Origin of the sequence: Mesorhizobium sp. M1399 (assembly GCF_040317735.1) — a bacterium.
Lineage (GTDB): Bacteria > Pseudomonadota > Alphaproteobacteria > Rhizobiales > Rhizobiaceae > Mesorhizobium.
This window is the reverse complement of record NZ_JAMYKZ010000018.1, coordinates 1-113,816: the sequence shown is the minus strand read 5'-3', so window position 1 is coordinate 113,816 and position 113,816 is coordinate 1. Positions and strand designations below refer to the sequence as shown.

Annotated in this window: 105 protein-coding genes and 1 pseudogene (1 of these 106 running past the window's edge); 49 read left to right on the top strand and 57 right to left on the bottom strand. The window is 63.3% G+C overall.

Features of this window, described 5'->3' with window-relative positions; genetic code table 11:
• Positions 1–355, bottom strand: the start of a protein-coding gene (locus tag NKH05_RS26820) for a GntR family transcriptional regulator (protein ID WP_023718308.1). Its footprint begins 392 nt before the window's first position; the window shows 355 of its 747 coding nt (coding positions 1–355); the start codon lies at positions 353–355; the stop codon falls past the left edge of the window.
• Between the two features lie 99 nt (positions 356–454).
• Here NKH05_RS26820 and NKH05_RS26815 point away from each other — a divergent pair, with 99 nt between their 5' ends.
• The 3 genes from NKH05_RS26815 to NKH05_RS26805 all read left to right on the top strand — a co-directional run bounded on the left by NKH05_RS26815 (position 455) and on the right by NKH05_RS26805 (position 2,292).
• Complete coding sequence (locus NKH05_RS26815; protein WP_023718309.1) at positions 455–1,009, top strand: autotransporter; 555 nt, start codon at positions 455–457, stop codon at positions 1,007–1,009.
• A 160-nt stretch (positions 1,010–1,169) separates the two neighbouring features.
• On the top strand, positions 1,170–1,955 hold the full coding sequence (locus NKH05_RS26810; protein ID WP_084642556.1) for a DUF899 domain-containing protein: 786 nt from the start codon (positions 1,170–1,172) through the stop codon (positions 1,953–1,955).
• 70 nt (positions 1,956–2,025) lie between these two features.
• Positions 2,026–2,292, top strand: a complete 267-nt coding sequence (locus NKH05_RS26805) for a hypothetical protein (protein WP_023718311.1) — start codon at positions 2,026–2,028, stop codon at positions 2,290–2,292.
• Positions 2,293–2,338: 46 nt separating this feature from the next.
• Here the strand turns inward: NKH05_RS26805 and NKH05_RS26800 are convergent, their stop codons facing one another.
• From NKH05_RS26800 to bcoG, 7 genes are all read right to left on the bottom strand, one after another.
• Positions 2,339–3,277: an alpha/beta hydrolase gene (locus NKH05_RS26800; protein WP_023718312.1), complete on the bottom strand. Its 939-nt coding sequence runs from the start codon at positions 3,275–3,277 to the stop codon at positions 2,339–2,341.
• 219 nt (positions 3,278–3,496) lie between these two features.
• The gene (locus NKH05_RS26795) at positions 3,497–4,279 is read right to left on the bottom strand and encodes a carnitinyl-CoA dehydratase (RefSeq protein WP_023718313.1); all 783 of its coding nucleotides are present in this window, start codon (positions 4,277–4,279) and stop codon (positions 3,497–3,499) included.
• On the bottom strand, positions 4,272–6,350 hold the full coding sequence (locus tag NKH05_RS26790) for an acetate--CoA ligase family protein (RefSeq protein WP_353026434.1): 2,079 nt from the start codon (positions 6,348–6,350) through the stop codon (positions 4,272–4,274). Before NKH05_RS26790 ends, NKH05_RS26795 begins: the two co-directional genes overlap by 8 nt.
• 64 nt (positions 6,351–6,414) lie before the next feature.
• Positions 6,415–7,578 carry an acyl-CoA dehydrogenase family protein gene (locus tag NKH05_RS26785; RefSeq protein ID WP_023718315.1) on the bottom strand — a complete coding sequence of 388 codons (1,164 nt, stop codon included), beginning with the start codon at positions 7,576–7,578 and terminating at the stop codon, positions 6,415–6,417.
• Positions 7,579–7,582: 4 nt separating this feature from the next.
• The gene (locus NKH05_RS26780; protein WP_023718316.1) at positions 7,583–8,656 is read right to left on the bottom strand and encodes a 3-hydroxyacyl-CoA dehydrogenase NAD-binding domain-containing protein; all 1,074 of its coding nucleotides are present in this window, start codon (positions 8,654–8,656) and stop codon (positions 7,583–7,585) included.
• Positions 8,653–9,282 carry an HD domain-containing protein gene (locus NKH05_RS26775; protein WP_023718317.1) on the bottom strand — a complete coding sequence of 210 codons (630 nt, stop codon included), beginning with the start codon at positions 9,280–9,282 and terminating at the stop codon, positions 8,653–8,655. Before NKH05_RS26775 ends, NKH05_RS26780 begins: the two co-directional genes overlap by 4 nt.
• A 37-nt stretch (positions 9,283–9,319) precedes the next feature.
• A complete protein-coding gene (bcoG, locus tag NKH05_RS26770) occupies positions 9,320–10,231 on the bottom strand; it encodes a 3-dehydrocarnitine:acetyl-CoA trimethylamine transferase BcoG (protein WP_023718318.1) in 912 nt (303 codons plus the stop codon).
• A gap of 76 nt (positions 10,232–10,307) precedes the next feature.
• Between bcoG and NKH05_RS26765 the strand changes: the two genes are divergently transcribed.
• Entirely contained in the window at positions 10,308–11,288 is a 981-nt protein-coding gene (locus NKH05_RS26765; protein ID WP_023718319.1) for a GlxA family transcriptional regulator, read from the top strand.
• A 61-nt stretch (positions 11,289–11,349) separates the two neighbouring features.
• On the opposite strand, the gene NKH05_RS26760 is transcribed toward NKH05_RS26765, so the two are convergent.
• Complete coding sequence (locus tag NKH05_RS26760; RefSeq protein ID WP_023718320.1) at positions 11,350–11,559, bottom strand: hypothetical protein; 210 nt, start codon at positions 11,557–11,559, stop codon at positions 11,350–11,352.
• A 166-nt stretch (positions 11,560–11,725) separates the two neighbouring features.
• Positions 11,726–12,382 (bottom strand): O-methyltransferase, encoded by a 657-nt coding sequence (locus tag NKH05_RS26755; RefSeq protein WP_023718321.1) that lies wholly within the window; start codon positions 12,380–12,382, stop codon positions 11,726–11,728.
• A gap of 93 nt (positions 12,383–12,475) precedes the next feature.
• Between NKH05_RS26755 and NKH05_RS26750 the strand changes: the two genes are divergently transcribed.
• On the top strand, positions 12,476–13,108 hold the full coding sequence (locus tag NKH05_RS26750; protein ID WP_352484707.1) for a TetR/AcrR family transcriptional regulator: 633 nt from the start codon (positions 12,476–12,478) through the stop codon (positions 13,106–13,108).
• Positions 13,109–13,236: 128 nt separating this feature from the next.
• On the opposite strand, the gene xylA is transcribed toward NKH05_RS26750, so the two are convergent.
• Positions 13,237–14,562, bottom strand: a complete 1,326-nt coding sequence (gene xylA, locus NKH05_RS26745; protein ID WP_023718323.1) for a xylose isomerase — start codon at positions 14,560–14,562, stop codon at positions 13,237–13,239.
• 110 nt (positions 14,563–14,672) lie between these two features.
• On the opposite strand from xylA, the gene NKH05_RS26740 reads away from it, so the two are divergent.
• Positions 14,673–15,035 (top strand): nuclear transport factor 2 family protein, encoded by a 363-nt coding sequence (locus NKH05_RS26740; RefSeq protein ID WP_352484709.1) that lies wholly within the window; start codon positions 14,673–14,675, stop codon positions 15,033–15,035.
• Positions 15,036–15,244: 209 nt separating this feature from the next.
• On the opposite strand, the gene xylB is transcribed toward NKH05_RS26740, so the two are convergent.
• The 3 genes from xylB to NKH05_RS26725 all read right to left on the bottom strand — a co-directional run bounded on the left by xylB (position 15,245) and on the right by NKH05_RS26725 (position 18,849).
• A complete protein-coding gene (gene xylB, locus NKH05_RS26735) occupies positions 15,245–16,699 on the bottom strand; it encodes a xylulokinase (RefSeq protein WP_353026430.1) in 1,455 nt (484 codons plus the stop codon).
• 191 nt (positions 16,700–16,890) lie between these two features.
• The gene (locus NKH05_RS26730) at positions 16,891–18,216 is read right to left on the bottom strand and encodes a tetratricopeptide repeat protein (RefSeq protein ID WP_353026428.1); all 1,326 of its coding nucleotides are present in this window, start codon (positions 18,214–18,216) and stop codon (positions 16,891–16,893) included.
• Between the two features lie 9 nt (positions 18,217–18,225).
• A complete protein-coding gene (locus NKH05_RS26725; protein ID WP_023718327.1) occupies positions 18,226–18,849 on the bottom strand; it encodes a LysE family translocator in 624 nt (207 codons plus the stop codon).
• Positions 18,850–19,037: 188 nt separating this feature from the next.
• Between NKH05_RS26725 and NKH05_RS26720 the strand changes: the two genes are divergently transcribed.
• The 9 genes from NKH05_RS26720 to NKH05_RS26680 all read left to right on the top strand — a co-directional run bounded on the left by NKH05_RS26720 (position 19,038) and on the right by NKH05_RS26680 (position 26,431).
• Positions 19,038–19,802 carry a L,D-transpeptidase gene (locus NKH05_RS26720; protein WP_353026426.1) on the top strand — a complete coding sequence of 255 codons (765 nt, stop codon included), beginning with the start codon at positions 19,038–19,040 and terminating at the stop codon, positions 19,800–19,802.
• 96 nt (positions 19,803–19,898) lie between these two features.
• Positions 19,899–21,065: a diphosphate--fructose-6-phosphate 1-phosphotransferase gene (locus NKH05_RS26715; RefSeq protein WP_352451606.1), complete on the top strand. Its 1,167-nt coding sequence runs from the start codon at positions 19,899–19,901 to the stop codon at positions 21,063–21,065.
• A gap of 16 nt (positions 21,066–21,081) precedes the next feature.
• Entirely contained in the window at positions 21,082–21,807 is a 726-nt protein-coding gene (locus tag NKH05_RS26710) for an MBL fold metallo-hydrolase (protein ID WP_352495226.1), read from the top strand.
• A gap of 367 nt (positions 21,808–22,174) precedes the next feature.
• Complete coding sequence (locus tag NKH05_RS26705; RefSeq protein ID WP_353026424.1) at positions 22,175–23,713, top strand: DegQ family serine endoprotease; 1,539 nt, start codon at positions 22,175–22,177, stop codon at positions 23,711–23,713.
• A 132-nt stretch (positions 23,714–23,845) separates the two neighbouring features.
• The gene (locus NKH05_RS26700) at positions 23,846–24,457 is read left to right on the top strand and encodes a molybdopterin-dependent oxidoreductase (RefSeq protein ID WP_352817125.1); all 612 of its coding nucleotides are present in this window, start codon (positions 23,846–23,848) and stop codon (positions 24,455–24,457) included.
• On the top strand, positions 24,454–25,200 hold the full coding sequence (locus tag NKH05_RS26695) for an FAD-binding oxidoreductase (RefSeq protein WP_353026422.1): 747 nt from the start codon (positions 24,454–24,456) through the stop codon (positions 25,198–25,200). Before NKH05_RS26700 ends, NKH05_RS26695 begins: the two co-directional genes overlap by 4 nt.
• Positions 25,201–25,642: 442 nt before the next feature.
• Positions 25,643–25,846 (top strand): DUF680 domain-containing protein, encoded by a 204-nt coding sequence (locus NKH05_RS26690; protein ID WP_023718335.1) that lies wholly within the window; start codon positions 25,643–25,645, stop codon positions 25,844–25,846.
• Between the two features lie 71 nt (positions 25,847–25,917).
• Entirely contained in the window at positions 25,918–26,124 is a 207-nt protein-coding gene (locus NKH05_RS26685; protein ID WP_353026420.1) for a DUF680 domain-containing protein, read from the top strand.
• A gap of 67 nt (positions 26,125–26,191) precedes the next feature.
• On the top strand, positions 26,192–26,431 hold the full coding sequence (locus tag NKH05_RS26680; RefSeq protein ID WP_023718337.1) for a DUF680 domain-containing protein: 240 nt from the start codon (positions 26,192–26,194) through the stop codon (positions 26,429–26,431).
• A gap of 182 nt (positions 26,432–26,613) precedes the next feature.
• Here the strand turns inward: NKH05_RS26680 and NKH05_RS26675 are convergent, their stop codons facing one another.
• From NKH05_RS26675 to NKH05_RS26655, 5 genes are all read right to left on the bottom strand, one after another.
• Entirely contained in the window at positions 26,614–27,726 is a 1,113-nt protein-coding gene (locus NKH05_RS26675; RefSeq protein WP_023718338.1) for an ABC transporter ATP-binding protein, read from the bottom strand.
• A gap of 25 nt (positions 27,727–27,751) precedes the next feature.
• Positions 27,752–29,416: a beta-galactosidase BglA gene (gene bglA, locus NKH05_RS26670; RefSeq protein ID WP_352855789.1), complete on the bottom strand. Its 1,665-nt coding sequence runs from the start codon at positions 29,414–29,416 to the stop codon at positions 27,752–27,754.
• Positions 29,417–29,420: 4 nt separating this feature from the next.
• On the bottom strand, positions 29,421–30,575 hold the full coding sequence (locus NKH05_RS26665) for a carbohydrate ABC transporter permease (RefSeq protein WP_023718340.1): 1,155 nt from the start codon (positions 30,573–30,575) through the stop codon (positions 29,421–29,423).
• A 1-nt stretch (position 30,576) separates the two neighbouring features.
• Positions 30,577–31,590 carry a carbohydrate ABC transporter permease gene (locus NKH05_RS26660; protein ID WP_352640567.1) on the bottom strand — a complete coding sequence of 338 codons (1,014 nt, stop codon included), beginning with the start codon at positions 31,588–31,590 and terminating at the stop codon, positions 30,577–30,579.
• A 227-nt stretch (positions 31,591–31,817) separates the two neighbouring features.
• Positions 31,818–33,173 (bottom strand): ABC transporter substrate-binding protein, encoded by a 1,356-nt coding sequence (locus tag NKH05_RS26655; protein WP_352495220.1) that lies wholly within the window; start codon positions 33,171–33,173, stop codon positions 31,818–31,820.
• A gap of 363 nt (positions 33,174–33,536) precedes the next feature.
• On the opposite strand from NKH05_RS26655, the gene NKH05_RS26650 reads away from it, so the two are divergent.
• On the top strand, positions 33,537–34,559 hold the full coding sequence (locus NKH05_RS26650) for a substrate-binding domain-containing protein (RefSeq protein ID WP_023718343.1): 1,023 nt from the start codon (positions 33,537–33,539) through the stop codon (positions 34,557–34,559).
• Between the two features lie 72 nt (positions 34,560–34,631).
• On the opposite strand, the gene NKH05_RS26645 is transcribed toward NKH05_RS26650, so the two are convergent.
• Positions 34,632–35,540: a LysR family transcriptional regulator gene (locus NKH05_RS26645; RefSeq protein ID WP_023718344.1), complete on the bottom strand. Its 909-nt coding sequence runs from the start codon at positions 35,538–35,540 to the stop codon at positions 34,632–34,634.
• A gap of 81 nt (positions 35,541–35,621) precedes the next feature.
• Here NKH05_RS26645 and NKH05_RS26640 point away from each other — a divergent pair.
• Positions 35,622–36,111 (top strand): annotated as a pseudogene (locus tag NKH05_RS26640) (DUF8737 domain-containing protein).
• A 302-nt stretch (positions 36,112–36,413) separates the two neighbouring features.
• Here the strand turns inward: NKH05_RS26640 and NKH05_RS26635 are convergent.
• The 4 genes from NKH05_RS26635 to NKH05_RS26620 form a co-directional block, all read right to left on the bottom strand.
• Positions 36,414–36,848 carry a YybH family protein gene (locus NKH05_RS26635; protein WP_023718345.1) on the bottom strand — a complete coding sequence of 145 codons (435 nt, stop codon included), beginning with the start codon at positions 36,846–36,848 and terminating at the stop codon, positions 36,414–36,416.
• Positions 36,849–37,032: 184 nt separating this feature from the next.
• Positions 37,033–38,490 (bottom strand): S8 family serine peptidase, encoded by a 1,458-nt coding sequence (locus NKH05_RS26630; protein ID WP_023718346.1) that lies wholly within the window; start codon positions 38,488–38,490, stop codon positions 37,033–37,035.
• Positions 38,480–39,148 carry an anti-sigma factor gene (locus NKH05_RS26625; RefSeq protein WP_352484363.1) on the bottom strand — a complete coding sequence of 223 codons (669 nt, stop codon included), beginning with the start codon at positions 39,146–39,148 and terminating at the stop codon, positions 38,480–38,482. The genes NKH05_RS26630 and NKH05_RS26625 overlap by 11 nt, the downstream gene beginning before the upstream one ends.
• Complete coding sequence (locus NKH05_RS26620; RefSeq protein WP_352484364.1) at positions 39,145–39,708, bottom strand: sigma-70 family RNA polymerase sigma factor; 564 nt, start codon at positions 39,706–39,708, stop codon at positions 39,145–39,147. The genes NKH05_RS26625 and NKH05_RS26620 overlap by 4 nt, the downstream gene beginning before the upstream one ends.
• A 192-nt stretch (positions 39,709–39,900) precedes the next feature.
• On the opposite strand from NKH05_RS26620, the gene NKH05_RS26615 reads away from it, so the two are divergent.
• Entirely contained in the window at positions 39,901–40,317 is a 417-nt protein-coding gene (locus NKH05_RS26615) for an NUDIX hydrolase (protein ID WP_031193706.1), read from the top strand.
• A 602-nt stretch (positions 40,318–40,919) separates the two neighbouring features.
• On the top strand, positions 40,920–41,924 hold the full coding sequence (locus NKH05_RS26610; RefSeq protein ID WP_352547952.1) for a zinc-dependent alcohol dehydrogenase family protein: 1,005 nt from the start codon (positions 40,920–40,922) through the stop codon (positions 41,922–41,924).
• Positions 41,925–42,005: 81 nt separating this feature from the next.
• On the opposite strand, the gene NKH05_RS26605 is transcribed toward NKH05_RS26610, so the two are convergent.
• The 10 genes from NKH05_RS26605 to puuE all read right to left on the bottom strand — a co-directional run bounded on the left by NKH05_RS26605 (position 42,006) and on the right by puuE (position 53,602).
• Positions 42,006–42,845, bottom strand: a complete 840-nt coding sequence (locus NKH05_RS26605) for an alkaline phosphatase family protein (protein WP_023718089.1) — start codon at positions 42,843–42,845, stop codon at positions 42,006–42,008.
• A gap of 8 nt (positions 42,846–42,853) precedes the next feature.
• Positions 42,854–44,539, bottom strand: coding sequence for an ABC transporter ATP-binding protein (locus NKH05_RS26600; protein ID WP_023718088.1), 1,686 nt, complete (start codon positions 44,537–44,539; stop codon positions 42,854–42,856).
• Entirely contained in the window at positions 44,539–45,366 is an 828-nt protein-coding gene (locus NKH05_RS26595; RefSeq protein WP_023718087.1) for an ABC transporter permease, read from the bottom strand. The genes NKH05_RS26600 and NKH05_RS26595 overlap by 1 nt, the downstream gene beginning before the upstream one ends.
• Before the next feature lie 11 nt (positions 45,367–45,377).
• On the bottom strand, positions 45,378–46,337 hold the full coding sequence (locus NKH05_RS26590) for an ABC transporter permease (RefSeq protein ID WP_023718086.1): 960 nt from the start codon (positions 46,335–46,337) through the stop codon (positions 45,378–45,380).
• 16 nt (positions 46,338–46,353) lie between these two features.
• Complete coding sequence (locus NKH05_RS26585) at positions 46,354–47,940, bottom strand: ABC transporter substrate-binding protein (protein WP_352484366.1); 1,587 nt, start codon at positions 47,938–47,940, stop codon at positions 46,354–46,356.
• Positions 47,941–48,095: 155 nt separating this feature from the next.
• Entirely contained in the window at positions 48,096–50,078 is a 1,983-nt protein-coding gene (locus NKH05_RS26580; protein WP_352484367.1) for a CocE/NonD family hydrolase, read from the bottom strand.
• An 85-nt stretch (positions 50,079–50,163) separates the two neighbouring features.
• Positions 50,164–50,757, bottom strand: a complete 594-nt coding sequence (locus NKH05_RS26575; protein ID WP_353026415.1) for a nucleoside deaminase — start codon at positions 50,755–50,757, stop codon at positions 50,164–50,166.
• On the bottom strand, positions 50,757–51,260 hold the full coding sequence (locus NKH05_RS26570) for an ureidoglycolate lyase (RefSeq protein ID WP_023718082.1): 504 nt from the start codon (positions 51,258–51,260) through the stop codon (positions 50,757–50,759). The genes NKH05_RS26575 and NKH05_RS26570 overlap by 1 nt, the downstream gene beginning before the upstream one ends.
• Positions 51,257–52,105: a bifunctional allantoicase/(S)-ureidoglycine aminohydrolase gene (locus tag NKH05_RS26565; protein WP_023718081.1), complete on the bottom strand. Its 849-nt coding sequence runs from the start codon at positions 52,103–52,105 to the stop codon at positions 51,257–51,259. The genes NKH05_RS26570 and NKH05_RS26565 overlap by 4 nt, the downstream gene beginning before the upstream one ends.
• 63 nt (positions 52,106–52,168) lie before the next feature.
• Positions 52,169–53,602, bottom strand: coding sequence for an allantoinase PuuE (gene puuE, locus NKH05_RS26560; RefSeq protein ID WP_353026412.1), 1,434 nt, complete (start codon positions 53,600–53,602; stop codon positions 52,169–52,171).
• A 173-nt stretch (positions 53,603–53,775) separates the two neighbouring features.
• On the opposite strand from puuE, the gene uraH reads away from it, so the two are divergent.
• The 4 genes from uraH to xdhC all read left to right on the top strand — a co-directional run bounded on the left by uraH (position 53,776) and on the right by xdhC (position 59,009).
• Positions 53,776–54,150, top strand: a complete 375-nt coding sequence (uraH, locus tag NKH05_RS26555) for a hydroxyisourate hydrolase (RefSeq protein WP_353026410.1) — start codon at positions 53,776–53,778, stop codon at positions 54,148–54,150.
• 1 nt (position 54,151) lies between these two features.
• The gene (gene xdhA / locus NKH05_RS26550; protein ID WP_023718079.1) at positions 54,152–55,633 is read left to right on the top strand and encodes a xanthine dehydrogenase small subunit; all 1,482 of its coding nucleotides are present in this window, start codon (positions 54,152–54,154) and stop codon (positions 55,631–55,633) included.
• On the top strand, positions 55,633–57,984 hold the full coding sequence (gene xdhB, locus NKH05_RS26545) for a xanthine dehydrogenase molybdopterin binding subunit (protein ID WP_023718078.1): 2,352 nt from the start codon (positions 55,633–55,635) through the stop codon (positions 57,982–57,984). Before xdhA ends, xdhB begins: the two co-directional genes overlap by 1 nt.
• Before the next feature lie 62 nt (positions 57,985–58,046).
• Positions 58,047–59,009 carry a xanthine dehydrogenase accessory protein XdhC gene (gene xdhC, locus NKH05_RS26540; RefSeq protein ID WP_023718077.1) on the top strand — a complete coding sequence of 321 codons (963 nt, stop codon included), beginning with the start codon at positions 58,047–58,049 and terminating at the stop codon, positions 59,007–59,009.
• Between the two features lie 9 nt (positions 59,010–59,018).
• Here the strand turns inward: xdhC and dps are convergent, their stop codons facing one another.
• The 4 genes from dps to NKH05_RS26520 all read right to left on the bottom strand — a co-directional run bounded on the left by dps (position 59,019) and on the right by NKH05_RS26520 (position 62,906).
• On the bottom strand, positions 59,019–59,507 hold the full coding sequence (gene dps / locus NKH05_RS26535) for a DNA starvation/stationary phase protection protein Dps (protein WP_023718076.1): 489 nt from the start codon (positions 59,505–59,507) through the stop codon (positions 59,019–59,021).
• A gap of 144 nt (positions 59,508–59,651) precedes the next feature.
• The gene (locus tag NKH05_RS26530; RefSeq protein WP_352895479.1) at positions 59,652–60,905 is read right to left on the bottom strand and encodes an LLM class flavin-dependent oxidoreductase; all 1,254 of its coding nucleotides are present in this window, start codon (positions 60,903–60,905) and stop codon (positions 59,652–59,654) included.
• A complete protein-coding gene (locus NKH05_RS26525) occupies positions 60,902–61,909 on the bottom strand; it encodes an LLM class flavin-dependent oxidoreductase (protein WP_031193704.1) in 1,008 nt (335 codons plus the stop codon). Before NKH05_RS26525 ends, NKH05_RS26530 begins: the two co-directional genes overlap by 4 nt.
• A 76-nt stretch (positions 61,910–61,985) precedes the next feature.
• On the bottom strand, positions 61,986–62,906 hold the full coding sequence (locus NKH05_RS26520; protein ID WP_023718073.1) for a LysR family transcriptional regulator: 921 nt from the start codon (positions 62,904–62,906) through the stop codon (positions 61,986–61,988).
• A gap of 139 nt (positions 62,907–63,045) precedes the next feature.
• Between NKH05_RS26520 and NKH05_RS26515 the strand changes: the two genes are divergently transcribed.
• The 4 genes from NKH05_RS26515 (at position 63,046) to NKH05_RS26500 (ending at position 67,620) form a co-directional block, all read left to right on the top strand.
• Positions 63,046–64,263, top strand: a complete 1,218-nt coding sequence (locus NKH05_RS26515; RefSeq protein WP_352999172.1) for a urate hydroxylase PuuD — start codon at positions 63,046–63,048, stop codon at positions 64,261–64,263.
• On the top strand, positions 64,260–65,573 hold the full coding sequence (guaD, locus tag NKH05_RS26510; RefSeq protein WP_352910640.1) for a guanine deaminase: 1,314 nt from the start codon (positions 64,260–64,262) through the stop codon (positions 65,571–65,573). The genes NKH05_RS26515 and guaD overlap by 4 nt, the downstream gene beginning before the upstream one ends.
• Positions 65,574–65,648: 75 nt before the next feature.
• Positions 65,649–66,155: a heme-degrading domain-containing protein gene (locus NKH05_RS26505; RefSeq protein WP_352963166.1), complete on the top strand. Its 507-nt coding sequence runs from the start codon at positions 65,649–65,651 to the stop codon at positions 66,153–66,155.
• A 199-nt stretch (positions 66,156–66,354) separates the two neighbouring features.
• A complete protein-coding gene (locus tag NKH05_RS26500; RefSeq protein WP_352789371.1) occupies positions 66,355–67,620 on the top strand; it encodes a glycerate kinase type-2 family protein in 1,266 nt (421 codons plus the stop codon).
• Position 67,621: 1 nt separating this feature from the next.
• Here NKH05_RS26500 and NKH05_RS26495 read toward each other — a convergent pair whose 3' ends face one another.
• The 3 genes from NKH05_RS26495 to NKH05_RS26485 all read right to left on the bottom strand — a co-directional run bounded on the left by NKH05_RS26495 (position 67,622) and on the right by NKH05_RS26485 (position 71,249).
• The gene (locus NKH05_RS26495) at positions 67,622–68,344 is read right to left on the bottom strand and encodes a UdgX family uracil-DNA binding protein (RefSeq protein ID WP_280940411.1); all 723 of its coding nucleotides are present in this window, start codon (positions 68,342–68,344) and stop codon (positions 67,622–67,624) included.
• Between the two features lie 86 nt (positions 68,345–68,430).
• Positions 68,431–69,852, bottom strand: coding sequence for a glutamine synthetase family protein (locus tag NKH05_RS26490; protein WP_352547943.1), 1,422 nt, complete (start codon positions 69,850–69,852; stop codon positions 68,431–68,433).
• A 14-nt stretch (positions 69,853–69,866) separates the two neighbouring features.
• A complete protein-coding gene (locus NKH05_RS26485) occupies positions 69,867–71,249 on the bottom strand; it encodes an aspartate aminotransferase family protein (RefSeq protein WP_023718066.1) in 1,383 nt (460 codons plus the stop codon).
• A gap of 89 nt (positions 71,250–71,338) precedes the next feature.
• Between NKH05_RS26485 and NKH05_RS26480 the strand changes: the two genes are divergently transcribed.
• Complete coding sequence (locus tag NKH05_RS26480; protein ID WP_348633211.1) at positions 71,339–71,860, top strand: hypothetical protein; 522 nt, start codon at positions 71,339–71,341, stop codon at positions 71,858–71,860.
• A gap of 4 nt (positions 71,861–71,864) precedes the next feature.
• Here NKH05_RS26480 and NKH05_RS26475 read toward each other — a convergent pair whose 3' ends face one another.
• Positions 71,865–72,839 carry a WD40 repeat domain-containing protein gene (locus tag NKH05_RS26475; RefSeq protein ID WP_023718064.1) on the bottom strand — a complete coding sequence of 325 codons (975 nt, stop codon included), beginning with the start codon at positions 72,837–72,839 and terminating at the stop codon, positions 71,865–71,867.
• Positions 72,840–72,992: 153 nt separating this feature from the next.
• Entirely contained in the window at positions 72,993–74,054 is a 1,062-nt protein-coding gene (locus NKH05_RS26470; RefSeq protein WP_023718063.1) for a CobW family GTP-binding protein, read from the bottom strand.
• A gap of 186 nt (positions 74,055–74,240) precedes the next feature.
• On the opposite strand from NKH05_RS26470, the gene NKH05_RS26465 reads away from it, so the two are divergent.
• Positions 74,241–74,963, top strand: coding sequence for an intradiol ring-cleavage dioxygenase (locus tag NKH05_RS26465; protein WP_352918831.1), 723 nt, complete (start codon positions 74,241–74,243; stop codon positions 74,961–74,963).
• 204 nt (positions 74,964–75,167) lie between these two features.
• The gene (locus NKH05_RS26460; protein WP_023718061.1) at positions 75,168–75,650 is read left to right on the top strand and encodes a MarR family winged helix-turn-helix transcriptional regulator; all 483 of its coding nucleotides are present in this window, start codon (positions 75,168–75,170) and stop codon (positions 75,648–75,650) included.
• Position 75,651: 1 nt separating this feature from the next.
• On the opposite strand, the gene NKH05_RS26455 is transcribed toward NKH05_RS26460, so the two are convergent.
• Positions 75,652–76,524 (bottom strand): AraC family transcriptional regulator, encoded by an 873-nt coding sequence (locus NKH05_RS26455; protein ID WP_352918833.1) that lies wholly within the window; start codon positions 76,522–76,524, stop codon positions 75,652–75,654.
• Between the two features lie 51 nt (positions 76,525–76,575).
• On the opposite strand from NKH05_RS26455, the gene NKH05_RS26450 reads away from it, so the two are divergent.
• The 5 genes from NKH05_RS26450 to NKH05_RS26430 all read left to right on the top strand — a co-directional run bounded on the left by NKH05_RS26450 (position 76,576) and on the right by NKH05_RS26430 (position 80,671).
• Positions 76,576–76,983, top strand: coding sequence for a DUF2000 family protein (locus NKH05_RS26450; protein WP_352918835.1), 408 nt, complete (start codon positions 76,576–76,578; stop codon positions 76,981–76,983).
• A gap of 185 nt (positions 76,984–77,168) precedes the next feature.
• A complete protein-coding gene (locus NKH05_RS26445) occupies positions 77,169–78,053 on the top strand; it encodes a DMT family transporter (RefSeq protein ID WP_352918837.1) in 885 nt (294 codons plus the stop codon).
• A gap of 68 nt (positions 78,054–78,121) precedes the next feature.
• Positions 78,122–79,144: a LacI family DNA-binding transcriptional regulator gene (locus NKH05_RS26440; RefSeq protein WP_023676245.1), complete on the top strand. Its 1,023-nt coding sequence runs from the start codon at positions 78,122–78,124 to the stop codon at positions 79,142–79,144.
• Entirely contained in the window at positions 79,141–80,121 is a 981-nt protein-coding gene (locus NKH05_RS26435; protein WP_353026405.1) for a 2-hydroxyacid dehydrogenase, read from the top strand. Before NKH05_RS26440 ends, NKH05_RS26435 begins: the two co-directional genes overlap by 4 nt.
• A 154-nt stretch (positions 80,122–80,275) precedes the next feature.
• Positions 80,276–80,671 (top strand): hypothetical protein, encoded by a 396-nt coding sequence (locus NKH05_RS26430; protein ID WP_353026403.1) that lies wholly within the window; start codon positions 80,276–80,278, stop codon positions 80,669–80,671.
• A 6-nt stretch (positions 80,672–80,677) separates the two neighbouring features.
• Here NKH05_RS26430 and NKH05_RS26425 read toward each other — a convergent pair whose 3' ends face one another.
• Positions 80,678–81,451, bottom strand: coding sequence for a gamma-glutamyl-gamma-aminobutyrate hydrolase family protein (locus tag NKH05_RS26425; RefSeq protein ID WP_352484379.1), 774 nt, complete (start codon positions 81,449–81,451; stop codon positions 80,678–80,680).
• A 285-nt stretch (positions 81,452–81,736) separates the two neighbouring features.
• Here NKH05_RS26425 and NKH05_RS26420 point away from each other — a divergent pair, with 285 nt between their 5' ends.
• Positions 81,737–82,846, top strand: a complete 1,110-nt coding sequence (locus NKH05_RS26420) for a TRAP transporter substrate-binding protein (protein ID WP_023718055.1) — start codon at positions 81,737–81,739, stop codon at positions 82,844–82,846.
• Between the two features lie 150 nt (positions 82,847–82,996).
• On the opposite strand, the gene NKH05_RS26415 is transcribed toward NKH05_RS26420, so the two are convergent.
• The 5 genes from NKH05_RS26415 to NKH05_RS26395 all read right to left on the bottom strand — a co-directional run bounded on the left by NKH05_RS26415 (position 82,997) and on the right by NKH05_RS26395 (position 88,155).
• A complete protein-coding gene (locus NKH05_RS26415; protein ID WP_352484380.1) occupies positions 82,997–83,371 on the bottom strand; it encodes a VOC family protein in 375 nt (124 codons plus the stop codon).
• 275 nt (positions 83,372–83,646) lie between these two features.
• Positions 83,647–84,672 carry a zinc-dependent alcohol dehydrogenase family protein gene (locus NKH05_RS26410; RefSeq protein ID WP_023718053.1) on the bottom strand — a complete coding sequence of 342 codons (1,026 nt, stop codon included), beginning with the start codon at positions 84,670–84,672 and terminating at the stop codon, positions 83,647–83,649.
• Positions 84,673–84,688: 16 nt separating this feature from the next.
• Positions 84,689–86,461, bottom strand: a complete 1,773-nt coding sequence (locus NKH05_RS26405; RefSeq protein ID WP_031193698.1) for a TRAP transporter large permease — start codon at positions 86,459–86,461, stop codon at positions 84,689–84,691.
• Positions 86,461–87,045, bottom strand: coding sequence for a TRAP transporter small permease subunit (locus NKH05_RS26400; protein ID WP_023718051.1), 585 nt, complete (start codon positions 87,043–87,045; stop codon positions 86,461–86,463). The genes NKH05_RS26405 and NKH05_RS26400 overlap by 1 nt, the downstream gene beginning before the upstream one ends.
• 204 nt (positions 87,046–87,249) lie before the next feature.
• Positions 87,250–88,155: a branched-chain amino acid ABC transporter permease gene (locus tag NKH05_RS26395; RefSeq protein ID WP_023718050.1), complete on the bottom strand. Its 906-nt coding sequence runs from the start codon at positions 88,153–88,155 to the stop codon at positions 87,250–87,252.
• Between the two features lie 160 nt (positions 88,156–88,315).
• Here NKH05_RS26395 and NKH05_RS26390 point away from each other — a divergent pair, with 160 nt between their 5' ends.
• From NKH05_RS26390 to NKH05_RS26340, 11 genes are all read left to right on the top strand, one after another.
• A complete protein-coding gene (locus NKH05_RS26390) occupies positions 88,316–88,939 on the top strand; it encodes a CGNR zinc finger domain-containing protein (protein ID WP_023718049.1) in 624 nt (207 codons plus the stop codon).
• Positions 88,932–89,477, top strand: a complete 546-nt coding sequence (locus tag NKH05_RS26385; protein ID WP_023718048.1) for a hypothetical protein — start codon at positions 88,932–88,934, stop codon at positions 89,475–89,477. Before NKH05_RS26390 ends, NKH05_RS26385 begins: the two co-directional genes overlap by 8 nt.
• 224 nt (positions 89,478–89,701) lie before the next feature.
• A complete protein-coding gene (locus tag NKH05_RS26380; protein ID WP_352716438.1) occupies positions 89,702–93,181 on the top strand; it encodes an indolepyruvate ferredoxin oxidoreductase family protein in 3,480 nt (1,159 codons plus the stop codon).
• Between the two features lie 152 nt (positions 93,182–93,333).
• The gene (locus NKH05_RS26375; protein WP_023718046.1) at positions 93,334–95,646 is read left to right on the top strand and encodes a putative bifunctional diguanylate cyclase/phosphodiesterase; all 2,313 of its coding nucleotides are present in this window, start codon (positions 93,334–93,336) and stop codon (positions 95,644–95,646) included.
• A 244-nt stretch (positions 95,647–95,890) separates the two neighbouring features.
• Complete coding sequence (locus NKH05_RS26370; RefSeq protein WP_245278538.1) at positions 95,891–96,574, top strand: N-acyl amino acid synthase FeeM domain-containing protein; 684 nt, start codon at positions 95,891–95,893, stop codon at positions 96,572–96,574.
• 125 nt (positions 96,575–96,699) lie between these two features.
• Positions 96,700–96,849 (top strand): DUF3096 domain-containing protein, encoded by a 150-nt coding sequence (locus NKH05_RS26365; protein WP_023718043.1) that lies wholly within the window; start codon positions 96,700–96,702, stop codon positions 96,847–96,849.
• 236 nt (positions 96,850–97,085) lie between these two features.
• Positions 97,086–97,310 carry an aa3-type cytochrome c oxidase subunit IV gene (locus NKH05_RS26360; RefSeq protein WP_023718042.1) on the top strand — a complete coding sequence of 75 codons (225 nt, stop codon included), beginning with the start codon at positions 97,086–97,088 and terminating at the stop codon, positions 97,308–97,310.
• Positions 97,311–97,391: 81 nt separating this feature from the next.
• Positions 97,392–98,666: a Re/Si-specific NAD(P)(+) transhydrogenase subunit alpha gene (locus NKH05_RS26355; RefSeq protein WP_352484384.1), complete on the top strand. Its 1,275-nt coding sequence runs from the start codon at positions 97,392–97,394 to the stop codon at positions 98,664–98,666.
• Positions 98,666–99,088, top strand: a complete 423-nt coding sequence (locus NKH05_RS26350; RefSeq protein ID WP_036244434.1) for an NAD(P) transhydrogenase subunit alpha part 2 — start codon at positions 98,666–98,668, stop codon at positions 99,086–99,088. The genes NKH05_RS26355 and NKH05_RS26350 overlap by 1 nt, the downstream gene beginning before the upstream one ends.
• A 6-nt stretch (positions 99,089–99,094) precedes the next feature.
• The gene (locus NKH05_RS26345; RefSeq protein WP_353026400.1) at positions 99,095–100,492 is read left to right on the top strand and encodes an NAD(P)(+) transhydrogenase (Re/Si-specific) subunit beta; all 1,398 of its coding nucleotides are present in this window, start codon (positions 99,095–99,097) and stop codon (positions 100,490–100,492) included.
• Positions 100,493–100,632: 140 nt separating this feature from the next.
• A complete protein-coding gene (locus NKH05_RS26340; RefSeq protein WP_353026398.1) occupies positions 100,633–102,099 on the top strand; it encodes a hypothetical protein in 1,467 nt (488 codons plus the stop codon).
• 103 nt (positions 102,100–102,202) lie between these two features.
• Here NKH05_RS26340 and NKH05_RS26335 read toward each other — a convergent pair whose 3' ends face one another.
• The 4 genes from NKH05_RS26335 to NKH05_RS26320 form a co-directional block, all read right to left on the bottom strand.
• Positions 102,203–103,120: a hypothetical protein gene (locus NKH05_RS26335; protein WP_023718037.1), complete on the bottom strand. Its 918-nt coding sequence runs from the start codon at positions 103,118–103,120 to the stop codon at positions 102,203–102,205.
• A gap of 248 nt (positions 103,121–103,368) precedes the next feature.
• Entirely contained in the window at positions 103,369–105,840 is a 2,472-nt protein-coding gene (gene gyrB / locus NKH05_RS26330) for a DNA topoisomerase (ATP-hydrolyzing) subunit B (RefSeq protein ID WP_352495206.1), read from the bottom strand.
• A gap of 146 nt (positions 105,841–105,986) precedes the next feature.
• Positions 105,987–108,653 carry a caspase family protein gene (locus NKH05_RS26325; RefSeq protein WP_353026395.1) on the bottom strand — a complete coding sequence of 889 codons (2,667 nt, stop codon included), beginning with the start codon at positions 108,651–108,653 and terminating at the stop codon, positions 105,987–105,989.
• A gap of 58 nt (positions 108,654–108,711) precedes the next feature.
• Positions 108,712–109,281, bottom strand: a complete 570-nt coding sequence (locus tag NKH05_RS26320) for an NADPH-dependent FMN reductase (protein WP_023718034.1) — start codon at positions 109,279–109,281, stop codon at positions 108,712–108,714.
• Positions 109,282–109,465: 184 nt separating this feature from the next.
• Between NKH05_RS26320 and NKH05_RS26315 the strand changes: the two genes are divergently transcribed.
• A complete protein-coding gene (locus NKH05_RS26315) occupies positions 109,466–110,839 on the top strand; it encodes a cytochrome P450 (RefSeq protein WP_023718033.1) in 1,374 nt (457 codons plus the stop codon).
• 27 nt (positions 110,840–110,866) lie between these two features.
• On the opposite strand, the gene NKH05_RS26310 is transcribed toward NKH05_RS26315, so the two are convergent.
• Positions 110,867–111,841, bottom strand: coding sequence for a complex I NDUFA9 subunit family protein (locus NKH05_RS26310; protein ID WP_023718032.1), 975 nt, complete (start codon positions 111,839–111,841; stop codon positions 110,867–110,869).
• A 243-nt stretch (positions 111,842–112,084) separates the two neighbouring features.
• On the opposite strand from NKH05_RS26310, the gene NKH05_RS26305 reads away from it, so the two are divergent.
• Entirely contained in the window at positions 112,085–112,354 is a 270-nt protein-coding gene (locus NKH05_RS26305) for a hypothetical protein (protein WP_352484389.1), read from the top strand.
• A gap of 57 nt (positions 112,355–112,411) precedes the next feature.
• Here the strand turns inward: NKH05_RS26305 and NKH05_RS26300 are convergent, their stop codons facing one another.
• Together NKH05_RS26300 and NKH05_RS26295 are read right to left on the bottom strand one after the other, a co-directional pair.
• A complete protein-coding gene (locus NKH05_RS26300; protein ID WP_023718030.1) occupies positions 112,412–113,413 on the bottom strand; it encodes an Ldh family oxidoreductase in 1,002 nt (333 codons plus the stop codon).
• A gap of 33 nt (positions 113,414–113,446) precedes the next feature.
• A partial coding sequence (locus tag NKH05_RS26295) for an ABC transporter permease subunit (protein ID WP_352495200.1) occupies positions 113,447–113,816 on the bottom strand: 370 nt, incomplete at its 5' end.

Here is a 113,816-nt window from a genome sequence, read left to right as displayed (position 1 = left end):
TCGATGCCGCCACCCTGAACACTTCCGGCTCGATCAAGCTGCGGACATCGAAGATCTCGTTGACGTCCCGCAGACTGAGCGTCGCAACGACGTAGCCGCGGCGCGGCTCGCTCCTGACCAGCCCTTCCTGCATCAGGCGGGCCAACGCCGCGCGGATGGTAGCCTTTTTGATCTGGTATCGATCGCCGATCTGTTTCTCGGTGAGCGCTTCACCGGGGCGCAGCACGCAGGCAATGATGTCGTTCCTCAGCTGCTCATATGCCTGTTCCCTGCGAAGGACGTCGGCGGCTGACAGTGCTGTCGCCTCGACGGTGGCCGGCCCTGCCGGTTCGGCGGTCAACTTCGTCGTTTTCATATTCTGTCCGTCTGGCTGTCCCGTTGACGCTGGCCTCAGCATTCGCTAGCGTGAGCACCTCAGATTGATAATCTGAGCATCTCAGGAAGGATAACTGATATGCCTTTAGCCGCCAACTCACCTCTCTACGCCGTTGCCGATGATATCGTCAATGCCGCGAGAGGCCCAGATCCCCTCGAAGCGGTAAGGACGGTCCTGGGCGACTACACGAACCGTTTTCACGCATCGGGAACACTCGCTCACGAAGAAGACGACGACGAGGTGCTTCTGCATGCGAGCCCTAACCTGACGATCTATCACATCACGCTGTCGCCCGGCCTGCAGTACCCGCCTCATAACCACCTGATGGATGCCTTGATCGGCATCTACAAGGGCAGCGAGACGAACTTCATCTATCCTGTTGCCGGCAGCGAACTCGATGTCCCGGAAAGGCAGGACATCGCAGCGCCTGCCGTGGTGCACATGGCCTCAAATACCGTGCATGCGGTTGCGAATACCGGCAGCGCGCGATCGGGTGCGCTGCATGTCTACCTCGGCGATCTCACACGAACCCACCGGCAGCTGTGGAGCCCGGAAAGCAACCAGGCCGAGCCGTTTGACAATGACCGCTACCTGGCCGGCGCACGGCCCATTCAGCAGTCCGGGCGCGAATGAGCGCAGAGGCGTCGCTGGCGGCGAAATTGGCCGTGATCAGCGAACCCGTCGGAATCGCGTCACACTTGTCACTCTCGCCAATCCGCTATCAGCCCCTATCCTATCTCACGACCCAACACGTCGCGCCGGTGCGGCGACAAACCAGCAAGGGAGATGCACAATGACGGCACATCAGAATGGCACAGGCGAGCAGGGCTCGCGGCTCGCGATGAAGACACCACCGGTCGTTTCGCCTGACGCATGGGAGGCCGCGCGCCAGCAGCTGCTCGTGAAGGAGAAGACCGTGACCCGGGCTCGCGACGCACTGGCCGCCGAGCGCCGGCGGATGCCATGGGTGGCGGTGGAGAAGTCCTATACGTTCGAAGGGCCTGACGGAAAGGTGAGCCTGCTCGACCTGTTCGAGGGCCGCCGCCAGCTGGTCGTCTACCGCGCCTTCTTCGAGCCCGGCGTATTCGGCTGGCCCGACCACGCCTGCCGCGGCTGCTCGCTGGGGGCGGACCAGGTCGGCAACCTTGCCCATCTGAATGCCCGCGACACCACGCTTGCCTACGCCTCGCGCGCACCGCAGGCCGACATTGCGCGGCTGAAGGCGCGGATGGACTGGAAGATGCCCTGGTACACCATCACCGACAGCTTCGATGCTGATTTCGGCGTTGACGAGTGGCACGGCCATAACGTGTTCATCCGCGACGGCGATCGCGTGTTCCGCACCTACTTCATCAACAACCGCGGCGACGAGGCGATGGGGACCGTATGGAGCTACCTCGACCTGACGCCGCTCGGCCGCCAGGAGGTTTGGGAGGATTCGCCCGAGGGCTATCCGCAAACGCCGACGTACAAGTGGTGGAACTGGCACGACAATTACGGTGCCGAAGCCGTCCCCGACAAAAAATGGGTCGAGATATCGGACGCCGGAGAGGCCGCGTTCCGGAATCGCACCGAATAGAACATCTTTGGCGTCGCAGGATGCACGGTTCAGTTCGAACGCATCCCGCTCACTACCAGGGACAACGGACATGAGCGAGATTCATGCAGGCGGATCCGGCGGCGATGCGAGCCCGGCCGCCCTTGGCGCAGCCGACTGGCTGTCCTTCGCCGCCGCGCCGACCTTCGCAACCATGGCGCTGCTGACGCTTCTCGGCGGAGCGCCGGATATGATGTGCTCGACCGGGCAAGAGGCGTCACCGCTGGCCGGCATGGTCCCGATGTACCTGCTGATGAGCGCCTTTCATTTAGGACCTTGGCTGAAGCAGGTTTCCGGCCGGCGACGCCGCCGCAAATAGAGCTGTACCGGCCGACAAAGGCCCGTTCTGGTCGGGAAGACATCCCTCACCAGATCCACTCGCCCCTTCCCAAAACCGCTACCGCATCGACAATCCGGGTAAAGCTCGAGCGGGCGCGGCCGGCCGTGTGCCTGGCGCGCAAATAGCCATGCACCAGTCCCAGCTCCTCGAACCACCAGGCGCGCCCGCCTGCAGCAATGATGCGGTCGCGATAGGCTTCGCCGTCCGACGACAGCGGGTCGCATTCGGCGGTGATCACGACGGTAGGCGGCAGATTGGCAAAGTCGGCGTCGGCGAGCGGCGACAAGGTGAGATCGCCGGTGCGGTCCTCGCCCCCGGTCCTGATGTCCCTGTAGAAAACGAGGTCGCGCACGTTAAGCATCGGCGCTTCCGCGTGGGTGACATAGGAGCCGGCGGAGCTGTCGCCGCCAAGGCCGGGATAGACCAGAATCTGGCCGATCGGCTTGCGCGCATGGCCACGCGTCGCGTGGCTGACGGACGCGGCGAGATTGCCGCCGGCACTGTCGCCGCACAGCAGGATAGGCCGTTCGTAAGTGGTCGAAGCCCATTCGAAGGCGCTGATGGCATCGTCGAAGGCGGCCGGATGAAGGTGTTCCGGCGCCAGCCGGTAGTCGACCGAAACCACTTCGTAGCCGGTGCGGCCGCAAAGCTCGGCGCAAAGGTCGTCATGGCTGTCGAGCCCGCCGAGGATAAAACCGCCGCCATGGAAATAAAGCACCATCGCCGCCGCTTCCGGCGCCGGGGCGCGGTAGACGCGGGTCGGGATGTGCCAGGGTGTGGCAATGGCTGTGGTTTCCGCCGTGACGCCTTGGGGATAGCCGGCAAAGAACTCGCGGCACATCCGGTTATAGATCTCGCGCTGCTCGGCGATGGTGTAGTCGATCGTATCGGGTGGATAATAGGAATTGGTCCGCTCGATGAAGGCCCAGGTCTCGGCGTCGATGAGGGTTTTGTAGTTGGTCATTGGCGCCGAATGGGCCGCCAAGGTTGAGCTTGGACACCCCCCTCTGGCCTGCCGGCCATCTCCCCCGCAAGGGGGGAGATCGGCAGCTTTGGCCTTGCCGCTTGTCCTGCAACGCTGGAAATTGGCGAAATCCGATGCGACATCCGATCTCCCCACTTGCGGGGGAGATGCCCGGCAGGGCAGAGGGGGGTGTGAAGGATCGCCATCATCTCCGCAGCGTCACTTCCCCTTCCACACCGGGTCGCGCTTCTCGGCGAAGGCGCGAAAACCCTCGAGATTGTCCTCCGAGCCGTAGAGTGCGTCAACCGTTGGCAGCTGCCGGCGCGTCACCCGGTTCATCGCGTCCTGGAACGTCAGCGATTCAGCGACCCGAGCCGTTTCCTTGATCGCGGCGAAGACCAGCGGCGGGCCGCTGGCGAGCAGCCGCGCGATCTCCCAGACGCGGTCCTCCAGCCTGTCCTTGGGCAGCACCTCGTTGACCAGGCCCCAGCGATGCGCCTCGGCGACATCCATCCAGCGGCCGGTGAGCAAAAGGTCCATGGCGACATGGTAGGGGATGCGCTTCGGCAGCTTGATCGTCGCCGCATCGGCCAGCGTGCCGGCACGGATTTCGGGCAGCGCGAAGGAGGAGTGGTCCGACGCATAGATGAGGTCGCAGGATAGGGCCAGTTCGAAGCCGCCGCCGACCGCCATGCCGTTGACGCAGGCGATCACCGGCTTGTTGAGGTCGCGCAATTCCTGCAGCCCGCCGAAGCCGCCGACGCCATAGTCGCCGTCGACCGCGTCGCCGCCGGCAGCAGCCTTCAGGTCCCAGCCGGCGCAGAAGAACTTGTCGCCGGCGGTCTTGACGATGGCGACGCGCAGCTCGGGATCGTCGCGAAACGCCTTGAAAGTCTCGCCCATAAGCCGCGACGTGTTCAGGTCGATGGCATTGGCCTTGGGCCGGTCGAGCGTGACTTCGAAGATCGTGCCCTCGCGGCGGGTGGTGATGATTTCAGCCATTCTTCTTGCCTCCCAGCACCATCAGCGCGTCGGCGATCCAGGCGCCCTTGCCCTCGGCGCAGACGATCAGCGGATTGATGTCGAGTTCCTCGATCTCGCCGGCATTTTGCTGCACGAAGCCGGCAATGCCCGATATCGCCTCTATTGCCGCCGTGACATCGGCCTTCGGCCGGCCGCGATAGCCGTCGAGCAGCGGGAACAGTTTCAGCCCGCGCAAAGCGGCCTCGATGTCGTCACGGGTCGCCGGCAGCATCAGCGTGACGCTGTCGCGCAACAGCTCGACCAGCACGCCGCCGGTGCCGAGCGTCATCACCGCGCCGAACATCGGGTCGCGGGTGAAGCCGACCAGCAGCTCGGCGACGCCATCGCGCACCATGCGCTCGACATAAAGGCCGGTGCCGAGCGGGCCGAGATCATGGGCGGCGGTGCTGACGGATTCGGCATCCCTCAAATTGAGCCGGACCGCGTCGAGCTCGGATTTGTGGATGACGCCAAGAGCCTTCAGCGCTACCGGGAAGCCGAGCGCCATCGAGGAGATCACAGCCTCGACCGCGTTGCCGGCGCGCTCGCCCTTCGGCACCGGGAGCCCGGCCTCGATGAGCCGCGCTTTCGCCTCCGCCTCGTCCGGGGTGACATGGTCGCCAGCCGGCGCGCCAGACGCCGAGGTGTCGATCGGCTGCGCCAGCGGCTCGCGCCACGCCCAGCCGATGAAGGCTGCCGCCTGGGCGGCGTCCATGGCCTCGGAAATGCCGAACAGCGGCACCATGCCCCGCGCCATCAGCCCTGCAGTGTATTCCTCGGGCAGGTTCTCCGGCAGCGAGGAGACGATCGCGCCTTGCGCGCTGTTGGTCTTCAGCGCCGCTTCGAAGGCGCGCAGCGTCGCCCACCAGTCGGTGTCGGAGCAGCGGTCGGGGCGCGGAAAGTCGAGCACCAGCATGTTGAGGTCGAAGCCGCCAGACACCATGGCGGTGAAGGTGGCGGTCATCGCCGGCTCGTTGTTCCAGATGAAGGTATGGTAGTCGAGCGGGTTGGCCACCGCGACCAGCGGGCCGAGCGTCGATTTGACCTGAATGCGATGCTCGGCGGTGGGAGGCGGAAAGGTCACCCAGCGGCCTTCGGCGCTGTCGGCCATGACGGACGCCTCGCCGCCCGAACAGCTCATCGACGACAGCCGGTAGCCGGGCAGGGGACCGGTGACGTGCAGCAACTTCAGCGCCTCGATGAAGGCCGGGATCGAATCGATGCGGGCGATGCCGAGCCGCTTCAGGAACGCGCCGGACGCTGCGTCCGAGCCGGCCAGCGACGCGGTATGCGAGACGGTCGCCTGCCGCGCCTGCTCGGAGCGGCCGACCTTCATGGCGATAACAGGCTTCTTCAGCTCTCGTGCCCGTGCCGCCAGCCTTTCGAAGCCGGCCACCGAGTCGAAGGCCTCGATATGCAGGCCGAGCGCGGTGACGCGGTCGTCCTCGATCAGGCCGAGCGCCATTTCGGAAAGCCCGGTCTGCGCCTGGTTGCCGGCGGTCATCAGAAAGGCGATCGGCAGGCCGCGCTTCTGCATCGTCATGTTGATGGCGATGTTCGACGACTGGGTGATGATGGCAACGCCGCGACCGCCTTCAGGCAGCCTGATGCCGCCATGCTGGTCGGGCCACAAAAGCGCGCCGTCGGCGTAATTGATCAGCCCATAGCAGTTCGGCCCGATGATCGGCATGGGACCCGCCGCCGCGACCAGCTCGGCCTGCAGCCGCTCGCCGTCCTCGTCATAGGCCTCGGTTTCGAGGAAGCCGGCGGCGAAGCAGACCGCACCGCCGGCGCCGCGCTCGGCCAGCGCCTTGACCACTTCGATGGTCAAGTGCCGGTTGACGCCGATGAAAGCGGCATCCGGCGCACCGGGCAATTCGGCCACCGAGCGATACGCCTTGCGGCCGGCGACCTCGTCCTTGCTCGGATGCACGGGCCAGATCTCGCCGGCAAAGCCCATCTTGATCGACTGCGCGACGACGGCAGCAGCCTGCACGCCACCGAAGACTGCGATCGTTCGTGGGCGCAAAAGCCGCTCAAGTTTGTGCATCGTCATCTTTTCGTTTGAGCATGATCTTTTCCAAAAACCGGATTCCACTTTTTGGGATCATGCTCTAGCCCCCGAACGGGCGCAGCAGCGCCCGCGAAATGATGTGGCGCTGGATTTCCGAGGTGCCTTCCCAGATGCGCTCGACGCGGGCGTCGCGCCAGATGCGTTCCAGCGGCAGATCGTCCATCAGCCCCATGCCGCCATGGATCTGGATCGCCTCGTCGGCGACGAAGGCGAGCATCTCGGTGGCCTTCAGCTTGGCCATGGCCATGTCCTGATCGGTGACGGTGCCCTGATCGTACTTCCAGCCGGCTTCGAACACCATCAGGTCGGCGGCCTTCAGCTCGGTCGCCATGTCGGCGAGCTTGAACGACACGCCCTGGAACTTGCCGATCGGCTGGCCGAATTGCTGGCGCTGCGCGGCGTATTCGATGGCGTGGCCAAGCGCCCGTTCGGCGCGGCCGAGGCAGGTGGCGCCGACCTGCAGGCGCGTCGCGCCAAGCCATGAATTGGCGACGTCGAAGCCCTTGTGCACCTCGCCCAGAACCTGAGTGGCCGGCAGACGGCAATCGTCGAATTCGAGGATGGCATTGGTGTAGCCGCGATGCGAGACGTTGCGGTAGCCGTCGCGCACGGTAAAGCCCTTGGTGCCCTTGTCGACGAAGAAGGCGGTGATCTTCTTGCGTTTTCCACGCGAAGACTCTTCCTCCCCCGAGGCCATGAAGACGATGGCGAAATCGGCGAGGTCGGCGTGGCTTATGAAATGCTTGGTGCCGTTCAGCACCCAGTCGTCGCCGTCCTGCACGGCGGTTGCCTTCATGCCGCGCAAATCGGAGCCGGCGCCCGGCTCGGTCATTGCCAGGCAATCCCATTTTTCGCCGCGAATGCACGGGAACAGATACTTCTCGCGCTGCTCCGGCGTGCCGGCAAGGAGGATGTTGGAAGGCCGCGCCACGCAGGTCCAGTGCAGCGCGTAATTGGCGCGGCCGAGCTCCTTTTCATAGAGCAGCCAGGTCACCGTATCGAGCCCGGCGCCGCCGACATCGGCCGGCATGTTGGCGGCATAGAGACCAGCTTCGATCGCCTTGGCCTTGATCTCCTCGATCAGCTCACGGCGCAGCACGCCGGTGCGCTCCACTTCGCGCTCATGCGGGTAAAGCTCGTTCTCGACGAAGGCCCGCGTCGTCTCGACGATGAGCTTCTGTTCCTCCGAAAGACCAAAATCCATGGTCTCAGCCTTTCTTCTTTTTCTTCGGCTTTTCAGCCTTGGCCTTCTCGGCAGCCTTGGAGGCGGTGGGCTTCTTCGCCGCAAGCTTGGCCAGCTGCCTGGTATAGTCCTTATGCAGGGCGCCGGCGCCCCAGCCTTTGCCTTTGTTCTGCTTCGACAGTGCCTCCATGATCGCGACCAGATTGTCGTCGCGGATCTTTTCGAGTTCGCGGATCGACAGACCGTGCGCCTGGTCGTCCGACTGGGTCGCGATCAGCTCGACCAATTCGTCGTTGAACTCCGGCACATCCATCAGCTTGGTCCATGGCCATTTCAGGCACGGGCCGAACTGCGCCATGAAGTGGCGCATGCCGGCCTCGCCGCCGGCGACACGATAGACCTGGAACATGCCCATCTGCGCCCAGCGCAGGCCGAAGCCATAGCGCATGATGTCGTCAAGCTCCTCGACCGTGCAGATGCCGTCCTTGACCAGCCACAGCGCCTCGCGCCAGGCCGCTTCGAGCAGGCGGTCGCCGACAAAGGCTTCGATCTCCTTGCGGATCACCACCGGCTTCATGCCGATCGAGGCATACATCTCCTTGGCGACTTCGATCGCCTCGGGAAAGGTCTGTTCGCCGCCGACGATTTCGACCAGTGGCAAGAGATAGACGGGGTTGAACGGATGGCCGACCACCAACCGCTCCGGATGTTTCTTCATCGCCACCTGCATGTCGGTCGGCTTGATGCCGGAGGTGGAGGAGCCGACAATGGCGTTGGCCGGCGCATAAAGGTCGATCTCGGCCAGCACGCGGTGCTTGAGGTCGAGCCGCTCCGGCACGCTTTCCTGGATGAAGTCGGCATCGGCGACCGCCTCGGCGATCGTCTTGGCGAAAGTGAGCTTGCCCGCTTTCGGCAGGCCGCCGGGCAGCATCTGCTTGTAGGCGCGTCGCGCTCCCTTCATCACCTCGCCGACCTTGCGTGACGCCTCGGGGTCGGGATCGAAGATCGACACGTCGATTCCGTTGAGCAGCAGCCGCGCGACCCAGCCGGCGCCGATGACGCCGCCGCCGATGGCTGCCGCCTTGTTGATGATGCTCATGCGGAGGCTCCGGTTCTTGTGCTGGCTGTTGCGGGGTCGGTGAGGGCGACACGCTCGCCGGCACGGATCACGGACGCGTCATAGGCCTTGCGCGCGAACACTTCGAGCACGAAGGGCCGGAAGAAATCGATCGGCAATGTCTCGTAATCCGGGTCGAAGCTCGACTGGTCCCAGCGCTCGCAAAACTCATCGCAATCGTCGAAGTAGATGTGCCCGGCGAAACGGTCGCGGGCGTGCGGGGTGCCGCCGAGGTGATGTGCGTAATAGAGGCGCTGGAAGTCGCCGTGCTTTTCCACCACCCAGGTGCATTGCTCGCGTACAAAGGGCTTCAGGATCGACGCCGCATACTCGTCGTGATTATAGGGCGCGTAGATGTCGCCGATGTCGTGCAGCAAGGCGCAGGCAATCCAGTCGGTGTCGGCGCCGTCGCGCCAGGCCCGCGTCGCCGCCTGCAGCGAATGGCCGAGCCGGGTGATCTTGTAGCCCGACAGCCCTTCGTCGAGCTGGACAAGCGCGTCGAGCAGACGCTCGCCGGTCTTTGCCGCATGGTCGATCTCATGCTCGGTGAGGAAGGCATAATCCTCGCGGTCGCCGTCCTTCATGGCGGTGAACTTCACGGTCTTCATCGGCGGCTCCTCCCAACCGGGTTCTTCCCGCCCTTGCTCAAAGCGGTGCGCGCTTCGTCAGGTTCAGCTTCTTTCGCACCTCATCCGGGCCGATGACCCTGGCGCCCATATTCGACACGATACTGACCGCCCGCTCGACCAGCTGCGCATTGGTCGCCAGCACCCCCTTGTCGAGCCAGAGATTATCCTCCAGCCCGACACGGACATTGCCGCCGGCCAGCACCGCGGCAGCGACATAGGCCATCTGGTTTCGGCCAATGGCGAACGCCGACCAGTTCCAGGTCGACGGTACATTGTTGACCATGGCCATGAAGGTGTTGAGGTCGTCCGGCGCCCCCCACGGCACACCCATGCACAATTGCACCAGCGCGTCCGGCTTCAGCACTTGTTCCTCGACCAATTGCTTGGCAAACCACAGATGCCCGGTGTCGAAGGCCTCGATCTCCGGCTTGACGCCGAGCGTCGTCATCATGCCGCCCATGGCGCGCAGCATGCCGGGCGTGTTGGTCATGACATAATCGGCCTCGGCGAAATTCATCGTGCCGCAGTCGAGCGTACAGATTTCCGGCAGGCACTGGCGCACATGTTCCATGCGGTCGGTCGCGCCGCCCATGTCCGTGCCTTTTTCGTTCAGCGGCAGCGGCTTTTCCGGTGGGCCGAACACCATGTCGCCGCCCATGCCGGCGGTCAGGTTCAAAACCACGTCGACGTCAGCCGCGCGGATGCGCTCGGTCACCTCGCGGTAGAGGTGCACGTCGCGCCTAGGCTTGCCGGTCTCGGGATCGCGCACATGGCAGTGCACGATCGCAGCCCCTGCCTTTGCCGCCTCAATGGCCGAATCGGCGATCTGCTTGGGCGAGCGCGGCACGTGCGGGCTGCGGTCCTGCGAACTGCCGGACCCGGTCACGGCACAGGTAATGAAGACCTCACGGTTCATCGCTAACGGCATCGGACTCTCTCCCAATAGAACGTAGGGCAAGAATGCCTGACTTGCCGGAAACTGTTTTGCGTTTTACGAAGATCATGTGACCAAAACCGAAAAACCGACGATCTTTCGTGCCGAACGTCTGCCGCTCAAGGTGACGCTGCTGGTATTCTCCGGCTCGTCGATCATGTGCGTCGCGTCGGCCGTCGACCCGTTGCGCGCCGCCAACCGTATTGCCGGCGAGACGCTGTTCGATTTCAGGCTGGTCTCGGTCACAGGCGAGGCGCCGGTCACCACATGCGGCCTGCCGGTGGCGGTCAGCGGCCGCTTCGATGCGGCTGACACAACCGACATGCTGGTCGTCGTCGCCGGCTTCGGCACGCAGAACTACGCCACTTCAGCCTTGCTTTCCGGACTGCGCCGGGCGGCGCGCGCGGCACGCGCCTGCGGCGGCGTCGAGGCCGGCACCTGGCTGGTGGCGCGCGCGGGCTTGCTGGAGGGGCGCAGCGCCACCACCCACTGGGAGGATATGGAGGATTTTTCTTCGGCCTTTCCCGGCGTCGACGTGCGCCCCGACCGCTACGTCATCGACGGTCCCGTATTCACCTCTGGCGGCGCCTCGCCGACCTTCGACCTGATGCTGCATCTGATCCGCACGCGGCTCGGCATGGCCGTGGCGCTCGATGTCGCGAGCGTCTTCATCTACGACCAGGCGCGCGCCGCGACGGACGCGCAGCCGCTGGTCTCGCTCGGCCGTCTTGACGGCTACGATCCCAGGCTGGCGCAAGCCATCCGGCTGATGGAAGCGCATGTCGACCAGCCCCTGACTGTCGCCGCCGTGGCCAAGCGCGCCGGGGTGACGGCGCGGACGCTGGAAAGTATCTTTCGCAAGTCGATCGGCGAAACGCCGGGCGCCTATTATCTCAGGCTGCGCCTCGGCGCCGCGCGCCGGCTGGTGGTCGATACGCGCATCGCCATGGCGGACATTGCCGGGCGAACGGGGTTTTCGTCCGCCGCGGCATTTTCCAGAGCGTTTTCAAGAGCGTTCGGCGAAGCGCCGGTCAGGCTGCGTCGAGGATAATGCATGTCGCCCAAAAGTGCGTAGCGGTTTTGGGGTAACGACATGCACAGACAAAGGTGGATCAGGCAGCGTCTTGGCGGACGCTGTTGCCGTCGATCTGCGAGCGCATCTGTCTCGCCAGATGGGTCTCGAAGCGGCTGGCGACCGCGCGATCCCATTCGTTTGCACTCAGCGCACCATGCTTGGGGTGCGGCAGCGCCATCAGCCGGTCGATGATCGATCCGGCCTCGCCAGATGAGAGCAGGGCGTCGATTTCGCGTTCGTGCTGCATATCGTTTCGCCTCCTTCTTTCTGATTCCCGCCACGAACCACACTATAGGAACTCCGTGACGGCTGTTTGAAGGCAAGAGCGAGGCGATTGATGGGCGATGCCGGGCAAAGTTTTGTCCGCCGCCGCCCATCTTGGGCACGATCTTTCCGACAGATCAGGCGGTGCGTCAGCCGAGCCGCATGGACAGTTCGACATCCTCGCCGAACGGCGTGGACATGTAGCCGCTTCCGGTCGAGCGCACCCGCGAGAGGTATTCGGGGCAAAGATCGGCATTGTCGGCAACGACCAAGGCGCCCGGCCTGAGGCGACTTTCAACTAGGGTCAAGACCTCGGGATAGAGCGCTTTGGCGCCATCGAGCAGCAGCAGGTCGACCGTTTCGGGAAGATCGACGCTTAATGTTTGCAGCGCGTCTCCCTCTCGGATTTCCACCATGTCGATGAGACCGCCTGCTGTGAGGTTGCTCCTGGCGCGCGCCACCTTGGATGGCTCGAACTCGCTGGTGATCAGGCGGCCGCCGCCATTGTCCCGCAAGGCTGCGGCAAGGTGCAGGGTCGAGATGCCGAACGAGGTTCCAAATTCGACGATCGTCCGGGCGCCGCTGCTCCGTGCCAGCATGTAGAGCAGCGTGCCGGTCTCTCGCGAAACGGGAAGCCAGAGATCCTTTAGCCGCCCGTAGAAATCGAGGTATTCGGTCTTGCTCCGAATGAAGCGGCTCCGCTCCTCGGCGGAGAGCTCCGCCACGGCAGGGCTCGTTGCCGCAGCGGCTTCCTCGAACAGGCGGTCCAGCAGGGGCGCCAGCGGCGTTGTCGTCAGTGTGGTCATATTGGTCTCCAGTCAAAATTGAATGCGTTCTTGTGCGGCATTCAAAATACGACTAATCATTCGCATTCAATAATCGCATTGGCGCGCCTCTCAATGAGCGATCACCGAAGTCCGCGGATTTCCTCGCGAAAACAGCCCAAGCAGGCCCGCTCGGCGGAGCTCGTTGCTGCGATTTTGGAGGCTGCTGTTCAGGTTTTGGCGAGGGAAGGCGCGCAGCGCTTCACCACGGCGCGGGTGGCCGAGAAGGCCGGTGTCAGCGTCGGATCGCTGTATCAGTATTTTCCGAACAAGGCGGCGATCCTGTTCCGGCTCCAGAGTGACGAATGGCGGCAGACGACCGATTTGCTGCGCGACATCCTCGAGGATATCAGGAAACCGCCGCTTGAAAGGCTGCGCGGCCTGGTCCACGCCTTCCTCCGCTCGGAGTGTGACGAGGCCGCGGTGCGTGTGGCGCTCGACGACGCCGCACCGCTTTACCGCGACGCGCCTGAGGCGCGGGCGGCAAGGGCGTCCGGAGACCGCACCATCCAGCTCTTCATGCAGGAGGCGTTGCCCAACGCCGCGCAAGTGACCCGCGAATTGGCCGGCGACCTCGTCATGACGACGCTGAGCACGGTGGGGAAGCAGTTCTCGGAGGCGCCTCGAACCGCCACGGAGATTGAAGCCTACGCCGACGCCATGGCCGACATGTTCTGCGCCTATTTGAGAGGCCTCGATCACGGCTAGGGCAAATGCCAGGCCCGGTCAGCAAGCAGACCGAAAGTTTCGCAAGGGGGCAAACCTTGTCGGTTTCGGCCCCGCGGAAAGTCGTCAGCCGGCGGCCGCTGAACAATGCGGCCGCGAATCGGTACGCCTCAGACGTACCGGTTGACGATATTCTCGAGCAGTTCCTGGCGGCCGGATCGGGGCTGCGGCTCGATCTTCTCCTTGACGACGCGATCAGCAATTTCCTCCAGCGTGCGCTTGCCGGCAAGCATCGCCTTGGCCTCGGCCGAATCCCAGCCGGCATAGCGCTCGGCGAGCGGCGCCGACAGCGCCTTGTCCTCGACCATGCGTGCCGCTGCCTTGAGGCCTCGAGCGCAGCAATCCATGCCGCCGATATGACCGATCAGCAGATCCTGCGGATCGAGCGACTGGCGCCTGAGCTTGGCGTCGAAATTGGTGCCGCCGGTCTTGAAGCCGCCCGCCTGCAGTACGTGATAATAGGCGAGCGCCATCTCCGGTACATTGTTTGGGAACTGGTCGGTGTCCCAGCCCGATTGGTAGTCGTTGCGGTTCATGTCGATCGAGCCGAAAATGCCGAGCGCATTGGCCAGCGCCAGTTCATGCTCGAACGAATGGCCGGCCAGGATGGCGTGGCCTTGCTCGATGTTGAGCTTGACCTCGTTCTCCAGTCCGAAACGCTTGAGGAAGCCATAGACGGTGGCGACGTCGTAATCATACTGGTGCTTGGTCGGTTCCTGAGGCTTCGGCTCGATCAGGATGGTGCCTTCGAAGCCGATCCTGTGCTTGTAGTCGACGACCAGATTGAGAAAGCGGCCGGCCTGTTCCTGCTCGCGGGCAAGGTCGGTGTTGAGCAGCGTCTCATAGCCCTCGCGGCCGCCCCACAGCACGTAGTTCTCGCCGTTCAGCCGCTTGGTGATGTCGATGCAGTGTTTCACCGTCGCGGCCGAATAGGCAAAGACGTCCGGATCGGGATTGGTGGCGGCGCCCGACATGAAGCGGCGGTTGGAGAACAGGTTGGCCGTGCCCCACAACAGCTTGACGCCAGTCTGCTTCATCTTTCCCGAGAAATAATCGGCGATCTCGTCGAGCCGCGCCGCACTTTCGGAAAAGTCCCGGCCCTCCGGCCGCACATCGGCATCGTGGAAGCAGAAATAAGGCGCGCCCAGCAGCGAAAACATCTCGAAGGCGACGTCGGCCTTGAGCTTGGCCAGCTCCATCGTGTCGGTACCGCCGGCCTTGGGGAACCACGGCCGGTCAAACGTCTGGCCGCCGAACGGATCGCCGCCTGGCCAGGCAAAGGAATGCCAGTAGGCGACGGCAAAGCGCAGATGGTCTTCCAGCCGCTTGCCGGCGACGATCTCGTCGGGATTGTAGAACCGGTAGGCCAGCGGATTGGTCGAATCCGGTCCCTCATATTTGATCTGTTGGATGTCGCCGAAAAAACCGCTGGTCATGTTCTTTTCCTCTCGCATGGTTCGGCCTGATTACCTCAAGCGTAATTGGTTTCGCGCTGGCGTTGGTCGAAAAGGCTCATGTCAAGAGCATCCAACGAAGGAGACAGACCATGACCGACCTCAACACCATTGCCGAAAACTACATCGCCGCCTGGAACGAGAGTGACGCCGCGCGCAGGAAAGCCTTGCTCAAGACGACCTTCACCGAGGATGTCGGCTACCGCGATCCGATCATGCAGGGCGACGGCCATGACGGCATCGCCGCGCTGATCGAAGGCGTGCAGCAGCGCTTTGCCGGCTTCAGGTTCTCGCTGAAAGGCGAGCCGGACGGCTTCGCTGACGCCATCCGCTTTTCGTGGAACCTTGGGCCGGACGGCACCGAGCCCGTCATCGAAGGCACCGATATCGGCATCATCGAAAATGGCCGGCTGAAAAGCGTCACCGGCTTTCTCGACAAGGTGCCGGCGCAGTGAGGAAATCTCGGCAAAGTGGGGGCCAAGCACCCCCCTCTGCCCTACCGGGCATCTCCCCCTCAAGGGGGGAGATTGGCTGGCCTTTCCGCCTTCGCCAATCACCGATCTTGCAAGACTGGCATAGCCGTCGACGCTGCCGATCTCCCCCCTTGAGGGGGAGATGCCAAGTGGTGGCAAAGAGGGCAGGCCAGAGGGGGGTAAGCGCCAGCTCACGCGGTTACAGCCCTGATCGCCGGGTAAAGCTGGCGGTAGCGCTGATAGGCCTGCGCATAGGCGTCGCCGAGGGCGGCGACCGGCTCGACCGTGGCGTCCGTCGCCGGCGCCGTGCACACGGCGCGCGGATCGGCAGCGGTCGCCGCGATCAGGCCAAGCCGGGCCGCACCGAACGCGGCGCCGAAATCGCCCTCGGCGGGAATATCGATGGGCAGGCCAAGCGCGGTGGCGATGGCCTTCAACCAGTAGCGCGAACGCGAGCCGCCGCCGATCGCCGTCACCCGGGTCAGCGTCGTGCCGGCCTTGGCCAGAGCTTCCAGGCTGTCGCGGAAAGCGAAAGCGACGCCTTCGAGCACGGCCTGGGTCAGCGCCGCGCGGCCGGATTCGTGTGCAAGCCCCGTAAACGCGCCGCGAATGGCGGAATCATTGTGCGGCGTCCGTTCGCCTGAGAGATAGGGCAGGAAGGAGACACCGGTCGGCGCCTGCAGCGCATCGCCGAGTTCGGCGGTCAACTCGCCAGCACCTTTGCCCGCGATTGCCGATAGCCAGTTGAGCGAATCGGTTGCCGAGAGGATGACGCCCATCTGATGCCAGGTGCCGGGCAGGGCATGGCAGAATGTATGCACGGCGCTTTCCGGGTTGGGCAGATAGGACGCATTGGCGGCAAAAAGCACGCCTGACGTGCCGAGCGAGACGAAAGCCTGGCCGGCACCGACCGTGCCCATGCCGCAGGCCGAGGCCGCGTTGTCGCCGGCGCCGCCGGCGATCGGGATGCCCGCCTGCATGCCCCATTTCGCAGCCAGTTCGCTGCGCAAGGCACCGGCCTTTGCCGTGCCTTCGACCAATGACGGCATCTGCCTTTCGTCGAGCGACGTGGCGGCGAGCAGTTCGGCGGACCAGGCTCGTTTGCCGACGTCGAGCCACGACGTGCCAGCCGAATCCGACATTTCCGAAATATGCTCGCCGGCGAGCCAGAGCCGCAAAAAGTCCTTCGGCAGCAGGACCTTTGCCACCTTGGCGAAAACAGCCGGTTCGTTGTTTTTCACCCAGGCGAGCTTTGGCGCGGTGAAGCCGGGAAAGACGATGTTGCCGGTCAGCTTGCGAAAGCGCGGGTCGGCGTCGAGTGCGGCCGCCTCGGCGTGGCTGCGTGTGTCGTTCCACAGGATGCAGGGGCGCAGCACCTGGTCGGCGGCGTCGAGCAGGGTGGCGCCATGCATATGGCCGGAAAGGCCGATGCCTTTGACCGCCGCGAGCTCCTTCGCATGCGCGGATCGCAGCTCGGCGATCGCCGCTTCGCAGGCGCGGATCCACTCGGCCGGGTTCTGCTCGGACCAGCCGGGATGCGGGCGCGACACGTCGAGCGACGCGTGGCCGGAACCGACGATGCTCTGCTTTGCATCGATCAGCAGCGCCTTGACGCCCGACGTGCCGAGATCGAGGCCGAGATACATGTTTCCTCCCATGTCCGTCAGGCCTGGCGGCGACGGTCTTTCTTGCTCCCCCGCCTCTGCCTGCGACAGAGGCGGCGAAGATATCCCGGCAATCGTGCCGCCGGACAAGCGCTCCGGTCAACACGTGAAGATTTTTTCGACACTCGAAAAAATCTTGCCGGGGCAGTTTTTAAGGCAAGATTTAGTCTTGGTCAATTCGCCGCGAGAGCGGTTGCGCGCCGTGAAAACAGTGCCGATAGCGGGCTGTCCGGCCGTGCCAGCGCGCGTTCCGCCGCAAGCGCCCGCGCCAGCGCGCCATCACCGGAACGCAATGCCGCTTCGATCAGCGTCAGGTCGATGACGTCGCGTTGGGCGTGGCTGCCGCCGAAGCGATGGGCGATCGCCCGGATCGGCCGGATCAGGCGGATCGTCCCGGCATAATTACCGTCGCCGAATGCCTTGATGGCGAGCGTCAGGGGATGGCCGACATCCCTGGTGAAACCAGCGTTGTCGTCTTTGCCCTGCATCGCCTCGCGCTGCGCCTCGAGCAAGCCGCGGGCCGGCGCTTCGAGGCCGGCGCCGACAAACGCCATCATTGCGTGGGCGTCGTTGAAGGCATAATGGCCGGCGCTGGCCTTGGGCAACCAGTTGGCGGCCAGTGCCGTCCAGCGGTCGCCGACATCGACGCCGCCGAGATGCAGGCGCCACAGGATCGCCGAGGCATCGACCATGTTGAGCGCCAGCGTCGAGCGCTCGCCATAGATCGGCCCGTCGTAGAGCGCCAGCACGTCGTCGGTCTCGCCGAGGTCGTAATGGAACAGCGCCAGATGCCACCAATTGTGCACCTGCAGAAAGCTTTCCCGCGTCCACGCTTCGGGGTTGGCGCGCATCCACAGAATGCCGTCCTTCTGCCGGCTCTGCATCTCCATGACGTGGGCGACGGCATGCTGGGCCCAGCCGTCGCGCGGCTCGATATCGACCGCCGTGCGGCCAAGTTTTTCGGCGCGCGCGTAGTCGCCCATTTCCTCCAGCCCAAAGGCCTGCATGCCGAGTATGGCGTGGTAGCCCGGCATGCCGCTCTGCCAGGACGGCAGCGCGCGGCCGATGCGGTCGCGCAGCATGCGGGCGTTGCCGGTGAAGAAGTCGATCTGGTGGCCGGTCTGCAGCGCCAGCGCATCGAGCGGGAACTCGATGGCGATATCCTCCAGCACGCGGGCGGCCTCGTGCCAGCGGCCCTCCGCAAGGTGGCCAAGCGCGGCGACATGCGCCTGCTCGCGCGTCGTCGCGGCAAGCGGCAGCGCTGCCTCGTGACATGCCTTGGCCAGCGCCGTCGCTTCACGCTCGGTGGCGAGGCCAAAGAGATAACCCTTGAACACATGCGCCATGACGAAGCCGGGATCTTCGGCGATTGCCCGGTCAACGGAACCGACAGGATCGCCGATGAAGCACTGCAATTCGCGCACAGCCTGGCTGTAGGACGAAAACCCGGCCTCCGTCGCGCCAGACAGCGCTAGGCCAAATGCATCCCTGACCGCCATGGCTTGTCCTCAGTTGCCCGAGCGCATCGCCACCGTGGCGATGCCGGCGCCGACCAGCAGCGTGCCGCCGGTGCGGTTGAAGATGCGGATCGCCTTGGGATTGCGCACGACGTTGCGCGCCCTTGCCGCAATCAGCGCATAACCGAAGGCATTGGCGAAGGCGAGCGCCAGGAAGGTCGTCTCGAAGATCAGCATCTGTGTCCAGAAATCCGCATGCCGGTCGAGGAACTGCGGCAGGAAGGCGACAAAAAAGGTGATGCTTTTCGGATTGAGCGCGGTAACCAGCCAGGCATGTGCCGTCATCTTGGCCGATGACACCGCATCGGTGCGCGGTTCGGCCCGCAGCGCGCCGCCGGCGCGAAACAGCTTGATGCCGAGATAGATCAGATAGCCGGCGCCGATCACCTTCAGCACGGTGAATACGGTGGCCGACGCCGCCAGCAGCGCGCCGATGCCCAGCATCGACAGTGTCATCGCGGTGAAGTCGCCGAGCGCCACGCCGACTGCCATCGGCAGCGCCGTGCGCCAGCCCTGGCCGAGCGCATAGGACACCACCAGCAGGATGGTCGGGCCCGGAATGACCAGAAGGACTGCCGAGGCGGCGGCAAAGGCGGCCCAGTTTTCGAAGGACATTTTCTTCTCCTTGAGCTCAAAGAAGAGGATAAATCCTTGGCCTCGCGAAGATGTAAAGAGGCAAAAACCGAAAAAGCCCCTCGTTAACGGCAGATGGCTGGCCTTCACGCTTTTTCAACCATGATTGGTGAAAATGCCTGCTATCCGGCCGGACCGTGTTTCCCGCCGATAGCGTAGGGTTTGGGTAAATGCGTGAGTTGCCGCACGGTCTGTCGCTGCCGCACACTGGCGACGCAATCGAAACCGAGATACAGCTTTCCCGTCGCACGGTGCTGTCCGGCGCCGGTGCGCTGGCGCTGCTCGGCGTCGCCGGCTGCAGCCAGACGCTGGATCTGCCGTCGCTCCAGCTCGACGACGTCACCACCGGCTCGATCCGGCCCATCCGCCCGAGTATCAGCGTCGACAAGAACATCACCAGCCCCGACGTGATGTACGCTTCGCTCACCGACGGTGGCTTCAATGTGCCGGAAGTGCCCTATCTCAAGGTCAAGCCGGAATTCCGCCGCCAGATTGTCGTCGATCCGACCGGCGAGCAACCCGGCACGATCGTCGTGCATTCGCAAGAGCGGCTGCTCTATCTGGTGCAGCCCGGCGGCGAAGCGATCCGTTACGGCGTCGGCATCGGCAAGGACGGGTTCCGCTGGTCCGGCCGCGCCAACATCCAGTACGGCAAGGAATGGCCGGTCTGGACCCCACCGCCCGAGATGATCGTCCGCAAGCCGGAGCTGGTGAAATGGCAGAGCGGAAAGCCGGGCGGCCTCGACAATCCGCTCGGCGCGCGTGCCCTCTACATCTATCAGAACGGCAGCGATACCGGCTATCGCATCCACGGCTCGCCCGAATGGCGGAGCATCGGCCAGGCGATGTCGTCGGGCTGCGTGCGCCTGATCAACCAGGACATCATCGATCTCTACAGCCGCGTCTCCAAAAAGAATCCGGTCGTCGTCGTCTGACCGGCGGCTTCGCTTTCAGCGATCACTCTGCCGTTGCGCGATGCCACAAGACAGGCGAATGTGCCTGCGATTTTCATCGCCCGGGAGACGTGACCAATGGCCGGAACTTTTGTCATCGCGCAAGGCGGCGGCCCAACCGCCGTCATCAACCAGACGGTGGTCGGCGCCGCGCTCGAAATCCGCAAGCGGCATCCCGGCGCCAAGGTGCTGGGATCCATCCACGGCGTGCGCGGCATTCGTGACGGCAATTACGTCGATCTTTCCGCCATCCCCGAGGACCGTTTGCGGCTGATCGCGGCGACGCCGAGCGCCGCGCTTGGTTCGACGCGCGACAAGCCGGATGCCGCCTATTGCGACCTCATCCTCAACGGCTTGAAGAAAGCCGGCGCCGACGCCTTCATCTATATCGGCGGCAACGACACGTCGGGCACGCAGCAGATCCTGACCGACGCCGCCGGCGGCAAGATCGCCTTCGTCCATGCGCCGAAAACCATCGACAACGATCTCGAGGAGAACGACCACACGCCCGGCTTCATGTCGGCGGCCGAGTTCGTCGCCGGGGCGTTTCTTTCGGTCGATCTCGATTTCCGCGCTCTGCCGGGCATCTATGTCGGCATCGTCATGGGGCGGCATGCCGGTTTCCTGACGGCCGCGTCCGCGGCATGGCAGCTCGACCAGGACAGCGGCCCGCATCTCGTCTACGTGCCGGAGCGGCCGTTCTCGGCGGCCGGCTTCATCGACGACGTGCGCGCCACGCTCGACCGCCACAAGCGCTGCATCGTTGCCGTCTCCGAAGGCGTCAGCACCGCCGACGGCAAGGCGCTGGTCGAAAGCCTGGTGCCGCCGGAAAGGCTGGAGCGCGACCAGCACGGCAACGTCAAGCTGTCGGGCAGCGACCTGCCGGCAGCCTTGGAGCGCGCGCTGGCCGAGGGATTGCCGGGCAAGCGGGCGCGCGTCGATGCGCTCGGCTACATGCCGCGCGGCTATGTCGGCGCCATCAGCGCGGTGGACGCGCAGGAGGCCTTCGACGCCGGCGCCTTCGCGGTCACGGTCGCCGACGAGGGCGGCGGTTCGGTGGCGCTGCAATATGACGGCAAGAAAACCGTGCTGAAGAAGGTGCCGCTGAAGAACGTCGCCGGCAAGACGCGCCATATGCCGGATGATTTCATGCTGCCCGATGTCAACCGGCTGTCCGATGCGGGGATGGCCTATCTGAAGCGGCTGGTCCCGCAAAAATACAAGGTCGGCAAGCCGTTCGTCTGATGCCGGCCTTGATCTGATGGACAACTGGTTCAGCAAAACCATCGTCGACGCAGAGACGACCATGCTGACCGAGCCCTTCGTGCATGAATTCGTGCGCGCCAACATCTGGCATTTGCGCGGCCGCGACGTCGACCTGCTGGTCGACACCGGCATGGGGATCTGCCCACTGGCGCCGCAGATCGACACGCCGGCCGGCAAGCCGCTGCTCGTCGTCGCCACGCATATCCATCTCGATCATGTCGGCTCGCTGCACGAGTTTCCGTTGCGGGCAGGGCCGCGCCACAGCGCCGCGCAGTTCGGCAGCATGGATGAAGCGATTACCTACGCCTACATGTTCCATGACCTGGAAGGGGCTGTCTCCAGGCTGCCGGCGGAGGGCTGGAAAGCCGCCGATTACAGGATTCCGCCGGCGCCGCTGACTAGGACCCTGGACGAGGGCGATAGGGTCGACCTCGGCGACCGCCAATTCCGCGTCCTGCATCTGCCCGGCCACTCTCCTGATTCGATCGCGCTGTTCGACGAGGCCGACGGCCTGTTCTTCGCCGGCGACGCCATCTACGACGCCACGCTGATCGACGACCTGCCGGATTCGGATCGTGCCGCCTACCGCCACACGATGCAGCGGCTGCTCGATCTGCCGATCCGCATCGGCCATGGCGGTCATGGACCGAGCTTCGACGGCAGGCGGATGCGCGAGATCGCCTCGGCGTATCTCAGGCGAACGGACGGGACAGCGGCATAGGAAGCCTCGGCAGGGGCGGTGAGGGGCGGCACAAACCTGAGGCGATTTTTCTTGGGTAGCTATTTTGTTCTTGCTTTGTGCCGGCAGCTATGCTAGTAATTTGGGTATGGTGCTGATTTGCCCCAACGACCCGCCGCAAGGCGGGTTTTTGTTTTCGGCTTTCGGCGCCAGCCCGGCAAGGCGGCTGCCAGCCGGAAATTAAATCTTCGTAATATTATCTGGAAACCATGATCGGCGCCCTAGATGCGGGGCTGTCGATCCGGTCGGCCGCCGTGCCAGGCGAGACAGGCAAGGCCGACACGCCGATAGAGCGCTCCGGTGACGGAACGCTGCGGCGCCCGATCAATCTCTCGCCCGGACAACGGCCATGTCACCAATCCAGACCCTTCGCAGACATCGCGTCGCCGCTTTGCTGGGCGCCGCGCTGATCGTCAGCCCCTTCGCCCTGCCTCTCGCTCCCAGGCTGAATGATGTCCTGGCGGCAACAGTGACGCCACCTGTCACCGGCATGACCGCTCCCAGCGGTTCGTTCGCTCCGGTCGTGGCGGCCGACAAACCGGCAGTGGTGACCATCACGACGGTCATGAAAGCCCAACAGCCGGACACCACGAGCGATGGCTCTCCCTTTGGCGGAACCTCGCCTTTCGACGATTATTTCCGCCATTTCTTCGATGACCAGGGACAGCCCGCCCCCAAGACGCCGCCGGAACAGGCGCCGCGCACCGAGGCCCTCGGCTCAGGCTTCATCGTCGGCGCCAACGGCACCATCGTCACCAACAGTCACGTCGTCGACGGCGCCCAGTCGATCAAGGTGACGCTCGACGACGGCACCGAGCTTCCCGCCAAATTGATCGGCCATGACGCCAAGAACGATCTTGCCGTGCTCGAGGTCAAAGCCGGCAAGCCCTTGCCGACCGTCAAATGGGGCGATTCCGACAAGCTCATGCCGGGCGATCAGGTGCTCGCCTTCGGCAATCCTTTCGGCCTTGGCACCACCGTCACGGCCGGCATCGTCTCGGCGCGCGGCCGCGACCTGCACAGCGGGCCGTTTGACGACTTCATCCAGATCGACGCACCGATCAACCGGGGCAATTCCGGCGGCCCGCTGACGGATGTGAACGGCAATGTCGTCGGCATCAACACGGCGATCTTTTCGCCGAATGGCGGCAGCGTCGGCGTCGGCTTCGCCATCCCCTCGGACCAGGCGCAAAAGGTCGTCGCCAAGCTGATGAAGGGCGGCTCCATCCAGTACGGCTATCTCGGCGTCCAGATCCAGCCGGTGACGCCTGATATGGCGAGCGCCATCGGCCTCGATCACCCCGCCGGCGTGCTGGTCGCGCAGGTCAGCGACGGATCGCCGGCCGCCAAGGCCGGCATCGAGACAGGCGATGTCATTACCAGCTTCGCCGGCCAGGACATAAAGGATCCAAGGGACCTGTCACGCGCCGTCGCCGACATTGCGCCCGGCACGAGGGAAGCGCTCAATGTCTGGCGCAAGGGGAAGGGCCTGCAGATCTCCGTCGAGATCGGGCGCAACGAAGACGATATGGCGACGGGATCGGTGGCCGGCGATCAGGGTCAGCCGTCGACGGAGCAGGGCCTTCGCGCACCGACCCTCGGTCTCGGCCTGATGGACGTCACCCCGGATGTGCGCCAGGCAATGAACATGACAGGCAACCAGCACGGCGCACTGGTCGAGCGCGTCGACCCGAACAAGGCGGCATCGGCTTCCGGCATTCAGCCCGGCGACATCATCGTCGCCGTCGACCAGCATCCGGTGAGGAGCGCCAGGCAGGCTAACCAGGCGATTTCTCAGGCTGCCAAATCCGGCAAGAAATCGGTGCTGCTGCTTGTCGAGCGCGGCGACGCCCAGATGTTTGTCGCCGTGCCCTTTGCCAGTGGCTGAGGCACGCGCCGCGCTGCCAAAATCGACGTAGAGCACTGCCGCCAGGCCGAGCCAAGATTTCGGTTGCCCGCGGGCGCGTCTTCGAGAAAACTGACAAGGGTCGATTGGACCTTGCGCAAACGGATATTCTCGATGGTTACCCGAGGCTTCTCTTCCGGACGAAAGCCCCCGACGGATACGAATGCACGTATCCCGCCGGGGCAGTATCTCGAGCAAGGTTTCCCGGTCCTGTCGGCCGGCCCGACGCCGCATGTGCGCACCGAGGATTGGTCGTTCACGCTTAAGCACGGGCCGCGGCCGATCAAGAAGTGGAACTGGGCCGAGTTCAATGCGCTGTCCTTGACCAAGATGACGCGCGACATCCATTGCGTGACCGCATGGACCAAGTTCGACACGGCATGGCAGGGCGTGCTGGTCGACGACATCCTTGCCGACGCCGGCATCGAGCCGCCCACCGCCTTCACGCTGGCGCTGGGTTTCGACGGCTATTCCACCAACGTGCCGACGAAGGATCTCACCGGCGGCAAGGCGATGGTGGCACTGCTTTACGAGGGCAAGCCGATCACCCCCGATCATGGCGGGCCGGCGCGGCTGCTCGTTCCACATCTCTATTTCTGGAAATCGGCCAAATGGCTGAACGGGCTGCAGTTCACCGAGCGTGACGAGCCGGGTTTCTGGGAGTTGCGAGGCTATCATATCTATGGCGACCCGTGGCGCGAGCAGCGCTACACGAACGATCCATGAGCGACGCACCGGCGGCGCAGTCGCCCTGGCAGACAGTCACCATCACCCGCATCCAAAAGCGCACGCCGCGCGTCACCAGCTTTTTCCTGCAGCCATCGCGGCCCTTCGCTTACCGTGCCGGACAGCATGTCGACGTCAGGCTGACGGCGCCTGACGGTTATCAGGCGCGCCGCTCCTATTCCATCGCCTCGGCGCCGGAGACCGGCGAGACCATCGAACTGGCGATTGAAAAACTCGAGGACGGCGAGGTCTCGCCGTTCTTTCACGAGATTGCGGCGGTGGGCGACGACGTCGAATTGCGCGGGCCGCTCGGCGGCCATTTCGTCTGGTCCGACAGCGATGGCGGACCGCTCCTGCTCGTCGGCGGCGGGTCGGGCGTAGTGCCGCTGATGTCGATGGTCCGTCACCGGGCGATGCGGGGGTCGCTGGTCGCCGCCGCCTTGGTATTTTCCGCGCGGGTCTGGGACGAGGTGATCTTTCGCGACGAGTTGATCGACCTCGCCGAGCGCCGGGATGGCTTCGACCTGGTGCTGACGCTGACGCGCGAGCCGGCCCGCGGTCCGGCGGATTATGCGCGGCGGATCGACGCCGCGATGATGGTGCAAGCCATGACGAGGCTGCCCGCGCCGCCGAAGCTGGCCTTCGTCTGCGGCTCGAACGCATTCGTGACGGCCGCCGCCGAGGCACTGGTCGATGCCGGCGTCCCGGCGGCACTCATCCGCACCGAACGCTACGGGGTCTGATCCGGTTCTGCTTGCTCCGTTGCAGTCTTCGCTGCCCGGCATAAACGGGCCGAAAACAGGTAGAACGGCAAGGTCGCGTTTGGCTGAAATGGTTAACGATTCGACAAACAACCGCTGCTGCTACTTTTATCGGTTTAAAAAATCGAACCGAACGGTTCGTTTCTGTTGACAATGCGTGCAGGACGCTGTGAACGCTGCCTCTCCAAGCCACCTTGCGGCCAGACCGATGCTATGGGCTATCTACTTGATATTTAGCAATAAAATTGTGGCGAAGGGAATCTCTGGCACAATTTCAAGGTGTAGATTCTTGGTCCACACCAAACAACTTCGTGATTGGAAACTGGCCATTGGCTTTCCCACATCGGGGCTGTCCGAACGACGCGAATTCCTCCCAAGACACGCCGCTCGCCGGACGGAAAAACTGAGATACTGGAGTACTAAAATGAAAAAGATCGCTCTTGCCGCCGTCGCCGTTTTGGCCATCACCGGCAGCGCCTTCGCTGGCAGCGACAACTTTGGTTCCAAGGGTGCGAACCAGCCTGCCGCTTCGGTCGACAGCTCGTACACGGCTTCCATTCAGAAGCCGGCTCATGCTGACGAGCAGCCTGTCCAGGGCGCCGACCGTAACCTCTTCGGCAACAACTAACAGCCGATCCCAGCATCAGGGCGGCGGGCATTATCCGCCGCCCGGGACCCGAGAAATTCAGGAGTATTAAAATGAAAAAGATCGTTCTTGCTGCCGCCGCCATTCTGGCCATCACCGGCAGCGCTTTCGCCGCTAGCGACAATTATGGTTCCAACGGTGCCAACCAGCCTGCGCCTTCCGTCGATAGCTCGTACACGGCTTCCGTCAAGACGTCGGACCAGGCTGAAAAGCAGCCGGTCGTCCAGGGCGCCGACCGCAACCTCTTCGGCAACAACTAATAGCCGATCCCAGCATCAAAGCGGCGGGTGAGCCCGCCGCTTGATTCGAAAATCCAGGAGTACCCAAATGAAAAAGATTGTTCTTACTGCCGCCGCTCTCTTGATTGCCGCCGGCAGCGCCTATGCCCGCAACGACAATGTTGGCGGGACCGACATCAACAAGCAGTCGACCGTCAACGTCGACAAGACGCAGACGTTTTCGGTACGTGACAGCAATTCGCCGATCTACAAACTGCTGAATTCGTCTGGCGATGTGCCCAAGTCCGCGCCTCAGGGCGCCGACCGCAACCTCTTCGGTAACAACTAGAGCAATTCCAGGAAAAGTGTGAAACGGTTTTCCGTCCGGAATTGCGTCAAAACAAAGAGATAGAGCGGTTCGGCGTTTCCGTGAAAACGATGAACCGCTCTAACAGCCGAACTGGAATTCCAAACAAGAGCGGCGGGCCATGCCCGCCGCTCTTGTCTTTGCATGGCGGAAAAACGCCTGCTTCAAGCCGCCTTTGCTTCTGCTTCATGGAGCGCGAAAGAGCGCCCGTCGGCGTCGAAAATATGCAGGTCGCCTGCGTCCGCCGTCAGCCGCAGCGTCGCTCCGCGCTTGACCTCGACATTGCCCGGCAGCTTGGTCACCAGCGGCAGGTCGGCGCGGCCGATGTCGACATAGACGAGTTGGACCTCGCCGAGCTGCTCGACATAATCGACCGTCCCTTCGAACAAATAGTCGGCGCCGGTGGCAATCATCAGATCCTCCGGCCGCACCCCGAAGCTCACCGCAGCGCCTTTCGCCGAGGCAGGCGTTGCGATCGGCACCGTTGCCTTGCGGCCGCCGACATGGCTGACGAGCGTCGGGTTGCCGGTCTTGTCGATCGTTGCCGGCAGGATGTTCATCGCCGGCGAGCCGATGAACTGGGCGACGAACAGATTGCCGGGCCGCTTGTAGAGCTCCATCGGCGTGCCGACCTGTTCGATATGGCCTTCCTTCAGAACCACGATGCGGTCGGCCAGCGTCATCGCCTCGACCTGGTCGTGGGTGACGTAGATCATCGTTGTGGCCGGCATCGATTCCTTGAGCTTGGCGATCTCGATGCGGGTAGCGACGCGCAGCGCCGCGTCGAGGTTGGACAGCGGCTCGTCGAACAGGAAGACCTTGGGATTGCGCACGATGGCGCGGCCGATAGCGACGCGCTGGCGCTGGCCGCCCGACATCGCCTTGGGCAGACGGTCGAGATATTTGGTCAGCTGCAGGATCTCGGCCGCCTGGCGCACCCGCTTGTCGATCTCGGCCTTGCTTTCCTTGCCGATCTTCATCGAGAACGCCATGTTGTCGTAGACGGTCATGTGCGGATAGAGCGCATAGGACTGGAACACCATGGCGATGCCGCGCTTCGACGGCGGCACGTCGTTGACGATTTCGCCGTCTATCTTGAGCTCGCCTGAGGTGATCTCCTCCAGCCCGGCGATGCAGCGCAGCAAGGTCGACTTGCCGCAACCAGACGGACCGACGAAGACGATGAATTCGCCCGACTTTATGTCGAGGTCGACGCCGTGCAGAATGTTGAGATTGCCGTATGATTTCTTCACTTGCCTTAGCGTGACATCGGCCATGGTACCCTCCAGTTCTTCCTTGAATTCAGTCGATACGCCCGAACCAGGCGCCGTAGCCGCCGAGGCGGATAGTGCCGGCGCCAGTCTGTCCCGAAAACCCGTGTCCCGGCAAGGGCTGCAGTGAGCGGCCGCCGAGATCGACCTCGGCCGGCTTTGCTCCGAGATTGAAGGCGCAGACGATCTGCTCGTTGCCTTCGCGGCGCGTGAAGGCGACGGTGTCGCCCTCGCTTTCGATGAACTCGATATCGCCCTTGGCCAGCGCCGGATGGGCGCGGCGGAAAGCCAGGAAGCGCCGATAGTGCTCGAGCAGCGAGCCGTCGTCGCCCTGCTGCACATTGACCGCTTGCGCAAGATGCTTGCTGGGCACCGGCAGCCAGGGCTTTGCCGTCGAGAAGCCGCCATTGCGGGCAGCGCCGTCCCAAACCATCGGCGTGCGGCAGCCATCGCGGCCCTTGAATTCCGGCCAGAAGCGGATGCCGTATGGGTCCTGCAGATCCTCGAAGCTGAGCTCGGCCTCGCTAAGCCCGAGCTCCTCGCCCTGATAGATGCAGACCGAGCCGCGCAACGACATCAGCAGCGCCGAGATGACCTTGAGGTAGGCGGTCGGGTCGGGCTCGCCGGCAGCCCAGCGCGAGGCAGGGCGCATCACGTCATGGTTGGAGAAGGCCCAGCACGACCAACCGTCGCTGGCCACCTTGCCGAAGGTTTCCAGCACCGAGCGCACCTTTGCCGCGCTGATCTTCTCCGGCGCCAGGAAGTCGAAGGAGTAGCACATATGCACGCGTTTGCCGCCTGCCGTATAGGCCGCCACCACTTCCAGCCCACGCTGCGAATCGCCGACTTCGCCAACCGCGGCCGTCGCCGGATATTCGTCGAGCAGGGCGCGGAAGCGTTCGAGGAAGCCGAGGTTTTCAGGCCGGCTCTTGTCGTAGAGATGGTCCTGGTAGTTGTAGGGGTTGACGGCCGGCGCCGTCTGGTCGTTGCGCTGCTCGGGCGGCAGCGGCGGATTGTCTTCCAGGCCTTGGCTGTGGAAGTAGAAATTGATGGTATCGAGGCGAAAGCCATCGACGCCGCGCTCCAGCCAGAAGCGGGTGACATCGAGCAGCGCGTCCTGGACCGCGCGGCTGTGGAAGTTGAGGTCGGGCTGCTCGGCCAGGAAATTATGCAGGTAATATTGCTGGCGGCTGGTGTCCCACTGCCAGGCCGAGCCGCCGAAGATCGACAGCCAGTTGTTGGGCGGCGTGCCGTCCGGCTTGGCATCCGCCCAGACATACCAGTCGGCTTTTGGATTGCTGCGGCTCGAACGGCTTTCCTTGAACCATGGATGGATGTCGGCGGTGTGCGAGAGCACCTCGTCGATCATCACCTTGAGGCCAAGCCGGTGCGCCTCTGCGGTCAGCGCGTCGAAGTCGGCCAGCGTGCCGAACATCGGATCGACGTCGCAATAATCCGACACGTCGTAGCCGAAATCCTTCATCGGCGATTTGAAAAATGGCGAGATCCAGATGGCGTCGGCACCGAGCGAGGCGATGTAGGGCAGCCGGCCGATGATGCCCCTGAGGTCGCCGATGCCGTCGCTGTTCGAATCCTGATAGCTGCGCGGATAGATCTGGTAGATCACGGCACCTCGCCACCAGTCGCGATCGATCGCGAGATCGGGCTTCGGGGTCGCCTTCAAAGCGGATTGCATGATTTCAACCTCCTTTCACCGAGCCGGCAAGCAGCCCGCGGACGAAATAGCGCTGCAGCGAGAAGAACACGATCAGCGGCACGATGATGGTGACGAAGGCCGATGTCGTCAGGATCTCCCAGTCGCCGCCGCGCGAACCGAGCAACGCATTGAGCTTGGCGGTCAGCACGATCTGGTCGCCCTCGGTACCGAGGAAAACCATCGCCACCAGCAGATCGTTCCACACCCAGAGAAACTGGAAGATGGCGAACGAGGCCAGCACCGGGAACGACAATGGCAGCACGATCTTGACGAAGATCTCGAAATCGCTGGCGCCGTCGATGCGCGCCGATTCCATGATCTCGCGTGGCAGGCCGGCAATATAACTCCTCAACAGATAGATGGCGAAGGGCAGGCCGAAGCCGGTATGTGCCAGCCAGATGCCGAGATAGGTTTTCGACGGCACGCCGAAGAAACTGCCGACGCCGTTATAGAGCTTCAACAGCGGGATCAGCGACATCTGCAGCGGCACGACCAGGAGGCCGATGATGACGGCGATGAGCAGCGCCCGGCCGGGAAAGCGCATCCACGCCAAAGCGTAGGCGGCGAACGCGGCGATCAGGATCGGGATCACGGTCGCCGGAATGGTGACGGTCAGCGAATTCATGAAGGAGCGGCCGATGCCTTCCGAAAACAGCACCGTGTCGTAGTTGTCGGTGGTGAATTTCGGCGGCGCCGACGAGGCGTAATAGACGCGCTGGCCGCGTTCGCTTTCGAAAGCCTTCGGCGAGGTCATGACGAAACTGCCGTCGGCATTGAGCTGCAGGGTCACGCCGTCGCCGAGATCGGCTGTCGTGCCGGCGGGATATTGCGTCGGTGCGGCCGACTTGACGCCGAAGGCGCTGATGTTGCGGGCAGGACCGTCGCCGAAGATATTGCCTTGCAGGACGAACTTGCCGTCCTTCTCGACCTGCGCCGAAGCGGGCGGCAGCCGTCCGGCTTCCGTCTGGCTGGAACTGGTGAACGAGTTCCACCAGCCCGAAGCGATGATCTGGTCCTTGTCGCGCAGCGACGAGACCAGGATGCCGAGCGTCGGGATCGTCCAGATCGCAACGAAGATGAAGACGGCGATATGGACGCCGAAACGGCTGACAAAGGACTTTCCGGTCGCCACGGCCATCTCAATGTCCCTCCGTCTCTTTGTTCGCCTGGCGGATGTTCCAGACCATGATCGGAATGACCGCGATCATGATGATGATGGCGATGGTGGCGCCGCGGCCGAAATCGCCGCCGCCGCGGAACATCCAGTCGAACATCAGATTGGCCAGCACCTGGCTGTTCCACTGGCCGTTGGTCATGGTCAGCACGATGTCGAAAACCTTCAGCACCAGGATGGTGATGGTGGTCCAGACTACGGCGATGGTGCCCCAGATCTGCGGCACCATGATCTTCCAGAAGATCTGGAAAGGATTGGCGCCGTCGATGACGGCGGCTTCCAGCGTCTCTTCCGGAATGCCGCGCAAGGCCGACGACAGGATGACCATGGCAAAGCCGGTCTGGATCCAGATCAGGATGACCATCAGGAAGAAGTTGTTCCAGAACGGCAGCGATATCCAGACCTGCGGCTGGCCGCCGAAATACTGGATGATGGCGTTGAGCAGACCGATCTGCGTCTGGCCGTCGCCGCGATACTCGTAGATGAATTTCCAGATGACGCTGGCGCCGACGAAGGAGATGGCCAGCGGCAGGAAGATCAGGCTCTTGGCGATGGTGCCCCACCAGATCTTGTCGGTGAGCACGGCGATGATCAGCCCGAGGAAGGTGCAGGCGGCCGGCACCACTGCCAGCCAGATGATGTTGTTGAGGATCGAGTTGCGGAACTCGCGGTCGCCGAACGCCCAGTGATAGTTGGCCAAGCCGACGAAATGGCCGCCGCCGCGATCGAGGAACGACAGCCTCAGCGTCTCCACCACCGGGTAGATCAGGTAGATGGTGAGGATGATCATCGCCGGCCCGACGAACAGCCACGGCCGGATCACCCCCTGCCGCCGCAGATTGTTAATCGCCGCCTTGCCGGAAACGCCGCGTGCCGGAAAGATCGTATCGAGTGCCTTGTTGGCGCCCCAGAAATAGGCGACGCAGCCGCCCACGCCGATGATGATGACGAATATCGCCGAAAAAATCTGAGCCGCCATGGGTCCCTCCCCCTGCGCACGGATCCGCCAGTCGAGAATGGCTTTGGCGACGGGATCATGCGCCGATTCAGTTGTCTGGAGCGCGACCAGCCGAAAAGCAGGTCACTGGGCGCGCATCATGCCGGAATGCGTTGTGCTCACGACAATCGACGCGACGCCAAGCACCGGATAAGGTCCGGGCCGTTTGAGGCCCGGACCGCATCACATTGGGAACGCAAGCCGGCCGCTTACTTGATCGCGTCCCAGCTTTTCTGGATATCGGTGGCGACGTCCTGGGCGGACTTGCCGCCGACCAGGTCGATCATGCCGGTCCAGAAGGCGCCGGCGCCGATCTTGCCCGGCATCAGGTCGGACCCATCGAAGCGGAAGGTCGAGGCGTTGGCCAGGATTTCGCCCTGCTTCTTCAGCGCGTCGCTGGCATAGGCGTCCTTGTTGACCGACTTGAACGGCGTCACGAAGCCACCCTGCGCCATCCAGATCTCATGAGCGAGCGGCAGCTTCAGGAATTCGATGAACGCGCGGGCACTCTTGCTATCCTTGGTGATCATGGCGAGCGTGCCGGCGCCCAGCACCGGAGTGCCGAGATCGGGCTTGGAGGCGTAGGGCGGGTAATAGAAGAAGTCGGCATCCTCGCCGATCTTGGTGCCTTGCGGGAAGAAGGTCGGGATGAATGATGCCTGGTGGTGCAGATAGCATTTTGGCGGCACCGAGAAGAGGCCCTTCGGGCTGTCGCGGAAATCGGTCGCCGCAACCGCCTTTGCACCGCCCTCGACCATTTTGTCGTCGGTCGCGATCTTGCCGAAAATGTCGATGGCGTTGACCACGGCCGGATCGTTGAACGGAATTTCGTTCTTCACCCATTTGTCGTAGGTCTCGGGCGTCTGGGTGCGCAGCATGATGTCTTCGACCCAGTCGGTCGCAGGCCAGCCGGTGGCGCCGCCCGAACCAAGCCCGATGCACCATGGCGTGCCGCCGTCGGCGATGATCTTCTTTTCGAGCTCGGCAAGCTCTTCCTGCGTCTTCGGCACCTTGTAGCCGGCTTCCTCGAAATTATCCGGCGAGTACCAGACTAGCGATTTCACGTCGGCCTTGTAGGGGAACGCGAAGAAACCGGGCTTGCCGTCCTTGTCCTTGAAGGTGCCGAGGTCGACCCAGGATTGGCCGGCGCCGTAATTGTCCTTGACCCAGGTGGCGGTGTCGTCGCCGAGCGGCGTCAAAAGCCCCTTCGATGCCAGATCCTGGATCAGACCCGGCTGCGGCAGCACGGCGATGTTGGGCGGGCTGCCGGCCTGCGTGTCGATGACGATCTGCTGCTCGTAATTCTCCGACGAGGAGTACTTGATCTCGGCGCCGGTGGCTTCGGAGAAATAATCGAGAACGGTGCGGACAAGCCCTTCGTCCTCGCCGCGCCACGGTCCGAAGATCGTCAGCGTCTCGCCCTTGAGGTCGACCTTCTTGAGCTCCTCGTAGTTGGCCCAGTTGAAACGGGGATCTTCGCCCGGCTTGAACTTCAGTTCGGCTTGCGCCGGCATGGCCAGGGCGAGCGTGGCAAACGCAGCGCCCAGCAGAAGCATTTTCTTCATCGGTATTCCCTCCCAGTGGTGACAAACACCGAACGAAACCTCCATTCCGTCCGGCGGCGCTGCAGGACTGTGACTCAGTCGGAAAGGAACTGCAACCTTTCGTAGAGTCTTCCAAAGCGCTTTGGTGATTTTGATCACGCCACTGAATTGATCCGGAGTCAAGAGAAAGCCACGCTAATCGATTTGATTTCTGCGGCCGAGTGCCAGCGAAAGTGCGCTGCAGCACAGTTTTCTGGCGGTGCAGCAGCAAATTCGGCTTCAAACCGGTCTGAACCGTGCGTATGGTCATTGCGCTCGGCAAGGCGGTTCGTAGCGGCCAGCTCGATTCAGATTAAAAGCGCTTTGAGGTTTTGGAGGCCTCCGGTGAACCTCAAGCAGCTCTCCCACATGCTGGCGCTTTCGCAGACCACGGTCAGCCGCGCATTGAACGGCTACCCGGAAGTCAACGAGGAAACGCGCCGGCGGGTGGTCGATGCCGCCAAGCGTCACGGCTATCGCCCCAATCCGAGCGCGCGCCGGCTGGCGACCGGCAAGACCGGCATGATCGGCTATGTGCTGCCGACGGGGACGACCGTCGACATCGACCCGCATTTCGTCGAGTTCCTGTCCGGCCTCGGCGACTATGCGCGTTCGCACGAGCTCGACCTGGTGCTGTCACCGGCCGATGCCGACGACCAGGAGACGACCTACCGCCGTATTGTCGCCAACCGGCAGGTCGACGCGGTCTATATCTCGTCGCCGAGGCCGGCCGACCGCCGGGTGGCGCTGGTCAATACGCTCGGCATTCCTTTCATCGTCCATGGCCGCAGCGAAGGCTTCGATTTCCACTATCCCTTCACCGACATCGACAATGAGGGCGCCTTCCACGAGGCGGCGCGGCTTCTCGTCCAGCTCGGTCACAGGCGTCTGGCGCTGATCAATGGCGACGATCGCGAGACCTTCGCCATCCACCGCGAGCGCGGCGTTCGGCGCGCGCTAGCGGCAAGCGGCCTGGTGCTTGGTGATCAGCATGTCTGTTCCCTCACCATGACCGAGGAGAATGGCTACCGCGCTGCCCGGCGCTTGCTGGAACAAAGCGACGCGCCGACGGCGATCGCCTGCTCCAGCCTGATCATGGCGCTCGGCGTGGTGCGCGCGGTGCGCGATCTCGGCCTGACCATTCCGGGCGACCTGTCGCTGATCGCCCATGACGACGTCTTTCCCTGGCTGAAGCCGGAGAATTTTTCGGTGCCGCTGTCGACGACGCGTTCGTCGATCCGCCTGGCCGGCGCGCGCATCGCCGAACGGCTGGCGGCGCGGATTTCCGGCCTGGAGGAGGGGGCTCGCGGCGAGGTCTGGCCGGTCGACCTGGTGGTCAGGGGATCGGTCGCCGGCGCACCGGCCTAGAGGCAATCACTCTGAACGGCCGAGGTCGACTCTTGGCGGCTGTTGGCCAGCACCAGCGAGTGCGTCCTGGTGTCAGGCCGCAGATTTGAGGTGATCGATGAAGGCGCGCAGCTTCGGCAGGACTTGGCGCTTGCCTGGATGATAGAGGAAGACACCCGGCGTCGTCGTGGCGATGCTGTCCAGCACCGACTTGAGTTTTCCTTCTTCTATCAGACCTTCGGCGAGTGGTCGTGGTGTCTGCGCCAGCCCAACGCCCCGCGTCGCAGCCCCGACCAATGTCGAATAGTCGTGCGCGATCAGCGGGCCTGAGACGATCGCTTCGATCGCGCCATTGCCGTCGACGAAGGACCAGGGCGCGATCGCGCCATTCGAGCGGCGCAAGCGTAAGCAGGCGTGGCGGCGCAAGTCCTCGACACGCTCGGGACGGCCGTGGCGCTCGAGATAATCAGGGCTGCCGACGACCACGAACGAGAACGGCGGAGTCAGCCGCACCGCGACCATGTCGGCGGCGATGAACTGGCCGAGGCGGATGCCGGCATCGAACCCGCCGGTCGCCAGATCAACCATCTGGTCGCTCACGGCGATCTCCAGTTCGATCTCAGGATAGGCTTGGCAGAACGACGCGAGCACCGGCTCCAACATCAATGGCACGATGGCGCGGGGCACAGACAGACGCAGCAGACCGGTCGGCCGTTGGCCGATATCGCGGGCAGCCTCGCCGGCCGCGACGAGCTCTTCGAATGCAGGGCCGGCACGGTCGAGGAACCGCTGGCCAGGCTCGGTTAAACCGACGCTCCGCGTCGTGCGGACGAACAGCGCCGTACCCAGGCGAGCTTCCAGCGCGCGCACCGCTTGGCTCACAGCGGACGGCGTCACGCCGAGATCGGCGGCAGCACGGCGGAAGTTGCGGCGCCTGGCGACGGCCAGGAACGCCTCGACGCCCTCCAGCGCACCATGTCGGACTGTGTAGTTCTGCTTCATAGGTTGTTGTGATTACACCGGATAGTCGAATTGCGGTAGCGGGCTTAAAGCCGCGTGAATCAACTGTTGAGAGAAGGCCAAATGTCCACGGAAATAGTGTTCCAAACCCATCTTGTTCTCGGCTATGTCGCGTGGCTGCTTTGCTTCGGCGCATACGGTTTGCCGTGGCTCAGGTCGATGGACCGGGTCGCAGCGCAACGTGCTATCGCTACGCTGCACAGCTTCCGCTTCTTCGGGCTCGTCTTCATCGTTCCGGGCGTCGTAAGCCCCAATCTGCCCGCCGATTTCGCCGTGTTTGCCGCCTACGGCGATTTCGCGACTGGCGTGCTGGCCATGCTGGCGCTGCTCACAGTGAGGATACGCCCGCTCTTCTGGCCGTTGGTCGTCGCCTTCAACGTCGTAGGGACGGTCGACCTCATCGTCGACTATTACCACGCCATTCAGATCGGCCTTCCTGCACGCGCGGGGGAACTGGGCGCAACCTACGCGATCCCGATCATCTACGTACTTGATGATAACGCACATCGCCGCATTCTATTTTCTGGCGCGTCCTCGGCAAAACGCGACTTAAGCCATCGTAGTCGATCCGCCTGGCCGGCGCGCATTGCCGAACGGCTGGCGTCGCGAATCTCCGGCCGGAGCAGGCCGCGCGCGGCGAGGTCTGGCCGTTCGACCAGTGGTCAGGGCATCCAGGGCCGGCGCGCCGATGTAAAGGTCAAAACTCGATCACTCCCGGCGACCGAGTTCGACCCAGAGCGGCCGTCCGACCCTGCGAGCCCGATGACGCTGGCCAACCCTTAGCAGAAAACGGACTGAAGAATAGCCGCGCTGCAGCAGCAAAGGAGATCGATCGCTTCCCCAATACCACAACCGCTATCGGAGTACCGAATCGGCCGGCTGAGCCGTCGTTATCGGATCGGCATGACGATGCACAATCTTCCACAGACCATCTTCTGGGCGAAAGACGCTCGTCGCGCGTAACGCAAGAGGCGTGACATCGCTCCGACCGCCAACCTTGGACCTGAGCCGCTCCACTTCGACGATGTATGCCAGCTCAGACGTCACACACTTCGCTATGTTCTCGAAGCCGCTAGCGTCGCCGTCCCTGTAGTTCGATGCCGCCTGCTCCATCGTCTCAACGACCTGCTTCCATCCATGAGCGAAAGGGCCAAAGGGATTGCCCAGTGTTACATCGTCTCGTTGGGAAAAGAGCTTCTTCGCTGGCGCGGGGTTTCCTTTCATGAACTCATCCAGAGCCAGGTGGTATTCTTCAACTGCTTGATCGAAGCCACTGGCGTCGAGGGACACGTCATCCTCCCTGTCGTTTTTATTTCTGATCCGGACTGGCGACCACAGGTCTACATTCTGTGCGCCCGCAGCGGTGAAGCATTTTCCCTACGGCGGCGTAGTGCAGGTTGGCTTGGTCATTATAGCACGGCGTGAGACAAGTTTCGCGACAGCGTTATGAGACGGCTCGGTTCAAACACGAGACTTAGTCCTTGGCCGCCTCGGCCGCCTTGGTGTCCAGCAGCCCAAAGCCGAAATCATTGTCCCGCCCCTTGGGGCCGAGATCCTTTGCCGTGGCGGCCAGTGCTTTCTCGACCCAGTCGGCCGAACGGTCGGGCGCGGCATGCAACAGGTTGGCGACCGCGCCGGTCACGATCGCCGCTGCAAAGGACGTCCCGGTCACCACATCCGAGCCGGCGCCGCTTGGCGCCACCATCTCGACGCCGGGAGCGGAGATGAAGACGTAGGCGCCGCGATTGGCCTGCGGCATCAGCCCGTCCTTGGCATCGGTGGCCGTCACCGCGATCACGCCGTCGAAGGCGGCCGGATAACCATAGGGCGCCTTCGGCCCGTTATTGCCGGCGGCGGCGACCAGCACGATGCCGAGCGCGCGCGCATTGCGGCAGGCGATGCCGAGCAGGTCGTTCTTCGGGCCGACGAAGCTCATATTGATGATACGGACATCCTGCTCCGCCGCCCAGTCGAGCGCCGAAAGGATGACGTCCATGGTCGACTTGCCGCCCTCGAAGGCGCGGGCGTGATAGATCCTGGCGCCCGGCGCCATGCCTTTGAACGCGCCGGTGCCGGCGATCAGTCCATCGACCGAAGTACCGTGGTCGCGTGCCTTGATCGGCACGTCGGGCATGGCATCGAACTGCTCGGCGATGACACCGGAGAGCGCGGGATTGCTGTCGTCGATGCCGGTGTCGATGACGCCGACGCGGACATTCTCGCCGCTGGCTTCCTTGGCGTCGAGCGCGATGCGCTCGAACGCATAATTGACGATGCTGGCCGCCTGCTGCAGCGAATAGACGTGGTTGGCCTCACGCCGCAAAGTGCGGCCGTCGGCGGCAAGCTGCGCCAGCACGACGCCGACTGGGCGGCCATCGGGAATGCCGAAGCGCACCAGCGTGTTGCCGAGCAGCCGCGACTGCCGCTGCGAGCGTATTTCGAGGCCGAACGAGGCGGCGATCTGCTGGACCGCGCCGGCATCGCCATTGACCGTGACCAGCACCTCGTCGGGCACGAAATCGCCGATCACGGCGCGCGGCGGCTCGGTTGCGACAAGATCGGTGGGTGCTACGATCGGACCGCCCGGCGCGGCCGCCGGTATTGCCGGCAGGCCCGAAGGCGGAGCGGTCGGCGGGGCCGCGGTATTGCCGGGAGGTATCGGCGCCTCGGTGACTAGGGTAGGATTGGGGAACAAGTCGACGATCAGCGCGGGAAGAAACACGGCACTCACCGTTGAAGCCTTAGCCGGCGTTTTGCCGCCGCTATCCTTCCCGTCGTCGCCGTCCTTGGCGCAGTCGGTGCCGGCGGCACTTGCCCGGTTCAGGCAGTCGATCTCCGCCTGGGTGAGGTTCGGGTCGTTGGTCTGCGCCATCGCGGACGTGGCGAAGATTGTCATCGCCGCCGTCAATCGAATGACCGCCTTAGCCGCCATCAGCCGGTTTCCTTCCCTCCAGGGCAGCTTCGGTGAAAGGCTGGGCGGCAATAAGGCCAAGCAGCTTCTGATAGTCGGCGGCGGTCTTGGCCGGAACGCCGAGGCGGAAGACACCGTCGGCGGTCGGCCCGCCGGCGATCTTCAACTGGTTCTGGTCGAGAAAAGCGACGATATCGGACAGCTTCGCATCCGGTTTGAACTTCACCAGTGCAAACGGCATTTTGGCCAGATCGTCTGCCGATCCGGCAATCTTGAAGTCGCCACCTCTGCTGCCGGTCTGGACAAAGGATTGCGCGACGACCAGGGCCAGCAGCACCGCGGCCGCGGCCCAGGCGACGCCGGCCGGCACCGCCATGAAGCGGCTCCAGGCCTGCGCCAGCCAGGGCGACGCCGCCGGCGCGCGGGCCGGGCCGGCCTCGGCGTCGAGCGCCTTGGCAAAGCGGCTGAGCGCATCGGCCGGCGGGCGGATTGCCTCGTTTGCGGCAGCAGTGCCGGAGAATTCGGCCTCGGCCTCGCCAAGCGCGGCCATCGCCGCCGGATCGCTCTCCAGCCATTCCTCGATGGCTTCCAGCTCGGCGCCTTCCAGCGAGCCGTTCAGATAAAACGGCAGCAGCATTTCCATTTCGTCGCGGCGTGACATTTTTTCAGCGGCGCTCATGGCCACCCCCTGTCGTAACCGGCGGCCTTGAGAGCTTCGCCGAGTTTCTTGCGGGCGTAGAACATCCTGGTCTTGACCGTGGCGACCGGAATACCGAGCACCTCGCCGATCTCGCTCACCGATTGCCCGTGATAATAGGCAAGGTCGATCACCGTGCGATGCTCTTCCGGCATGGCATCGATGAAGCGTCGCAAGGCAGCGGCCTTGTCTTCCTTCATCGTCACGACTTCCGGCGTGTCGGCACCGTCGGCGACCTGGGCCGCGTCATCGTCGTCGATCCAGTCTTCCTTCTTCCTGCGTAGCAGGGACAGCGCCTTGAAGCGGGCAATGCCGAGCAGCCATGTCGAGACCTCCGAGCGCCCCTCGAAGGCCGGCGCCTGCCGCCAGAGCTCGAGGAACACCTCGTTCGCGATATCGTCGGCCATCAGTTCCGATCCCGTCTGGCGTGCCACGAAGCGGTAGACCCGCGCGTGGTGGCGCATGAACAGGAGCCGCACGGCTGCACGGTCGCCCTTCGCGACCCGCTCGACGAGCGCGCGATCGGTCTCCGCGGCTGTCATCGCCGGTCGAGCCGCCTGGCTCCTGCCTGCTCTGTCGCTGATCGGCCCAAAAAGGTTCACCGCCTCCGCCGGATATTTGCGGAGGCTAACCGAAGAGCGGAGAGGTTGCCAGAGGTGCGCTTTCTCCTTCTCCCTGCGGGGGAGGGAAGACGCCGCCTTTGCAAACATCGCTGCAGCGAATACGCTCCGCAAATGATCAGGAATCCCACAGTTACGGTCGGTGCATTGCTGGTGAACCACGACCGGAAGGTCTTGATGGGTCTTCGCGCTGCCTGGAAGAGCGCGTGGCCTGGGCATTGGGACACGATCGGCGGCCGCGTTGAAGCCGGAGAGACGCTGGAAGAGGCACTCGTTCGCGAGATTCAGGAAGAAATTGGAGTGACGCCAACAGATTTCGGTTGGATGCGGTGCATTGGAGAGCGCCATCCCGAGCTCTATGGGAAGGCGTTGCACCACGTTTTCAAGGTCATCGGCTGGGAAGGCGGGGATCCAAGCAACATTTGCGAGGAACACACCGAGATCCGGTGGTTTGATGTCGAGGAACTTCAGCGCCTCCCCAATCTGGTGGATTGCGATTATCGCCGGCTCGCAAAGCTCGCCGCGACGTGACCTCCCGAAAGTACCCGTTCTCGCACGTGATCCGCGCACCGATCCTCGGCATTTCCCGTGACGCGAGGGAATCCCTAGGTGCTCAATTTCCCGCGCTTGCCATCCGCCGTCCCTTGATTCGCCTTCTCCAGCCCGCCGATCTCCACTTCGGGCATCTGTCGCTGATCGGCCCAAAAAGGGTTCACCGCCTCCGCCGGATATTTGCGGAGGCTAACCGAAGAGCGGAGAGGTTGCCAGAGTGTACCGTTCTCCCCCTTTTTAGCGATACTGTCTCGGCCGTCAGGCTCGCAATGACGGCGGCCACAAGGCGGCTCATAACCATCGGGTAAGGTGCAGTCGTTCAGCCTCGGGCGAGGCGTAATTGGACGCCATCGCCGTGCAGGGATTCCCGACAGTTTTGTAACTCAACAGTCCGCTGCCGGGCGACTAAGGTCCCGATCGCAAATGGCAATCCAGCCTGAAGAAACGAAATGTTATGACCAACAACAGCTTTGCGGCCGCGATTCTCGTGGATCAGTCGCCCATGGCGGTGTTCGCCGCGGTCAAGCGTCCACGCGAGTGGTGGGGCGCATGAAGCCTTGCGCGGTCGGAAGGAGCTTTCCATGAGATTGATTAGGCTGAAAGCGCCGGGAGGCTTGGAAAATCTCAAGCTGGTCGAGGAAGATTGCCCAGAACCAGGGCCGGGTGAGTTGCTTGTCAGGATACGAGCGTGTTCGTTGAATTTCCACGACAGTATGGTGGCGCTGGGAAAGAAACCGTGCGCCGATGGCCGTATCCCGCTGTCCGATGGCGCCGGAGAGGTGGTTGCGGTCTCAGACGATGTCCAAGAATTCAAGGTCGGAGATGCCGTCGTCAGCACCTATTGGCCCCATTGGCTGGCAGGCGAACCGACGCCAGCCAATAAGAAGGGCGAATTGGGAGATGATGTTGACGGCTATGCCCGCGAGTATGTGTGCATGCCCTGGCATGCCTTCACAAGGGCACCGGCAGACTTCACGCATGTGGAGGCGGCAACGCTTACTTGTGCCGGCGTCACCGCCTGGAAAGCCCTGATGGTGTGCGGCCAGGTGAAGCCTGGTGATACGGTGCTGGTCCTTGGCACGGGAAGTGTATCGCTGTTCGCGCTGCAATTCGCAAAAATTGCAGGCGCTCGGGTTATTGCCACCTCCTCATCGGAGGAGAAGCTGGAAAAGTTAAAGCGATTTGGAGCCGACATTGTCGTCAATTACAAGGCGGTGCCGGATTGGGGCCAGAAGGCAAGGGTATTGACGGACGGACGCGGCGTCGATCATGTGATCGAGGTTGGCGGGCCCGGCACATTGGCGCAGTCGATAACAGCTTGCAGGATGGGCGGCCACATCGCACTGATCGGTGTCTTGACTGGTTTTGCCGGGCAAGTTTCGATCCCGGCCCTGTTTTCCAATCAGATCAGGATCAGCGGAATCTCGATTGGCAGCAGGGCAGACCAGAACGACATGATCCGTGCCATAGAGGCCAACCGTTTGAAGCCTGCGATCGACCGCGGTTTTCCCCTGCAGGAGATCGCCAATGCCTTCAAGCACTACGAGTCCCAAAAGCATTTTGGCAAGGTCTGTCTCGAACTTTGACTCCTGTATCTGGCCTCCATTTGGCGTCGCGCATTTCGACCGGCTTTATGTTCTCCGCAAGCAAAGCAGGCCAGGCACCAATCAGTCGAGAAATGGCTTTGCCTTCATCGTCGCCGGCACCGGCACGCCGAGGCGCGCAAGCACCGTTGGCGCGAGCTGCAGCTGATCGAGCAGCGTCTTGGCTTCCGGACCCTCGCCGGATCCGAAGTAGTAAAGTGCGAAATCCTGCATCTCCTCGTCGTGGCCGCCATGATGGCCGCGATCGGTCTGGCCATGATCGGCGGTGACGATCACCTCGTAGCCGGCCTCCCGCCAGCGCGGCAGGAAGCCGGCGAGCATGGCGTCCATTGCATAGACGGCATGATCCATCTCATGGCAGTCATGGCCGAAGCGGTGGCCCATCGAGTCCAGCGTGCAGCTGTGCAGGATGCCGTAGTCGATGCCGTAGCGCCTGGTCAGCATGGTCAAGGTAGCGAACAGGTCGACGTCGCTCGGCGTCATCTGGTTCCTGGCATTATAGCCGGTCATGGTGTGGAACCGGCCGTGGCCGATCGGCCCGCCCGGCTCGTCGAACTCCATGTCCTCGACCAGGTCGAACGGATAGGCCCGGAAGAATTCGGACCAGTAGGAATGGGTGACCGCACCCGTCTTGCCGCCGGCCCTGCTGACTTCGGAAAAAATATCAGGCTGTTCGACGCGAAACCGGTTCTCGTTCGACAGGATACCGTGCACTTGGGGCGGCACGCCGGTGTGGATCGAGGCGTAGCAGGATGCCGAGGTCGACGGCAGGACGGAGCGCATTTTCCATACGCGGGCTTCGCCTGATTGCACCCAGCCTTCGAGATTGCCCATCAGCCGCCGCCAGTTCCGGTAAGGCACGCCGTCGAGGATGATGACCAAAAGTTTTGTCTTGAGCGCCACGGGAGTGTCTAATTTCCCGCGCTGGCCATGCGCCGTCCCTTGATCGCCTTTTCCAGCCAGCCGATCTCCATTTCGGGCACCGACGACAGCAAAAGATCGGTGTAGGCATCGAAGGGTGGCGTCAGCACGGTGCTCTTGGCGCCGTAGCGCACCACCTCGCCGCGATACATCACCGCGATTGAATCGGCGATCGACTTGACCGTGGCCAGGTCGTGGGTGATGAACAGATAGGCGACGTTTTCCTCTTTCTGCAGCCCGAGCAGCAGCTCCAGTATGCCATGGGCGACCAGCGGGTCGAGCGCCGAGGTCACCTCGTCGCAGATGATCAGCTTCGGCTTGGCGGCGAGCGAGCGGGCGATGCAGACGCGCTGCTTCTGGCCGCCCGAAAGCTCGGCCGGATAGCGGTCGATATAGCCTTTGCCCATTTCAATCTTGTCGAGCAGTTCGGCGACGCGTTTGTCGCGCTCGCGCCCGCGCATCCCAAAATAGAATTCCAGCGGCCGGCCGATGATGGTGCCGACCGTCTGGCGCGGGTTCATCGCCACATCGGCCATCTGGTAGATCATCTGCAATTGGCGCAGATCCTCTTTCGGCCGGTCGGCAAGCCGGTTGGCGAGCGGCCGCCCGTCGAAGGTGACGGTGCCTTGTTCGGGCGGCAAGAGGCCGGTGATGGCGCGCGCCAGCGTCGATTTGCCGGAGCCGGACTCGCCGACCACCGCCAGCGTCTGGCCCGGGAAAATATCGACCGAGACGTTCTTCAACACCTTGATGTGGCTGCGGCCATAGGCGGCGGTGATGTTCTTGACCGACAGGAACGGGCTCGTGCCGGGCTTCTGCTCCTGATGTTCGATCTCATGCACTGAAACCAGCGCGTTGGTGTATTCCTGGCGCGGCTCCTTGATGATCTGGCGCGTGCCGCCCCATTCGACCAGCCGGCCGTGGCGCAGCACCATGATCTCGTCCGATACCTGGGCGACGACGGCAAGATCGTGGGTGATGTAGAGCGCCGCGACATGCGTGTCGCGGATGGCATCCTTGATCGCCGCCAAGACGTCGATCTGCGTCGTCACGTCGAGCGCCGTGGTCGGCTCGTCGAAGACGATCAGGTCGGGCTCCGAGCACAGCGCCATTGCCGTCATCACGCGCTGCAGCTGACCGCCCGACACCTGGTGGGGGAAGCGCTCGCCGATGCTTTCGGGGTTCGGCAGGCTGAGCTTCTTGAACAGCGCCACGGCGCGCTTTTCGGCTTCGGCCCGCGTCGCCGTGCCGTGCAGCAGTGCTGCCTCGACCACCTGGTCCATCAGCCTGTGCGCCGGGTTGAAGGCAGCTGCCGCCGATTGCGCGACATAGCAGACCTCGCGGCCGCGCAATTTGCGGAACCCTTCGTTGCCGCCCTTCAGGATGTCGCGGCCATTGAGGATGACCTCACCGCCGGTGATGCGCACGCCGCCGCGGCCGTAGCCCATCGACGACAGGCCGATGGTCGATTTGCCGGCGCCGGACTCGCCGATCAATCCGAGCACCTTGCCCTTTTCGAGCGTCAGCGAGACATCGTGCACCAGCACGATGTTCTTCGGCGCCTCGCCCGGCGGATATACCGTGGCCTCGATGCGCAGATTGCGGATGTCGAGCAGCACGCCGGACCTCGGTTGCCCGGGCTTCGGTTGCCCGGGCTTCGGTTGCTTGTCAGCCATTACCCGCGTCCTCCCTTCAGGCTTGTCGTGCGGTTGAGCACCCAGTCGGCGACGAGATTGACGGAAATCGCCAGCGCTGCGATCGCCGCCGCCGGAATGAGGGCGGCGCCTATGCCGAAGACGATACCATCCTTGTTTTCCTTGACCATACCGCCCCAATCGGCGTCCGGCGGCTGTACGCCAAGCCCAAGGAAGGACAGCGTCGACAGGAACAGCACGGCATAGATGAAGCGCAGGCCGAGTTCCGAAACCAGCGGCGACAGCGCATTAGGCAGGATTTCGCGGAAGATGATCCAGCCGCTGCCTTCGCCGCGCAATTTGGCCGCCTCGACGTAATCCATGACGTTGATGTCGACGGCGACCGCCCTCGACAGGCGGTAGACGCGGGTCGAATCCAGAACGCCCATGACCAGGATCAGCGTCACCAGATTGGATGGCAGCACCGAAAGCACGACAAGGGCCATGATCAGCGTCGGGATCGACATCAGGAGATCGACGAGACGCGACAGAAGCGTGTCGAACCAGCCGCCGAAAACCGCCGCCGAGAAGCCGAGTATGGCGCCGAGCGAGAACGATAGCGCGGTCGCCAGCACCGCGATGAACAGGGTGATGCGGGCGCCATAGATCATGCGCGACAACAGATCGCGGCCCAGATTGTCGGTGCCCAGCCAATGCGCCGCCGACATCGGTTCCCAAGGGACGTCGCTGACGATCTCGGCATTGCCATGCGGCGCGATCCACGGCGCAAAAATCGCCGCCAGAACGAACAGCGCCGTCAGCACGATGCCGATCAATGCCGGGATGGGGATGCGTTTGATGACGAGCATACCCGACCCCTTCATTTCGGATGTCTAAGGCGCGGATTGGCGACGATTGCCGCTATGTCCGCGATGATGTTCAGGCTGATGTAGACGGCGGCGAAGATCAGCCCGACCGCCTGCACCACAGGCACGTCACGCTTGGTGACGTGGTCGACGAGATATTGGCCCATACCCGGATAGACGAAGATCACCTCGACAACGACGACGCCGACTATGAGATAGGCCAGGTTGAGCATTACGACGTTGATGATCGGCGCAATAGCATTGGGGAAGGCATGCCTGCGGATGACCGCGAAGGCGGAAAGCCCCTTGAGTTCGGCGGTTTCGACATAGGCCGACTGCATGACATTGAGGATCGCGGCGCGCGTCATGCGCATCATATGGGCGAGCACCACCAAGGTCAGCGCCGCCGCCGGCAGTGCTATGGCCTGGATGCGCTCGCCGAACGGCATTCCGTCATAGACGGTGGAAATGGCGGGAAACCATTGATGTTGCACCGCGAAGAAAAAGACGAGCACATAGCCGACGAAGAATTCCGGGAAGGACGTCGAGGCCAGCGCCAGTCCCGAGATCAGCTTGTCGACCCAGCCATTGCGGTAGCGCACCGCGATCAGCCCGAGGATGATCGCCAGCGGCACCGCGACGACCGCCGCCCAGAAGGCGAGGAACAGTGTGTTCCACAGCCTTCCCTTGATAGAGGTTGCGATATCCTGACCGCTCGACATAGCCGTGCCGAGATCACCGGTCAGAATGCCGCCGAGCCAGCGAAAATAACGGATGTAAGCCGGATCGTTGAGCCCGAGCTGTTCGCGCAGATTGGCGAGCGACTCCGGTGTCGCCGACTGCCCGAGAATGGCTTGCGCAACATCGCCGGGCAGGATCTGGGTGCCGGCGAAGATCAGGACCGAAACGGCCAATAGAAGGATGATGCCCAGCGCAATGCGCTGGGCCACCAGTTTCACGATGGGTGAGGACATATCCGCAAGGCCGGGCTCAGGCTTCGAGCCAGCACTTCGCGAGAGCATATCCGTTCATCAACTCCTGATGCGGATCATCCACCCAGCCGGTAACCTTGGCGCCCGTCGCGTCGATGAACTGATTGAACATCGGCAGGATCAGGCCGCCCTCGTCGCGCACCATCACAGCCATGTCGTGGTACATTGCCTTGCGCTTGGCCTCGTCGAGCTCGGCGCGAGCGGCCAGCACCATCTTGTCGAAATCCGGACGCTTGAACCGTGTGTCGTTCCAGTCGGCCGTCGACAGATAGGCAGTCGAGTACATCTGGTCCTGCGTCGACCGGCCGCCCCAGTAGGAGGCGCAGAAGGGCTGCTTGTTCCAGACTTCCGACCAGTAGCCGTCGCCCGGTTCGCGCTTGATCTCCAGCTTGATGCCGGCCTTGGCCGCGCTTTGCTGGAACAGCTGTGCGGCATCGACGGCACCGGGGAAGGCGACGTCCGACGTCCGGAGCAGGACGGCACCGTCATGGCCCGACTTCTTGTAGTGGAACTTGGCCTTGTCGGGATCGTATTTGCGCTGCTCGATCTCGGTGAATAGCGGGTACGATGCATTGATCGGGAAGTCGTTGCCGAGCGAGCCATAGCCACGCAGCACCTTGTTCAGCATCTCCTCGCGGTCGATCGCCAGCTTCAGCGCCATGCGCAAATCGTTGTTGTCGAACGGCGCGGTGTTGCAGTGCATGATGAAGACGTAGTGGCCGGGTCCCGAATGGTTGCGGATGGTGACGCCGGGCACACGCTTGATCAGGTCAACGATCTTCGGCTCGACGCGGTTGATCATGTGGACCTGGCCGCCCTGCAGGGCCGCCGTACGCGCCGTGGCGTCGTTGATGACGATGATCTCGATCTGGTCGGCATGGCCCATCTTGTCGCCCTGCCAGTAGTTGGCGAAGCGCTCGCCGCCATGGCGCACGCCGGGCTCGTTGGTGGTGACCTTGTAAGGACCCGCCGAGATGCCGGCATCGGCCTTGTCCTTGCCGCCGTTCGGCTGGATGATCAGGTGATAGTCGCTAAGCAGATAGGGAAGATCGGCATTCGGCTCCTTCAGCGTCAACACCACTTCCTTGCCGCTGGCCTTGATGCTCTCGATGCCTTTCATATAGCCGAGCGCGCCGGATTTCGACTTCTCGTCCGAATGGCGTTCGAGGGTGGCGGCCACGTCCTCTGCAGTCACTTTCTTGCCGTTGTGGAACTCGACGCCGTCGCGGATCTTCAGCGTCCAGGTCTTGGCGTCGTCCGACGAGCCGATCTCCTCGGCAATGCGGTTCTCGAGCTTGCCTTCGGGAGACAGCTCGACGATCAGTTCGCCCCACATCTTGCCGAAGGCGAACGGCACCTGCGTCATGAACAGCGCCGGATCGAGGCTGTTGGTGGATTCGCCACCGACGAGGCCGGCCTTGAGCGTGCCGCCCTTGACCGGACCCGCCGCGCGGGAAGCGCTGGAAAGCAGCGAATTGGCGAAGGTTGCGGTGACGCCGAGCGCTGCCGCCCGGCCGAGAAAATCGCGACGGCTCAGCTTGCCGGACGCAACGCGCCGGCTCAGATATTCCAGTTCGTTCGACATGTTGAGTTCCTCACTCTGTTGGTCCGACCTTATGGTCGTTTTTTCTCATTTCAATCGGGAGAATAATGACCGTAAGGGAAAGGGGTAAGCAAGACCGAATGCGACATGCCGTGGCGTAAATCGTGCGTCGCAATTGGACCAATCGCTATAAGTGCTCAAAGCAGTACCCGCGGGATATTCTCCTCGAAGTCGCGCTCGAAGACCAGTTTCTCGCCTTCATAGGCTTCAATTCTGGCGCTAACCATGAAGCTTTGCGCGTCGGAGCGCATTTCGGCGAAGGTTTCGGTGCGCACCGACCATTCATTTCGCGACAGCGTCTGGGTCCAATGCGTCTTGCCCAAGGCTGACAGCGGATCGTCAGGATGGATCGCCCACGTCTCTCTCGCGATGCTGCCATTGGCAAGGCTGTGTTCCAGGTCGCGCACCTCACCGAAATCGTCGACGATGGAAAGCGTGATCATTCCGGTCTTTTCGTCGCGATCGACATGACGCTCGGAATTGGCGGCGCGGACCGTTTCGGTTGCCCAGGGCGTGGCGCCTTCGGGGGCGGGGAAGGTGACCTCGTCGCCTGTCGCCGGCGGGCGCAGCGGCAGCATCAATGTCGCGGCCGACAATTCCAGCCGGACCGGCTCCGGCGACGGCCAGATCATCGGCCAATAGCTGTTGGAAATGGCCACACGCAAGCGGTGACCGGCCGGCACGCGATAGGCGCATTGGTCGAGCACCACCCGGGCGTTGACGATTTCGCCGGGCACCAGCGCTTCGGGAAATTCGTGCGAGTTGCGATGCGTCAGGTTGAGCACGCCGTAGGAGATCAGCTCCGACGCTCCGTCCGGATGGACGTCGCACAGCCGAACCGCGATGTTCGCCTGGCGCCGGTCCGCCGAGCCCCTGACCGCAACTTCGGGAGCACCGACGATGTCGATCGCTTCGTTCAGCACCGGCTGGTCGAAACACACCGACAGCGCATCGTCGGGGCGCTGGTCACCCGGCAGTTCCGGTCCAAAGGTGAAGGGGAAATATTCGCCACCGGCAAGGCCGCAGCTTTGCGGCGAAGTGACGATAGCGTGGTTGCCTTCAGCGATAAGCTCAACCTCTTGCGTCTTGATGTTGGGTGACGGCCATTCCGTTTCAGCGACCCAGCGGCCCGGCCGCTCGGGATGCCAGCGCGCCGGACGCACGCTGTCCATCACATAGGCGCGGTAGGCCGGGTCGGCCTCTACGCCGGTGTCGAGGTCCTTCAGCCAGCGGTCCCACCAGCGCAACGCCTCCTGCAGGAAGCCGATGCGCGGTTCGGGCGCGGCGTAATGCGGGTATTTGTGGATCCACGGGCCGACGATGCCCTTGACCGGCGCCTCGATATTGGCGGCGAGATGGGAAATCGTATTGCGATAACCGTCATGCCAGCCGCCGATCGACAGCACCGCGGCATGAATGGCGGAATAGTCCTCGCAGATCGAGCCGCGCTTCCAATAGGCGTCGCGATGCTGGTGCTTCAACCACAGCGGCGCCAGGAAGGGCTGGTTCTCCAGCCGGGTCAGCCACAGCTCGCGCCATCTGTTGTCGCCGGCCAGCAACGGATCCGGCGGCCGCGACGAATAGGACAGCATGGTCGAAGCCCAGCCGAAATTCTCGATCAGCAGGCAGCCGCCCTTGTAGTGGATGTCGTCGGCGTAGCGGTCGACTGTCGAACAGAGACTGATAACCGCCTTCAGCGCCGCCGGCTGCTTGGCTGCTACCTGCAGGCAGTTGAAGCCGCCCCACGAAATGCCCATCATGCCGACATTGCCGTTGCACCAGGGCTGCGCCGCCGCCCAGGCTATGACGTCGCAAGCGTCCTGCAATTCCTGCTCGGAATATTCATCGTCCATCAGCCCTTCGGAATCGCCGTTGCCGCGCATGTCGACGCGGATCGAGGCGTAGCCGTGGCCTGCGAAATAGGGATGCGTCAGCTGATCACGATAGATCGTGCCGTCGCGCTTGCGATAGGGCAGATGTTCGAGGATTGCCGGCACCGGATCGTCGGCGGCATCGGCCGGCATCCACACCCGCGCCGACAGCCGGCAGCCGTCCGGCATGACGATCCCCATATCCGGAAATTCGACGATCTTTCGTGGGAATTCAGTGACGATTTTCATGCCGGCAGACTCCAGGAGCGCCAGATGATGGAGTCCGCAGGATGTCGTCGTGGGCCAGCCAACGAATTCGGCTGGTCAATCCGCGTCAATTCAACGGGATGTCGTTTTCGGCCTTGCTCGCCTGGTAAGCGCTGGACAGTTCGTCGTAGATTGCCGAGATGGCGCTGATCCGCGCCTCCAGCCGCTCGCGCTCAGGCCCCGACAGCGATCGTACCAGTCTGCGGATCGAAAAGCTCTTCCAATAGGCATTCTCGGCATTGTAGCCGCCGGGATCGAGGGTGAAGACCTCTTTCAGGATCTTCAAATCGTGCGGGATAGCGAAACTGTCGCGCGAATCCTCGTGGCTGAACAGATAGTAGAAATTGTCGAAGCCGGTCCAGGTGATCGCCGACAGGCAGAGCGAGCAAGGTTCGTGCGTGGCGAGAAAAATGGCTTCCTTGGTGTCGACGCGCTCGGCCTTCGGCAGTTCGTAGAAACGCTTGAGACAATGCACCTCGCCATGCCAGAGCGGGTTTCCCGTCTCGTTATTGGTTTCGGCAAGCACCACTGAGCAGTCGTCCTTGCGCAGGATCGCCGCGCCGAACAGCTTGTTGCCGTGCGCGACGCCTTCGGCGGTCTTCGGCACGATGTCGTGCTCGATGACGTCGAGCAGGCGGTCGATCAGCGAAATGTCAGCCATCACCGGCTCCCATCGGGGAGATGAATCTCATAGGCGTGCGAGAAGTGGCACTCTTCGAGGTTGGAGCCGTCGCCGCCCCGGTCGACGACCAGGAAGTCCTGGGGCTCGCCGATCGGCGTCAGCACGCCGTGCCACAAATTGCGCGGATAGTTGACGCCTTGCCCGGGCGCGGTGATGAACGCATGCGGCTCGCCCGGGCCTTCCTCGCCGTCATGGCAGACGATGACCAGGAACGGCCGTGGTGACAGCGGAATGAAGGCCTGGCTGCCAAACGGATGGCGCTCGACCATGGTAAGCTTCAACGGCAGCTCATAGGGCGTGCCACGCACCATCGAGATCAGCACGTGCGCATTCGGCCCTCGTGCTTCAGCGGTGGCGAGATCGTGATAGCGCTCGGCCTTGCCGCCATTGATCGGATAATGGTTGTCGCCGCCCATATCGATGACGTCGCCGAATTCGGCGAAATTCTCGCGGGTCAGCGGCCGCGCGACGATGCGGATCACCGCGCGCGACCCTCGATGCCCACACCGCCGAGCTTGGCGTGGCGGTTCACGTCCTTGTAGAGGAGGTAGCGGAATTTGCCTGGCCCGCCGGCATAACAAGCCTGCGGGCAGAAGGCGCGCAGCCACATATAGTCGCCGGCCTCGACTTCGACCCAGTCCTGGTTGAGACGGTAGACCGCCTTGCCCTCCAGCACATAAAGCCCGTGCTCCATGACATGCGTCTCGGCGAAGGGAATGACCGCGCCCGGCTCGAGCGTCACGATGGTGACATGCATGTCGTGGCGGATGTCTTCAGGATCGACGAAGCGCGTTGTTGCCCAGCGGCCTTCGGTACCTGGCATCGGCGTCGGTACGATATCCTGTTCGTTGGCGAAGAACGCTTGCGGCAGCTCGATGCCGTCGACCGCATCGTAAGCCTTTCGGATCCAGTGGAAGCGGACGGCAGCGCCGCTTTCGTTGCGCACCGTCCACCCGCTCGCTGGCGGCAGAAACGCGAACCCGCCCGGCCTGAGCACATGCTTCTTTCCGGCTAGCGACACGCTCAGCTCGCCTTCAACCACGAATATCGCGCCCTCGGCATCATCATCCGGTTCTGGCCGGTCGCTGCCGCCGCCGGGCGCGAGCTCGACGATGTATTGCGAAAACGTCTCGGCAAAACCCGACAGCGGCCGCGACAGCACCCAGACCCGTGTCCCATCCCAGAACGGCAAGGCGCTGGTGACGATGTCCTGCATCACGCCTTTGGGGATTACGGCATAGGCCTGTGTGAACACGGCGCGTCCGGTCAGCAATTCACTCTGGCCGGGATGTCCGCCCTGCGGCGCATAATAGGTTCGCTCGGCCATTTTCATCATATCCATAAATTCAAGCCTGTTGCGGAAGCCAGGGCCCATCGCGGCAGCCAAAGCCTATTGTGGAAGCATGTCCTTGAGACGAAGCAGCGCGATGCGCTCGACCTGTCTGCAGGCGGTTTCGAATTCGACATCGCGGCTGTTGCCGATACGCGTTTCGAACTCGGCCAGGATGTCCTCCTTGGTCTTGCCCTTCACCGCAATGATGAACGGGAAACCGAAACCGGTGACGTAGGCGGCATTGAGCTTTGCGAACAGCTCGCGCTCGTTGTCGGTCAGCGCGTCTAGCCCGGCCGAAGCCTGTTCCCTGGAGGATTCCGCGGTTAGCCGCTTGGCCTGCGCCAGTTTTCCGGCAAGGTCGGGGTGGGCATTGAGCACGGAAAGCCGCTCGGCCTCGCTGGCCGCGCGAAAGACGCGGCAGAGCGCGTTGTGCAGGCCGCCGGCACTGTCATGCGCCGGGCCGAGTTCCAACTCGTAGGCGCGCTCGGCAATCCACGGCGAATGTTCGAAGACGCCGCCGAATGCGTGGACGAAGGCCTCGAATTCCATTTTCGACGGGCGCAATGCCGGCAACCGGAACGGATGCGTCTCCTGCCAATGTTTTGCAATGTCGATGCGCCGTGCCAGCCAGACCTTGTCGTATGATTTGACGTAGTCGATGAAGCGCTTCAGTGCCGCGACCCGGCCCGGCCGCCCAACCAGGCGGCAGTGCAGGCCGATATTCATCATGCGCGGCCGCCCTGCCTTGCCCTCGGCATAGAGCGTGTCGAAACTATCCCTGAGATAGGCAAAGAACTGGTCGCCCGAGTTGAAGCCCTGCGGCGTGGCAAAGCGCATGTCGTTGGCGTCGAGCGTATAGGGGATGATCAGCTGCGGTTTCGCCGTGCCGTCCGGCGCCACGTGCTCGAACCAGTAGGGCAGTTCGTCGTTATATGTGTCCGACACATACTCGAAGCCGCCCTCTTCCGCCGCCAGCCGCACCGTGTTGATCGACGTGCGGCCGGTGTACCAGCCGGTCGGCCGCGCGCCTGTCACTTCGTAGTGCAGCCGGATCGCCGCCTCCATATCGCGGCGCTCGTCTTCTGGCGCGTGGTCGCGATAGTCGATCCATTTCAGCCCGTGCGAAGCGATTTCCCAATCGGCCTCTTGCATCGCCGCGACGTGATCGGGCGAACGCGCCAGGGCCGTGGCGACGCCATAGCAGGTGACCGGCACTTGTGCCTCGCTGAACAGGCGCAGCAATCGCCAGAAGCCGGCGCGGGCGCCGTATTCGTAGATCGATTCCATGTTCCAGTGGCGCTGGCCGGGCCAGGGCGCCGCGCCGACGATCTCCGACAGGAAAGCCTCCGAAGCCTTATCGCCGTGGAGGACGCAGTTCTCGCCGCCTTCCTCGTAATTGACGACGAACTGCACCGCGACATGCGCGCCGCCGGGCCATTTCGGATCCGGCGGGTTGGCTCCGTAGCCGCGCATGTCTCGTTCGTAACGCATTCTCGCTCCTGCCGGAAATTGTGATCAGGATAGTCGAAAGGAGTGCCTGCGCATTCCCCCGAAATTTTTGAAAGTGTTTTTGTCGTGCTCCGCTCGACCGGGACTTATGCATCGCCTTTAATTGGCGCACAATTCATGAATAGTGTTCGACGGTGCAGGGAATGGAGCAGCCAGTGGCGGAAACGTCGAAAGCCGAAGGCGGGCGCCTGACGACCCATGTGCTCGACACCGCAGCCGGCAGGCCGGCGACAGGCCTGTCGATCGAGCTCTATCATATCGACGGCCAGGTGCGGACGCATCTGAAGACTGTCGTCACCAACGATGACGGCCGCTGCGACGCACCTTTGCTTGCCGGCGCGGAATTCCGCACCGGCGAATACGAACTGGTCTTTGCGGCCGGCGATTATCTGCGCCGGCAGGGGACAAAACTGCCGGAACCGGCCTTCCTCGACCATGTGCCCATCCGCTTCGGTATGGCCGAGCCGATGCACTATCATGTGCCGCTGCTTCTGTCGCCGTACGGCTATTCGACCTACCGGGGAAGCTGAGATGGCCGGGATCAAGACACGCAACGAAATCCGGTTCATCCTCAATGGCGAGGACGTCGCGCTCGGCACGGTTGCACCCGACCAGACACTGCTCGACTGGCTGCGGCTCGACCGCTCGCTGCGCGGCACCAAGGAAGGTTGCGCCGAGGGCGACTGCGGCGCCTGCACGGTGCTGGTCGGCAGGCTCTCCGGTGGAACACTGGTCTATGAAAGCGTCAATGCCTGTATCCGCTTCCTTGGCTCGCTAGACGGCACGCATGTCGTGACCATCGAGCATGTGCGCGGCGACGCAGGAAAACTGCACCCCGTGCAGCAGGCGATGATCGATTTCCACGGCTCGCAATGCGGCTTCTGCACGCCGGGTTTCGTCATGTCGCTTTATGCGCTGTGGATGCGGTCGCCGGAGCCGTCGGACGCCGCCATCGAAAAGGCACTGCAAGGCAATCTCTGCCGCTGCACCGGCTACGAGGCGATCATGCGCGCCGCACGTGCCATCTCCAGCTACGGCAAGGCGGCAAAGGATCCGTTGGCGGCCGAGCGCAAGGCAGTCACGGCCAAGCTCGACGCGATGAAGGACGGTTCGCGCATTGAGATCGGCTCCGGCAACAAGCGGCTGATCGTGCCGGCCAATGCCGACGATCTCGCCAGCGTGCTGGTCGAGGAGCCGGGCGCCACTATCGTCGCCGGTTCGACCGATGTCGGCCTTTGGGTGACCAAGCACATGCGCGATATTTCGCCGGCGGTTTTCATCGGCAATCTCGATGGTCTGTGCGGGATGTCCGAGGACAAGGGCGTCATCTCGATCGGCGCCGGTGTCACCTATAGCGAAGCCTTCTCGACGCTGGCAAAATGCATCCCGGCGCTAGGCCCGCTGTTCGACCGCATCGGCGGCGATCAGGTGCGCAACATGGGCACCATCGGCGGCAATATCGCTAACGGTTCGCCGATTGGCGACACGCCGCCGCCGCTGATCGCACTCGGTGCCCGCATGACGCTGCGTCGCGGCCACAAGCGGCGGACGATCCCACTCGAAGATTTTTTCATCGCCTATGGCCGACAGGACCGGCAGCCCGGCGAATTCGTCGAGGCCGTGCATGTTCCGCTGCCGGGCAGCGAGACGAAATTTGCCGTCTACAAGATCACCAAGCGCCGCGACGAAGACATCACCGCAGCGCTAGGCGCGTTTTTCCTGACGCTGGCCGCGGACGGCACGGTGGCGGAGATACGCATCGCCTATGGCGGCATGGCGGCAACGCCGAAGCGCGCCTTTGGCGTAGAAAAGGCATTGCTTGGCAAGCCCTGGACGGAAGCGACGGTCGAGGCGGCGATGGCCGCGTACGCCGGCGATTTCACCCCGCTGACCGACATGCGGGCAAGCGCCGAATACCGGGCGCTGGCGGCGCGCAACCTGCTGCTGCGCTTCTTTGCCGAAACCATGGGCACCCGGGCGCCGATCCAGGTATCACGGCACGAGGCGGCATGATGAACAAGCACGCCACTCCGAACTTGAAGGCGCAAAAAATCGCCGGCGGCGTCGCCACCGATCAGCGCCATGATTCCGCGCACAAGCATGTCAGTGGCACGGCCGTCTATATCGACGACATGCCGGAACCGGCCGGCACGCTGCACGGCTGTCTTGGGCTTTCGGCGGCGACGCATGCCACCGTCACCAGCATGGACCTGTCGGGGGTCCGCGCCGCACCCGGCGTCATCGACGTGCTGACGGCGAGCGACGTGCCCGGCGAAAACGATATTTCGCCGACCGGCCGCCACGACGAGCCGGTGCTTGCCGACGGCAAGGTGCAATTCTTCGGCCAGCCGATCTTCTGCGTCATCGCCGAAACCCGCGAGCAGGCGCGCCGGGCGACGAGGCTGGCCAAGGTCGAATACAAGGAATTGCCGTTCGTCGCCGATATTGGCGAGCTCGATCCCCGGAAAGACAAGCTGGTCACGCCGCCGCTGACCCTGAAGCGCGGTGATGCAGCGGCTGCGATCAAGGCAGCGCCACGCCGGCTGAAAGGGCAGATGCGCATCGGCGGCCAGGAGCATTTCTATCTCGAGGGTCATATCGCCTTGGCCATCCCTGGCGAGGACCACGACGTCACCATCTATTCCTCGACCCAGCACCCGAGCGAAATCCAGCACATGGTCAGCCATGCGCTCGGTGTTCCGAGCCACGCGGTGACGGTGGAAATCCGCCGGATGGGGGGCGCTTTCGGCGGCAAGGAAACGCAAGGCAATCAGTTTGCGGCATTGGCCGCTATCGCCGCGAAGAAACATCATCGGGCCGTGAAAATCCGGCCCGACCGCGACGACGACATGATCGCCACCGGCAAACGCCACGATTTCCTCGTCGACTACGAGGTCGGCTTCGACGATGAGGGCAATATTCTCGGCGTAGATTTCATGTTCGCGGCGCGCTGCGGCTTCTCGGCCGACCTCTCCGGCCCGGTCACCGACCGCGCGCTGTTCCATTGCGACAACACCTATTTCTGGCCGGCGGTGCACGCGCAATCGGCGCCGCTCTACACCAATACGGTATCGAACACCGCCTTTCGCGGCTTCGGCGGCCCGCAAGGCATGGTCGGCGCCGAGCGCGTCATCGACGAAGTCGCGTTTGCCGTCGGCAAGGACCCGCTCCAAATCCGCAAGAAGAATTTCTACGGCACCAGCGACCGCAACATCACGCCCTACCACCAGACGGTCGAGGACAACATCATCCACCGCATCGTCGCCGAGCTGGAGGCGAGTTCCGACTATGCAAGGCGCCGCCGCACCATCGATGCTTTCAATGCCAACAGCCGCTTCATCAAGCGGGGACTGGCGCTGACGCCGGTCAAGTTTGGCATCTCGTTCACCGCCACCCATTACAACCAGGCCGGCGCGCTGGTGCATGTCTATACCGATGGTTCAGTGCACCTGAACCACGGCGGCACCGAGATGGGGCAGGGCCTCTATGTCAAGGTGGCGCAGGTTGTGGCGGAAGAGTTCCAGATCGACCTCGATCAGGTCAAGATCACCGCGACGACGACCGGCAAGGTGCCGAACACCTCGGCCACTGCCGCGTCTTCCGGCTCCGACCTCAACGGCATGGCGGCGCAGAACGCCGCCCGCCAGATCAAGGACCGGCTGACCAATTTCGCCGCCGAGAAATTCCAGGTGCCGCGCGACCAGGTGCTATTCCTGCCAAACCGGGTGCGCATCGGTAATCAGGAGATCGCCTTCGCCGATCTCGTCAGGCAGGCCTATATGGCGCGCATCCAGCTTTCGGCGGCTGGCTTTTACAAGACGCCGAAAATCCATTGGGACCGCGACAAGGGCGAGGGTCGCCCCTTCTATTATTTCGCCTATGGCGCGGCTTGCTCGGAAGTTTCGGTCGACACGCTGACCGGCGAATATGTCGTCGAGCGCACCGATATTCTGCACGAAACCGGGCGTTCGCTGAACCGCGCCATCGACCTCGGCCAGATCGAGGGCGGCTTCATCCAGGGCATGGGCTGGCTGACCACGGAGGAACTGTGGTGGGACGACAAGGGGCGGCTGCGCACCCATGCGCCGTCGACCTACAAGATCCCGCTCGCTTCGGACCGGCCGAAGATTTTCAACATCACGTTGGCCGACTGGGCGGAAGCAGGCGAGCCGACGGTGCACCGCTCCAAGGCGGTCGGCGAGCCGCCCTTTCCGCTCGCAATGTCGGTGCTGCATGCGCTGTCGGATGCGGTGGCGAGCGTTGCTGGCCACAAGATCTGCCCGCGCCTTGACCCGCCTGCCACGCCGGAACGGGTGCTGATGGCGATCGAACGGCTGAAGCGAGAAGCCAGGACCGGCACTTGAATCCCGGAAAACGTGCAATTCAGGCCGAAAAACTCTATATTTCCCAACAGGGAACGCGAATGATGAACGCGAAAATGCAGAGCCTGAAAGCCTTTCTTGCCGGTGCCTGCCGGGTCGCCTTGGTTGAGGTGGCCGGGACAAAAGGCTCGACGCCGCGCGAGAGGGGTGCCTTCATGCTCGTCTCAGGATCGGCCACTTTCGGCACGATCGGCGGCGGCCAGCTCGAATATATGGCGATCGACAAAGCGCGGCAGATGCTTGGTCGATCGGCCTCAGGTTCTGGCGAATCTGTCGAGGCTGGCGCCGCCCCTCATCCGCCTGCCGGCCCCTTCTCCCCGTATAGTTACGGGGAGAAGGGGGCTGGCCGCAACGCTGTCGCGACGCTCGACGTCGCGCTCGGCCCGGAGATCGGGCAGTGCTGCGGCGGCAGGGTCGAGGTGCTGATCCGGCTGGTTGACGCCGCGCTTGAGGCCAAGTTGGTCGCGGCGGCGGAAGCCGAGGAGGCGCAGCTGCCGCATGTCTACATCTTCGGCGGCGGCCATGTCGGCCATGCGTTGGCCTCGGCGGTGGCTTTGCTGCCGGTGCATGTCGTCATTGCCGAGACGCGAGCCGAAGCGCTGGAGGGCATGCCAGACACGGTCGAAACCTGTTTGACGCCGATGCCTGAGGCGATGGTGCGCGAAGCCCCGGCTGGATCCGCCTTCGTCGTCCTTACCCATGACCACGCGCTGGATTTCCTGATCGTCGCCGAGGCGCTGAAACGCCGGGATGCCGCCTATGTCGGCATGATAGGCTCCAGAACCAAGAAGGCGACGTTTCGGAACTGGTTCCTTAAGTCGGCGGACGGAAGCGAGGCGGAATTTGACCGCCTCGTCTCGCCGATCGGCGGCGATGCCGTCAAGGACAAGCGCCCGCAAGTGATCGCCGCACTCGCCGCAGCCGAGATCATGACGGCGTTGGCCGCCCACGCGATAGAACCGGCAGCTCCGTCCAAAGCACGTCGTGGCAAGGCGATGGCGGGCTGACGTTTCCTTCTATTCCTGTTCCTGCGTGTGTGCCTCGAGGAACCACAGCAATTTGTCGAGCGAGCGTGAATAGGCGGTGAAGATGTCGGCGGTGTCGGCGTCGCCCGCTCCCGCCGCTTCGTCGATCGCCGCGCGGGCCCGCTTGGCGGTCGCGGCATAGCGGTCGATCAGCGCCGCCAGATGATCTCGGGTCTTGTGGATGTCGGTCGGATAGGCCTCGAGCATAGTCGCCTTCGACACCTCCTGCGATGTGCCGAGCGCCGTGCCGCCGAGCTGTACGGCGCGCTCGGCAATGGTGTCGACATGTCCGTCGATCTCCTCGCGGAACGTGTCGAGCATCTCATGGATGGCGATGAATTGCGGCCCCTTGACGTTCCAGTGCGCCTGCTTGGTGATCAAGGCCAGATCTATGGCGTCGGCGAGGCGGGCGTTGAGAAGATCGATACACTCTTTCTTGGCATTGGATTGCAGGTCGTTGCGGGTGGCGATGGCATCCATGATCGGCTCCTGTGGCGGTTGCGTCCGCGTGGTTTGAAGAGGGCGAAGTTTGTGGAAGGTCAATCGAACATGCGCGCAGACGCCCTCATCGCCGCGGCACAGCATCCCAAAACGGCGATCTCCGACTTTCGTTCCGCTCGTCGTTTACGCCGGCCTTTTCAAGCCCAGATGGTCGCGCAGCGTGCTGCCGTCATAATCCGTACGGAACAGACCGCACCGCTGCAGCTCCGGCACGACAAGCGTGGCAAAGGCATCGAGTTCGCCGGGAAAATAGGATGGCATCACGTTGAAACCGTCTGCCGCGCCGCCCTCGAAGCGTGCTGCGAGCTGGTCGGCGATCTGGGCCGGAGTTCCGACGACGCGCCAATGGCCGCGCGCGCCGGCGAAATGACGGGCAAGCTGGCGAATGGACAGGTTGTCGCGGCGCGATTGCTCGATGACGAGCGCCTGCCGGCTCTGCATGCCTTCGCTGGCCGGCAGCTGCGGCAGCGGTCCGTCGATGGGATAGCGCGAGAGATCGGATATGCTGAGATAGCTGGAAAGCAGCGCAACGCCGACATCGTCCGGTATCAGCTCCTGCAGTTCATCATGTTTTGCCCGGGCTTCCGCTTCGCTTGCCGCGACGACCGGCGCCACCCCAGGCATGATCTTGAGGTCGTCCGGCTTGCGCCCATAGGCAGCCAGCCGTCCCTTGAGGTCGTCGTAGAAGGCCTTCGCTTCCTCGAATGTCTGCGCCGCCGTAAAGACCACGTCGGCGGTCCGGGCGGCGAGGTCACGACCCTCGTCCGACGCTCCCGCTTGCACCATGACCGGTGCACCTTGTGGCGAGCGCGGCAGATCGAGCGGGTCACGCACCGAAAAACTTCTGCCTTCGTGTCCACCCTGGCCTCGCCAAAGGCCGGCAACCACGGCAGCGAATTCGCGCGCCCGCCCGTAACGGTCCGCATGCGGGCGCAGACCGGTCGAGCCGAAATTGGCGGCCTCGATCTGGCTGGCCGAAGTGACAAGGTTCCAGCCGGCACGCCCGCCGCTCAGATGGTCGAGCGACAGGAAGGTCCGCGCCAGCCCGTAAGGCTCGTTGTAACTCGTCGATGCCGTGGAGACGAGGCCGATGCGCTCCGTCTGCACCGCGAGCGCCGCAAGTAGGCTGATCGGCTCGAAGCCAATCGAGCGCGACGTTTGGCTGGCGATGTCGACATTGGCCTCGCGCACACCGGCGGCGTCCTCGCAGAAGATCATGTCGAACTTCGCCGCTTCCGCCGTCCGCGCCAGCTGGATGTAATGATCGATGTCGATGCCAGCCGTGACATGCGCCTGCGGATGGCGCCAGGCGGCGATGTGGTGGCCTGTCGCCCATAGGAAGGCGCCGAGCTTCATCTGGCCTCGACCGGCGCTCATTGCCGATCCTCCCCTGCAAGCCCGAGATGGGCCCGCAGTGTCGCCGCGCTGTAGCCGGACCGGACAAGGCCGCGGCGGCGAAGCTCCGGCAGCACGAGACCGATGAAATCGTCGAGCGCCGACGTGAGCGGCACGGCGATGTTGAAACCGTCGCAGGCTTTCGAGCGAAAGCACTCTTCGAGCCTATCCGCAAACATATCCGGCATGGCGGCCATCTCGCCATCCGTGACAACATTCATCAGCACCTTCAGCCCCTCCGGCCTGCGCCCGAAGGCAAGCGCACGGCGCTTCAGATCGTCAGCCCAGTCGATCGATCGCTGGTCTAGCAGGACAACATCGGCGGTGCGGGCGGCGATATCCATGTCGGGCTCGGACAGGCCGGACATGACCAGCACCGGCGTGTCCTGCGGCGACCGCGCCACGTTGAGCGGCCCGCGCACAGAAAAATATTCGCCCCTGTGGTCGAGAAGGTGCATCTTCTCGGGATCGAAGAAGCGGCCGCCACTTTTGTCGAACAGAAGCGCGTCTGCGTCCCAGCCTTTCCACAAGCCTTGCACGATGCCGACGAATTCCTCGGCGCGCAGGCGGAATGCGTCGCCGGAAAACCCTTCCGGTCGGCTGAAATTGGCCGCCTCGCGCGGGTCGGGCATCATGCTGGCGTTCCAGCCGGCGCGGCCATGGCTGATAATGTCGAGCGAAGCGAAACGGCGCGCGAGATTATAGGGCTGGTGGGCGACCATTGACGCCGCGGCGATGAGACCGATCCTGCTTGTCACCGTCGCCAGCGCTGCCAGCAAGGTCGTTGCTTCGAAGCGCATTTGCCGGTTCGGTCCGCCTGCAACCGGCGCGGAATCGGCGAGCAACACCATATCCAGGCCGGCCGCTTCGGCTTTTTGCACGGACCGCGTCAGCAGACTGAAATCCGGAACGACGTCGGACGGAGAGGAGGGAGCAGTTTCCGGAGCTAGTGAAACGGCTAGATGCATTGTGGCGCCGCTGGCCATCGGTCTTCCCTGGTGAGTGAGATTCCATAAGAAATATCTTCGCCGGCTGGACGGAAAGCAACCGGCCAGCCGGCGATCATTTGCCGGCCAGAATATCCCTGATCAGCCGCTGGCAGCGCTCGGCCATGAAGTCGAGCAGCAGCCGCACCTTCGGATCCTGCAGCTTCTTATGCGGGTAGACGGCGGCGAATTGCACCGGCGTCGGCGGCGTTTTGCTCAGGATCACCTTCAGCCGCTGGTCGCGGATAAACGGCTCGACCTCGAAGCGCGGCTTGTTGATGATGCCGCGGCCGGACAGCGCCCAGCCGGTCAGCACGTCGCCGTCATCGGTATCGTAGGGGCCGTGCACTTCGAACTTTTGCGGCCCGTTCCGCGTCTGCAGGGTCCAGACATATTCGCGCGCGCCGGAATAGCGCAGCATCAGGCAATCGTGCTTCTTGCCGATCAACTCGCTCGGCTCGCTCGGCTCGCCGCGCGCCTCCAGATATTGCGGAGCCGCCACCAGCACTCGCTCGCAGTCCATGATGCCGCGCATCCTGAGGCTGGAATCCTCGATGATGCCCAGCCGGAACGCAACGTCGATGCCTTCCTTCATGATATCGACATTGTGGTCGGAAAGCCGGAGCCGCACCTCGATATCTGGGTATCTGTCGTGGAAATCCGGGATGCCGGATGCCACCAGTCTCCGCCCGAGGCCGAGCGGCGCTGTCACCTTTATGGTGCCGCGCGGCTGGCCGGATAACGCGCTGACCGCAGCTTCGGCCTCGGTGACCGCCTCGAGCACCTGCTTGGCGCCGGAATAGAACACCGTGCCGTGCTCGGTCGGCATCAACTGCCGCGTCGTGCGGTTGAACAGCCTGACACCGAGATGCTTCTCGAGCTCCTTGATCCGGTTGGAAGCGACCGCCGGCGAAATGCGCATGTCGCGCCCAGCCGCCGACAAATTGCCGAGTTCGACGACGCGAACAAAAACGGCGATGTTATCGAGATAGGCCATGCGGCTTTCGGGGCTCTCATGTGGCTGCGTATGATCAGCCTAGTATTTTCCAATTTTTTTTGAAAGTCATCGTGCACCTCAGCCCTTTCCGTTTGCGCTCCAGTCCGTAAAGTCAGTCGATCGGCAGGGACGATTTTTCATGATGGATTTCGCGATATTCTGGGATTGGCTGAGTTTCGCCGTGCGCTGGCTGCACGTCGTCACCGGCATCGCCTGGATCGGCTCGTCCTTTTATTTCGTCGCGCTCGACCTCGGCCTGCGCCAACGCCCGGGCATGCCTGCAGGCGCTTTCGGCGAGGAATGGCAGGTGCATGGCGGCGGCTTCTACCACGTGCAGAAATATCTGGTGGCACCGGCCGAAATGCCCGAGCACCTGACCTGGTTCAAGTGGGAATCCTACGCCACCTGGCTGTCAGGCTTCGCGATGCTGTGCGTGGTCTATTATGCCGGGGCGGACCTGTTCCTGATCGATCCGAATGTGCTTGCCATGTCGGTGCCTATAGGCATCTTGCTGTCGCTGGCGACGATCGGCGTCGGCTGGGTGGTCTACGATCTCCTGTGCCGTTCGCCGCTCGGCAACAGCGACACCGGCCTGATGCTGGTGCTGTATGGGGTGCTGGTATTCATGGCCTGGGGACTGACCCACCTGTTCACCGGCCGCGCCGCCTTCCTGCATCTTGGCGCCATCACCGCGACGATCATGTCGGCCAACGTCTTCATGGTCATCATCCCCAACCAGAAGATCGTCGTCGCCGACCTGATCGCCGGCCGTAAGCCCGATCCGAAATACGGCAAGATCGCCAAGCAGCGCTCGCTGCACAACAACTACCTGACGCTGCCCGTTTTGTTCCTGATGCTGTCGAACCATTATCCGCTGGCGTTCGGGACAGAGTTCAACTGGGTCATCGCCTCGCTGGTGTTCATCATCGGCGTGCTGATCCGGCACTATTTCAACACCAGGCATGCGCGCAAAGGCAATCCGACCTGGACCTGGCTGGCGGCGGCCGTGCTGTTCTTGGTCATCATCTGGCTGTCGACGGTGCCGAAGTTGCTGACCGGCGAGGCGAAGGCGTCGGCGGCGGCCCAGGTCTACGTTGCCTCGGCGCATTTCCCTGCCGTGCGCGATACGGTGCTTGGCCGCTGTTCGATGTGCCACGCCGCGGAGCCGTCCTACGAGGGCATCTACCACGCGCCGAAGGGCGTGATGCTCGACACCGATGCCGGCATCGCCGAGCACGCCGGCGAGATCTACCTGCAGGCCGGCCGCAGCCACGCCATGCCGCCCGCCAACGTCACCCAGATCACCGACAAGGAACGGGCGCTGCTGGTGGCATGGTTCGAAGGCGCAAGGAAATGACCAGCACGCTCCTGCGCGGCCGCACGCTGTCATTTTTGCGCTGGCCCGAAACCGTCGACGACCATTCCGCCTGGCGCTACGAGCAAGATGGCGGCCTGCTGCTCCGCGATGGTAGGATCGTTGCCGCGGGCGCCTATGCCGAGGTCGAGAAAAAGGCGGGCGAGGGAACGAAAAAGATCGACCACCGGCCGCATCTGCTGCTGCCCGGGTTTATCGATGCGCACGCGCATTTTCCGCAGATGCAGGTCATCGCTTCCTTCGGCGCCGAGCTGCTCGACTGGCTGAACACCTACACTTTTCCGGAAGAGACAAAATTCGAGAACGCTCAGCATGGCCGCCGTATCGCCAGGCTGTTCCTGGATGAAGTATTGCGTCATGGCACGACGACTGTCGCCGCCTATTGCTCGGTACACAAGGAATCGGCCGAGGCGTTCTTTGCCGAGTCGCATGACCGCAACATGCTCAACATCGCCGGCAAGGTGATGATGGACCGCAACGCGCCGGACGGCGTGCTCGACACGCCGCAATCGGGTTATGACGACAGCAAGGCGCTGATCGAGGAGTGGCACGGCAAGGGGCGCCAGCACTATGCCATCACCCCACGCTTCGCCATCACCTCGTCACCCGAGCAATTGGAAACGGCGGGCGCGCTCTGCCGCGAATATCCGCACTTGCATATGCAGACGCATCTGTCGGAAAACCACGCCGAGATCGCCTTTACGCAGCAATTGTATCCGCAGACGCGGGACTATACCGACATCTACGAGCAGTATGGACTGCTCGGCCGCAAAAGCCTGTTCGGCCACTGCATTCATCTGTCGGAACGCGAGGCGGATGTGCTTTCGGATAGCGGCTCGGTGGCGGTGTTCTGCCCGACCTCCAACCTGTTTCTCGGCTCGGGCCTGTTCGATTATCAGCGCTATCGCCGCCGCGAGAAGCCGCTCCGCATCGCCGCCGCCACCGATGTCGGCGGTGGCACCAACTATTCGATGCTGCGCACCATGGACGAGGGCTACAAGGTGATCGCGCTGAATGGCGAGAAGCTCAATCCGTTTCAGTCATTCTGGCAACTGACCCGCGGCAATGCCGAGGCCTTGTCGCTTGCGGAAAAGATCGGCACTCTGGAGGAAGGCAGCGACGCCGATATCGTCGTGCTCGACGCCCGCGCCACGCCGGCGATGCGGCTGCGGGTGGAGACGGCGGACACGCTCGCCGAGGAATTGTTTCTGCTGCAGACGCTAGGCGACGACCGCGCCGTGCACGAGGTCTATGTCGCCGGTCGGGCAGTTAAGGCGGACATGGCGACCTAGCTGGTCCCGGCGTCCCGGCTTGACCGAACGGCAGCCATCGGCCAAAGCGTGCGACGAGATTAACAGGGGAACGACATGGCCGTTGCGGACGACATCGCTCTGATCAAGAAACAGGAAGCCGCGCTTGTTTTCTCCGCCTTTGACGAGGCTGTCGCTTTCGAGATCGGCTCGGCGATCCGCGACCGGGCTTTGACCGAGAACCTGCCGATCATCGTCGATATCAGAACCTTCGATCGGCCGCTGTTCTATGCGGCAATGCCCGGCTCGAACGCTTCCAATCCGGACTGGGCGCGGCGCAAGATCAACGTCGTGCGGCGGTTCCTGAAAAGCACCTACCGCATGGTGCTGGAGCAGCAGCGCCCCGACCGCAGCTTCAAGCCTGGCGAGGGGCTGGACATTGTCGACTACGTGCTGGCCGGCGGCGGCTTTCCCATCACTGTCAAGGGCGCCGGTGTCATCGGCGTGATCGCCGTCTCGGGCCTGCCGGAGCGTGAGGACCATGGCGTGGTCGTCGATGCGCTGTGTAGCTACTTGGGCGTCGATAGCCAGGAGTTGGTCCTGCCGCCGGAAGCAACATCGTGACGTTGGCGCCGCCCCTCATCCGCCTGCCGGCACCTTCTCCCCGTGTAGCGACGGGGAGAAGGGAAGCGCTCCAACGCTGGCGTGTCCAGTTGATAGATGGGTTGCGACCCCCTCTCCCCGTCTCTGGACGGGGAGAGGGTAAGGGTGAGGGGCAGCGCAGACGCCGCAGAAGTTCGCAGAACGTCGGTGGCAGCTCAGTATGACCATTCTCGACCCGAAATCCTTCCTTATATCCATCTTCAACGCCGCCGTTGCCGCCGCCGATCCCCAGAGGACGATCAAGAATCATTTGCCGGCAAGGCCGAAGGGCCGCACGATCGTCATCGGTGCAGGAAAAGGCTCGGCGCAGATGGCGGCTGCTTTCGAGGAAGCGTGGGACGGGCCGATCGAAGGGCTGGTCGTCACCCGCTACGGCTATGGCGCGGTCTGCCGGCGCATCGAGATCATCGAGGCGGCGCATCCGGTGCCGGATGCCGCCGGGCTGGAAGCTTCGCGGCGGCTGCTCGAAAAAGTCCAGGGACTGACTGCGGACGACCTTGTCGTGGCGCTCATTTCCGGCGGCGGCTCGGCGCTGCTGCCGTCACCCGCCGAAGGTCTGACGCTGGCCGATGAGATCGCCGTCAACGAGGCGCTGCTCGCCTCCGGTGCGCCGATCACCGCGATGAACACGATCCGTAAGCACCTTTCCACCATCAAGGGCGGCAGGCTGGCGGCCGCCGCATATCCGGCCAAGGTGGTCTCGCTGGTGGTATCAGACATTCCGGGCGACAATCCGGCTCTGGTCGCTTCTGGTCCGACCGTGCCGGACATAGGCAGCCGTGAGGACGCACTGGCGTCGATCGCTGCCTATGGCATGAAGCTGCCGGCTTCGGTCATGGCGCATATCAAGTCGCCGGCGGCCGATGCGCCACGTCCGGACGATCCGCGTTTTATCCGCAACGAGGTGCATCTGATCGCTTCGGCCGGCGTCTCGCTGGAAGCAGCAGCGGCCGAAGCGAAGCGCCGAGGTATTCAGGCCGTCATTCTCTCCGATTCCATCGAGGGCGAGGCACGCGAGGTCGGTGGCATCCACGCCGCAATCGCGCGCGAGGTGGCGACGCGCAGCCGGCCATTTGCAAAGCCGGTGCTGATCCTGTCGGGCGGCGAGACGACGGTGACCCTGCGCGCGAAAGGCAAAGGCGGCCGTAACTCGGAATTCCTGCTCGCCTTCGCCATCGGCATCACCGGCATGGCGGGCGTGCACGCACTGGCCGCCGACACCGACGGCATTGACGGTTCGGAAGACAATGCCGGCGCCTTCGCCGACGGCTCGACAGTTTCGCGGATGCGCGCGGCGGGCGTCGATGCCAAGGCCATGCTTGCCGGCAACAACGCCTGGACGGCATTCAATGCCGTAGATGACCTTTTCGTACCCGGTCCGACCGGCACAAACATCAACGATCTCCGGGCGATATTGATCAAATAGCTCAGGCCGCCATCAGCCTTTTCACCGCTCTCATATCCTGCAGGAACCGCTCGCGTTCGGCCCGCTTGTCCGCCGGCTCGCGAATGCGCAGAATGAAGGACGGGTGGATGGTGACGAAGACACGCAAGCCATCGTCGCGCTCCACTACCGCCCCGCGCATCTTCATGATCGGCACCACCTTGCCGAGCAGCGCCTGCGCTGCAGTGGCGCCGAGTGCCACCGCCAGGTTGGGCTTGATCAGATCGATCTCTTTGTCCAGCCACCAGCGGCAAGCCTGCACCTCGCCGGCATTCGGCTTGGAGTGGATGCGCCGCTTGCCGCGCGGCTCGAACTTGAAATGCTTAACCGCGTTGGTGACGTAGACTTTCAGCCGATCGACGCCGGCATCATCCAGGATCGCGTCGAACACCTTCCCGGCCGGACCGACGAAAGGCTTGCCCGCCAGGTCCTCCTGGTCGCCCGGCTGTTCGCCGACGAAGATCACCTTGGCTTTATCAGGACCCTCACCGAACACGGTCTGCGTGGCATCGCGCCATAGCGGACAGCGGCGGCAGATCTTGGCCGTTTCGCGCAGTTCAGGAATCGTCCTGGCGTCGATTTCTGTCGTGTCCGGGGACTTGCTTGCAGGCAAGCCTCTCGACTGCACCTTGGCATGGTGCGGCGTCGGGGTTGTCTGCATCCTGGCGATCATGACTAAGGCGGCCTTGTTCGCTCCTGCAATCAGACACGCAATGAGCAAAGCCCGCCGAAGGTTCCGCTGAAATTATTCCGCATGGGCCTTCACCGGCAGATGGCCGACGATGTGAAGCCCTAAACCTCGTGCAGATAGAGGTGATAATCCAGTTCGCTGACCGTGCGCGCCACGCGCAGATATTCCGACTGCTTGATCGCCACGAATGTCCGGTGCAGGTCTTCGCCCAATGCGCCCTTGAGGAAGGTCGACGCCCTTGCCGCCTCGATCGCGGCACGCCAGTCGACCGGCATCGTCGTGCGCGTGACGGCGGATTCGTAGCCATTGCCGGTGGTTTCAGGGCCGGGGTCAAGACCTTCGTCGAGACCCCTAGTGATGCCGGCCAGCACCGTTGCCGCGACTAGATAAGGGTTGGCGTCGACGCCCGATGGCCGGTGCTCGATGCGGCGGTTCTTGGCATCGCCGGCTGGCACACGCAGCGCCACCGAACGGTTGTTGACGCCCCAGGTCGGCGCCACCGGCGCATAGGATTGCGATACGAAGCGCCGCCATGAATTGGCGTGCGGCGCGAACACCAGCATCGATTCCGCCATCGTCTGGATCAGTCCGCCGAGACCGCGCAGCAGCGGAAGCGACCAGCTTTCGCCGCCGGCTTCGGCAAAGACGTTCTTGCCGGCATCATCCAGCAGCGAGACATGAAAATGCATGCCAGAGCCGGCATACTTCTCGATCGGCTTGGCCATGAAGCAAGCGGTGACACCATGACGGCGTGCCTGCGCCCGCACCAGCCGCTTGAGCATGACGAGATCGTCGGCCGCCCGCATCACGTCCTTGCGGTAATTGAGCGTCAGTTCGTACTGGCCGGGCGCATATTCCGAGATGACCGTCTCGGCCGGGATGCCTTGCACCTTGGCCGCGGCATAGATGTCGGAAAACAGCGGCTCCATGCCGTGCAGATGGTCGACGGAATAGACCTCTGTCTTGGCCGAGCGGCGGCCGTCGAGCACCGCATGCGCCGGCTGCACCTTGCCTTCGGCATCGCGCTCATTGGCGAGCAGGAAGAACTCGAGCTCGAAGGCGCCGGCCGGATGCAGGCCCTTGGCCGCGAGGATATCTACCTGGCGGGCGAGCGCCAGCCGCGGGTCGGACGACATCGGCTGGCCATCGAGATGGTACATCGCCATCAACACCTGGCCGCGCGGCGGCTGGGTGCCGAACAGCGGCACCAGCGTGCCGGGGATCGGCCACGCCCGCAGGTCGCCGTCGCCGGTCGTCCAGATCAGCCCGGTCTCGTGAACATCCTCGCCGGTGATGTCGAGGCCGAGGATCGAGATCGGCATGTGCCGGCCGCCCTCGAAGATGCTCATCAACTCATGTCGGCGCACGATCTTGCCGCGCCCCACGCCATTGGCGTCGGTCAGCACGATGTCGAACGCTTCGATCTCCGGATGGGCGTCGAGAAAGGCCTGCGCCTCGGCGGGCGTCGAGCCCGAAGGGGATGCCGTGACCAGGTTCAAACTTTGCTTGGGCGCTTGTTTCATGCTGCCAGCTTGTCTCATGCCGTAAGCTTTGCCGCAACCGCGCCGAAGGCGGTGATCAGCCGGTTCACCTGGGCGGCGCGAGTTGCCGGCGAGATCAGCATCATATTGTGGAACGGTGCGATCAGCACGCCGCGATTGACCAGCGCGACATGCATCGCCGCTTCGAGCTCCGGCGCATGCGCCCTCTCGGCTTCGCCGCCATTCCTCAGCGGGCCTGGCGCGCAGATGAACTCGACGCGGGCGCCGACCCGAGCAACATGCCAGGGCAGGCGATAGCGATCGATAACGGCAGTCAGCCCGGCGTCGAGCCGCCGCGCCAGATGGTCCATATGGCTGTAGTTCTCGTCGGTCATGACGTCTTCGAGCGTGGCACGCATCGCCGCGAATTGCAGCGGATTGGCCGACAGCGTTGTCCCCATGCCGGAATAGCCGGGCTCTTTCCGGCTGATATAAGCGGCATAGCGCGCCGCAACGCCTTCGCTCATGCCCCACACACTCGCCGGTATGCCGCCGGCAATCGGCTTGCCGAGCACGAACAGGTCCGGCTCCAGCCCGTATTTGCTTGTATAGCCGCCGGGACCGGTCGAGATCGTATGCGTCTCGTCGATTAGAAGCAGCGTGCCGGTCGCACGGGTGAGACGCCGCAAGCCGTCATGAAAGCCGGCTTCGGGCAGCACCATGCAGGAATTGGTCAGCACCGGCTCGGCGATGACGCAGGCGACATCGTTGCCCTGAAGTGCGGCCTCAAGCGCCGGCAGATCGTTGAACTCGACGATATCAGTTGCCCGCGTCAGGTCGCGGAATTCGCCGGCCAGTCCCGGTCGGTTCACCGCTTTGCCGTCGACCAGCCGGACCATCGTCTCGTCGACCGAGCCATGATAGCAGCCGTTGAAGACCAGGATCTTCTCCCGGCCGGTAACGGCACGGGCAACCCGCAGCGCGAAGCGGTTGGCGTCGGTTGCCGTCGTCGCGATCTGCCACAACGGCAGACCGAAGCGCTGTTGCAGCAGCGGGCCGATGGCGAGCGCGTCCTCGGCAGGCAGCATGTAGGTCAGACCGCGTCCGGCCTGCCGGCGGATGGCGCGGGCGACCGGCGGCGGCGAATGACCGAACATCGAGCCGGTGTCGCCGAGGCAGAAATCGTCGAGCCGGTTGCCGTCGATATCTCTGATGGCGGTGCCTTTGGCCTTATCAACGAGGATCGGGAACGGCGTCGGCCAGTCGTTCATCCAGTGCATCGGCACGCCGCCGAAGAAGCCGGGCAGGCCATTGCCGATTTTCGCCATCGATTTCGGCCGCGCCTGGCGGAAGGCTTCTGCCTCGGTCTCGCGCAACTCGGCAATCCGGGCCGGGCCGATGCCGCCGATGGAGGTCTTTGAATGGTCGATGACGTTCATGGCGGCCCTCTCCGCCGCACTTTAGACAATCGGCATCCGCCACCGCAATTGGCGGGCGGCTGCCCTGTGTTGGGTCAGCGGTCATTTGAATGGAACAGGCGCTTGACCGCGAGCCGCCTTCGGGCGCCAATGGCACTTCGGCTGGAGGGGACACGATGGTGCGGGCGATCATCTGCGCGGCAACGCTGCTGTCGTCGGTTGGTGCGGCTTTGGCATCCGGCGGCATCTGGTGTTCCGCCGAGGATGCAGCCGTCAAATTTGAGGTCGATGCCGGGGTCACCAGAGGCATGGGCGGGCCGACCTTCAATTTTCGCGGCGAGCTCGAAATTCTGGGCAGGCCAGTCGGCGACAGTCTGCGCAAGACTGTGTTCGAGGATCAGAACCTCACGCAATATTGGCTCGACAACAAGGAATTGCGGCTGCTCGTCTATCGCGAACGGCAGGTCGAAAACGCCTACGACTATGTCGAACTGGCGATCCTGACCAAGGCCAGCGACGAAGGCGTCTATGACGGCCGCTATTTGCTCTCAATCTATGATGTAACGGACGATGCCGAAAAGGATGGCAAGCCGGCTGAATTGACCGGCAAAGTATCTTGCGGAGCCGACTAACGGGCTAGGCGGAAATGTCGATGACGCCGCAATCGCCGGCGGCGCTGCCGAACGCGACGCGGCGCTCTTCCTTGTCCCACATCATCGATGTGATGGCGCCCTTGCCTGGCCGGCGCAGCAGCACTTCCCTGGCGTCGGCGAAGCGCACCGCCATCACCATGCCGTCATCATACCCTACCGCCACTACATCTTGGCTCGGATGGCAGGCGACGGAGGTGACCATCGCACTGCCGCGCGTGCCGAGTTCCAGCGGCGCCTTGCCCATCGGCCCATCCTTGCCCGAAAACGGCCAGACGATCGCCGCCGGCGCGCCGGAACTCGCCAGCCATTTGCCCTTGGCGCTCCACGACAGGCTTTTGACCTTGCCGGGATAGCCGGACATCCGCATGTGCTTGCCGTCGGCGAGTTTCCAGCCATGCAGCGCGTTTTCCTGCATTGTGGTGACGACGAAGCCGCCGTCCGGCGAAAACGTGATGCCGGTGTGGGCGCCGGCCCATTCGAGCTCGACCGGCTTGCCGTCGGCGGCCGGGAAATGCAGCGTCGCGCCATTGTAGCGGGCAACGCCGAAGCGCATGCCCTTGGGCGAGAAGGCCAGCCCCTCGACCGAGCGCGGATGCGAGAATTCCCTGGTCTTGCCGTCAGCAAAACGCACATAGGCAATTTTGCCCGAAGCATAGGCAACAGCGCCTTGTGGCCCGGCGGCCACGCTGGTGATCCATTTTTTGCCTGCGGTCGCCAATTCCGCAGTATTGCCGCCTGCGGTCACGGCAAAGATCTTGCCGTCCTCACCGCCGGTGATCAGCCGGTCGTTTGCGCCATCGTGAAGGGCGGCGAGCAGCCCGTCATTGGCCTGCACCGTCTTGTGCCCATGGTCGAGCCGATGGATTGTGCCGTCGGCCAGCGCGAAATGCGGCACGTCGCCAAGGAACACGGCGGCGAGGCAGTGGCCTTCGAGATCGAGCGGGGCGACTGTCGGCATGAGAGACCATTCCGTTCGAGATTTCTGCTGCCCCACCCTTAAGGGGTTGAGCTGCGGGTCTCAACCCGTGCTTCGGATCGTCGTGAGGAGAGAGCGCCAGCGTTGCGGGCGCCCCTTCTCCCACAAGGGGAGAAGGGGGAAAGGGCAGCTAAATCAAGCGGCGTGGCAGGCCTGGAAGCTTGTCTTCAGCCGCTCGGCGTCGAGTTCGCGGCCGATGAACACCAGCCGGCTCTCGTGCTTCTCGCCGTCCTTCCAGGCGCGTTGGTGGTCGCCTTCGATGATCATGTGCACGCCCTGGATGACATAGCGCTCGTCATCGCCTTTCAGCGCGATGATACCTTTCAGCCGCAGGATGTTCGGGCCTTCCATTTGGGTGACCTTCTCGATCCACGGGAAGAACTTTTTCGGGTCCATCTCGCCGCCGCGCAGCGACACCGACTGCACCGTCACATCATGGATGTCGGAAGGGTGCGCGTGATGATGGTCATGCCCGTCATGATCGTGATGATCATGGCCCTCGTGATCATGGTGATCATGATCATGATGGTCGTGATCGTCATGCGCCTCGAGGAAGTGCGGATCGTTCTCCAGCGCCCGGGACAGGTCGAACGCACCGCGATCGAGCACCTCGGACAGCGCCACGCCGGCGCGTGTGGTGCGATGGATGCGTGCCGCCGGGTTGATGGCGCGGATCGTCGCCTCCACCTTGCTCAGCTCTTCGGGGGTGACCAGGTCGGTCTTGTTGAGCACGACGACATCGGCAAAGGCGATCTGGTCCTCGGCCTCGCGGGAATCCTTGAGGCGCAGCGGCAGGTGCTTGGCGTCGACCAGCGCCACCACCGCATCGAGCCTGGTCTTGGAACGCACATCGTCGTCCATGAAGAAGGTTTGCGCTACCGGCACGGGATCGGCGAGGCCTGTGGTCTCGACGACGATGGCGTCGAAGCGGCCGGGCCTGCGCATCAGACCTTCGACGACGCGGATCAGGTCGCCGCGCACGGTGCAGCAGATGCAGCCATTGTTCATCTCGTAGATTTCCTCGTCGGATTCCACGATCAACTCGTTGTCGATGCCGATCTCGCCGAACTCATTGACGATGACGGCGTAGCGCTTGCCATGGTTTTCCGAAAGGATGCGGTTGAGCAGTGTCGTCTTGCCGGCGCCGAGATAGCCGGTAAGGACGGTAACGGGGATCTGCGTCTGTGCGTCGCTCATATTGTGCCTCGAATAGGGATTGTCGGCTCCATATAGGATGTGTGCTCGGCTTTTGCACGAGGCAAACCGATGGGCCAAAGAGGCCGGTATTGCCGAACTTTCCTCACATTGCCGAACGTTCATTGGCGCGGGCTGGCGGTGGGGCCTAGATAGGGCGAGGGGTTGTTCGCACTGAGGAGGCGCCAGATGTCCGACAAGTCCTTGCCATTAAGCCGGCGGCAGGCTCTCGGTCTTGTAGCGGTCACCACGGGCGGCATATTCCTGCCCGCCGGCGCAAGGGCCGGGCAGGTCTCGCCCTATGCCGGGCTTGCTTTGTTCGAAGCCGGTGCCGGCGTCTGCACCATGACGCCCGAGGTCACCGAAGGACCGTTCTATTTCGACCCGAAGCTCGAACGCGCCGATATCACCGAGGGCAAGAAGGGCGTCGCCCTCAATGTGCGGCTGCAAATCGTCGACGCCGCCTGCCGGCCGCTTCCCGGCGCACGCGTCGATATCTGGCATTGCGACGCCCAGGGCGCCTATTCCGGCTATCCCGGACAGGGCGACGGGCAGGATATCGACACGTCCGGCCAGAGCTTTCTGCGCGGCTGGCAGAGAAGCGATGGAAGCGGCATCGCTTCTTTCGCCACCATCTATCCCGGCTGGTATCGCGGCCGCACCACCCACATCCATTTCAAGATCTTCCCCGACGACCGCTCGGCAATGACCGGCCAGATGTTCTTCCCCGACAGCTTGAGCGAGCAGATATTCGCCACCGTCGCGCCCTATAACGATCGCCCCGGCAAACGCGATACATCGAACATGCGGGACAGCATTGCGCGGCAGGCCGGGCCGCCGTCGCAGGCAGCGCTGCGGGAAATGGCGGACGCCTATCAGGCCTTGATGGTGGTCGCGGTGAGGGCCGGTTGAGGACACCTCGTCACGTCGCCATCCAGCCGTCGCGGAAAGTCGTTTGTCATCTAACTGAAATAAACATCTGGCATTAGCCACGGCGAACACCGCGATGCTTGCCGGCAAAGCTATTTTCCGAGCCGGAATGTTTTCGATCGTCATTGCCAATCGGCGGCCTGCTTCTATGCTGTCCGCACCGGTTCGGCCGAGGAGGGAATGAGCATGGCCAAGGCGGACAAGACTGCAACAATGAGCCGGCTGCATTCGGCGGCGCGGCTGGCGCGCACGGCGCTCGCCGCCCGGCTTCTGGCGCATGGCTTCTATGCCGGCCAGGACCAGATCATGCTGGCGCTCGATCGCGAGGACGGGCAGACGCCCGGCAATCTTGCCGGCCGCCTCGGCGTGCGTCCGCCGACCATCACCAAGACCATCAACCGGCTGCAGGCACAGGGTTTTCTGGAAAAGCGCGCCTCCTCCGCCGATGCCCGCCAGGCTCATATTTTCCTCACCGACACCGGCCGCGAAATCATCCACGCAATCGAGAAATCGGTGAAGAAGACCGAAAAGCAGGCATTGAAGGGTCTCGACAAGAAGGATCAGAAATCGCTGTTCAAGCTGCTTGCACGTGTCGAAGCGAATCTTTCGAACGGCGAAATGGTGCTCCCCGATGACGAACTGGATATCGAGGACAAGATCCTTGAATAGGTCACGCGTTCGCCGCTGACGGCCGCCGCGTCAGTGCCGACCAGCGTCCGGGTGTGACGCCGAACGCCTTCTTGAAATGCCGATTGAAATGGCTTTGGTCACTGAAGCCGGCTGCGATGGCGATTTGCGCCAGCGGCTCGTCGGCTTCGATCATCCGACGGGCTCGCTGAAGCCGGCGCATCAACAAGAACCGGTGCGGGCTGGTGGAGAAGGTGGCGCGGAAATGCCGCGACAGGGCATAACGGTCCAATCCGGTGATCGCCTCCAATTCATCCGAACGTACAATCCGCGCGACATTTTCCTCCAGATAGTCGCGCGCCAGACTGGCGGCACGCCACGCAGTTTTCGCTATCGGTTTCGCCGGCTGACCGGCGTGCCGGGCCAGGCTTTGCATCAGCTGCGTCATGAAATCGACCACAAACAGCTCGTCCAGTTCCTGATCCAGCGGCCCGAGCGCCGAAAGCAGCGTCGCGCGGAAATCGCGGTCTGTCATCACGGCATCCCCGACAAACGGCAGTGACCCGCCGCCGAGGCAATCGAGCATCAGGGACGGCTCCAAATACAGCATTCTGTAACGCAATCCGTCTTCTGTGCCGGCGCCGCCATCGTGCATTTCGTCGGGATGAAGGATAATGATCTGGCCAGGCAGGCTCTGATGCGTCGCGCCGCGATAGCGGAAGCTCTGTATGCCATAAAGCGTCACCCCGATTGCATAGGTGTCGTGGCGATGGAGATCGAAGGCGTTGCCGTGGAACCGGGCCTCGATGCGTTCCATGCCGGCAGTACCGGGTGCCGATACGATGCAGTTCTCGGCTGCATCCACGCACAAACGTCCAAGACCCTGAAAGGCTTCCCCGTCTAGACCGTGCGGCATCGCTTCACTCGCAGCCTCGGATTGGCCCCCTTTCGGATTGGAAACTGTCGCATGTTCGATAGGAAATTTGCAATCGTGCTCAGGGACGATCTTCCCGTCTGGCAGAAGCTCAACGTCACCGCCTTTCTGACCAGCGGCATCGTCGCGCAGTTTCCCGACCTCATCGGCGAGCCCTACCGTGACCGCGCCGGCAATATCTACAACCCGCTATCGATCCAGCCGGTCATCGTGCTTTCGGCAGACGGCCAGGCGCTCGGAACGATCCAGCGGCGGGCGCTGGAGCGTGGTGTGACGGTTTCGCTCTATGTCGAGGAAATGTTTTCGACTGGGTACGATCTGGCCAACCGTGCCGTCTTTGCCGAATTTGCGCCGGAGGATGCCAAGGTGGTCGGCATCGCGCTTCGCGCCGAAAAGAAGCTCGTCGACAAGATCACCAAGGGTGCCCGCATGCACACCTGACTCTCCGGCCACCAGGAACAAAACTGAGCCTGTCGTCGCCTGTCGGTGTGCTAGCCTCTTTTGGCTTGCCCGCTGGCGACAATTCCCGCATTGGTGAGGGACTGCCTTGCTTCCCGTCCGGCCTGAAATTGAATGCTCCCCCAAGACAAGACGAAAGCGCGACGTCGCCGGCGGCGATCCTGTGCATGCTTTCCGTTTATGTGTTTTTCACCTTCCTCGACACCAGCAGCAAGTACCTTGTGCTGGCTGGCGTCTCGGCGCTGATCGTCGCCTGGACCCGCTTCGCGGTCCATGTCCTGCTTGTCGGCGTCTTTCTGCGCGGATGGCGTGAGCCGTTGCGTTTTCGTCCCGCCAACCTGCCGGCGCATCTCACGCGCGGTCTGCTCCTGTTCGGATCGACCATGTTCAACATTCTGGCGCTGCGGACGCTGCAGCTGGCGGAAACCACCTCGATCTACTTCTTCGGCCCGATGGTGATCACCGCGCTTGCCGGTCCGTTGCTCGGCGAATGGGCCGGCTGGCGGCGCTGGCTGGCGATCATGAGCGGCTTTGTCGGCGTCCTCATCATCACGCGGCCGGGCATCGGGGTTTTTGGCATCGGCCATCTCTTTGCGCTCGGCTCGATGCTATCGAACAGTTTCTACGTCATCATGACGCGCCGTATGTCGGCGACGGAAACCTCGGAAAGTCTCATCCTGTTTTCGGCGCTGGCGCCGGCCGTGCTGCTGCTGCCGACACTGCCGTTTTCGCTTTCGCTGCCGCAGGATGGCTGGCACTGGTTCATATTGCTGATGCTTGGCGTCTTCGGCGCCATCGGCCATTGGCTTCTTGTGCAGGCCTATCGCCTTGCCACCACCACGGCCCTGGCTCCCTATCCCTATTCGCAGATGATCTGGATGATCATCTCCGGCCTGATCGTCTTCAACCAGTTTCCCGACCGCTGGACGCTGGTCGGTGCCACCGTCATCGTCGCCAGCGGCCTCTACATCGTCCACCGCGAGCACCGGCTTCGCTTGCACAACCGCGCGACGCTGGACGCGGAGGCGGAAGCGCTGGCAAAAAAACTTTGATTTGCTCGGGATCGATGGCATAAGAGCCGGCCTTTAAACAGTTTAAATTGCTTCGGGAGCGCAGGGCGCTGGCACAGAAGATCAAGCTTTCGACCATCGCGGATGCGCTCGGCGTGTCCACGGCCACGGTCTCGCTGGCCTTGCGCGACAGCCCGCTGGTCGCCGGCGGCACCCGCGACCGTATCAAGGAACATGCGCGCGCCATCGGCTATATCTACAACCGCCGCGCCGCCAGCCTTCGCACCTCACGCTCGGGCATTGTCGGCGTCGTCGTCCACGACATCATGAACCCGTTCTTTGCCGAGATACTGCGTTCGATCGAGAGCGAACTCGACCGCAGCCGGCAGACCTTCATCCTGTCGAACCACTACGACCAACTCGAGAAACAGCGCACCTTCATCGACACGCTTCTGCAGCTCGGCGCTGACGGCGTCATCATGTCGCCGGCCATCGGCACACCGCCCGAAGACATAATCATGGCCGAGGAGAACGGTCTCCCGGCAGTGCTGATTGCACGCACCGTCGAAGGTGCCGACGTGCCGGTGTTTCGCGGCGACGATGCCTATGGCACCGGGCTTGCTACCAATCATCTGATCTCGCTTGGCCACAAGCGCATCGCCATGATCGGCGGTACCGACCAGACGTCGACCGGCCGCGACCGTTATCAGGGATATGTCAACGCCATGGAGGCGGCAGGGCTCGAGGTCAGGCCGTCATGGCGTATCGCCGGCCCGCGCACCAAGCAGGCCGGCTTCGAGGCTGCCGGGCAGTTCTTGGCGCTGAAAGACAGGCCTACCGCGGCCTGCTGCTGGAACGACCTCGTCGCCATCGGCCTGATGAACGGCATTGCGCGCGCGGGGCTGGTGCCGGGCATCGACATCTCCGTTACCGGCTATGACGACCTCGAGGAAGCGGCGATCGCGACGCCGGCACTGACCACGGTCTGGAACGGCCAGCGCGAGGTTGGCCGCCGCGCCGCCAGCGCGCTGCTCGACAAACTCAACGGACAGACGGTGCGGCCGTCGCAGGAACTGATCAAGCCGGAACTGCATGTGCGCCAGTCGACCGGCAAACCGGTGGAACGTGCATGACAAAAACCGAACAGCAAGCTGTCGCCATTCTGGTGCCGGGCCAGTTCAACGACCATGCGGTCGGCCGCATCGACGGGGCGTTCAGCCGCGTCCGGATCGAAGGCGCCGATCCGTCGCTGGTCACCGACGACATGCGCCGTACGGTGCGCGGCATAGCCGCCTTCGGCGGCATAAGCGCCGCGTTGATGGACGCGCTGCCAAAGCTCGAGATCATCGCCAATTTCGGCGTCGGCTATGATTCTGTCGATGTCCGCCACGCCGTACAGCGCGGCATCATGGTCACCAACACCCCGGATGTGCTGACCGAAGAGGTCGCCGATACGGCGCTCGGCTTGCTGATCAACACCATCCGCGAACTGCCGCGCGCCGAGGCCTGGCTGCGCGACGGAAGTTGGCTGCGCAAAGGCAACTATCCGCTGAGCCGGCTGACCCTGCGCGGGCGCCATGTCGGTATCTTTGGCATGGGCCGCATCGGCCTCGCCATTGCCCGCCGGCTCGACGCTTTCGGGCTGCCCATCGCCTACCACAACCGGCGCCGCGTCGAAAGCCTGTCCTATGACTATCACCCGACGCTGAAAGGTCTCGCCGAGGCGGTCGACACACTGATCTCGGTGGCGCCCGGCGGGGCCGCGACGGAAAGGGCAGTCAATGCCGAAATTTTCTCGGCTCTTGGGCCGAACGGCGTCTTCGTCAATATCGGCCGGGGCAGCACGGTCGATGAGCCAGCCCTTGCCGCCGCACTTGCCAGCGGCAGCATCGCCGCTGCCGGGCTAGACGTCTTTGCCGACGAGCCGAATGTGCCAGCGGCGTTGCTTGCCGCGCCCAACACCTCGCTTTTGCCACATGTCGGCTCCGCCTCGCAGCACACCCGCCGCGCCATGGCGGACCTATGCGTCGACAATCTGGTCTCGTGGTTTTCGCAGCGCAAGGCACTGACGCCGGTGCCGGAGACGGCAAATGTCAAGGCAAGGCCGTAAGCGGGCTGCCATATCTATTAACTTCAGCTTAACCCTTCGGAATCATTCTGGTCCCTTCCTAGTGTCTGTCCGCCTGACAGCACATGACAGCAAGATGAAGCGCGCCTCCTGATCTCTTCGAACGCGGCGCGCTTGAAATGCGCGGAGAAACAGGATGAAAACGCTTCCTGCATTGATGGCGGTTGCTGTGCTGTTCGGCAGCGTCCAGCTGTTTTATGCCGGTAGCGGTGAAAGCCGTGCAGCCAGTGAGTCACCACCTTCATTCGGCAACTACCGGCTGGTAGCCCATGGTGACGAGGCGTCTTGTGCGGTCAGCCGTCGCGCCGAGATTTCGCAAGGCTTGTCGCTGTTGACGGTCGCCGCGAATTGCCGCCGGGTGTTGCCCGGTGTCGAGCAGGCGAAGTTCTGGCGAGAGCAGAATGACGGCACGGTCACATTCAGCGCCAACGGCACCGATCCAATCGTCATGTTCTCAGTCGCCGATGGCGACGGTTACGAATCCTACGCGCCGGCGCTGCCGCTGCTATCGCTGGCGTCGGCCGGCAACTGACGAGCGCTATTCTGCCGCTGCGCGCGCGCCCGATTTCGCCGCCTGATGCAGACGTACAGCGTCGCCGAAGGCGCGGAAAATCTTTGCCGAGATGTTGTCAGATTCGACCCAGTACTCTGGATGCCACTGCACGCCAACAGCGAAGGCGCGGGCGTCCTTGACCGAAACCGCCTCGACAGTGCCGTCGGCGGCGACCGCTTCGACCTGCAGCTTCGGGCCAAGCCGATCGATGGCCTGGCGATGCACCGAATTGACCAGGATGTCGCCGGCGCCGAAGACCCCGGCCAGGCAGCTGCCGGGTTTTATCGACACGCTCTGGCGGATGGCGAAGCGTTCGTCCTGATTGTCGCTTGCCGGCGCACGATGGTCGAGCGAACCGACGCGTTCCTGGATTTCGGTCGCCAGCGTGCCGCCCAGTGCCACATTCATCTCCTGGATTCCGCGGCAGATGGCGAGCAGCGGTACCCCGCGCTCCACCGCCCGGCGGATCAGTGGCAACGTCGTCGCGTCGCGGGCGGAGTCGTAAGGACCATTGGCTTCGCTGGCGTCACCGCCATAGAGCGAGGGATGAACGTTGGACTTCGAACCGGTGACCATGACGCCGTCGACGGCGGAAAGCAGTTCATCGAAGTCGAGCCGGTCGCCGAAGGACGGTACCAGCAGCGGGAACACGCCTGCACCCGAAAGCGCCGCTTCAAGATATTGCTGTGGCGCGGCATGCCAGATGTAATTGTCGAACTGGCGGACGTCGGTCGATATGGCGACGAGCGGCTGGTGCATTTGGTCCGGATCCCATCGGGTGCAACGAATTATCTGCCTGCAAAATAGGCGATCCGAAGGCGCATTTCCATGGCAAGTTTCGGCGTGTCGCGTAGGCCAGTTAATCGACCTTAGACTATAGTTGCAAGATCTGCCCCAACGCCGTGAATTTCCCCGAAATGCGCCACTCAAACCGGGCTGCCACGCTGGACTCGACTCCTTGCCTGTGTATTGTCGGGCTCGAAGCCGATCCGGGCCCCGAAGCGTCCCGAATGTCGGTCAGTTGATCCAAAAGGGAGGAACTTCATGGATCGTCGTTCGTTCATCCGCAAGGCCGGCACCACCGGTTTCGGCGCCGCGGCCGCTGCCGCGACACTTGCTGCGCCGGCCATCGCCCAGTCCAACCCGAAAGTGACCTGGCGGCTGGCGTCGTCCTTCCCGAAGTCGCTCGATACGATCTATGGTGGCGCCGAAGTGTTTTCCAAGATGCTGTCGGAGGCGACCGACGGCAACTTCCAGGTCCAGGTCTTCGCCGCCGGCGAACTCGTTCCCGGCCTGCAGGCCGCCGACGCCACCACTGCCGGCACCGTCGAGGCCTGCCATACGGTGGCATACTATTACTGGGGCAAGGACCCGACTTGGGCGCTGGGGGCGGCGGTTCCGTTTTCGCTCAACGCGCGCGGCATAAACGCCTGGCACTATCATGGCGGCGGCATCGATCTGTTCAACGAGTTCCTGGCGACGCAGGGTCTGTTCGGGCTGCCGGGCGGCAATACCGGCGTGCAGATGGGCGGCTGGTTCCGCAAGGAGATCAAAACGGTCGCCGACCTTTCCGGCCTCAAGATGCGTATCGGTGGTTTTGCCGGCAAAGTGGTGCAAAGGCTCGGCGTAGTTCCGCAGCAGATCGCCGGTGGCGACATTTATCCGGCGCTGGAAAAAGGCACGATCGACGCCGCCGAATGGGTTGGCCCCTACGACGACGAGAAGCTCGGCTTCTACAAGGTTGCGCCCTATTACTACTATCCCGGCTGGTGGGAAGGTGGACCGACCGTCCATCTGATGTTCAACAAGGCGAAATACGACGAACTTTCGCCGGCTTACAAGTCGCTGGTGCACACTGCCGCCCAAGCGGCCGACGCCAACATGCTGCAGAAATACGACTACCTCAACCCGGCGGCGGTGAAGCGGCTGGTTGCCGGCGGCGCCAAGTTGAGCCCGTTCAGCCAGGAGATCATGGCCGCCTGTTTCGAAAAGGCCAACGAAGTCTATGCCGAGATGGAAGCCTCGAACGCGCCGTTCAAGAAGATCTGGGACTCGATCAAGGCGTTCCGCAAGGAGCATTATCTCTGGGCGCAGGTGGCCGAGTACAATTACGACACCTTCATGATGGTCCAGCAGCGCAACGGCAAGCTCTAGAATATTCTGCGACGCCGAGTGGCTCCACTCGGCGTCGCAGAAAAGGGCTAAAACAAAGCGGATGTCCCGTTTGGTTTGAATGCATTCCGCTCCAGGCGTTTGATGGATCTCGTCAAAGGACCGCGAGCCACGCCCCGCGGTCCTTCCCTGTCAGCCTTCGGACGCACTGACTTCGACCAGTACTCCACCCGGCGCATGGCAATAGAACGTCGTCGACTGGATGCGGCCGCGCATTAGCTGCTGGACCTCGCCCGGTTGCAGGCCGGCATCGGCAAGCCCGGCTCGCTTTGCATGCACAAACTCCGGCTTGCCGACGAAGAAGCCAACGTGAAAGCCGTCCGGATAGCTGGCGGGCTCGCCTTTCCCCGGCTTCATCAGATTGAGGATGAAGCCATCGATGCCACGCAGAACCGCGAAGGCGTCCTTGCCGCGCACGGCGACAAATTCAAAGCCGAAATGGCTGGTGAAGAAGCGGGCAAGGCCGGCAACTTCGGTGGTGACGAGATTTATGTGGTTCAGTTTCATGATGCGTCTCCTGCCACGGGTTGAATGCGGACAGGCTTCGACCGAAGAGCGCAAACCGGCGGGACCGCTACATCCGAAAATCCGGACGTGACCCGACCGGCTCGCGAGTTTCGCCTCGCTTGCCGGCCGCGGGTTCTCCCACAAGTAATGTGGCGAACAGGCTTCCCCGAGCATCGTGCTCAGGACGGGAAGAGCCGGACTACCGAACCGGCAATGTCTTTTTCGGCGTAGTTTCTGTAACCGGTCGCCCCGCCGGTGGCAACTGGCCCGATCGATCAGCCCTGAGGCACTACCAGGACCTTGACCTCACCTGGTGCCGACGGGTTGGCAATGATCGCCACCGCCTCGTCGAGGTCGACTTGTCGCGATATCAGCCGGTCTACCTCGATCGCACCCGAGGCGATGAGATCGGCGGCCCGGCGATGGGTAAAGGGATTGAGGAAGGAGCCCAGGACCTTCAACTCGCGGAACAGCAGGTCGAACGGTTCGAACGCCGCTTTCATGCCTTGCGGCATGACGCCGACGACGACAATTGTGCCGCCCGCCTTGGCCAGCCGCATCGCCTGCTCGACGGTGTCTTTCACGCCGGCGCATTCGAACACCACGTCGACGCCGCCCGGCATCAAACCCGACCGGCCGACGATCGCGTCGGTGATGTCGGAAGCGCTGGGATCGACCGTCGCCGTTGCGCCAAGTTCCTCGGCAAGGGCGCGCCGCGAGGCCTGGCGCGTCGACAGGATGATGGTCGTCGCACCGGCGAGCTTTGCCAGTTGAACGGTGAGCAGGCCGATCACGCCGCCGCCGAGCACGGCAACCGACGAACCTGGTCTGATCGCGGCAAGGTCCACGCCATGCAGGCAGCAGCCGAGCGGCTCGCAGAACGCACCATGCGTCGGCGTCAGATCGCCTGGCAGGACGAAAGCCTGTTTCTGCGGCAGGGCAAGATATTCGGCAAAGCCGCCATCGCGATGGATGCCGATGGCACGCAGATTGCCGCAGAGGTTGACCCGGCCGGCCTGGCAATGCGCGCACCGGCCGCAGGCGATGTTGGGATCGCCGGTGACGCGGTCGCCGACGGCAAAGCCGGATACGGCAGGTCCGATCGCCTCGACGATGCCGGAGAATTCATGGCCGAGAGTCACCGGCGGCGTGCACGGGAATTCGCCATGGAAAAGATGCCGGTCGGTGCCGCAGACGCCGCACGCCTCGATCCGCACCAGCAGCTCGTCCGGTCCGGCAGTCGGTTTCTCGACCTCGCACACGGCGAGGCCGCCCACTCGCTCCAGTCGCACCGCCTTCATGGCTGCCGGGCCTTCGTCAATTGAAACTCGGTGGTTGCGACAGATCGGTTGCCGGTGCCGCCGGTTTCGCGGGCGGCTTTTCGTCGAAGCTTGGCGGCTGCGACAGGTCCTGCGCGCCGGGCGCAGCGGGTGCCGTGCTGCCACCGGCCGGCGGCGTGCCGAGCGGCGACAGGCTGGGCATCTCCGGCACCTTGATGTCGATCGTCGCTGGATCGACGACGGCGCCTTTGTAGTGCATCACCATCTGCGGGAAGGCGATGGTCAGGCCGATCATGATCACCTGGATACAGACGAACGGCACTGCGCCCCAATAGATCTGCCCGGTGGTGACGGGCGCGATCTGTTTGCCGGTGAGCCGGTCGAGATAGGGCACGCGTGCGGCGACCGAGCGCAGATAAAACAGCGCGAAGCCGAACGGTGGATGCATGAAGCTGGTCTGCATGTTAACCCCGAGCAGCACGCCGAACCAGATCAGGTCGATGCCGAGCTTGTCGGCCGCCGGCGCCAAAAGCGGCACGATGATGAAGGCGAGCTCGAAGAAATCGAGGAAGAAGGCGAGCACGAAGACGAGGATGTTGACGCCAATCAGGAAACCGACTTCACCGCCCGGCAGCGACGTCAACAGGTGCTCGACCCAGATGTGGCCATTGACGCCGTAGAAGGTCAGCGAGAACACCCGCGCGCCGATCAGGATGAACAGCACGAAGGACGACAGCCGCGTCGTTGAGGCCAGCGCCTGCTTGACCACGTCGAGCGACAGCCGCCCCTTCATCGCCGCCATCGCCAGCGCGCCGACGGCGCCCATGGCGCCGCCCTCCGTCGGCGTGGCGATGCCGAGGAAAATGGTACCCAGCACCAGGAAGATCAGCGCCAGCGGCGGGATCAGCACGATGATCACCTGCTGTGCCAACCTCGACATCAGGTTGATCTTCAGGCGCTGGTCGATGATCGCCACGACATAGATGAAGATCACGCCGATGGTGGCGCCGAGGATATCGGCATTGCCGCCATGGTTTGGCGCGAGGTAGCGATACGCGGCATAGGAAACCACCACCGCCGCCAGCAGCGCCGCCAGCAGCGACAGCACACCGTGACCGAGCGTGCGGGCCTCCAGCGGCAGTGCCGGCATCGACTTCGGCCGGACGATCGACATGAGCAGGATGTAGAGCATGTAGATGCCGGTCAAAATGAGCCCGGGGATCAGCGCCCCCTTGTACATATCGCCGACCGAGCGGCCGAGCTGGTCGGCCAGCACGATCAGCACCAGTGACGGCGGGATGATCTGGGCGAGCGTGCCCGATGCTGCGATGACGCCGGATGCTAGCCGCCGGTCGTAGCCGTAGCGCAGCATGATCGGCAGCGAAATCAGCCCCATGGCAATGACGGAAGCCGCCACCACGCCGGTCGTCGCGGCCAGCAGCGCGCCGACGAAAATCACGGCATAGGCCAGGCCACCACGAACCGGTCCGAACAACTGGCCGATCGTGTCGAGCAGGTCTTCGGCCATGCCGGATCGTTCGAGCACGATGCCCATGAAGGTGAAGAACGGGATCGCCAGCAGCGTGTCGTTCGACATCACCCGGCTGCCGTAGAAATTGTCCGGCAACGCGTGCAGCAACGGCCAGGCGAGGTTGATCGAGCCGCCCGAATAGGGCGACAGCAGCACGCCGATGAAGAAGAACATCAGGCCGTTGGCGGCAAGCGAGAAGGCGACGGGGTAGCCGATCAGCAGGAAGAAGATCAGCGAGGCGAACATGATCGGCGCCATGTTCTGGGCGATGAACTCGATCACGAGCGCACCTCTTCGACGAGCGCCTTGGCTTCTAGCTCGGCCTGTTCATGCACCGATATGAATGGAGTGGGATCGTCCATATGACCGCGCATGATGGCGATTTTCTTGATGATTTCGGAAATGCCCTGCAGCGCAAGCAGGAAAAAGCCGACCAGCAGGATCGCCTTCGCCGGCCAGATGATCAGCCCGCCGGAATTGTTCGACATCTCGCCGCTGCGATACGACAGCGACACATAGGGAACGAAATAGACCACCATCAATGTCACGAACGGCATCAGGAAGAAGACGTGACCGAAAAGGTCGATCCAGTGCTGCACGCGGCGCGAGAACATGCCGTAGACGATGTCGATGCGGATATGGTCGTTCTGCTTCAGCGTGTAGGCGGCGGCCAGCATGAAGGCGGCGCCGAACAGATACCACTGCAATTCCAGCCAGGCGTTCGAGGACATGTCGAACAGCTTGCGGATGACGGCGTTAGCGGCGCTTACCAGAATTGCGAGCAGGATCAGCCACGATACCCATTTGCCGATGAATTCGTTCAAACGGTCAATGGTTCTGGAAAGAGCGAGAAGCCCTGCCATGCATTCCTCCCTTGTGTCAGAGCGCGGCGGTTCCCTGTCCGTTGCGCCGCTGTGGACCAACGGTATGCAGTGCGTGGTTCGGCGGGTCAACACGGGCCTGCCCGCATAAACACAGTTGTGAGGTGACGACCGGCAAAAAAGCTGCCGCGTCCTTTGCATGTCCAAGGACATGCGGCTCTTTCACCAACCAAAGTCGGGTGCGGCTCAGGCGATCTTCTGTTGGTCGCGGCCGGCGCCGATCAGCACAAGCATGGCGACGAGGAACAGGTACATCCAGGCATCGCGCCATTCGAGCGGGAAATAGCCGGCCCATAGCGATTCGGCCATGCCGAAAGCGGCGGCGCCCAGTGCCGCCCGCAGCGGCGAAAGATAGCCGCCTACTGCCGTCACGAACAGGATCTTCAACCCGTAGACCAGGCCGGTGCCGAAGCTGATGTTGCCGTAGTAGAAGCCGGCGAGCACGCCGGCCAGCGCAGCGCAAAGGCCGCCGAAAAGCACCGCACGCCGAAACACCGCGCGGACATCGACACCGCACATCGCAGCAGCCTTGGGATCGTCGGAAACGGCGCGCCAACTGCGGCCGAAGCTCGAATGTGTGAAGCCCCACGCAGCCAGCGCAATGGCCGCCAGCACGGCAGCGCAATCGAGCAACTGGATCAGCGTCAACGTCGCCTTGAAGCTGGCACTCTGCGCGAAGACGATGGTCTGGGCCAGCATCGGTGGCAACCACAGATCGTGGGTGTTGGCGGCGATGCGGCTGGCTTCCGACAAGACCAGCAATATACCGAGCGTTGTCACCACGATCGCATTGGGCGAGCGGTCGGCCAAGGGTTCGAAGATGCTTCGTGACAGAACGTGGCTGATCAGCGCCGCGTAGAGAAACGCCGCAACTATGCCGAGCGCGACCGATGCAAGCAGCGTCAGCCACAGTGCCTGATAGCCGAATGCCGCGGTGAGGATCATCGTTTGCCCGCAAAAGGCGAACAGCGCGCCATAGGCAAGATTGGTGCGGTGCAGGATGCCGTTAGTCAGCACATAGCCGAAGGCAAGCAGTGCGTAGAGCGCGCCCGAATGCAGCCCGTTCAGAACCTGCTGGAAGAAATAGAGCATGCAAAATCCTCGGTGCATGGCTCCGAATAATCGGAAATCGACTTTCGCTGGGATCATGCACAAAATCAAAGTGCTACAAGCCGCGGCGCTCGCAGCCGTGAAGAGCGTTGCACTCGGAATCTAACTTGTCAAATGCGATTTATCGGTTAGATTTCATCGCATGACGGTATCCTGGACTCCGCACCGCTTCACCGGCGGCATGCTTGCGCTCGACACGGCGAACACCGTTGTGCTGCGGCACCATCCGGAGAAGACCTTCGACCGTTTCGACGATCCCGCCGAGATTGCCCGCTTTGCCGAAGCCGCCAGCGGCTTTCGCGCCGCCGAGCTCGGCGGCAGGCGGCTGGAGGCCCCGTCGCCGGACAAGATCGCGCCGGTGGTACTGTCGATCCGCGAAACCACCGATCGGCTGTTTCGCCGCGCGGTGTCGAAAGGTGCGATCGCCACCGCCGACATGCCTGAATTCCTGGAAGCCTGCGCCGACGGCCTCGCCCATGGCCGCACCGAAATCGGGACGCTTGGAAAACCGTTCGGCGACCCGGCGACGCCGATCGCCTTTGAGGCGGCATTGGCGGTCTCGGCGCTGTCGCTGCTGCGCGGCGACACCATCGCCAGGCTGAGGATTTGTCCCAACTGCAGCTGGCTGTTTGTCGACCGAAGCCGCAATTCCAGCCGCCTTTGGTGCGACATGGCGGTATGCGGCAACCGCCAGAAGGCAAACCGTCACTATCGCCGCCGGACGGCGGCGAACGAGGTCCACAATGGCGAGGTCCAGAATGGCTAGGCTGTTTTCGCGCTCGATCGTTGTCGGGGTTGCGCTGATTGTGGCTGCAGCGCTCGGCGCCTGTCGCGAGACGGGCACGGACGACAACGGCGATGGCAAATTGTTCGAGATTTCAGGCAAGATATTCGTGTTCAACTATCGCCTCGCCAGGGCGACCTACCTCGTTACGCTGCGGCCGTTGCGGCCGATGGGGGAGGGGCAGGTCGCGGTCGCCAGCTTCCAAAACCCGGCCGGCGGCGAGCCGCTGGCAGTCGAGCAGAAAATCTGGCCGAAGCTCGACAAGGTGACGCTGGAGAGTCCGGCGCTTCAATGCGTCGTCAAGGACAAGCCTTACGCGATCGCGATCAGCATCAAGGACGCTGACGGCACGATCCTCCAGAAGATCGACACCACTCTGATGTCGACGGAGGACCAGTCCGTCCTGCCCGACCGGCCGCTGGTCATCGATCAGCTTTATACGCCCAATCCGGACCTTGCCGGCCACCCGGACGGCAAGTTGCCGAACGAACCTAAGCCCGACTGTTCGAAAGGTCTCTGACGCATTTTTCGACGGCATCGGATGGCGCGGAATTTTATTGCTGTCGAAAACAGCCGACGCGCGGTTTCTTACGCCGGCGGGCGCGGCGTTGATGATTTGTTGCGGACCGCCTGGCGGCTTCGATTTTGTTTGACCTCCCCGGCAAGGGAAGAAAGACTATAGGTACTTGACTCCGACGTTGGCCGCGCACCCTCCAGGTGCGGCTTCCGCACAGGAAATGCCTGATGACGCTGCACAATGTCGCGCTCGACGACAAGTTCGACCTGGCAAAGGAGCGCATCTTCCTGTCGGGTGCCCAAGCAGTCATCCGCATGCTTCTGATGCAACGCGAGCGCGACCGCCGGGCTGGCCTGAACACCGCCGGTTTCGTCTCCGGCTATCGCGGCTCGCCGCTCGGCGGCCTCGACATGCAGCTGTGGAAGGCCCGGGACCAGCTCGCGCAGTCGGACATCGTCTTCCAGCCCGGTCTCAACGAGGAGCTCGCCGCCACCGCCTGCTGGGGCTCGCAGCAGGCCGAATTGCTGGGCGAGGGCACTCGTGACGGCGTTTTTTCGGTCTGGTACGGCAAGGGTCCGGGCGTCGACCGCTCCGGCGACGTGTTCCGTCACGCCAATCTCGCCGGCTCGTCGAAACATGGCGGCGTGCTGGCCCTGATGGGTGACGACCACATGGCCGAATCCTCGACCAACGCGCATGCCACCGAGTTCCTGTTTGTCGACACCATGGTGCCGATCCTCAATCCGGCCGGTGTTCAGGAGATCATCGACTACGGCCTCTACGGCTTTGCCATGTCGCGTTTTGCCGGCACCTGGGCGGCGATCAAATGCGTCAAGGACAACATCGAATCGACGGCCTCGGTCGATGCCGCGCTCGACCGGCTAGATATCGTCATCCCGGACTTCGACATGCCGCCCGGCGGCCTCAACATCCGTAACGAGATCGACATGCTCGGCCAGGAGGAGCGGTTGCATGAATACAAGCGCGCCGCTGCTTCGGCCTTCATCCACGCCAACGGGCTGAACCGGATCGTCTATTCAGGCGGCAGCAGCCCGAAGCTTGGCATCGTCACCATCGGCAAGAGTTATCTCGACGTTCGGCAGGCGCTCGAAGACATAGGCATCGACGAAGTGGCCGCCAATCGTATCGGTATCAGGCTGTTCAAGGTCGGCTGCCCGTGGCCGCTCGACCTGCAGCACATCGCCGACTTTGCTCGCGGCCTAGACACCATCGTTGTCGTCGAGGAGAAACGCTCGCTGATCGAGGTGCAACTGCGCGAGAACCTTTACGGCACCGCCACGCAGCCGGTCATCGTCGGCAAGAAAAACGAACGCGGCGACTGGCTGTTCCCGGCCAAGGGCGCGCTCGACCCCAACGACATTGCCATCGCACTCGGCGAGAGGATCTTGCTAACGATCGGCCCGTCGGAAGAAATTGCCGCGCGGGTGGCGAAATTGCGCCAGTTCCAGGCGATGCTGGCCGACACGTCAGACATCGCCTCGCGCACGCCCTTCTTCTGCTCCGGCTGCCCACACAATTCCTCGACCAAGGTGCCGGACGGCTCGCTCGCCGCCGCCGGAATCGGGTGTCATTTCATGGCGCTGTGGATGGACCGCAACACCGTCGGCTTCACTGCCATGGGCGGCGAGGGCGCGCAGTGGGTCGGCCAGGCGCCGTTCTCGAAGCGCGAGCACATCTTCCAGAATCTGGGCGATGGGACCTACAACCACTCGGGTGTGCTGGCGATCCGCTTCGCGCTGTCGACCGACGCCAACATCACCTACAAAATCCTCTACAATGACGCCGTCGCGATGACCGGCGGGCAGCCGCACGAGGGCGGCCTGACGGTGGACATGATCGCCAGGCAGGTGCGCGCCGAGGGCGTCGAGCGCATCGCCATCGTCACCGACGAGCCGGACAAATATACCGGCAAGGTGGAATTTCCCGCCGGCGCCACCATCCACCACCGCGACGACCTCGATCTCGTCCAGCGCGAGTTGCGTTCGGTCAAGGGCGTCTCGGTGCTGCTCTACGACCAGACCTGCGCCGCCGAGAAGCGCCGCCGCCGCAAACGCGGCACCTTCCCCGATCCCGACAAGCGCATCTTCATCAACGAGCTGGTCTGCGAAGGTTGCGGCGATTGCGGCGTGCAGTCGAATTGCGTCTCGATCCAGCCGGTCGAGACCGAATTCGGCCGCAAGCGCAAGATCGACCAGTCGAGCTGCAACAAGGACTTCTCTTGCGTCAATGGTTTCTGCCCGTCCTTCGTCACCGTCCACGGCGCCAAAATCAGGAAAGCCGAAGGCATAGCCGGCGCGGCCGACCCGCTCGCGGGGGTGCCGGCGCCGGCGCAATTTACGCTCGGTGAACAAGGCTGGGCGGCAATCATCGACGGTGTCGGCGGCACCGGCGTCGTCACCATTGGCGCAGTGCTCGGCATGGCAGCCCACCTCGAAGGCAAGGGCTGCGGCATGATCGACATGGCCGGCCTCGCACAAAAGGGCGGCTCCGTGTTCACCCATGTCCGTATTGCCCGCACGCCGGACGACATCCACGCCATTCGCGTATCGGCCGGCAAGGCCGATCTCGTGCTTGGCTGCGATCTCGTCGTTTCGGGTGCAAAGAAGGTGCTGGCCGCGGTGCGCGAAGGCTATACCATCTTCCTCGCCAACACCGCCGAGATCATGCCGGGCGAGTTCGCCCGTTCGGCCGATTTCTCGCTGCCTATCGAGCGGCTGAAGAAAGCGATAAGAACTGCCGCGGGCGACGACAAGGCGCATTTCTTCGACGCCACCCGCACCGCCACCGCGCTGTTCGGCAGTTCGCTCGGCGCCAACATGTTTATGCTCGGCTTTGCCTTCCAGCATGGCGGCTTGCCGCTGTCGGACGAGGCGGTCGAGAAGGCAATCGAGCTCAACGGCGAGGCGGTGGCGATGAATATCGCGGCATTTCGCTGGGGTCGCCGCGCCGCCCACCAGCCGGATTTCGTGCGCGGCCTTCTCACCCAGCCGGGCAAGGCCACGCAGCCTGCCGCGATTGCCGAGACGCTGGCCGACATCATTGCCCGCCGCGTCGCCTTCCTGACCGCCTATCAGAACGCCGCCTATGGCAAGCGCTATGCCGACAGACTGGCAGCGCTGCGTAAGGCCGAAACCAAGGTCGTGCCCGGTTCGACCGTGGTGACCGAAGCTGCCGCAAAGAACCTGTTCAAGCTGATGGCTATCAAGGACGAATACGAGGTGGCGCGGCTCTATACCGACGGCTCCTTTGCCGCAGATCTCGCAAAGCAGTTCCAGAGTTACGACAGGCTCGAATTCCATCTCGCACCGCCGATCATGGGCAGGCGCGGCAGTGACGGCAAGCCGAAGAAATCGAGCTTTGGTCCGTGGATGATGAACGGGTTCCGCCTGCTGGCGGCGATGAAGGGCCTGCGCGGCACCGCTTTCGACCTGTTCGGCTACAGCGCCGAGAGGCGTATGGAGCGGCAGCTTCTTGCCATCTATGAAGCCGACCTGGAGCTTGTCGCCGGCGCGCTGGCACCGGGCAAGATCGAGGCCGCTGCCGCGCTTGTCTCGGTGCCGGCGCTCATCCGCGGCTATGGCCACGTCAAGCGGGCCAGTGCCGAAAAAGCCGCCGGCGAACGCCAGCGTCTGCTCGACCGCCTTTCGACGGCGCCACTGCGGCCGCAGCTTCAAGCCGCCGAATGATTCCGCACCGTGATACGCCTTGTTTACCTGAACGGTAGTTTCCCTGTTTCCGCAGCGTCAGCGGGGGATCCCGGCAGGTCTCAAACCGCCTCTCTAAACCTTTCTTAAGGCCAATGTGACACTGCTGGGTTCCCAAGGGTTGGGATCCAGGCGTGAATCTGAAAAGACAAAACGAGATTCCGGTCGACGTTTACATTCCGTTCGTGGAAACTCTGTTTCGCGACGGCGTTACGCTTTCGATCGGCATTGTCGCGCAGACCTTCCTGATCGGCCTTGTCTGGTGGAAAAGCGGCGACCCGCTTTATCTGCTTGTCGCGATCGCGATGGTTCTCGTCGGCATCTTCCGTATGAGAAACTTCCGCAAATACAACAGCTTGCCCCCGCCGGCGACCTGGGAAGAGGCGCACAAGCGCGAGAACGACTACATCCTCTATGGCTCCTTGCACGGGCTCACGCTTGGCGCCTTCTGCCTGCTTGGCATCTATTTTGCGCGCGACAATTTCGCTGAGATCGCCTCCGTCTGCCTGACGCTGGCCACGGCCACCTCCATTGCCGGGCGCAACTATGGCTCCCCGCGCATGGTCACCATCCTGACGCTTGCCTTGACGTGGCCGATCTCGTTGGGGTTCCTTTTACGTGGCGATATCTACCACATCCTTCTCGGGCTCCTGTCCGCCCCATTCCTGTTTGCTATTCGCAAATTCGCCGACACGGTCCGCGACGTGCTTTTTGCCGCCGTCTCGGAGGAAAAAAAGGCGAACCGCATCGCACAGCGTTTCAACCGCGCCCTCAACACCATGTCGCATGGTCTTGTCATGCTCGGTCCGGACGGCCGGGTAGCGGTGGCCAATGCCGAAGCCGCGCACCTGATGTCGCTCAAATCGCCGGATGCCTTGCTCGGACGGTCGATCCACGGTCTGCTGATGCGCGGCGTTGCCGGCGGCATGCTGGCGCCGAAGGATTGCCGCTACATCGAAGCCCAACTGACGCGCGCCCTGCGCGAGGGCCGCGACCGCAAGGTTCTGGTCTCGCTCGCCAACGGCCAGCACTATGAATTTTCTGCCCGGGAAGGCAGCCAGGAACTGGGCGTCATCACTTTCGAGGATGTGACCGCCCGCGTCGAGGCGGAGGACAAGATCCGCTTCATGGCGCGCTACGACAGTCTCACCGGTCTGCCCAATCGCGCCTATTTCCATGAGCTGGTCGTGGAGGCCATGGCCTCGGGCGATCCGGATCGTCTCTGCGGGCTGGTCGTGCTCGACCTCGACGATTTCAAGAGCGTAAATGATACGCTCGGCCATCCGGTCGGTGACGGTTTGATCTACGCCGTCGCTGAGCGGCTGGCCGCGATCGCCGGGCCAGGTATCACCGTCAGCCGCTTCGGCGGCGACGAGTTCATGATCTTCTTCGAACGCATCGAAGATGAAAGCCATCTGACCGGCCAGGTTGATGAGATCTTTGTCAATCTACAGGGCGAGGTCGATGTCGCCGGCCACGGATTGCGCATCCAGGCCAGCGGAGGTGCGGCGCTCTCGCGGGTCAGGGATACCGACGTCGATGCCATGATCGTCAAGGCCGACCTTGCACTCTACAAGGCAAAGGAGCTTGGCAAGAACGGCTGGCGGCTGTTCGAGGCCTCCATGGACGCTGCCTTCCGCAGCCGCCAGCTGATGAAGGCGGATCTGCGCAGTGCGGTGGAAAACAAGGAGCTGCGAGTCGTCTACCAGCCGATCGTCGCGATGAACACGATGCGGATCGCCAGTTGCGAGGCGCTGTGCCGCTGGGATCATCCCGACCTCGGGCCGATCTCCCCCGGTATCTTCATTCCTCTTGCGGAGGAAATGGGCATCATTTCCGACATCAGCACTTTCGTCCTGCATGCGGCCTGCACGGAATGCGCCAAATGGCCGGCCCAGACCAGCGTGTCGGTCAATCTCTCGGCCAAGGATTTCCGCAATCGTGATGTCATCCAGAAGGTTCGCGATGCGCTGGCCGGTTCCGGTCTGCCGGCCGACCGCCTCGAGATCGAGGTCACCGAGACGGCGCTGCTCGATGACAAGTCGCTGACACGCCAATATATCGAGGAATTGAAGCGGCTCGGCGTTCGCATCGCGCTCGACGATTTCGGTACCGGTTATTCGAGCCTCAGCTATCTCCACAAACTGCCGCTCGACAAGATCAAGATCGATCGCTCGTTCCTGATCGACGTTACCCAGAACAGCCGGTCGCTCGAATTGCTCAAGGGCATCGTCAACCTGTCACGGCCGCTGGGACTTTCGGTTACCGTCGAAGGTGTCGAGACCTTCGAACAGCTCAAGATCCTAGCATTGCAGGTCAAGCCGGACCTGGTCCAGGGCTTTCTGTTCGGGTCGGCACTCAGCGCGTCCGGCATCGAGACGATGTCAAGCACCGTCTGGCCATTCGCCAAAGACATCCAGACCGCAAGGAAGGCGCCGCGGCGCTGATTTGCGCTGAAAACCGCGTATTTTAGTATAATTTTATTAATTGTTAACCTTAACGAGCGGTAAACGAGCTCGTACTTATTTTCATCTTTACATCTCATGACCCGTCCGTAGTGTCGGCTGGTGGCGGTAATCGCGGGGAATAGAGTTCATGTGTGCCCAGTTGAGTTCGCTCGGCCATGCGGCGAGCGCGGGCGGTGAAAATTCGTCCGAAACTATGTCTAGTTTCGCCAGGAATGTTTCGGCGATGCTGGAGCGGACGGAATACCGCCGTTGCGACAAGGGCGAGGATCTCGAGGACATCTATCGCCTGCGCTACAAGTCGTACCGTTCCAACGATATGGTTCCCGATAACGAGAACCACACCATTCACGACGAACTCGACGAGGTGCCTAACGTCTTCCGGTTCGGTGTCTACATCGACCAGGAACTCGTCAGCACACTGCGTATTCATCACGTAACGCTGTCGACGCCAAGATCGCCTTCCACCAAAGCTTTCGGTGACATCGTCATGCCGATGCTCGAGGAGGGCATGAGCTTCGTCTGCCCCAGTCGGTTCGCCTCCGACCCGGAATGGTCGCGCGTCTATCCGCAAATACCCTATCTCACGCTGCGGCTCGCCGGCATGGCATGTTTTCACTTCAACGCGCCCTATTGCCTTTCGACCATCCGCGAGGATCACGCCGGCTTCTACAAGCGGATCTACTACGCCGAGAAGATCAGTGAGCCTCGTGCCTATCCTGGCGTCTATAACAAGGTCGTGCTCTACCGTGCTGATGTTGGCGCTATTCGCGAACGGTCGCTGTCGCGCTTTCCATTCTTCCGTTCGACGCCAATGGAGCAGCGTATGTTATTCAATGCGCCCGGTGCCGGCGAACTCGCTCCGCTGACCATCCTGCCAACCGCCAAGTATTTTCGCGAAGCCGCCTGAACGAGCCCATGGAGCCTTCCGGTAGCTTCGGCGTTCTGGATAACGGCAAGGGTGCTGGTGGTAGGTCGGCACGGCCGATATCCGCCACGTATCGCTTCGACAGCCATCCGATCAAAGGAACCGATATGACCATTTCCACGCTCGCCCTCACCCCGCTTATCTCACTGATTGCAGGCGTGCTGATCCTGGTGATGCCGCGGCTGCTCAATTATATCGTCGCCCTTTATCTGATCGTTGTCGGCCTGCTCGGGCTGTTCCCGCATCTCGCCAGCTAACGACATCGGCAATAGCGGACCTGCCATCCATTGTGATTGGTATCGCCGCGCTCCGACCCGCCTCGTTTCAGGGGTTGGGTCAGTCATAGCCGCTGCGCACGTTGCGCCACATCATTGACGCAGCGATTTCAAGTTTCGCTTGAGACTGTTGGCTGCGGCGATGCGGCAATAGCGCCATTGCCCTTAACGCGGCTTTTCGCTATGTGCCTGAAAGATGTCTTCGAAGGGGTATTCCTATGGCTGAACACACGCCGACCGGTCCTGTCGAACTGGGCGCGAAGATGGACTATGCCGAGCACGACCGCACCTATGCCGGCTTCCTGATGCTGGCCAAATACGGGTCGCTGTTTTGCGCCGCAGTGCTTCTGGCCATGGCGTTCGGCTTCTTTGTGGGCGGCTTCTTCTCGGGGACCATCCTGTTCGTTCTGATCCTGGCCGTCGGCGCCTTTATTCTCCGATAACTCCTCCAATTTTTGTCGAGGACGCCGCCGGGGGCCGGCCGGCGTCTTGCGGTAACGGGTTGCGGCCGAAAGGATCATGCGGTGGGACAGACGGTTTTCATCCCTCGTGAGCTCGACGCGAACGAACCGCGCGTCGCGGCCTCGCCCGACACGGTGAAGCGGCTGGCGGCGCTGGGTTTCGACGTGGTCGTCGAAGCTGGCGCCGGCGCGGCGTCGCGCATTCCCGACGAGGAGTTTGCCAAGGCCGGCGCCGCGATCGGCAAGGCCGGCGATGTTTCCAGGGCTGATGTCGTGCTGAAGGTGCGCCGGCCGAGCGATGCCGAGCTGAAAGTCTATCGGCCGGGCACTGCCGTGATCGCCATCATGGATCCCTATGGCAACGATGCCGGCGTCGCCGCGTTGGCCAGGGCCGGTGCTACTGCTTTTTCCATGGAGTTCATGCCGCGCATCACCCGCGCCCAGTCGATGGACGTTCTATCCAGCCAGGCGAACCTCGCCGGCTATCAGGCGGTGATCGACGCGGCTGCCGAATATGACCGGGCGTTGCCGATGATGATGACGGCGGCTGGCACGGTACCGGCGGCGAAGGCCTTCATCATGGGCGTCGGCGTCGCCGGTCTGCAGGCCATCGCCACCGCGCGCCGCCTCGGCGCCGTGGTCACCGCCACCGATGTGCGCCCGGCTGCCAAGGAGCAGGTTGCTTCGCTCGGCGCAAAGTTCCTGGCGGTCGAGGACGAGGAATTCAAGGCGGCCGAGACGGCCGGCGGCTACGCCAAGGAAATGTCCAGGGAGTATCAGGCCAAGCAGGCGGCGCTGACCGCCGAGCACATCGCCAAGCAGGACATCGTCATCACCACCGCGCTGATACCGGGCCGGCCGGCGCCGAAGCTGGTTTCTGCGGCAATGGTCGCCTCGATGAAACCCGGCTCGGTGATCGTCGACCTTGCGGTCGAGCGTGGCGGCAACGTCGAGGGCGCCGTTCCGGGGCAGGTGGTGACCACCGCCAACGGGGTAAAGATCGTCGGCCATCTCAACGTTCCCGGTCGCGTCGCCGCCTCCGCCTCGCTGCTCTATGCGAGAAACCTCTATGCCTTCCTCGAGACGCTGGTTGACAAGGCGACGAAGACGCTTGCCATCAACCGCGACGACGAGCTGGTCAAGGCAACCATGCTGACCGATGCCGGCAAGGTCGTGCATCCCGCCTTCGTCAGGGCTGAGCAGGAGCCGCCAAAGGGCCAACATGTCGAACCGCCGGCCATTCCGGCCAAGACGATGGTTGCCGAGGCTTCGGCAAAGCCGGCTGCGAAGAGGCCGGCCGCTTCGAGGAAGCCCAAGACCACCGGAGGGATCGCGTGATGGATCAGACCCTGCAGAAAGCCCTCGACCAGCTCGACCAGGCCACAGCTGCCGTCCGCCTTGCGGTCCAGAACCTGGCCACCGCGCCCGGCACCGAGGCCGCTGGTGACGCCGCGCACGCGCTGTCCGGCGGCGCGATCGATCCCTTCGTCTTCCGCTTCGCCATCTTCGTGCTGGCGATCTTCGTCGGCTACTACGTCGTCTGGTCGGTCACGCCGGCGCTGCACACGCCATTAATGGCGGTCACCAACGCCATTTCCTCCGTCATCGTCGTCGGCGCGTTGCTTGCCGTCGGCATCTCGGCCTCGGGCATCGCCACCGGCTTCGGCTTTGTTGCGCTGATGCTGGTATCGGTCAACATCTTCGGCGGCTTCCTCGTCACCCAGCGCATGCTGGCCATGTACAAGAAGAAGGAAAAGTAGGCCGCTATGAACGCCAACTTCGCCTCCTTCCTCTATCTGGTCTCCGGCATCCTGTTCATCCTGGCATTGCGCGGCCTGTCGCATCCGACCACCAGCCGCCAGGGCAACATGTACGGCATGATCGGCATGGGCATCGCCATTGTCACGACGCTGGCGCTGGCCACCCCTTCCGCCGGCCGCTTTGCGCTGATCGTGCTCGGCCTCGCCATCGGCGGCTCGGTCGGTGCGGTCACGGCACGGCGCATTGCCATGACCTCGATGCCGCAGCTGGTCGCCGCCTTCCACTCGCTGGTCGGTCTTGCCGCGGTCATGGTGGCGGCCGCCGCCATCTATGCGCCGGAAAGTTTCGGCATCGGCACCGTCGCCGATATCCATGCCCAGGCGCTGATCGAGATGAGCCTCGGCGTTGCCATCGGCGCCGTCACCTTCACCGGCTCGGTCATCGCCTTCTTGAAGCTCGACGGCCGCATGTCGGGCAAGCCGATCATGATCGGCGGCCGTCACTTCATCAACGCAGCCCTGGGCATAGCGCTCATTGTGCTGATCATGCTGCTCGTCACCACCGAGTCCAAGCTGGTGTTCTGGCTGATCGTTGTCGCCTCGCTCGTGCTCGGCGTCCTTCTCATCATCCCGATCGGCGGCGCCGACATGCCGGTGGTCGTATCGATGCTCAATTCCTATTCGGGCTGGGCAGCGGCGGCACTCGGTTTCACGCTCGGCAATCTGGCGCTGATCATCACCGGCGCGCTGGTCGGCTCATCGGGCGCCATCCTGTCCTACATCATGTGCAAAGGCATGAACCGAAGCTTCATCTCGGTCATCCTCGGCGGCTTCGGCGGCGAGACATCAGCCGCTGCCGACGACGGCATCGAGCGCACCGTCAAGCAGGGCTCTGCCGAGGATGCCGCCTATCTGATGATGAATGCGCAAAAGGTCATCATCGTGCCGGGTTACGGCATGGCCGTCGCCCAGGCGCAGCACGCGCTGCGCGAAATGGCCGACAAGCTCAAGGCCAACGGCGTCGACGTCAAATACGCCATCCATCCGGTGGCCGGCCGCATGCCCGGCCACATGAATGTGCTCTTGGCGGAAGCCAACGTGCCTTACGACGAAGTGTTCGAGCTGGAGGACATCAACTCTGAGTTCGCGCAGGCCGATGTCGCCTATGTCATCGGCGCCAACGACGTCACCAATCCGTCCGCCCGCGACGACAAATCGTCGCCGATCTATGGCATGCCGATCCTCGACGTCGACAAGGCGCGCACCTGCCTGTTCGTCAAGCGCTCGCTCGGGTCCGGCTATGCCGGCATCGACAACACGCTGTTCTACAAGGACGGCACCATGATGCTGCTCGGCGACGCCAAGAAGATGACCGAGGAGATCGTCAAGGCGATTGATCACTGAAACGGCGTCGTTGCCAACTCACTGCCGGTCGTCGAAATACAGCCCTGGCTCCGCGCCGGGCTTTTTCTTGGCTGTTACCGGTTCTGAAGCTACGATAGCGACCCGTCGTCTTGTCTAACGGCGTCATCGGTGGAGGTGCTGTGCCCGACCCTGGTTCTGCCGCGTCGCCGGCCGCCGATCTGACCGCAGCAGAGAAGGTGCCGCGCAAGCGCAGCCAGGCGGTGGTGGTCGTGCACGGTATGGGCGAACAGCGGCCCATGGACACGTTGAGGGGATTTGTCCAGGCCGTTTGGAGCCACGATCCGGCCCGTGCTCCGTTCTATGCCCATGTCGCTGATCCGGCCGACCCAATGGGTGCGAAGATCAACCAGAGCTGGATCACGCCCGACAGCCGGACCAATTCGCACGAGCTTCGCCGGATCACCACACCGTATGATGTCGATGGCCGCCGCACCGATTTCTACGAGCTTTACTGGGCCGACATCACCCAGGGCACGACCCGGAGCCGCCTTGCTGCCTGGGTGACGACCCTGCTCTGGCGCAAGCCCGCCGATATTCCGCGCGATGTGCGCAAACTCTATGTCGTCACGCTTTTGGCCACCATCGTCGTCCTTGGCGCGGCGCTGGCGCTCGCAACGTCGGCCTGGCAAGGCTATATCTCCTGGACGACCGGCGTGCTTGTCACCGTCCTGGCGTCGTTCGTTATCTGGTCGGTGGACCAGTTTGGCCTGCCCTATTTCGGCGATGCCGCCGCCTATGTGCGGGCCGAAGCGGCGACGGTCGAGAAGCGCGCGCTGGTCCGCGAGCGTGGCCTCAAGCTGCTGAAGCGCCTTATGGTGGACGACGCCTACGACCGCATCGTGCTGGTCTCGCACAGCCTGGGGTCGATCATAGCCTATGATCTGTTGCAGATATTATGGGCCGATTTCAGGCCTCGAAAGCTGGAAGCCATTCGCGACAGAGCGAGGCTGAAGGCGATCCACGCCGTCGAGAAGGCGATGCTGGCCACCGATGCTTCCGCCTGGCCCGACCGCCTCGATGACCTCCCCACATTCCGGCGCGGCCAATGGGAACTCTACCGGCAGCTTCGCGACAGTGACGCCGATCATCCGCTGCCGTGGAAGATCAGCGATTTCGTCACGCTCGGCAGTCCGCTGACCCACAGCGAGTTTCTGGTGACCTACAATCTTGCCGAGTTCAGGCGCGGCATCGCCGAGCGGCTGTTCTCGGCATGCCCGCCGATCGCCGACAGGGCGGCGGGCGGGACTATGCTCTATCAGGAAGGCCGCAGCCATTCGGGCAAGCCACAGCGGGCGGTGCATCATGGCGCGATGTTTGCCGCGATGCGCTGGACCAACATTTTCGACAGAGGCAATGGCTGGTTGACCGGCGACCCGATCTCCGGGCCGATGACGGAGAACTTTGGTCCGGGCGTGGAAAACATCCAGGTCGAGCTGCGCGGCTCGCTCGGCCGCGTCTTCACACACACGCTCTACTGGTCGTTGACGGCGAGCGGCGTCGAGGCCAACGCACCGTCCGGCGTGCCGCGCTCGCACCTTGCCGTGCTGCGCGATGCGGTCGATCTCGGCCGCAAGCTGGGGGACTGAGCTGTCGGTGGCGAGCAACGCACGACAATGCTGCGCCGACAGCTCAAAGCAAGGTCCGCTTCGGGGTAATCTTCGAAGCGGACCGAGTTCGCTTAGGCGCCGATCAACGATTGGTCAGGAAAATCGCTTCCTCGTCGTCGCGCTGCCTGCCGCCAAGTGCTGCAGCCGCACTGGCAATGAAAGCCCCGACGACCAGCGACAGCGCGCCAATCAGTGAGAAGGTGGCGCCTGCCTTTCTGGCGGTGTCGGCCGCCTGCTGGGCCTTGACCTTGGCCTCCTGCGCTTTGGCGATTACCGCATCGACGCGAGCGGTGGCATCGGCTTCGGACAGGCCTGTGCGGGCGGCCACCAGCCGCGACAGATAGGTCTTGTCGTCGGCCGATATTTCGCCTGCTGCGGCACTCGCGATCAGAATGCGCGATGCCTGCGCCGTTGCCGCGGCGTCGCTCTCCGGATTGGCGGCAGCGAGCCTTGCCGGATCGGCCGGGCGGAACAGCGTATCGACGAAATACGATGTGGCGTTGTCAGTCGAGGCGCCACCAGCGTTTGCAGCAGCACCTGCCGAAGCGCCCATTGCCGCGCCGGATGCCACAGTCGAAGCGGCCTGGACACCGGTACCTATCGCGGCCGAAAGCGCCGTGCCGAGCACGCCGGCGACGAGCAGCGTCGCCAGCGCCCAGGCCAGGAAGCCGTGAGCGGTATCGCGGAAGAAGACTTCATCGGTGTGGATGCCGACCCATTTGGTGCGCAGGCGTCCGGCGAGGTAGCCGCCGAGGGCCGACGACAGCCACTGCACGACGATCAGCCAGACGGCGGTGGAAACGGCGAAAGTTGTGACTGACGCACCCGAGCCGGACCATGGCGACACCATGCTAAGTCCAAGCCCGGAGCCGAGCAGCATCAAGATGAAGGTAAGCGTCGACGCAGCAAAGGCGCCGGCGACGATTGGTCCCCAGCTGACGGCGGGGGATGAGGATTCCGTCGGTGCGGAAACCTCGGTAGTCGTTAGGGTGGACGGCATGGAAGCCTCCTACCTTGCAAAAAGCAGAATCAGAATAATGATCGGAATCGGGACTCCGAGAAGCCAGAGCAAAATGCCACGTCCCATGAATGCCTCCTGCGGCGATTGTGATCAACTACAATGCCTTGAAAGACTTTCCGTTCCGGGAGATCCTCGGTGATCTTTGTTGCGGTGCAGCAGTCGGCGTCGGTGCGCCAAGATGCACCAATGCACTTCATGCCTGCAGGCTGGGTATTCTGGATGGCGGCTCAGATGTCCAGATTGGCGACCGACAGCGCGTTTTCCTGGATGAATTCGCGCCTTGGCTCAACCTCGTCGCCCATCAGTCGCGAAAACAGTGAGTCCGCGTCAGTCGCGTCATTGACCTTGACCTGTAAGAGCGAGCGCACATTCGGGTCGAGCGTCGTTTCCCAGAGCTGCTCGGCGTTCATTTCGCCAAGGCCCTTGTAGCGCTGCATGGTCAGACCCTTGCGGCCGGTGGCAAACACGGCATTGAGCAGTGCCAGCGGCCCCGAAATTGTTTCGGAGACATCCTTGCGGCGCAGCACCGGCGGCTCGCCATAGATTTCTGCCAGGCGCGGCGCATAGCGGTCGAGCTGGCGTGCGTCGGCGGAATTGATCAGCGCCAGGTCGAGATGCGCGAACTCCTTGACGCTGCGCACCGTGCGCTCGAATACATAGCCGCCGACGCCCTCGTTGGAGGTCGACATGCGGCCTGTCCAGCCGCGCTCGGTGTCCTCGGCGATAATGTCGAGACGGCGGGCAACGCGCTCGGCCATCTCGTTGGCGCGACCGAGGTCGGTGAAGATTTCGGGGTTGAGCGCGCCGGCAATCGCTGCCTGCTCCACCACGCCTCTGTTATAGCGCGTATGCAATCCGTTGATGAGTTGGCGGACAGCCAGGGCATCGTCGATGGCGCTGCGCAGATCCTGTCCGGCCCGCACCTCGCCCGTGCTGAGCGCAAGCGACGCTTCTTCCAGCCCCGAGCCGATCAGGAATTCCTCGAAGGCGGCTTCATCCTTGATATATTGCGAGCTCTTCCCTCGTGTCACCTTATAGAGCGGCGGCTGCGCGATATAGAGATGACCGCGTTCGATCAGTTCCGGCATCTGGCGGAAGAAGAAGGTCAGCAGCAAGGTGCGGATATGGGCGCCATCGACATCGGCGTCGGTCATCAGGATAATCTTGTGGTAGCGCAGCTTGTCGGCATTGAACTCGTCCTTGCCGATCGAGGTGCCGAGCGCAGTGATCAGCGTGCCGATCATGTCGGAGCCGAGCATGCGGTCGAAGCGGGCGCGCTCGACATTGAGGATCTTGCCGCGCAGCGGAAGAATGGCCTGGTTCTGGCGCGAACGGCCGCCCTTGGCCGAGCCGCCGGCGCTGTCGCCCTCGACGATGAAGATCTCGGATTTCGCCGGATCGCGCTCCTGGCAATCGGCCAGCTTGCCGGGCAGCGAGGTGACGCCGAGCGAGCTCTTGCGGGTGATGTCGCGTGCCTTGCGCGCGGCTTCACGCGCGGCAGCGGCCTGGATGACCTTCTCGATGACCGCCTTGCCCTCGGTCGGGTGCTCCTCGAGCCAGGTGCCGAGCGCCTCGTTGACGAGCCCTTCGACCACCGGGCGAACCTCGGACGACACCAGCTTGTCCTTGGTCTGCGAGGAGAATTTCGGGTCGGGAACCTTGACCGACAGCACCGCGGTCAGGCCTTCGCGGCAATCGTCGCCGATCAGCGCCACTTTTTCCTTCTTGGTCAGGCCCGAGGAGTCGCCATAGCCGGTTATCTGGCGTGTCAGCGCACCCCGGAAACCGGCGAGATGCGTGCCGCCGTCACGTTGCGGGATGTTGTTGGTGAAGGCCAGCACGTTCTCGTGGTAGCTGTCGTTCCACCACATGGCGACTTCGACGGTGATGCCGTCGCGCTCGGCGCGGATCGAAATCGGCTTGTCGAGCAACGGCTTCTTCGTTCGGTCGAGATATCGGACGAACTCTTCCAGCCCGCCATCATAGTGCAGTTCATGGCGCACGATGTCGGCATGGCGGGCATCGGTCAAAACGATGCGCACGCCGGAGTTCAGGAAGGCGAGCTCGCGCAGCCGGTGCTCCAGCGTACCATAGTCGAACTCGACCATGGTGAAGGTCTCGGACGACGGCAAGAACGTGATTTCGCTGCCGCTGCGCCCTTCATAGGTGCCGGGGACCTTGTCTTGTTCATAACTGCCGGTGATGCGCAGCGGCGCGTCGGCATCGCCATGCGTGAAGCTCATCTCGTAGATCTGGCCGTTGCGACGGATCTTCAGTTTCAGCCAGGCCGACAGTGCGTTGACGACCGACACGCCGACGCCGTGCAGGCCGCCCGACACCTTGTAGGAGTTCTGGTCGAACTTGCCGCCGGCATGCAGCTGCGTCATGATCACTTCGGCCGCCGAAATGCCTTCGCCGGTGTGGATATCGGTCGGAATGCCGCGGCCATTGTCGATGACCGTCACCGAGCCGTCCGGATTGAGCGTCACCGTCACCAGGTCGGCATGGCCCGCCAGTGCTTCGTCGATGGCGTTGTCGACCACCTCATAAACCATGTGGTGCAGGCCCGAGCCGTCGTCGGTGTCGCCGATATACATGCCCGGCCGCTTGCGAACGGCGTCCAAGCCCTTCAAAACCTTGATGGAATCGGCGCCGTATTCGGCTTCAACGCCGTTGGCGATGTCGGTGTGGTCGCTCATGAAAACCTGTCTGATTGGTGCCGTGTGCAGAGCGCGAAAAATCGGCGTCGAATCGCGCATTCCTAATGTCGTAGATATAGGCGCAAAAGGCGGTTTTTCCAAGGTTTGCAGGCATTTCCGAACGGAATGACCGTCGCGTGAACCCGCTACCGGCGCCTGGCTTCGATCCTGGCCAGCCGCTCACGCAAAAACTTGATCATGAACTTGTATCGCGGCGCCAGCCGACCGGTCCGGTCGAGCTCCAGCGTCATGTCGAGTGCCTTGGAAAGGACGGCTTTCGGGTCCTTTGCGACTTGGGCGTAGTCGATATAGGCAACCACCAGGTCGCGCTGCCAGGTGGCGTTGTCCGGATCTGACTGGGCAAGTTTCTCGCGAATGGCAAGGCTGTCCTGAAGGGCTTGCCGGGCTCCCCTGACGTCGCGCTGCCTGAGGCGGAGCGTGGCGACTTCGGACAGCGTTATCGACAAGTCCCGCTGCCAGTCGGAATTGGCGGAATCGAGCTTCGCCAGCCTCTCCGCAATCGCGTAGCTGTCCAGATAGGCTTTCAGTGCGCCTTTGTGGTCGCCCTGTATCGCCAGGACGCCGGCGACCTTCTCGAGGCACACGGACAGGTCGCGCTGCCAATCGGTGTTGTTCGGGTCGCCGGCGGCGAGCGCGCTGGCTTGCGAGAATGCCTGACGATAAGCCGAAAGTGCCGCCGGCCAATTCTGCTGGTCGCTCAGCGCGTTGCCGACCTTGGCGTTGCCGACGGACAGGTCGCGTTTCAGCTCGGTGTCGTCCGGATCGCGTTTCGCCAGTTGCTTGACGATCGCCAGGCCTTCCTTGTAGGCCGTCAGCGCCCCAGCGGCGTCGCCGCGTTCGCGCAGCAGGTCGCCTATCGTATCGTGGCTGACCGAGACGTCACGCTGCCGATCGGCGTCTCCCGGTCTGTCCGCCGCCAGCGCCAGCCGCACCTTCAGGCTCTCTTGATAGGCCGCCTGTGCGTTGTCCAGTTGACCTGCGACATGGGCAAGGTGGCCGATCTCATCATAGGTGATGGTCAGGTCGCGCTGCAGTTCGGCACGGTCGGGCTCTCCGGCAGCGAGCTGTTTCTTGATCGACAGGCTTTCCTGATAGACCTGTGCGGCGCCGGCCAGATCACCTTGCGTCGCCAGCACGTTACCGATCTTGTCGTCGGTCATGGCGAGGTCGCCGAACCACTCCAGATTGTCCGGCTCTGCCTCGGTCAGGTCCTGCAGAATGGTCTTGGCCGTTTCATAGTTTTGCAGCGCTGCCGGCAGATTGCCTTGCGCCATCCGCACGTTGCCGAGCTTGACGTGGCTGACGGCGAAGTCGCGCTTCACGTTGGGATCGGTTTCGTGGCGCGACCGCCGCTCGAGATCGGCTTGCAGCGCCTCGAAGGCGCGGCCAGCAGCATCGATGTTGCCGACCGTGGTATAGAGCTTGCCGAGCTCGTCCAGCGTGCGGATCAAGCGGTCGGTGTCGTCGAGCGACAGCACCACCTGTCCGGCTTCGCCATAAAGCGTGAGCACGGATTCATAATCCTTGATGGCTGTGGCGTAGTCGAGGTCGGCGCGCGCTGCCCCGCCGGACAAATAGCGCGTCGCGGCTTCGGAAAGCGTGCGACTGACGAAATTGGCCTTCAGCGCGTTGCGCGAGATATTGTCGATCTCGGCTGCTTCGGCAAGCTTTTTCCGCGCGGCATCGAACGCTCCCAGCGAAAGCTGCTCTTCCGCCTGCCGGCGCAACGCTGCCACTCTGAGATCGTCGGAGGAAAGCGTCTGCATTTCGCTCCGCACCTTGACGAAGGCGTCGGCTGCCTCACGCAGCCTGGCGTTCAGACTGTCCGCGGAGAGGCGGCCGGCATCGGAACTGATCAACGCGCCATAGAGCGGTGCCAGCGGCATGTCGGCGTCGCTGGCGATCTTTTCCACCTCGCCACGCATCGCGGGCGTCACCTCGGCCATGGCCAGCAACAAGCGTTCGCGCTCCGGCAGTTTCTCCTTGGCTGTCGTGGCAAAGAACAACTGCGGCAGGCCGCTCTCGACATAGGGCAATTGCCTGCCGCGCGAGAGATCGTAGACCTCCTGCTGCACGAGCGTCAGCACGGAGCGGATCTCAAGACCCTCGGTGCCGAGGTATTTCGTCAGCGCCGCGGTGAACGGCGAATTCTGGCCGGTCCCATCCGAGGCGGTCTCGCCGGGCGCCGCCGAGAAGGCAAACAGGATGTTTTCTGCCCGCCCGATGCGGCCAAGACCCGGCCGGACCTTGTCGCTGACCTCTTTTACCAGCGCCGTTGCGCCGCGGCCTTCGCCGCCCGTGGCAGCAAACGGATCGCTGCGGCAGGCATCGAGCACGATCAGTCCGACCTTGCTGGTGGCGGCGACGGCCGCGCGGATCTCCTCCAGCGGCAGGCTGGTCCCTTCCAGCGTAGCGAGCGACGACGCGTCTGCATCCACCGGCAGGAGCCGATTCTCGCCGGCGATCTCGACGCCGTGGCCGGAGAAGAACACCAGTGCCACGTCGGCGCCTTTAGCATCCTCGCGGAAATCGTCGAGCGCCCGGCGCATGCGCCGCAGGTCGCGGTTGGTTTCGAGGAAGACCTCGAAACCGAGCTTCCTCAGCACCGTTTCCATGACCTCGCCGTCATTGACGGGATTGGCGAGCGGCCGGATCAGCCGGTAGTCGTTCTCGGCGATGACCAGCGCAACGCGCCGCTCCGCCATGGCACCGGAGGCCGTCGAGAGGATCAGCAGCACAGCAAACAGAAGACGCAAATCGAACCGCCCCGGCCCGGTCATTTCCCGGAGCATTCCATCTCTTTATGGCATGAGCAAGTTATGGCATCGGCAAGCCCGGCCGTTCGCGTTGTTAGCTGGCGCGCATCGGCCTCAGCGCTTCGCTCCAGCGGGACAGCTCGTCCAGCATGGTCTTGGCTCCGCCGAGCACCTGCTCGCTGGGCAGGAAGGCGCCGGTCTCGTCGAGCAGCTTCTGGTACATCGGGAGCGCCACGCCTTCCGGAATCGGCATGACGCCGACCGCGGTCAGCAACGGTTTGACCGCCTGCGCCGCTCGTAAGCCACCGGAGACACCGCCGTAGCTGAGGATGGCGGCCGGCTTGTATCGCCATTCCCTGAGCAGGTAGTCGACCGCGTTGACGATCGCGGGGGCTGCGAAATAATTGTATTCCGGCGCTACGAAGACGAACGCGTCGGCGGCGTCGATTGCTTTCGACCAGGCTTTCGTGTGGCTGTTTTCGTATCTGCCGAGTCTAGGATGATGCGGCTCGTCCAGCACCGGCAGGTTGAAGGCGGCGATATCGGTGAGCAATGGCTCGAATTTGCCGTGTTCGCGCGCAAAACTTTCCAACCACCTTGCGAAAACGGGTCCGGCGCGGCCCGGCCGCGTGCTGCCGATGATGACGTTCAACTGGTGCTTCAAGGCAGGCTCCCGCCGGTTAGTGGCATCTGTGGTGCTGCCACCTAAGACACACAGCCGGACACAGCAAGCAGGCACTTTCCGGTGCCCCGGTCACATTCCAGAGAGCGGATGCTTCGCCTTGTCGTCCGGCCACATGGACGCTTGCCTTGCCAGCCACTACATTGAGGGGTCAGCGGAGCAAGCCATGGACAGTCAGCCCGTCCCCTTCGTCCCGCCGGCGCCGAAGCCGCGCACCGCGCCGCCTTCGACGCTGGAGATGATCCGCATCGTCTATCGCAATCCGCTCGAACTGTGGGGCGAGGCGACCTACAACGAGCCCTGGATTTCGGTGAACGGCGTCGGTGGACCGCTGGTCATCGCCAACGATCCCGGCCTCATCCGCCATGTGCTGGTCGACAACGCCAAGAACTACAAGATGGCGACGGTGCGCCAGAAGATCCTGCGGCCGATCCTGCGCGACGGGCTGCTGACCGCCGAAGGCGAGGTGTGGCGGCGTTCGCGCAAGGCGATGGCGCCGGTATTCACGCCGCGTCACATTTTCGGCTTCGCCGAGCCGATGCTGAAACGCACGCTCGAATTCGTCACCCGTTACGAGCAAGGTGGCACGTCGGATATCGCCCACGACATGACGCTGCTCACCTTCGACATCCTGGCTGAGACGCTGTTTTCGGGCGAGATATCGGGCGAGCCGGGCAGCTTCGCCAAGGAGATCGACCGCCTGTTCGAGACGATGGGCCGGGTCGATCCGCTCGACCTTTTGCGTGCGCCCGATTGGCTGCCGCGCCTGACCCGCATCCGCGGCCGCAAGACCATGGCCTACTTCCGCAAGATCGTCACCGACACGGTGCAGATGCGCGAGGCGCGGCTGAGGCGCGCTCCGGACACGGTGCCGCAGGATTTTCTCACGCTGCTGTTGAAGGCGGAAGGACCGGGCGGGCTGACCCGGGCCGAGGTCGAGGACAACATCATCACCTTCATCGGCGCCGGCCACGAGACTACAGCCAGGGCGCTCGGCTGGACGCTCTACTGTCTCGCCGAAGCGCCATGGGAGCGCGAAAAGATCGAGCACGAGATCGATGCTGTGCTGGCGCGTGAGCCCGACCCGACGAAATGGCTCGACGCCATGCCGCTGACCCGTGCCGCCTTCGACGAGGCGCTCAGGCTCTATCCGCCGGCGCCCTCGATCAACCGCGAACCGATCGAACCCGAAACCTGGAACGGCCTCTATATACCGCGACGCGCCGCGGTGCTGGTGATGCCGTGGGTCGTCCATCGCCACAGGAAATTATGGGACCGGCCGGACGCTTTCATGCCGGAGCGCTTTCATCCGGGGAATCGCGAAAAGATCGACCGTTTCCAGTATTTGCCGTTCGGCGCCGGCCCCCGCGTCTGCATCGGTGCCAGCTTCGCCATGCAGGAGGCGATCATTGCGTTGGCGATCATGCTGTCGCGCTACCGTTTCGACACCACCGCGGAGACCCGCCCCTGGCCGGTGCAGAAGCTGACGACGCAACCGCAAGGCGGGCTGCCGATGCAAGTCACCCGGCGCGCCTCGTAAGCGGCTGAACGTCCATTCGCGCCGGTATTATGCGGCGGACTTGCGTTGGAACTGGCCCGCGGCGCGGTAGCGCCAGAGATAGCTGGGCAGGATGGTTCCGATCGACCGTGGCTGGATTCCAAGGCCGGCGAGCGTCCTGTTGTCCTTGACGGCGGCATCCGACACGACATTGTGCTGGCGCAACAGCAGGACCTGGTCCTTGGTCAACAACGGATTGGGCAGCAGCCCGAGAATTGATGCCTGGAGGTTCGCCAGCCACCACGGCATAGGCAGCAAAAACCGCTTGCGTTCGATGATAACAAGCAATTCTTGCATGCATTCCTTGAAAGTGAGCACCTGCGGCCCGCCGAGCTCATAGATATGGCCGCCCTGGACCTTGCCGTCGACCGAGTGCGCCACCGCTTCGGCGACGTCGCCGACATAGACCGGCTGGAATTTCGTCTGACCGCCGCCGATCAGCGGCAGGACTGGGGAAAAGCGGGCCATGTTGGCAAAGCGGTTGAAGAAACCGTCCTCCGGCCCGAAATTGATCGATGGCCGCAGGATCACAGCGTCCTGGACCGTCTCAAGAACGGCCTTTTCGCCAAGCGCCTTGGTGCGCGCATAGTCCGATTGTGCGTGGAGATCCGCGCCCAGAGCCGAGATGTGGGTGAGGCCGGCGCCGACGGCGCGCGCCGCTTCAGCGACAGCGCGCGCGCCGAACTCGTGGACGGCAGTGAATTTCTGCCGGCCGGCCTCATGCGCGATCGCCACCAGATTGACGACATGGTCCGCGCCTTGCACGGCGCGGTCGACCGACCAGCGCACCCGGACATTGGCCTGCACCGGCTGGATCTGCCCGACATTGCCGAGCGGCTGCAGGTGGCCGGCGAGATCGGGCCGACGGCAGGCGACCCGGATGCGGTAGCCGCGCCTGGCCAGCGCCCGCACGACATGACGACCGACAAAGCCGGAGCCGCCGAACACGACGACGAGCTTTGGGGTCTGCAGGATTTCGGTCATGGCTGGCTCCGGCGGGCTATCCAGATGGCTTGGTTAAAGCCGTTTCATAGTCCGTTTCGCGCCAAAGGCAAAGGGCGACCATAGGTCGCCCGGCATTGTTGAAGCATGATTTTCCGGATCCGCTCGAAACGGCAGAAAACTCCGCCGAGGCCCGGCTTTGCGGTAACTCCATTCGAAACAGGAACCTTTGTTCGGTCGGCGATTTTAGATGTATGGTTTGATTCCGAATGAAGGATATTGCCAATGACAAAACGCGTTGCGATCTTCGCTCTGGCATTAGCAGCAGGCTGCAGCATTGGCGCCTCGGCATTCGCCGGAAACCGGCATCACCACCAAGCTCAACCCGAACGCTATGTTCCCGCCAACGGCGACATCATCGAGTTCCTGTTCGGTGGCCCGCGCTACTATGACAACCACCTGTTCACGACAGCCGCCGAACCCTGCTCCTACAACAGGGTAGGACCGGACGCGAATGCGGCGAACGTCATCAACGATCATTATTGCGGGAAGTAGGCTCGCGCTGCCGGATCGGCCGGCCTCCTCAGCCGCTCATCGGACAAACGAATTTCTTCAGGACGAATAGCGCGCGGCGAATTCGGAAATGCGTTGCACCACAGCTTTCGGCGCGCTTATGCCGCGCGCCGCCGCCTTCTCCGCGGCCTCGGCCCGGGCACGCCCCGGCACATGCACGCCATAGCGCCGCCGCAACCGGTCGAGCTGGTCCTTCATCCGTTTCTCGAAGTCCGGATCGAGCAGCTTGGGCTCGACGGCGAGCACGAACAGGCCGGTCCCCGGACTGTCCTGCCCGCCGTCGAACCATGGCGCATCGAGCGACCAGTTGGCGCCCGACAGGCCGGCAGCCAGCACCTCGACCATCAGCGCGATGTTGGCGCCGCGCTGGCCGCCGAAGGCAAGCATGGCGCCTTTCATGGCGGCTGCCGGGTCCGTGGTTGGATTGCCGCTGGCGTCCAGTGCCCAGCCTTCGGGGATCTTCTTGCCGTCCTCGGCCGCCTTGCGGATGTTGACGAAGGCGGTGGCGCTCGACGACTGGTCGATGACCAGCGGCGCCCCGTCCGCGGCCGGTGCGGCAAAGGACATCGGGTTGGTGCAGTAGACCGGCTTGACCGAGCCCGAGCCGGCAAGCACGGCCGGGCCGTTGGTCGCGGCGAACGATACCAATCCCTGCGAGGCCAGCCGTCCGGTGAAATAGCCGAGCGCGCCGCACGTATAGGCATTCTTCTGCGAAAAGATGGCAACGCCGAACAGCCGCGCCGCCTTGGCGAGGTCATCGATCGTGCGGTCGAAACCGGTATGCGCCAGTCCGCCGCGGGCATCGGAGAGATAAACCGCGAGCGCTGGCCTGGTGATGACAGGATCGGCATTGCCGTCGATACGGCCGGCTTCCAGCGCTTCGAGATAATCAATGAAATGCGACAGCCCGACGGTCGATAGTCCTTCAGCCTCGGCCGCGACGATCGAGGCAGCCAGCGACTGCGCCGCCTCTTCGTTGGCGCCGGCGCCAAGTGCGGCCATCCGGCACAGCCCTGTCGCCTGGTCGAGACTGAGTTGCATGGTAGCTGCCCTGAATTCGCGACTTTAACAGCTTTAGCCTAGCTTGCTCGGGATCCGTGCCTCGAGCCGGCGGAAGCCGAACACCAGGATACCGGTGATGGACATATAGACCAACGCCAGAAGCAGCAAGGGTTCGTAGGTGACGAAGAGATCCTGGCGCACCCGCGAGGCTACGGCATAGATGTCGACCATGGTTATCGTTGCCACCAGCGGTGTTGCTTTCAGCTGGAGAACGGTTTCACCCGCCAGCGTCGGCAGCGCCCGGCTGATCGCCTGCGGGAGCCATATTCGCCCGAAGATTTTCCAACGGCTCATGCCGAAAGCGCGGGCCGCCTCGAGTTGGCCGTGCGGTACACCGGCGAAGGCGCCACGCATCACTTCACCTTCATAGCCGGCATACGAG

Excerpts from the sequence above, each read along its gene's own strand:
- NKH05_RS26815 (WP_023718309.1), top strand. The coding sequence starts at position 455 with ATGCCTTTAGCCGCCAACTCACCTCTCTACGCCGTTGCCGATGATATC.
- NKH05_RS26810 (WP_084642556.1), top strand. The coding sequence starts at position 1,170 with ATGACGGCACATCAGAATGGCACAGGCGAGCAGGGCTCGCGGCTCGCG.
- NKH05_RS26805 (WP_023718311.1), top strand. The coding sequence starts at position 2,026 with ATGAGCGAGATTCATGCAGGCGGATCCGGCGGCGATGCGAGCCCGGCC.
- NKH05_RS26800 (WP_023718312.1), bottom strand. The coding sequence starts at position 3,277 with ATGACCAACTACAAAACCCTCATCGACGCCGAGACCTGGGCCTTCATC.
- NKH05_RS26795 (WP_023718313.1), bottom strand. The coding sequence starts at position 4,279 with ATGGCTGAAATCATCACCACCCGCCGCGAGGGCACGATCTTCGAAGTC.
- NKH05_RS26790 (WP_353026434.1), bottom strand. The coding sequence starts at position 6,350 with ATGCACAAACTTGAGCGGCTTTTGCGCCCACGAACGATCGCAGTCTTC.
- NKH05_RS26785 (WP_023718315.1), bottom strand. The coding sequence starts at position 7,578 with ATGGATTTTGGTCTTTCGGAGGAACAGAAGCTCATCGTCGAGACGACG.
- NKH05_RS26780 (WP_023718316.1), bottom strand. The coding sequence starts at position 8,656 with ATGAGCATCATCAACAAGGCGGCAGCCATCGGCGGCGGCGTCATCGGC.
- NKH05_RS26775 (WP_023718317.1), bottom strand. The coding sequence starts at position 9,282 with ATGAAGACCGTGAAGTTCACCGCCATGAAGGACGGCGACCGCGAGGAT.
- bcoG (WP_023718318.1), bottom strand. The coding sequence starts at position 10,231 with ATGCCGTTAGCGATGAACCGTGAGGTCTTCATTACCTGTGCCGTGACC.
- NKH05_RS26760 (WP_023718320.1), bottom strand. The coding sequence starts at position 11,559 with ATGCAGCACGAACGCGAAATCGACGCCCTGCTCTCATCTGGCGAGGCC.
- NKH05_RS26755 (WP_023718321.1), bottom strand. The coding sequence starts at position 12,382 with ATGACCACACTGACGACAACGCCGCTGGCGCCCCTGCTGGACCGCCTG.
- NKH05_RS26750 (WP_352484707.1), top strand. The coding sequence starts at position 12,476 with ATGAGCGATCACCGAAGTCCGCGGATTTCCTCGCGAAAACAGCCCAAG.
- xylA (WP_023718323.1), bottom strand. The coding sequence starts at position 14,562 with ATGACCAGCGGTTTTTTCGGCGACATCCAACAGATCAAATATGAGGGA.
- NKH05_RS26740 (WP_352484709.1), top strand. The coding sequence starts at position 14,673 with ATGACCGACCTCAACACCATTGCCGAAAACTACATCGCCGCCTGGAAC.
- xylB (WP_353026430.1), bottom strand. The coding sequence starts at position 16,699 with ATGTATCTCGGCCTCGATCTCGGCACGTCGGGCGTCAAGGCGCTGCTG.
- NKH05_RS26730 (WP_353026428.1), bottom strand. The coding sequence starts at position 18,216 with ATGGCGGTCAGGGATGCATTTGGCCTAGCGCTGTCTGGCGCGACGGAG.
- NKH05_RS26725 (WP_023718327.1), bottom strand. The coding sequence starts at position 18,849 with ATGTCCTTCGAAAACTGGGCCGCCTTTGCCGCCGCCTCGGCAGTCCTT.
- NKH05_RS26720 (WP_353026426.1), top strand. The coding sequence starts at position 19,038 with ATGCGTGAGTTGCCGCACGGTCTGTCGCTGCCGCACACTGGCGACGCA.
- NKH05_RS26715 (WP_352451606.1), top strand. The coding sequence starts at position 19,899 with ATGGCCGGAACTTTTGTCATCGCGCAAGGCGGCGGCCCAACCGCCGTC.
- NKH05_RS26710 (WP_352495226.1), top strand. The coding sequence starts at position 21,082 with ATGGACAACTGGTTCAGCAAAACCATCGTCGACGCAGAGACGACCATG.
- NKH05_RS26705 (WP_353026424.1), top strand. The coding sequence starts at position 22,175 with ATGTCACCAATCCAGACCCTTCGCAGACATCGCGTCGCCGCTTTGCTG.
- NKH05_RS26700 (WP_352817125.1), top strand. The coding sequence starts at position 23,846 with ATGGTTACCCGAGGCTTCTCTTCCGGACGAAAGCCCCCGACGGATACG.
- NKH05_RS26695 (WP_353026422.1), top strand. The coding sequence starts at position 24,454 with ATGAGCGACGCACCGGCGGCGCAGTCGCCCTGGCAGACAGTCACCATC.
- NKH05_RS26690 (WP_023718335.1), top strand. The coding sequence starts at position 25,643 with ATGAAAAAGATCGCTCTTGCCGCCGTCGCCGTTTTGGCCATCACCGGC.
- NKH05_RS26685 (WP_353026420.1), top strand. The coding sequence starts at position 25,918 with ATGAAAAAGATCGTTCTTGCTGCCGCCGCCATTCTGGCCATCACCGGC.
- NKH05_RS26680 (WP_023718337.1), top strand. The coding sequence starts at position 26,192 with ATGAAAAAGATTGTTCTTACTGCCGCCGCTCTCTTGATTGCCGCCGGC.
- NKH05_RS26675 (WP_023718338.1), bottom strand. The coding sequence starts at position 27,726 with ATGGCCGATGTCACGCTAAGGCAAGTGAAGAAATCATACGGCAATCTC.
- bglA (WP_352855789.1), bottom strand. The coding sequence starts at position 29,416 with ATGCAATCCGCTTTGAAGGCGACCCCGAAGCCCGATCTCGCGATCGAT.
- NKH05_RS26665 (WP_023718340.1), bottom strand. The coding sequence starts at position 30,575 with ATGGCCGTGGCGACCGGAAAGTCCTTTGTCAGCCGTTTCGGCGTCCAT.
- NKH05_RS26660 (WP_352640567.1), bottom strand. The coding sequence starts at position 31,590 with ATGGCGGCTCAGATTTTTTCGGCGATATTCGTCATCATCATCGGCGTG.
- NKH05_RS26655 (WP_352495220.1), bottom strand. The coding sequence starts at position 33,173 with ATGAAGAAAATGCTTCTGCTGGGCGCTGCGTTTGCCACGCTCGCCCTG.
- NKH05_RS26645 (WP_023718344.1), bottom strand. The coding sequence starts at position 35,540 with ATGAAGCAGAACTACACAGTCCGACATGGTGCGCTGGAGGGCGTCGAG.
- NKH05_RS26630 (WP_023718346.1), bottom strand. The coding sequence starts at position 38,490 with ATGGCGGCTAAGGCGGTCATTCGATTGACGGCGGCGATGACAATCTTC.
- NKH05_RS26625 (WP_352484363.1), bottom strand. The coding sequence starts at position 39,148 with ATGAGCGCCGCTGAAAAAATGTCACGCCGCGACGAAATGGAAATGCTG.
- NKH05_RS26620 (WP_352484364.1), bottom strand. The coding sequence starts at position 39,708 with ATGACAGCCGCGGAGACCGATCGCGCGCTCGTCGAGCGGGTCGCGAAG.
- NKH05_RS26615 (WP_031193706.1), top strand. The coding sequence starts at position 39,901 with ATGATCAGGAATCCCACAGTTACGGTCGGTGCATTGCTGGTGAACCAC.
- NKH05_RS26610 (WP_352547952.1), top strand. The coding sequence starts at position 40,920 with ATGAGATTGATTAGGCTGAAAGCGCCGGGAGGCTTGGAAAATCTCAAG.
- NKH05_RS26600 (WP_023718088.1), bottom strand. The coding sequence starts at position 44,539 with ATGGCTGACAAGCAACCGAAGCCCGGGCAACCGAAGCCCGGGCAACCG.
- NKH05_RS26595 (WP_023718087.1), bottom strand. The coding sequence starts at position 45,366 with ATGCTCGTCATCAAACGCATCCCCATCCCGGCATTGATCGGCATCGTG.
- NKH05_RS26590 (WP_023718086.1), bottom strand. The coding sequence starts at position 46,337 with ATGTCCTCACCCATCGTGAAACTGGTGGCCCAGCGCATTGCGCTGGGC.
- NKH05_RS26585 (WP_352484366.1), bottom strand. The coding sequence starts at position 47,940 with ATGTCGAACGAACTGGAATATCTGAGCCGGCGCGTTGCGTCCGGCAAG.
- NKH05_RS26580 (WP_352484367.1), bottom strand. The coding sequence starts at position 50,078 with ATGAAAATCGTCACTGAATTCCCACGAAAGATCGTCGAATTTCCGGAT.
- NKH05_RS26575 (WP_353026415.1), bottom strand. The coding sequence starts at position 50,757 with ATGGCTGACATTTCGCTGATCGACCGCCTGCTCGACGTCATCGAGCAC.
- NKH05_RS26565 (WP_023718081.1), bottom strand. The coding sequence starts at position 52,105 with ATGGCCGAGCGAACCTATTATGCGCCGCAGGGCGGACATCCCGGCCAG.
- puuE (WP_353026412.1), bottom strand. The coding sequence starts at position 53,602 with ATGCGTTACGAACGAGACATGCGCGGCTACGGAGCCAACCCGCCGGAT.
- xdhA (WP_023718079.1), top strand. The coding sequence starts at position 54,152 with ATGGCCGGGATCAAGACACGCAACGAAATCCGGTTCATCCTCAATGGC.
- xdhB (WP_023718078.1), top strand. The coding sequence starts at position 55,633 with ATGAACAAGCACGCCACTCCGAACTTGAAGGCGCAAAAAATCGCCGGC.
- xdhC (WP_023718077.1), top strand. The coding sequence starts at position 58,047 with ATGAACGCGAAAATGCAGAGCCTGAAAGCCTTTCTTGCCGGTGCCTGC.
- dps (WP_023718076.1), bottom strand. The coding sequence starts at position 59,507 with ATGGATGCCATCGCCACCCGCAACGACCTGCAATCCAATGCCAAGAAA.
- NKH05_RS26530 (WP_352895479.1), bottom strand. The coding sequence starts at position 60,905 with ATGAGCGCCGGTCGAGGCCAGATGAAGCTCGGCGCCTTCCTATGGGCG.
- NKH05_RS26525 (WP_031193704.1), bottom strand. The coding sequence starts at position 61,909 with ATGGCCAGCGGCGCCACAATGCATCTAGCCGTTTCACTAGCTCCGGAA.
- NKH05_RS26520 (WP_023718073.1), bottom strand. The coding sequence starts at position 62,906 with ATGGCCTATCTCGATAACATCGCCGTTTTTGTTCGCGTCGTCGAACTC.
- NKH05_RS26515 (WP_352999172.1), top strand. The coding sequence starts at position 63,046 with ATGATGGATTTCGCGATATTCTGGGATTGGCTGAGTTTCGCCGTGCGC.
- guaD (WP_352910640.1), top strand. The coding sequence starts at position 64,260 with ATGACCAGCACGCTCCTGCGCGGCCGCACGCTGTCATTTTTGCGCTGG.
- NKH05_RS26505 (WP_352963166.1), top strand. The coding sequence starts at position 65,649 with ATGGCCGTTGCGGACGACATCGCTCTGATCAAGAAACAGGAAGCCGCG.
- NKH05_RS26500 (WP_352789371.1), top strand. The coding sequence starts at position 66,355 with ATGACCATTCTCGACCCGAAATCCTTCCTTATATCCATCTTCAACGCC.
- NKH05_RS26490 (WP_352547943.1), bottom strand. The coding sequence starts at position 69,852 with ATGAAACAAGCGCCCAAGCAAAGTTTGAACCTGGTCACGGCATCCCCT.
- NKH05_RS26485 (WP_023718066.1), bottom strand. The coding sequence starts at position 71,249 with ATGAACGTCATCGACCATTCAAAGACCTCCATCGGCGGCATCGGCCCG.
- NKH05_RS26480 (WP_348633211.1), top strand. The coding sequence starts at position 71,339 with ATGGAACAGGCGCTTGACCGCGAGCCGCCTTCGGGCGCCAATGGCACT.
- NKH05_RS26475 (WP_023718064.1), bottom strand. The coding sequence starts at position 72,839 with ATGCCGACAGTCGCCCCGCTCGATCTCGAAGGCCACTGCCTCGCCGCC.
- NKH05_RS26470 (WP_023718063.1), bottom strand. The coding sequence starts at position 74,054 with ATGAGCGACGCACAGACGCAGATCCCCGTTACCGTCCTTACCGGCTAT.
- NKH05_RS26465 (WP_352918831.1), top strand. The coding sequence starts at position 74,241 with ATGTCCGACAAGTCCTTGCCATTAAGCCGGCGGCAGGCTCTCGGTCTT.
- NKH05_RS26460 (WP_023718061.1), top strand. The coding sequence starts at position 75,168 with ATGGCCAAGGCGGACAAGACTGCAACAATGAGCCGGCTGCATTCGGCG.
- NKH05_RS26455 (WP_352918833.1), bottom strand. The coding sequence starts at position 76,524 with ATGCCGCACGGTCTAGACGGGGAAGCCTTTCAGGGTCTTGGACGTTTG.
- NKH05_RS26450 (WP_352918835.1), top strand. The coding sequence starts at position 76,576 with ATGTTCGATAGGAAATTTGCAATCGTGCTCAGGGACGATCTTCCCGTC.
- NKH05_RS26445 (WP_352918837.1), top strand. The coding sequence starts at position 77,169 with ATGCTTTCCGTTTATGTGTTTTTCACCTTCCTCGACACCAGCAGCAAG.
- NKH05_RS26435 (WP_353026405.1), top strand. The coding sequence starts at position 79,141 with ATGACAAAAACCGAACAGCAAGCTGTCGCCATTCTGGTGCCGGGCCAG.
- NKH05_RS26430 (WP_353026403.1), top strand. The coding sequence starts at position 80,276 with ATGAAAACGCTTCCTGCATTGATGGCGGTTGCTGTGCTGTTCGGCAGC.
- NKH05_RS26425 (WP_352484379.1), bottom strand. The coding sequence starts at position 81,451 with ATGCACCAGCCGCTCGTCGCCATATCGACCGACGTCCGCCAGTTCGAC.
- NKH05_RS26420 (WP_023718055.1), top strand. The coding sequence starts at position 81,737 with ATGGATCGTCGTTCGTTCATCCGCAAGGCCGGCACCACCGGTTTCGGC.
- NKH05_RS26415 (WP_352484380.1), bottom strand. The coding sequence starts at position 83,371 with ATGAAACTGAACCACATAAATCTCGTCACCACCGAAGTTGCCGGCCTT.
- NKH05_RS26410 (WP_023718053.1), bottom strand. The coding sequence starts at position 84,672 with ATGAAGGCGGTGCGACTGGAGCGAGTGGGCGGCCTCGCCGTGTGCGAG.
- NKH05_RS26400 (WP_023718051.1), bottom strand. The coding sequence starts at position 87,045 with ATGGCAGGGCTTCTCGCTCTTTCCAGAACCATTGACCGTTTGAACGAA.
- NKH05_RS26395 (WP_023718050.1), bottom strand. The coding sequence starts at position 88,155 with ATGCTCTATTTCTTCCAGCAGGTTCTGAACGGGCTGCATTCGGGCGCG.
- NKH05_RS26390 (WP_023718049.1), top strand. The coding sequence starts at position 88,316 with ATGACGGTATCCTGGACTCCGCACCGCTTCACCGGCGGCATGCTTGCG.
- NKH05_RS26385 (WP_023718048.1), top strand. The coding sequence starts at position 88,932 with ATGGCTAGGCTGTTTTCGCGCTCGATCGTTGTCGGGGTTGCGCTGATT.
- NKH05_RS26380 (WP_352716438.1), top strand. The coding sequence starts at position 89,702 with ATGACGCTGCACAATGTCGCGCTCGACGACAAGTTCGACCTGGCAAAG.
- NKH05_RS26370 (WP_245278538.1), top strand. The coding sequence starts at position 95,891 with ATGCTGGAGCGGACGGAATACCGCCGTTGCGACAAGGGCGAGGATCTC.
- NKH05_RS26365 (WP_023718043.1), top strand. The coding sequence starts at position 96,700 with ATGACCATTTCCACGCTCGCCCTCACCCCGCTTATCTCACTGATTGCA.
- NKH05_RS26360 (WP_023718042.1), top strand. The coding sequence starts at position 97,086 with ATGGCTGAACACACGCCGACCGGTCCTGTCGAACTGGGCGCGAAGATG.
- NKH05_RS26350 (WP_036244434.1), top strand. The coding sequence starts at position 98,666 with ATGGATCAGACCCTGCAGAAAGCCCTCGACCAGCTCGACCAGGCCACA.
- NKH05_RS26345 (WP_353026400.1), top strand. The coding sequence starts at position 99,095 with ATGAACGCCAACTTCGCCTCCTTCCTCTATCTGGTCTCCGGCATCCTG.
- NKH05_RS26335 (WP_023718037.1), bottom strand. The coding sequence starts at position 103,120 with ATGCCGTCCACCCTAACGACTACCGAGGTTTCCGCACCGACGGAATCC.
- gyrB (WP_352495206.1), bottom strand. The coding sequence starts at position 105,840 with ATGAGCGACCACACCGACATCGCCAACGGCGTTGAAGCCGAATACGGC.
- NKH05_RS26325 (WP_353026395.1), bottom strand. The coding sequence starts at position 108,653 with ATGCTCCGGGAAATGACCGGGCCGGGGCGGTTCGATTTGCGTCTTCTG.
- NKH05_RS26315 (WP_023718033.1), top strand. The coding sequence starts at position 109,466 with ATGGACAGTCAGCCCGTCCCCTTCGTCCCGCCGGCGCCGAAGCCGCGC.
- NKH05_RS26310 (WP_023718032.1), bottom strand. The coding sequence starts at position 111,841 with ATGACCGAAATCCTGCAGACCCCAAAGCTCGTCGTCGTGTTCGGCGGC.
- NKH05_RS26305 (WP_352484389.1), top strand. The coding sequence starts at position 112,085 with ATGACAAAACGCGTTGCGATCTTCGCTCTGGCATTAGCAGCAGGCTGC.
- NKH05_RS26300 (WP_023718030.1), bottom strand. The coding sequence starts at position 113,413 with ATGCAACTCAGTCTCGACCAGGCGACAGGGCTGTGCCGGATGGCCGCA.